The organism is Sphingomonas albertensis (assembly GCF_014358075.1).
In the GTDB taxonomy this organism is placed as follows: Bacteria; Pseudomonadota; Alphaproteobacteria; order Sphingomonadales; family Sphingomonadaceae; genus Sphingomonas; species Sphingomonas albertensis.
This window is the reverse complement of the sequence record NZ_JACONT010000011.1, coordinates 1-107,991: the sequence shown is the minus strand read 5'-3', so window position 1 is coordinate 107,991 and position 107,991 is coordinate 1. Positions and strand designations below refer to the sequence as shown.

Below are 107,991 nucleotides of genomic sequence, written 5' to 3'. Positions count from 1 at the left end.
GGGCGCGCGGCGCATCATCGTCAGAAGGCGAGGTTGATACCAGTGCTGATACGACGATCGGCCTGGAACCAGCTACGCCCGACCAGCTTGCCGCCGGGATAGCCCCCCATCAGCGTCCGCTGCGTCGCCGCGGTCAGGTTGGTGCCCTGCACGCCGAACGAGAACTGGTCGTTCACCTTGAAGCGGACGCCGGCATCGACCGATCCGTAGTTCCCGCCATAGATCGGCAGCGCGATCTGCGTGGAGGCATCGGGGCCGCCATCCTGATTGTCGGCGACGCCCGGCGCACTGTAATAGGTGTACGTGCCGTTCGTACCGTTGCTGTTCGTCGACAGCAGATACCGCGAGCGCCACGAGTACGCGATCCGCAGCGAGATCGGATTGCGCTCGTAGAGCAGGGTCGCGTTCAGATTGTGCTTCGACAGGCCGACCAGCGGCGCGTCGTTCCTGACCGCACCGGTGATGTCGCGGTAGACGTCGCCGGGGTTGCTGCTCTTGATGAACGTGTAGTTGCCCTCGAACCCGATACCGGCAAGCGCGCCCGGCAGCATATCGAAGAAGAAGCGCCCGCCGACCTCGATGCCCTTGACGTTCGCTGCCTTGGTCGAGTTGCTATAGTCGGTGGCCGACGCGGCGACATTCTCGGTCGTCCCATCGGTGAACTGGACGGTTACCTGGCGGGTCGTCAGCGCATAGATCGGCAGGTTGGTCAGCCGCTTGTAGAACGGCGCGATGTGGAACGACGTGCCCGCACGCCCATAATATTCGAGCGACAGATCGAAATTGTTCGACAGCGTCGGCTTGAGCAAGGGATTGCCGGTGTCCGCAGTAAAGTTGTTGAACGTCCCGATCCCGCCGGGAGTCTGGCTGGGCGTCGTCGCCACGCCGATCGAACCCGAGGCGCGCAGCGCGTTGAAGGTCGGCAGATCCATCGTGATGTTGTAGCCACCGCGCACCTTGATCTTGTCCGTCGGCGCATATTCGAGGTTGATCGACGGCAGGACACGCGTGAAGTCCGCCTTGCCGCCGCGCGCGAGGAAGGTGTTCGCAAGCGTCACCTGAGCGCCATTGCGGATGAAGACGGTCCCGCCATTCTGCTGGATGAACCCGCTGCCCTCGTTCTCGACATGCACGACACGCACGCCGACGTTACCCGAGATGCCGCGTGCGTCGCCCTCGGGGCCGAAGCGCACCAGTGCATAGCCCGCGATGTTCTTGGTGCGGTTCTCGACCTGATCGCCCGGCAGGACGAAGCCGACCGGCCTGATCGCCAGCGTGCCGTCCGGATTGAACTGGCCACCATAGCCGGTGACCGGGAGCGGACCCGAGGCCGAACAATCGAACTCACGACCGGTGCAGAAGCCGGCAGGCGGCGCCGTTACCAGCCCGGTGCGGTTGGCGTTAAACCGGTCCGCCAGACTTTCCGACGCGAACATCAGGTTGCCAGGCAGCGTCGTGTCGCCGCGGAAGAAGTCCTTGAACGCGTGGCTGGCGACGTCGCCCGGCGCGGCGTTGGCGTAGGTTAGCTGCGGGTCGCCGTTCCAGCCGCGGCCGAGCGCGGTCCAGTTATAGCCGTTCGACAGGTCGCGCTCGGTCCGCTTGGCGTAACGGCCACCAACCTTGACCGACCGGAAGAAGCTGTTGTCGAACTTGTATTCGGCATCGAGCTGGCCGGCGTCGAGACGACCCTTGTTCCGTTCGTTGTGCGGCATCGACGCCGTCCAGAAATAATTCGCCGGATCCGCGAACGATGCCTGCGTTGCCGGGCTGACGGTGATCTGCGGCAGGTCGCCGGTCAGGTCCATGCCGAAGCTCTGGCCGAAGCCGATGTCGCGGAAGATGTCGAGACGGTCGTAGATCTGACGTGAATCGACGCGTTGCAGCGAGCCCTTCAGCGACAAATGGCTGTCGACGGGTGTCCAGGCGAACGACAACGAATAATCGCGCGTTCGCGTGTTGCTCTCGACATACCCCTTGTTGCCGCTGCTATTGACCGACCCGCCCGTCGGTTGGAAGCCGCCCGCCAGGCTCGTATCGCGATTGAACAGCGCGCTCGTGCTGGTCAGCAGACCGTTGCTGTCGAACGTGCTGCTCGCCGGATCGACCGCCAGCGTCTGCGAATCGAGCTGCGTGCCGTAATCGCTCGACTGGCTCTTGTAGCGCGACTGGAAGAAGCTGCCGGTGAAGGTCAGCGAGTCGGTCGGCTGCCACTGCGCCGCACCATAGATGCCGTAGCGCCTGTACTGGAATGCCTCGTCGCCATACGCGAAGCCGCTCGGGACGTATTTGCTGCTGCCGTCGCTGAGCGCCGTCTTGAAATAGGGGCTGACGCGGATGAACTGCGATAGCGAACTGAACTGGCTGTAGGCGACGTCGGCGAGCAGGCCGATGCGGCCGATCGGCGTGTCGAACGAATCGGTCACCAGCACCGACCCCATCGGATCAGCCTTGTTCGCCATGTCGCCCATGCTCAGCTCGCCGGTGGCGGCGACATGGAACTTGCCGTTGAAGTCGAACGGCATCTTGGTGCGCAGGTCGATCTGGCCGCCGGTGCCGCCCTCGATCAGGTCGGCGGTCGATGCCTTGTAGACGTCCACCGCCGCCATCAGCTCGGGCGTAACGTCGCTCCACAGGATCGCGCGGCCATTGTTCGCGCTGAAGATCTCGCGACCGTTCAGCCGCGACGCCACGCCGGTCAGGCCGCGCACCTGCACGCCGGAGCCCTGCACGGAATAGTGATCGGGGTCGCCCAGTGCCGCAAAGCGCACGATCGACACGCCCGAGACGCGCTGCAGGACTTCGGTGATCGAGTTGTCGGGCAGCTTGCCTGCGTCGTCTGCGACGACCGAGTCGACGATGGTCTCGCTGCGCCGCTTCCGCTCGTCGGCGGCTTCGAGCGCGGCACGACGGCCGGTGACGACGATATCGCCGCCCGTCTGGTCGGCTTCAGGTTCGCCAGCGCCCTGTCCCGGCGCTGCGGCCAGAGTCGTGTCGGGCGATATCGCCTGCGTCTCGGCTTGCGCCCACGCATTCCCGCTCACGCCAGCGGCAAGCAACGCTACCAGCGAAACGCCTGCCCGCATCGCGACCGCAGCCTTGCGACGATGATCGAAATTAAGATTAGCCATATTCATCACATATCCCCCCCTTGTCGCGCCGCGTCTCGGAGCGCCGCATTCTGCAGAAACGCACCTTATCAGAGTGCTGCTTCGCGCCTCTGTTACCCTTACCATTTTTATAGGACAATTGATTTTTTTCAGCTGTCCCATTCGGCGTGCCGCGACTGCGTCGGCTCCGACCGGAGCAATACGGCGGTGAAAACAGAGAACGAGAAGTACTTGCCGATAGTCAGCTAGACCCGGTTTTCCTCATTAATTTATCGTCATGATTGCCGTGCATCGCCATCGTTCAGTCAGCATAACTGTCCTAACGGCGTTGAGCATTGGATCATCCGCCGCCAAGCCGGACGTACAGTTGCATAGCATAGCCGAACGCGCGCTTCGCCGCAGAGCGCTGGTAGGCAAGGCGGGCGCGCGGTTGTGCTGGTAGGGCTATCATTTTACAACGGTGGTGAAAAAGGGGATACGCAGCATGCATTTCCGGAGCGCACTAGGCGCAATTGCCTTGACGACCTGCTTTACTTGGGCGGGCGCTATTCCAACAATAGCGGTGGCGCAATTTGCCGCTGCGCACCCTATTACGATAGATGTTCGCGGCGAGACAAAGCCGCGAAATCGAATGGCACAGCAGTCGATCGGTTCCGACTATCCCGGCACGCTCATTCGCGACGACAGTTTGGCGCAACTGCGTATTGCCCAGCGGGAATTGAATTTTCGCTATATTCGCTTTCACAACATATTTGCCGACCAGCTAGGGATCTATCGCGAAGTCGGCGGCAAACCCGTCTATGACTGGCGTCGTATAGACTATTTATATGACCAGCTTCTCGGCATGGGTCTCAAGCCGTTCGTGGAACTCGGCTTCACGCCCGATGCCATGAAGCAATCCGATCAGACGATCTTCTATTGGAAGGGGAATACCTCCCATCCCCAGCCGGACAAGTGGACGGCATTGGTCGATGCCTTCGTGCGCCACGCGGTATCGCGATACGGCGCGCAGGAAGTACGCAGCTGGTATTTCGAATTCTGGAACGAGCCCAATCTGGACGGGTTTTGGGAGAAGGCCGACCAACAGGCCTATTTCGAGTATTACGGCCGCACGGCGAGGACCATCAAGGCGATCGATCCCCAGTTGCGGGTCGGTGGTCCCTCGACCGCGGGCGCTGCATGGGTTCCCGAATTCCTCGCTTACGCCAAGAAGAACAGCGTTCCGGTCGATTTCATCACGACGCATACGTACGGCGTGGAGGGCGGCTTTCTCGACGAGAAGGGCGAAGGCGATAACAAGCTGTCGCGCAATCCGGACGCCGTAGTTCAGGACGTTCGCAAGGTGCGTGGCGAGATCGAAGCCGCCGGCCGGTCCGGGCTCCCGCTGTTCTTCACCGAATGGAGCACCAGCTACAATCCCCGCGACCCGATCCATGACGACTATCTCAGCGCGGCGTATATCCTGTCCAAACTTCGCCGGACCGAAGGACTGGCGCAGGGCATGAGCTATTGGACGTATAGCGACCTCTTCGAGGAACCCGGTCCGCAAGCCCGACCATTCGAAGGCGGCTTCGGGTTGATGACCCCGCAAGGCGTGCGAAAGGCCGCATGGTTCGCCTACAAATATCTTGCAGACCTGGGCGATCGCGAACTGCCCACCATGGACGAGCAAAGCATCGCGGCATTGAAGGACGGAACGGTGCAGGTGTTGGCTTGGCGCGAGATGCTGCCAAACCAGCCCGTCAGCAACCGGCCCTTCTTTACCAAGGTCCGTCAACCCGCCCAGACCACGCCGCTCACGCTCGACCTCGCCGGTCTGAAGCCCGGATCATACCAGCTACGGGTGCGGCGCACCGGATTTAAGCAGAACGATGCGTATTCCACCTATCTGGAAATGGGCCGGCCGGCGAAATTGACCGACGAGCAACTGCAACGCCTGCAAAATGCTACGACCGACACGCCGGTGATCAGCACGATCGATGTACCCGCGGGAAAGCCGTATCGCTTGACCCTTCCGATGCGCGAGCAAGACGTGGTGATGGTCGAACTACGCCACCGGTGATCATACTCGGAGGGCGCGGCCTCCATGCCGGTGTTCGGAAACCGTCACGCGGCGAGCGTGGACCGAGCACGCTTTCGTCCTGGGTGCCGCGGCGACCCAGGACGGCCTCGCGCGAGCGGCGTTGCGAGCGGGGCTTGCCGGGACACGCACCCTACGCCGGAGTCATAGCCGCTTCTAAAACCGCAGCGGCCAAGACGAAGGTCCTGCCAACCGCTTGAACTTACTTGTCGCGAACGACGATCTTTGGAAGCGTTTTGATCGGCTCGACCGTGATCGCGCGGAACCACGTCTCGGCGCCTTCCGACTGAAGCTGGATATGACCGTGCGTCAGGGGGCGCCGCGTGCCGTCGGGCGCAATCGTCGCCAGGTCGTGCACTTCGGCAACCGGTACGCCGTTGACGACGTGTACCGCGCGGTCGCCGACGACATACAGGTCGAGCGTGTTCCATTCGCCGATCGGGCGCTCGGCGTCGGTCGCGGCCTCGACGTTCCACGTCGGCGTACCGTTGACGATGTCGATTTCGCGTCCCCCGGCGCGGAAACGAAGATGGGGTTCTATCAGCGACGGATCGAACGTCACGCTGGTGCGCCCACGCAGCTTGCCGCCCACGGCGACGACCATGCCGGTCGATCCGGTCATGATCTCGAACTCGACCGACGGACGCCACGTGCCGAAGACTTCGCCGGCTGCACCGTGGGTATGATACAGCAGGCCGTTGTTGCGAGGCAGGGTGACGCGCGGCGCCCAGGTCTTGGCGCCCCATTTGAACTGCAACCGCAGGTGATAGTCGCGCAGGTCGGCCTGGTTGACCAGACTGCCCCAGGTCTTGCCGTTCACCCAGATAGCCGGCGTACCGTCCACGGAGCGCACGGCGAAATCGCCGCTGGTGTCCCGGCTGGTACCGATCGGCGACGTGCTCGGGTCGGACTTGTACGTGACCGAGGGATCGGCATAGCCCAGCCAGGGCGCCCAGCCCTTCAGGCTGTGCCCGTCGAACAACGCGGTCGGCTTGCCGGTCGGCACCGGTATGTCCGTCAGCGTGAGGCGCTGCGGCGTGGTCGCCGGGGCGCCCGCAATGGCGCGGGCCCGTTCCTTGGACGTCTGCGCGGTCGCGGGGGCGGACAGCACCAGAAGCGCCACCATTGCTCGATCAAACCACATAGACATTCGCCTCTTAACCATCGCTCGACCAGCGATTAGCCATAGCCTAGCGTGTTACCGATACCAGTTGAACGTCCGTCTATGCACGCTCCGGTGATTATCGCGCTCGCATCGATCTCACGCGGCGATTTCACTCCGGCTGACACTACCGCAGGTGCTTGCTCGCGCCGTCCCGCCATTTGGGCTAATGGTCGGGCGGGAGATTGCACGATGCACAAGATGTTAGCGCTGGCCGCACTGTTAACGATGGCGCAGGCGGCGCCCAATCCGCATCTGCCGAAGGCCACTTACGACACCGTCGCCCCCGCGCTTCCCAAGGGGTTGCACGACGCGGTCCTGATCGTTTCGAAGACCAATGGCTGGCGACACATCGAGCATATTCCGCACTCGAACATCGTGCTCGCCGATATCGCGAAGGGCCTGGGCCGTGCGAGCTTCGCCACCGAGAATGCGGCGGTCTTCAACGACGAATATTTGCGACATTTTTCCGTCGTCGTGTTGAACAGTGCCAGCGGCGATTTCCTGACGCGAGATCAACGCGCTGCATTCGCCCGCTTCGTGGCGCGGGGCGGCGGCGTGGTGGCCTTGCATGCTGCTGGCGACGATAGTCACACCGACGCCTGGTATGGCGACACGGTGATCGGCACCAAGTTCATCGGCCATCCGGGCGGGGGCGATCAGTTCCAACCAGCACGGGTCATCGTCGATCGACCGGGCCATCCGGTCATGGCTGGCGTCACGCTGCCCTGGTCGCCGGTGGATGAATGGTATTCGTTCGACGCCAATCCGGCGGCGCGCGGGATGACCGTGCTCGCGCGGATCGACGAGGCCAGTTACCGTCCCGGTGCGAAACTGGCGATGGGGTACCACCCCGTCATCTGGACCAATCCCGCGACGAAAGGCCGCGTTGTCTATTCCGCGCTGGGCCATGCGCCGGAGGCCTATGACGATCCGAACTATCGGCGCATTCTCGTCAATGCGATCCGCTGGGCGGGAAACCGGTAAGGCTCGACCGGACGGACAGACAACTGACGCGCTGAGATACTACGATTACCGTCCAACTCCGCCCCGCTCATGCCGTGTGAAGCTGGCCGAAGAAGCGCGACAACGCGTCGTCGATCGAAGACGCGCCATCCTCGACCCGTCGGGAATCGTTGCGGACCTGCGACGCCATCCCCGCCGCGCCGCGGGTCGCGACCGAGACGTCGGTGACGAGGCGGCCGATCAGCGCGAGATCGGTCGCGGCGCCGGCGACGTTGCGATTGATCGTCTCGCCGCTCTGCGCCTGTTCGCCGATGCTGGAGGCGAGATCGTCGGCGCCGCGCGCCATGTCCTCGACCATCGAGCGGATATGCGTCAGCCCGGCGCACGCGGCTTCGGTGCCGCGTTGCATGCCGGCGATCTGATCGGCGATCGCGCCGGTCGCCTCCGCGGTCTGCGTGGCCAGCATCTTCACTTCGTCCGCGACGACCGCAAACCCCCTGCCCGCCTCGCCGACCCGCGCCGCCTCGATCGCCGCGTTCAGCGCAAGCAGCTTGGTGCGCGCGGCGATCGTACCGATCAGCCCGACGATCGCGCCGATCGCGCGCGCATCGTCCTGGACACCGATCATCGCGGTGGCGAGGTCGGCGGCGCGGTCGGCCGCCTGCGCGCTGAGATCGGCAGTCCGCCGCGTGCTGTCGCTCGACTGGCGGATCGCGTTCATGAACTGGGTCGTGGCCGCCGCGATGTCGGTTGCGCCATCGATCGCCCGCCGCACCGCGACGCCGACGTCGCCGAGTTCGCGCGTCGCACCGGTGGAATGATCTTCCAGCTGACCCGACGTCGCCGACAGCTGCGTAGCCGAACCGCGCAATGCCGCAAGCACGTCGGCGATCTCGTCCTCCAGCGCGGTCGCCGCCTGTCGGACGATCCGATTGCGTTCGGCCTCGGCGTCCTCGGTGATGCCGCGCGCTGTCTCGATCTGACGGTCGCGGGCAACCTCCGCCATCCGCTGACGGGCGTTTTCGGCTTCGAGCCGCGCGCGTTCGGCAACCGACGCGCGAAACACCTCGATCGCGCGCGACATCCGGCCGATCTCGTCGCGCCGGTCGCCATGCGGAGTGCGGCCATCCGCGTTGCCACTGGCGATCACCGCCATCGTTCGCTCGATGTCGAGCAGCGGCCGGACGATCGTGCGCTGGACGATCGCGACGGTTCCCGCAGCCGCCAGCGAGAACAGGAGGATGCTGGCGAGGACGCTGATCGTCACCTCCTGCCGCTCCAGGTCGTGCGCATGGCGGAACAGGTGCGCGACTTCGGCCTCCTGGCCGGCGATCAGCGTGTCCGCGATCGTCGAGGCGATCCGCTCGTTGGGCCGCACGTCGCTGCGAAAGACCGCCCAGGCATGCGTCTGGTTGCCCCGGCTCGCCTCGCCGGCGACGATCGCCAGCCGGTCGAGAACGACGACCTGGCTGCGGATATAGCGGCTGTTAGGGCTCAGCCGCGCGCCCGGATCGCGGACGAGCTGCGCCAGTTGCCGCCGCATCTGCTGCGATCGGGTCGAGAATTTGCCGTGGATGACGCCCAGCGCGCGCGGATCGCGTTCGAGCAGCAGGTTGAGTGCGTCGCGTTGCAGCGAGCGGCTGAGCGAGCGGAGTTCGATCAGGTGGATCCGCACGATCTGGCCCGAATTGGCGGCATCGCGCGCGGTCTGGACACGGCTGCGCGTGCCCAGCCCGATCATGCCGAGCACGCATACCAAGCCGAGCATGATCGCGACCGGCACCATCAGCCGCGCAACCATGCTCCGCGACCATAATCTCGCCGTGCGGTGTGTCATAGCGAGCGCGCTACGGCAGCCGTCTTAACCCTGTGTGACAGTCGACACCTGCTTCAGGACATGGCCGGCGAACGCCGACAAGGCACAGGTTTCGCCGCAATCGGGTATCGTCAGCGCGACGCTGTCCGGCGGCGTCCCTTCCGATAAGGAGATCCGGTGGCGCATCTGGTCGAGGCCCTGCGCGACATAACGGGCGCGGACGACCTGCTGTCCGCTCGCGCCCTCCCGCCAGACCTCGAACACCAGCCCGCCGCCCGGTGCCGCTTCGCCCGCGCCATAGTCGCGCAGTTTCCAGTCGAGCCCGAGCAGCCCCGCGAGCATCGTCACCGTGCCGTCGTGCCCGCTGAGGACGACAATCTTCTCCGCGTCGCCGATTGGGTCGGCCAAGGCGGTCGCGCCGGCACCGCGCTGAAGCGTGGCGAGCAGCCGCATCGCGAGGTAGCTGCTGGTCTGGCGCCCCACCTCCGGCGTGCGGGTGCGCAGGTCGATGCCGGCACCGTGCACGACGAGCGCCTTGCCTATCGTCGCCGCATCGATCCCGCGCCATCCGGGGAAGGCGAGCCCATCGGCATAGGCCATCACCAGGCTCTCGGCGATCCCGGCGACCTGCAAGCTGGGCGATGTCAGGTCCGGTTTGCCGCTGGCGTCGATCCGCATCGCAACGGGCGTATCGCCGAGCCGGCGCTGCACTTTGCTTCGCTCGCCCGCCGAGCATGTGACGCGGCGACACTGCAGCAACAGCGCCTCGAACCGATCGCGATCGGGGCCCTGCCGCGCGTCCCATGCGGCAAGATCGCCGTCGACCCGCGCGGATATCGCCGCCAGCATCCGCTGCGGATCGAGTGGCGCGAGCGGTGTCTGCGGGGCCTCGAACAGCGGATCGGGGGCCGCGGCGGACTGGTGGATCGTCGCCGCGCACCCTGGCGTCAGACCGGTGGCGAGTGCGGTAGCGGTCGCCTCGGTCCGCTGCGTATGGTTCGCCCAGTAATAGACCGCGCAGTCGTTCGCGCCGAGCAGGCCCAGCTGCCGGTAATGCGCGCGATACCAGCCGCCGAGCATCGTCACGAGCGTCGCGCCATTGGCGGTCAGATGGCCCGGCGGCACCGCGAACTTCGGCCACGCGCGGCGGCTGTAGCGGCCGAGTTCCTCCGGGCTCGACATCGCGCTGCGGACGCCGTGGCGCATGACGATGACCACGCGTTCGAGCTTGTCCTGCGGCGGCGGCGACCGTGTGGTCTGCGCGGCAACCGCCCCCATTATGGTCGAGACGGTCAATGCGAAGCCGGCCGCGATCGATCCGATCCGCATCAGAACTTCGCCCTTACGCCGGCCGTGAACGTCCGCCCGTAATCGGTATAGCCCGCGAACTGATTGTCGCGGACATATTGCCACTGGACGCCGCCCGCGACGTTCATCCCCTGCACGACGAAGGTGACGCTCGGCGTGACCTTGTACGACATGTCGAAATCGAGGCTGCCGAATGCGCTGTCGTTATTGGCGGCAAGCCCCGCCCCGCCGACGTCGCGCAGCACGTTGCCGCGCCAGCTGTAGCTGACGCGCGCACCGACGCGTTCCTTTTCGTAGAACGCGGTCAGGTTGAAGCTGTCCTTGGCGACGTCGACCAGCGCGTCGCGGAACGTACCGCCCGTCGCCAGCGCATAGGTGCCGCCGGTCGCGGTGTGCGTGTAGTTCGCCTGCGCGCCGAGGCCGTCGAACGGCGCGGGTAGCATCTTGAACAACTGCTGGTACGCGATCTCCACACCCGCGACATAGGCGTCGCCACCGTTCTTTGGCGCGGTCAGGCGATAGGTCTGTCCGTCGAGGACGAAGTCGCGCGTCTGCTGGAACACGAAGGTCGTGATGTCCTTGTAGAACACGCCGCCGACCAGCGCGCTGCCCGGCGCGAAATACCATTCGACCGTGCCGTCATATTGCCACGCCTCGAACGGCTTCAATTCGGGATTCCCGCCGACCGCGGTGAGGACGGTCGGGCTCGAATTGATCGTCAGGCGCGGGGCAAGATCGGCGAGCGACGGGCGGGTGATCACCTTCGACGCGGCGAAGCGCATCTGCAATTTGGGGGAGACCTCGGCGACCAGATTGAGCGAGGGGAGGAAATTGTCGTAGGTCTTCTCGTAGCTGACCGGCAACGCGACCTTGCCGTCGTCGGCATAGCCCGACGAGGTCTGGCGCGTCCGGGCATAGCGCACGCCGACGTCGCCGCGCACCGCGATGCCGCCGACCGGGAACGCGAAGTCGGCCATGCCGTAGCCCGCGACGATCTCCTCGCCGATCGCATAGCTGTTGCGCAGATCGCCGCGCGCGAGCGGGGCGGCGAGCAAGGCCTCCTTGCCGGTGGCGGTGGCGAGGAACTTGGCGGGATCGGGCATCGCCCAGGTCGTGGGCAGATCGCCCTTGGCACCGTCGAGGAAGTCGTCGACCGGGAACGGCACGAAATAGCTCGCGTCGAAATATTTGCCGGCGATGCCGCTCGTGAAGTTGATATCGCGGCGATTATACGCGCGCGTCCGCTTCTGGTATTTCGCACCGGCGTGCAGTGCGCTGAAGATGCCGGTTAGGTCGCGCGTGATGTCGAGTTTCGCGGCGCGCTCGCGGTCCTTGGAGTCGTTGACGCGGTATTCGATCCGCCGCCCCGGCAGCAGCGCCGGGTTCGACAGGTCGGCGTTCAGCAGCGTCACGTTGGGCAGCCGGTCGCCCGCCTTGGCGAAGTCGAACGTCGTCGCGCCGACCGTCCCGAGCAGGCGGGTGCGATAGATCGGCTCGGGCGTGTTCGAATAGGCCTGGCCGATGCTGCCATCCGCAGCGATCGTCCAGCCATCCGCTTGCCAGCGGGCGTTCGTGCCCACCAGCCAGTTCTTATATTGCAGCACGGACGTCTCGCGACCGATCTGCGTCGTCGAGGCGGTCGTCGTCGCGCCGGTCAGCACACCGTTCTCGATCACCGCGCTGCCCGGTACGATCCCGCGCGGCAGGCCGGCGCCATCCGCCGCCGAATAGGTCAGCTCGTCATAGGCGACGTTCAGCCGGCTCCACAGCCCGTCGACGTTCAGCTCGAACCGGTCGTCCGGCTTCCACTGCACCGCGCCGTTGAGACCGATCCGGTCGCGCTTTTCGCGTTCCAGCGTCGGGCGGATCGCGGTGGGGATCAGGATCGTCGCGCTGTCGAGCGAGCCGTTGCCGTCGGTATCGATCTTGCCGTCCGCCCAGCCGACGCCGGTGATGCGGTCCTGTCGGGTGGTGCGCTCGTCATAGACGGCGGCGATCAGCGCGCCGATCTTGCCGTCGGGGCTCGCCCAGCTCGCCATCCCCGACAGGCGCGGATCGACCGTATCGGCAAGCCGCGGCGAACTGGCGGTGGCGGACAGCGACAGCACCGGCTTCTTCAGGTCGAGCGGGCGGAAGGTGCGCAGGTTGATCGTGCCGCCGATGCCGCCTTCGTCGAGGCTCGCGCGCGGGCTCTTGATCACCTCTACCGCGGACATCAGTTCGGACGGCAGCGTGTCGAAGCGGAACTGGCGGCCGCTCTGGCCGCTGTCGCGGACGTTCTCGTTCACCGCGACCGAGCGGTCGTTGAGCGTGACGACCTGGAAGTTCGCGCCTAGCCCACGGATGCGGACGAAGACGCCTTCGCCCCGATCGCGGACGATCGACACGCCGGGGACGCGCTGGAGCGCCTCGGCGATGTTTTGCGCGGGGAACTTGCCGATGTCCTCGGCCTTGACGACGTCGATGACGTTGGTCGCCTGGCGCTTCTGCGCGAGCGCGGTGGTCAGGCTGCTGGCATAGCCGGTGACGACGATTTCGGCGGCATCGCCCTGTGAGGCTTCGGTCGCCACAGTCTGCGGCGCGGTGTCGACGACCGCACCCGAGACGAGCAGCGCGCCATTGGCCTCGCGACGTACGGTGAGCGGTGTGCCTGCAATCAGGCGCTCGACCGCAGCCTGCGGGGCCATCGTGCCGTTGAGCGCGGGGGCGGTCATCCCGGCGACCGCCGCGGGCGTGAACAGGATGTCGGTGCCGCTCTGGCGGGCGAGCGCTTCGAGCGCCTTGCCGAGCGGCTGCGCGGCGAGATGCACGGTGACGCGCGCCTGTGCAGTGGCGGCGGTGGCGAGAAAGGCGGTCGACAGCGCGGCGCAGGCGGCGCCCAGCACGAACGATCGGCGCAGGCGCCGGCGATTGGTGATCACGGTGTTCATCCCCCCAAGGAAGGCGGCGATGATGCCGCACCTCCTCGACGGGCAAGGATCGATCTACCCCACCCCCACCCACTGCGAATTGCGGCGAAATTTATCCGCCGAGCAGGACCGCGCCCTCGATCGTCCGCACCCGCAGCGCGAGCAGCGCCGCGAGCGACCGGCCGAGCGCGACGTTGTCGCCCATCCGGTACATCCCGCTAACGCGCACTCCGGCGACCGCGGGGTCGGCGATCACCAGCCGCGTCGTGCTATAGCGGTTGGCCTCTTCGGCGACCGTCGCCAGCGTATCGTCGTGGAACGCCGCACGCCCGCTGGTCCAGGCCTGCGTCGCGGCAAGGTCGGGGCGATCGATGCGGCCCTCGCGCAGCCGCTCGCCATCGGTCAGCCGTCGCGCTGCGCCGGTCGTCGCCACCGCCGCGCTGCCCTCGATCGCGGTCAGCGCCACCCGGTCGTCGCGGTCGCGGCGCAGGTCGAACCGTCCGGCCGCCGCGGTCATGTCCCCGGCCCCCACGTCGATCGTGAACGGGGTCGTCAGCGGCGCCACGGTCAGGTCGACCCGGCCGCGCGCGAGCCAGAGCCGCCGCCGTTCGGGGGTTGCGATCACACGCACACGAGTCGCCGCATCGAGCAACAGCGATGAGCCGTCCTGCAATCCGATCCGCCGCTGTTCGCCGATACCCGTTTCGTACGGCGTCGCCGCATAGGCCGCCTGGAACGCAAACGTGCCGCCCGCCGTCGTCGCGGTCAGCGCCACCAGCCCGGCGATCGCCCGGCGCCGCGTCGCCGGCGCCCGCGACGGCGCGGTCCCCGGGACCATGTCCCAAAGATCGGTGGCACGCTCGAACCGCGCGGCATGGTCGGGGTTCGCGGCGAGCCAGCGCCGGAAATCCGCCGCATCGCGCGGCGTCGCGTCGTCGGCATTGAGCCGTGCGATCCAGTCGGCCGCGGTTCGGTTGCTGGCCGCCCGGTTCGCATCGAAGCTGTTCGAGGGACGGCGGCCGGGCATCGCGAAACTTACCAACCCTCCGTCCAATCGGCCAAGAACGTCATCGCCTTGGCCATGTGCTTCTCGACCGCGCCCTGGCTGATGTCCAGCCGCTCGGCAATCTCGCGATACTTATACCCGTCGAGCCGCTGCATCAGGAATATCTCGCGGGTCCTTGGCGTCAGCCGGTCGATACCCTCGCGGACCCGCGCCAGCCGCGCCTTGGCGATCATCACCTCGTCCTGGATCGGTGCGGGATCGCGCAGCCAGTCGATCGCCTCGGCCGGTTCGCACACCCCGCGCACCGCCTCCCGGCGAAACGCGTCGCGCCCCCGGTTGACCGCGGCGTGGACCAGGAACGCCTCGTCGTTGCGCGGCGCGGTCGCCAGCCCCGCCATGCTGACATACGCATCGTGGAGCAGGTCCTCGCCATCCGTGCGCCGCGTCATCCGCTCGACCTGCGCGCGCAACCGCGACCACCCCGCCCAAAGGCGGTTCGTGACGGCATCGGGTTCCGCAAGGTTGGCCAGGGTCATGGCCCATGCGGGTATGGCCACGCCGGTACAGTTTGATGACGTCGCGACGACGGTTACATGACATCGACCGGATCCCGACGATCAGGCAGGCCTCGCGCGCGCCTTGGTCGGGACTGCGGTCAGTGCAGCTTCAGCCGGGGCCGGACGATCTTGTTGACGTGGCCGACGACGATCAGCGCGCTGCCCTTGAGCCAGCCATGGATCGCGACGAGATGCATCCGGTACAGCGACAAATACACGAACCGCGCTAGCCGGCCCTCGACCGCCAGCTTGCCGCCGACGAGGTTGCCCATCAGCGTGCCGACCGTCGAGAACCGGCTGAGCGACACCAGCGACCCGTGATCCTTGTAGACGAAGGCGCGCGGCGGCTTACCGGCCATCATCCGGTTGAGATTGTCGAACACCGCCGACGCCATCTGGTGCGCGGCCTGTGCGCGTGGCGGCACGGGACGATCGCGACCGGGCAGCACGCACGACGCGCAATCGCCCATCGCGAAGACCCGGTCGTCGATCGCGGTCTGGAGCGTCGGGGTCACGACGATCTGTCCGCCGCGCGACAGTTCGAGGCCATCGAGCCCGCCGGGGATCGCCGCCGCCTTCACGCCCGCCGCCCAGACCTGGAGATCGGCGTCGATCCGGTCGCCATTGCCGGTCGTCATGCCGGTGCGGTCCGATGCCGTGACGGGCGTATCGGTGAGGACGCGCACGCCGAGCACCTCGAGTTCGCGCTGCGCCGCCGCCGCCAGCCGCTCGGGGAGCGCGGGCAGGATGCGCGGCCCCGCCTCGATCAGCGTCACGTCGAGGCGGCTGCCGTCGAACACCTCCAGGCCGTAATAGCCGAGTGCCGCAGCGGCGTTGAACAGCTCGGCGGAAAGTTCGACACCCGTCGCGCCGCCGCCGACGATCGCGACGCGGACGCGCGCGTTGCTGGCGGGGTCGGTGGTCATGGTACGCGACACGCGGAGGCACTGGTCGAGCAGGCGGTCGCGGAACCGGTCGGCCTGCGCCCGGCTGTCGAGGAAGGTGCAGTTCTCGGCAACACCGGGCGTGCCGAAATCATTGGTCACCGAGCCGTACGCCAGCACCAGGTAATCGTAGCGGATGGCGTGCGCAGCGATCACCTCGCGACCATCCTCGTCGAGCACCGGCGCGAGATGGACCTGGCGCGCGGTGCGGTCGATCGCGGCGAGCGCGCCGTAGAAGAAGCGATAGCCCCAGCGGTGGCAATGGCTGCGATAGCCGACCTCGTCCATGTTGGCGTCGAGCGAGCCGGTCGCGACCTCGTGCAGCAACGGCTTCCAGATGTGCGTGCGGTTGCGATCGACGACGATGATGTCGTGCCGCTTGCGCCCGTAGCGCGCACCGAGCCGGGTCGCGAGTTCGAGCCCCGCCGCACCGCCGCCGACGATGACGATCTGGATCTTGGCCTTTGGATTATGGGCCGGAGTCTGGACCGGATTTTGGGCCGTCATAGAGCAGTACCTTGGTTGGTCGGACCTCGCACGGGTCCTTTTAGTCGGGGAGCTGTCGGGTCCGCGAACCCGGCTCTCGCCGTATACGACCGCGCCGATCTACTCGGCCGACCGACGCGACTGTATCGGGGCTTGGCGAAGTTTGGCCGCGACGTCTACGCCGACGGCGGTCGCTTTGCGGCAGCCAGTAGCGAAAGGGCGGCTGCCAGCGCCGCCTCGGTGATGGGCTTGGCGACCACCGCGACCGCGGTATCGGCAAAGCGCGCGGCCATCGCTTCCTGCCCGGTGACGAAGGCGCACGGAACACCCTTGGCGGTCAGCCATTCGACCGCGGACGGCCCGCTCGGTCCATCCGCGAGATCGATATCCACCAACGCGCAGTCCATGTCGTCGACCGGCGATTCCGACTGCAAGTCGACGAAGCTGTCCAGCGATCCCGCGAAGACATGGCCCAGATCCTCGATCATCTGTTCGAGATGAAAGGCGATCAGCGGGTTATCCTCGAGACAGAAGACCCGCAATCGCGCGGCCGGGGTACGCGGTTCTACACTCATCTGTGGCCAACGCGGTCGAGCGTCAGGGGTTGCGCGACAAACGCGAGACCCGCCCCGAAACGGTACACCGCAGCCCTTCCGGTGCAAACGTCATCACCGGCTTCATTCCGAACACACTGCCGAGCGCCGCCTTCAGATAGCGCGTGCCATAGCCCGTCCGGGACGGCTCGACGACCGCCGGCCCCCCTTCCTCCGTCCAGGCGATCGCCAGCGTCGCGGGCTCGTCCTCGGACAGGCTCCACGTGAACGATACGCGTCCCTCGGGCGTCGACAGGCCGCCATATTTGATCGCGTTGGTCGCGAGTTCGTGCAGGCACAAGGCGAGCGTCGTGCCCGCCTCGCGGGTCAGCATGATTTCCGGCCCCCCGGTGACGACCCGACTGAGCCCCGGCAGGCGATAAGGCTCGAACGTGAGATCGACGATCGCCGAGATCGAAACCTCTTCGTCGGCGGCGTGGAAGACCGCGGAATGGACCCGCGACAACGCCTCCAGCCGTCCCCGGAAATCGTCGGCGAACTCGGCCAGCGTGTTGGCGCCGCGATGCGTCATCTCGAAGATCGAGGCGACGCTGGCGAGGATGTTCTTCACGCGGTGGTTGAGTTCGCGGCGCAGTTCGATCTCGCGCTCGATATGATCGCGCACGTCGCGCTGCCGCAACCGCGCCAGCATCGCGGACTGGACGCCGCTGATCAGTTCGACCGGCGTGACCGGGCGCTGGTAGAAGAGCTGCCGTGCGCGCGGCCAGACGCGCGCGAGTTCGGTGCGGACGCGGATCTGGTTCGACGTCCGATCCAGCAGCACGACGATCGGCATCTCCGACCAGCTCGGTTGCGACGCCAGGTGGTCGGCGACGTTCTTCAGGATATCCGGCGTCAGCGCTTCGTGCGTCGCGACCAGCACGCCGGGGGACCTCGCCAGATAATCGTGGATCTCCGCGACATCGATGCAGACATCGACCGGGATGTCGTGCTCGACGAACAACTGCTTCAGATAGTCGGCATCACGCCGATAGGGCGCCAGGACCAGCACATGGTCCAGCGTGGTATGATCGATCGGATCGAGTGCGCTCACGATTCCGGAAGAGGATTATACGGCACCACGGAAATCCCGGAGCCCTGGATCATCAGTTCATGGACGAACAGGTCGTGCGGCCCGTGCCGTTTCTTCACCACCGTGATGTTGCGGCGCAGGCGCCCCTCGTGCTCGGCGATCCGCAGCAGCAGCACCGTATCGCCGAGGAAGCTCACATCGACGTCGATCCCGACATTCTGGCCGAGCAGGCCATGCTGCGCGACGATGAGCATGGTCAGCACACCCGAGCGCGCCAGGTATTTCAGCAACGACTGGATATCGCGGACCGCCTTGTCGCGCTGCGGCAGCGAGTTGAGATACCCGGTGAAGCTGTCGATGACGACGACGCGGGTCTTGTCCGTCTTAACGATGCTCTGGACGACCTGCGCGAACTCGCCGGGTGAGATCTCGTTGGGATTGAAGTCCTTGATGACCAGCGCGCCGTCCTTGTGGAACTTGCGCAGGTCCATGCCGAGCCCTTCAGACCGGCGGAAGAACGTCTCGAGCCGCTCCTCGAACAGGAACAGCGCGACGTTCTCGCCGCGCTTCAGCGCCGCGGTCGCATAGAGCGAGGCCATCGTCGACTTGCCGGTGCCGGACTGGCCGATCACCAGCGTCGTTGTGCCCGATTCCTGGCCGCCGCCGAACATCGCATCGAGCGTCTCGACGCCCGATTTGATCAGCTCGGGCTTTTCGACGTCGGACGCGTCGCCGGGGATGATGCGCGGGAATACCACGACGCCCTGCCCTTCGCGGATCGCCATGTCGTGATAGCCGTCGGCGATCGGCACGCCGCGCATCTTGCTGACCTCGATCCGCCGCCGCACCGCGCCGTAATCCTCTAGCGTCTTGTCGAACCGGATCACGCCGTGAGCGATCCCCTCGACCTCTTCGCCGTTCATCGCCTCGCCGTTCTGCGTATCGAGCAGCAGCGCGACGACGTTGCGCTTGGCGAGGAACGCCTTGAAACCGATCAGCTCGCGCCGGAAGCGTGGCGTATCGCCGGTGATCAGGCGGATTTCGAGCAGCGAGTCATAGACCAGGCGGCTCGGCTTGTGCTCCTCGATCGCCTTTTCGATCGCCTGCCGAGTCTCGTCGAGACGCAGTTCGGCGGTCTGGAAGATCGTCTGATCCGCGGCGCCGTTGACCGCGTCGGAGGCCGACAGTTCCTCGACGCGGATCCCGTCCATCGTCCAGCCGTGCGACACCGCGATCGATTCCAGCTCCGCCGCGGTCTGCGACAGGCTGACATAGATGCAGCGTTCGCCGGCCTCGACGCCCGCGCGCAGGAACTGCAACGCCGCCGTCGTCTTGCCCGCACCCGGCGCGCCTTGCAGCATATACAGGTTCGAGGGCGGCAGTCCGCCGCGCAGGATTTCGTCGAGGCCCGCGACACCTGTCGCGACGGGCTTGGCAATTTTACGCTTGGTCACGACGATCTCCGGCAGTCGCGCGCTGACTGCCATAGAATGCCGGGCGCGACCAGTCGGGGTGTGAGCCCGAGTATGGAGTGTCCCCGGCCCCGCGCTCGACGATCACGCCGTCGCTGCTTTTGCTGTGCGGCGCCTGCATGCCATGGCTCGCAGCACGACAACAGGTTGATTGATCGGGATTATATTGATCGAGATCGACACGTTTCGGGAGGACATTATCGGCGCGACGTTTCGTTGACCTGCGCCAGCGAATGGCTTTCGGAGAGAATGAACATGGCCGTGAAATTTGCAGGAACGATGAACGCGATCAATCGCGGACTGGACGCGACGAAGCCTGAAAAGGGCGCGGACATGGTGGAAGATTGGGAGGCCGCACTGGCCGACATCGACACGCCGGGTGCCAAGGGCATTTTGCGGGACCTCGCGTCGCTACGCAAGCAGCTCGAAAAGGGCGAGCCCGACGCGGACCGGGTCCATGCCCTGCTGCACCGGCTCGGTACCGCGACGACGAAGATCGCCGATAAGGCGGACAAGTCGCAGGACAAGCTGAAGGCGCTGGGCGAAGCGTTGACCGAGGCTGGCGAAGATGCGCCGGACGAGGAAGAGGACGTCGCCGCCGCGGCAAGCCCGAAGCGCGCGCGCAAGAGGGCCTGAACGAAGGACGGGCCGGTCGATGCCGGCCCGTTCCCATCATCATCGTTCGTTGGAATGGCGGTCCTCGACCGGCGTATAATATCGCTCGATATCCCGCCCGGTCAGCGCATGCCCGCTGGACTCCTCGACCAGCGCCGCGATGTCGTCGTCGCTCTTGCCGGCGGCTCGCAACTGCTCGATCTCATCGCTGATCATGTTGACGAAGGCCGGCACTGGAAAGCGTTCCTCGCCGAGCCCGAGTGCGTCCCGCAAATGCTTCTGCGCACCGAGCGCCTCGGGAAGCGTGAACGCGATATCGTCTGCCATTGCCAATCTCCCAAAGTAGAAAGGCTGCGACCGGAGACGATTGCCTCCAGCCGCAGCCCCCATCGATCACGAGATCAGGCGGTAACCGCCTCGGCCTTGGCGTTGATGGCGGACGTCGCCATCGCAGTCAGCTTGTCGTCGGTCGCATATTCCTCGTCGAGCGTTTCCTTGAGGATCGCTGCGATCTCGGAACGGCCGAGCTGGTTGGCCCAGGCGATCATCGTGCCGTAACGCGCGATCTCGTAATGCTCGACCGCCTGTGCGGACGCGATCAACGCGGCGTCGAGAACCGCCTTGTCCTCGATCTCACCAGCGACTTCGTTGGCTTCCTTGATGATGCCGTCGATCGCCGGGCAGGTCACGGCCTTCGCCTTCTCGCCGAGCAGGTCGAAGATTTGCTCGAGGCGCGTAATCTGGCGCTCGGTTTCGGCGAGATGCGTGTCGAAACCCTGCTTCAGCGCAGGTGCGGTCGCCTTGGCGGCCATCTTCGGCAGCGCCTTGGCAATCTGGTTCTCGGCATAATAAACGTCCTGCAACTGGTGCAGGAACAGGTCGTCGAACGTCGCGATGTCTTTAGAAAACAGGCCCATGATACTTCCTCGCGTAGCTGCGTGTCGCGAAGCGATCCGCTCCGGTCATGCCGCAACGTCCCGCTTACCGAGGAAGTTTCGCCGAATGCGTCGACCTACCCGTGAGGCGGGACGGGCTCCCGTCTCCGCTACCCGTTGCAGCGCGCATTACCGCGTACCTTGCCGCAAATATGACGGGGAGCCGTTCTTCGATTTTGTCCCGGCCGATCGGTCGAAAGCATCGCTCGCGCGTTGAGCCGATACGAACCGACACGGTAGAGGACGGAATTTGCCGCATTTTCTGGTTGCCGAGAGCGAGACCGCGGACGAGCGCGAGGCACGGCGCCGCCATGCCGGCAAAAGCTCCGGCGAGACATATGCCGCGACGCTCGCGCAGCTACGTCCCGATGCCGAGATCACGATCGTCGCCCCCGCGGACGACGACGCGGACCAGTTCGGTGCCGATGACCTGCGCGCATTCGATGCCGTCTTCGTGACCGGATCTCCGCTGCACGTCTACGACGATACACCGGAGGTTCGCCGCCAGTTGCGGTTCATGCGCTCGGTCTTTGCGTCGGGAACGCCATCGTTCGGATCCTGCGCCGGTCTGCAACTTGCCGTTGCCGCCGCCGGGGGCATCGTCCGCAAGATGCCCGAGCGCATCGAAGCCGGGGTTGCGCGGCGGATCACCCCGACCGAGGCCGGACGAAACCACCCGCTACTGGCCGGACGACCCGATAGCTGGGACGCGCCTGCCATTCACGGCGACGAGGTCGAAAGCCTTCCGGAAAATGCGACGCTGCTGGCAAGCAATGCCGTCACGACGATCCAGGCCGCCGAAATCCGTCACGACGGCGGCGTGTTCTGGGGCGTGCAATATCATCCCGAGCTTGCCCCGGGCGAGATCGCGGTCGCGCTGCGTCGGCAGGCCAGCGACCTTATCGAAGCGGGGCTCGCCGACACGACGGAAGATGTCGAGATGCGCGCGGCACAGCTCGACGCGCTGCACGACGATCCAGACCGTCGCTCGATCCACTGGTCGCTCGGCATCGACGCGCAATTCGCGCAGGAATCGAACCGCCGCATCGAGCTGTCCAATTTCCTGAATCATCTTGTCGAGCCGAACGCCGGACCGCGGTCCGACCAGGACCCGGCACCCGCCGATCTATGCCCGGCCTGACGACACCCTCACCTCAACCAGGAGCCTGACAATGCCAACCACCCTTAAAGCCAAGTTCGACACGCGTCGCGAAGCCGAAATGACCGTCGAGCGCCTCGTTCAGGAGCAGGGAATCGACCGCAAGAACATTCTCATCGCTACCGATGGCGACGACAACAGCGTCGGCAGCGAGCAGGCCGGCGCGGACACCGCCGGCGAAGATCCTACCCCGCAATCGCGGGACGACGCCGCGTTGGCCGGCAAGATCGTCGTCTCGGTCGATATCGCAGACGATGCCCGCGCCGCCGAGGTCAAGGCAGCATTCAACGAGTTCGATGCCAGCGACGTCCAGGGCTGACGCCTACGAATCTGGCGCGGGGCAATGCCTCGCGCCGGACAATCCGTTTCCGGACGCGCAATTCTGTAACCGTTTGAAATCTAGAGCGGCGCGAGGCTCCGGAACGTCGCCATAACGGCGGTCTCATCTATCGGCTTGGTCAGGATCACGGCCGGCGGATCGCAGGGGATGCAGGCTTCGGGTGTTCCGGTGATGAACATCACGGGAATATTGCCATGGGCGGCGATGATGCGCTGCACGGCCAAGGGCCCGGTCCCTTCATGCAGCCTCACATCCGACACGATCATCTGCGGACAGTGCGTGCCTGCTGCATCCACCGCGGCGGTTTCGCTATCCGCCTGGGCGATCGAGGTCGCACCTGCACGCTCGATAATGCTCATGATATGATCGGCGATCAACCAGTCATCCTCGATCACAAGCACATGGCACATCGGCGGTTCCCAATTCTCGTCAGGCTGTCGCAACGCGCTCGGCAGCAGATCGGGCCCGATGTTTCACGCGGTACGCGTCATTCCGCATCGTCCGAATTCGCCGCTGCCGTTGCGAACCAGGCGGCGTAGGGCGTCGTCCGCGCCATGTGCCGGTTGAGATCGGGCGCGCCGTCGGTCCACCATACCGGTCCGCGCTCGCCCAGGGCATGCTTGGCCGCATCGACGGCATCATGCGCCGCCTTTTCCGCCACGGAATCCCCCGCCCGCCGTGCGCTCGCGACATTGCGGCGGCCGTCCATCAGTGCCGCGACGTGTCGGGTCCGATCGGCCTCCGACAGACCGGGGTTGGTCGCACGCCATAACCGCCCGCGGACGACGATATACCGTCCGTCCGGCGTCGTCAGCGCAGCCGGTTTCGCCATTTACAGCGGTGCGTCGATGACGAAGACGACGCCGGTGCTGCGATACTCGATCTTCGCCGTGCCGCGCATGTGCTGCGCCAGGACGCGCTCGATCATCCGCGAGCCGAAGCCCGTACGGGTCGGCGCGGTCACCGTCGGTCCGCCCGATTCTTCCCAGGCGAATGCGAGGCGCCGGCCGCCGTCGCCTATCCCCACGCTCCATGTGATCGAGACGTGACCGCCGGCGGTGCTCAGTGCGCCGTATTTGCTGGCGTTGGTCGCCAGTTCGTGGAGGGCCATCGACAGCGCGAGCGTGACCCGCGGCTCGAGGCGGATATTGGGACCGTCGACCGAGAACAGACGTCCGCGACCGTCGTCGAACGGCGCCATGACGCCGGAGACGATATCGGCGATCGTCGCGCCGTCCACTTCATCGCGCAGCAACAGGTCGTGGGCGATCGCGAGCGAGCCGATCCGCGCGCCGATCGTGTCGCGCGCATCCGACATCGAGACGGCGTCGCGCAGCGTCTGGTTGACGATCGCGCTGACCGTCGCGAGCGTGTTCTTGACCCGGTGCGTGAGTTCGCCGGCCAGCAAGGCGCGGTGTTCCTCGACCCGCTTGCGCTCGGTTATGTCGGTCGAGAACCCGGTCATGGTCAGCGCCGTGCCGTCCGCGCGGGTCAGCAATTCGCCGCGGACCGCGACCCAGCGGAGTTCGCCTTCGCCCGTCACCACGCGGTACTCGATATCATAGTCGCACCCGGTGTCGGCGGTCGCCTGGATCGCCGCCAGCACCTGCGCACGGTCCTCGGGATGGATCGCGCCGACGAATTCCGCATATCCGAACTCGGAATCGGGCGCATAGCCGAACACGATCTTACAACCGTTTGATGCATCAAGGTGCCGACTACCCGGATCAAACGTCCACGAGCCCAACCGCCCCGCCTTGAGCGCAAAGTCGAGACGCGCGGTACTGTCCGCGAGCTGTGCCTTCGTATCGGCCGCGGACGCCTCGAGTTCGCGTTGCTCGGCCGCCAGCTTGACGAACGTCTCGCGCTCGAGCGTCACGTCGTGCTGCGACGCGATGCAATAGCGAAGCTGCCTGTTCTGATCCAACACCGGCGCCACCAGGAGACGGTTCCAGAACGGCGTTCCGTCCTTGCGGTAATTGAGAAGGTCGACCTCGATCCGCTCGGACCTGGCCACCGCCTCGCGGATGCGTGCGACATCCTCCGCTTTCGTTTCGGGACCTTGGAGAAAACGGCAGTTCCGACCGACGACTTCGGGTTGGGCGTAGCCGGTTAGGCGTTCGAAGGCGAAATTCACATAAATTATCGGGTTGTCGACGAGCGTCGGATCGCTGATCGCCATCGGCAGATTGGCGTCGTTGAAGATCGCCACGAACGGATCGGCGGCATCGAGCGAGCGCACGAACGCAGCGATCGCCGCGACGCGATCGGCATCCTCGTCGCTCGAGGGCTGCTGGTTCCTACTCTGTTCCAAACAGGCGTTTAGCTATCCTGCTTTCCGCGCGTCGACAATAGGAGCACGATGCGTGGTCACACGGACGCGCTCGGTCGCCCGCGGAAAACCGCCGCGGAATTATCGATCCTACGTCGCGGGACCAAGCGCACTGATTTCGATCAATACGATTCTCGACCTCGGCGTAATGAGCCACCCTTCTCCCTTCGGCACTCTTGCCGTCCCCCCAACATCCCCCTACACATCCAACACAATACCAATCTGATACCGGAGAGCTGAGCGATGCACGGCAACAGCAAGATCGGCGCCTCTGCGCTGATGATGGCGATGGCAAGCCTGACGGCAGGCACCAGCGCGACTCCCGTATCGGCGCAACCCGTGACGCTGCCGGCGCTGTTCCCGACCCCCACATCGATCGACCTCGGCACCGGCAGTATCACGCTCGGCAGCGCGGTCGTCCTGGTCGCCGCCCCCGGCACCGATCCAGAGACCGTCGCGCTGGTCCGCCAGATCCTCGCCACCGCGGGCGTCGAGACGATCGCCACCGCCAAGCGCCTCCCCGCCACGCCAGACCGCCCGCACATCGTGCTCGGCACCGGCGACACCGCCCTCGTTCGCGACGCGCTTGGCCGCAGCAAGGCTACGCTCGACACGCAGGCCGAGGGCTATACGATCGCCACCGTCGCTGCCGGCGCGGGCATCGTCACGCTGGCCGGGAACGACGCCGACGGCCTGTTCCACGCGGTCCAGACCTTCCGCCAGCTCGCCCGGCGCGCCAGCCTGCCCGCGCTGGTGATCCAGGATCACCCTGCGATGCCGATCCGCGGCACGATCGAGGGCTTTTACGGCGCGCCCTGGTCGATGGCGGATCGCACCAAGCATCTCGACTTCCTCGCCACGGTGAAGGCGAACACCTATGTCTACAGCCCCAAGGACGATCCCTACGCGCGCGATCGGTGGCGCGAGGCCTATCCCGCCGCGACGTTGTCGTCGCTGGGCACGCTGGCCCAGACCGCGCGGCGCAACCATGTCGACTTCGTCTACGCGGTCTCGCCCGGGCCGTCGGTCTGCTTCTCCGACCCCGCCGACGTGCAGGCGCTGGAACGCAAGTTCGACGCATTGCGGGCGATCGGCGTCGGCAGCTTCTACGTCGCGCTCGACGACATCGAATACACCAAGTGGAATTGCGAGCGCGACAAGACCGCGTTCGGCCCCTCGGGCGCGGAAGCGGCCGGCGTCGCGCAGGCGCAATTGCTCAACGCGGTGCAGGCCAGCCTGAGCGCCAAGGATCCGGGCGCGCGCCCGCTGATCATGGTGCCGACCGAATATTACGATGCGAAGGAAACCCCGTACAAGGCGGCGTTGCGCAAGCATCTCGACCCGCGGATCGTCGTCCAGTGGACCGGCACCGACGTCGTCCCCCCCGCCATCTCGATCCCCGACGCCAAGGCAGCGACCAAGGCGTTCGGCCGCAAGACGCTGTTATGGGACAATTATCCGGTCAACGATTACGCACAGACCACCGGTCGGCTGCTGATGGCGCCCTATGCACGGCGCGAGGCCGGATTGTCGGGCGAGCTGACCGGCATCCTGTCGAACCCGATGAACCAGGAGGCACCGAGCCGCCCGGCGGTGACCGGTGTCGCGGCGTTCGGCTGGAACGACACGGCGTACGACGCCGAGCGGACCTGGCATTTCTCCGCGCGTGAACTGGCGGGCGGCGACGAACGCGCGACCGCGGCGCTGCTGACCTTCTTCGATACGCAGCACATGGCACCGACCTTCGGCAGCCAGCCGTGGCAGGAGCAGGCACCGCGACTGAAGGCGGCGCTCGACGCGGTCCGCGAAGCGCTGGCGGACGGCGATGCGGCGGCACGGCAGCGCGCGATCGCGGACCTGACCGCGCGCGCCGACGCGTTCGCCAACGCACCCGACATCATCCGCGCCGGGACGATCGACCCCGGCTTCGCGGCGCAGTCGCGACCGTGGCTCGACGCGATGCAGCGCTGGGGCCGCGCGCTTCAGCTGACCGCTGCGGGACTCGACGCGGCGAACCGGGGTAGCGGCGCTGCGGATCGCTATTTCGCCGACGCCAAGCGCCTCGCCGGCGAGGCGGCGGCGATCAAGACGATCCCGGGTGCGACCCGGTTCGATGGTCCGATCAAGATCGCCGACGGCGTGCTGGACCGGTTCGTGGCCGATGCGCCGACGCTGATCGCGGTCGGTTCGAGCGATCGTGGCGGGGCCACTACGGGGCGGTAACGGGGACCATGCGCCGACCGCGGATCATCCGCGCCGGTCCCGAAATTCAATCGTCGACCCGGTCTTGGTCGCAGCTATCTCATGCGGTGTAGAAACCTTGTTTCCCCGCGAAGGCGGGGACCCAGACTGGGCTCCCGCCTTCGCGGGAGAACAGAGCGGCGGTCGTAACCATGTTCGACCGCGCGTACATATCGGATCGGAGGACCGCCGCCTTGTTCCGAAGTCTGTCGTCCCGCCAACCAAGTTTCGATGTTGTGGCTCCCGTAAGGTCTTAATGACCGGCCTGATGCGCCAGCTCAAAATCCGCAACCGGACGCACGCCGCGACAATGGCGATACGACGCACCCGTCAATCCTCCCCCGCCAGCGGGAGGTGGCTGGCTCTTGCCAGACGGAGGGGGAGGTAAGGGATAACCGCTGTTCCGTGTCCTCCCCCTCCGTCGCCTTCGGCGCCACCTCCCCCTGGCGGGGGAGGATTGAACCTGCGTCCGCCGGCGATACGGGAGACCGGCACGAGCACGGTAGGACGGAGAGCGGCGTTCACCTGCCGGTGTGAACTAAGCGTCGATCCGGCCTATCCAAGCCCGCTAGCGTGAGCGACGCTTGGTGAGCTTGGCCGAGTTTGCGGTTTCCTCGGCTTCCAGTCTGCGCCAGCGAGCGAACCGCTCTGACGTCAGCGTCCCCGCCTCGATCGCGGCGCGAACGGCGCATCCGGGCTCGACGCCGTGCGAACAGTCCGAAAATTTGCAGTCCTGTGCCGCCAGCGCGAAATCGTCGAAGACCTCGGCGATGCCGGTTGCCGCATCGGACAGTTGCAGCTCGCGCATCCCCGGCAGGTCGAGCAGCCAGCCGCCATGATCGAGGCGGTGCATCTCGCGGACCGTGGTGGTGTGGCGGCCGGTGGAATCGTGCGCGCGAACCGCCTGCGTCGCGATGCTGTCGGACCCGCGCAACGAGTTTACCAGCGTCGACTTGCCGACGCCCGAGGAGCCCAGAAAGGCGACGGTCTTGCCGGGGCCGCACCACGCCGCGAGCCCGGCGACGTCGGCCGGATCGCGGCCGTTGACGGTCTGGACGAGCAGGCCCGGCTCGATCGCGCGCGCCGCGGCCGCGAACGTCTCGGGCGTGTCGGTCAGGTCGGATTTGGTGAGGACCACGACCGGATCTACCCCGACCTCGCGCGTCAGCACCAGATAGCGCTCGAGCCGCGCGACGCTGAAATCCTGGTTGCACGAGGCGACGATGAACACCGTGTCGACGTTTGCCGCGATCATCTGGTCCCTGCGCGGATCGGCCGGCGAGCGCCGCTTGAACAGGTTCATCCGCTGGAGGACGCGCACGGGCTGCACCGTCGCGCCATCGACGAGCACCCAGTCGCCGACGGTCGGATGATCGTCGGTCGGCAGCGCGCCGGGAATATACGGGGTGATGAAACGCTGTGGGCCCAGCCCGGCGACCGCGATCTTGCCGCGATGGACCGCCATCACCCGGACGGGATGACACAGCAGCGCCTCGTCGGGCGAAACCTGCTCGCTGAAAAACGCATTCCAGCCAAGCTCTTCCAAGGTCTCTTCGGTCGATTTCATAGGGTTGCAGCAGCGGCTTTCTTTGCGATCCGGTCGGCGATCGTCCCGTGCCGGCAGCGATACCGGCATGTCGATATGGGCGCTTTCGCGGCCGAAAGCACGAACTCCCCGTCGATCGGAGTAGGTCGGACGAAGCACGACGCCCCGCGATCGCCCCACCCTGTCCCGCGGGACGCAAACGGCATCACGTCACTGATAATGGGTAGTGTTCTCGAACCCGTCGTTCGCCTTGGCCATCTTGATCAGCTTCTTGATGAAGGTGCGGACATGCCGGTCGAAGCGCGTGTCGTTATACACACCGCGCCAGACATAGTCGTCACGATCGAGCAAGGTCCGTAGTTCGTCCATGAAACCAGCCTGCGCATTCGTCGCAGGCTTGGCCTTCATCAGCGTGCAGACCATTTCCTCCGCCGTAGCCTTGTCGCAATCGTCCTGGCGATCCCGCCCCGCGCGCTCCGCGACCACCTGATCGGACCGCGCGGCGGCGACGCGGCTTTCCAGCCATTTGCGGACGATCGCGCCGTCCCAGGTCTTTCCCGCACCATCCACCACACGCAACTCCGGTTCAATCGACGCCATATTATCGCCATCACCGATCGCGCGCGACCAGCGGCGCGGACGAGATCGGACCGGCGAGCGGGCAGCCCCCGTACACCGCCACGCACGCGCCGCGAAGATGCTTCTACGGCTCGCCGATCGGCGCTGCGATCGTGACGCGCAGGCCGGGGCAATTGTCGGTCTCGGCCATCGTTCCCGCGAGCCGCGCGACCATCGACGCGAGCATCCGCGATCCGAACCCCATGCCCTGCCCCGATTTGCCGCTGCCACGGTCGGCGACGATCAACAGGAACCGCGCCTGTTGCTGCTCCAGCGCGATCGTGATCGGTCCCGAGCCGCCGGCATAGGCGTATTTATTGGCGTTGATGACCAGTTCGGTGAGGATCAACCCGACATGCACCGCGCGGTCGGTCGACATCAGGATCGGCACCAGATCGAGCTGGATCTGCGCGCCCCACGATCCGTCCATCGTCGACCGGATCTCGGTACACAGATCGCCGATATAGCGCGCGAGGTCGATCGCCTGGAGATGCTCGTCGGAATGCAGCCGGCGGTGGACCATCGCCACCGCGGAAAGCCGGCGCTGCGCCTCGATCAGATGCGAGGTCAGGACCGAGTCGCCGACGGCTCGGCCCTGCAACCCGAGGAACGCCGACACGAGTTGCAGGCTGTTCTGCACTCGGTGGTGCACCTCCTTGATCAGATAATCCTTCTGCAACAACAGGCTCTCGTTGTCGGCGATCGTCGCCATGAGCTCGCGATTGATCTCGAACAGCCGGCGGTGCTGGCGCGCATCGTACATCGTCCGTTTCAGCCGCCCCGCCGCCTCGATCTCGAACAGCGTCCAGGGCGCCGAGCGTCCGCGGACCGCCTCGCTCCAGATCTCGAACGAGGCGCGCGGCGTCAGCGGCGTGTGCAGATCGACGGGCACGTCCTTTTGCGGATTGCCCGCCCAGTTCACGACGGCGATCTGTTCGGCCCGAAACCAGAGCAGGATGGTCGGCTCTTCGGTCGCCATCGTCACCGCGAGGACGCCGCTCGCGAGGTCCTGGCACGCGACGGCGTCGGGCAGGTATTCGGCCATGCGATCGGTTGCGAACGGCACCGTCCGCGCGAGGTCGACGACGTGCGCGGCAATTTTGCGGATGTCGTGGTGCCGGGGCGATCGGCCGGCGACGAACAATTCCGTGCCGCGCACCGCCGCAAAGCTGTCCGCGCCCAGCATCCGGGCCAGATCGTCGCCGGCGATCGCGAACAGGCCCGCCAGCGAGATGTCGCTGCCGAGCCGCAGCATGACCGCGTCCTCGGCGGTGCGCAGGCGGATGCGTTCGCGGAAGAGTTCGGCATCCTCCTTCGCGCGGATCTGGCGCGAAAGGCTTCCCGCCAGCGCGCGACAAGCCATGCGGGCATGCAGGGGGAGCAGCTTGGGCGTCGGGTGATGGCAGGCGATCAGACCCCAGAGCGCGCCATCGCGGACGATCGAGACCGAGGCCGACGCGGCGACGCCCATGTTGGCGAGGTAGCGCAGATGGGTGGGCGAAACGCTGCGCAACGCGACGTCGCTCATGTCGAGCGCATCGTTGCCGAACGGCCGCAGCGGCGCCGGTTCATAGGCGATGTCGGGAATGACGCGGACGCGGTTGCGGACATAGAGCGCGCGGGCCTGGCGCGGGATGTCGGAGGCGGGGAAATGCTGGTTGAGGAACGATCGCAATGCCGGATCGCGATCCTCCGCGACGACGACGCCGGTGCCGTCCTCGTGAAAGCGGTACACCATCACCCGGTCGAACCCGGTGACCTGGCGGAAGATTCGCGCTGCGCGCTCGCACAATTCCCGCAGTCCGAAGGCTTGCTCGAAGGTTGCGGCGGCGTTTTCCATCGCCGCCAGCATCTCGATCGGCGACGGCATCGTCGGGGGTGCAGGTTCCAGTTCGACGATGATCGCAGTGGGTGAGCGGTGGATGGTGGCATCGAACATCACGTCGATCCCGTCGATCTGGAGCAACGTGACGCTTGGGCCGGGGACGCCGCCGGAGGGATCGGCGAGGCGCGCGGAGACCGGATGGCGGAGGATGTCGTCGAGATGCACGCCGAGCCAGTGCGGTGCGAGCAGCGTTTCGATCTCTCCGGCGCCGGCGACGATCCGAAACGTGACCGGGTCGGCGACGAGGATCATGCCGTGCGGCTGGATCGAGCCGGGGACGTGGATCGGCTCCCGGTCGCAGGCGTCGACAGACCCGTGTTGCGGCCCCGTTTCCGGGGGCAAACCTGTGGTCACGAGGCCTGGCATCGCGGATCCAATCCAGCCGGAGGCGAAAATGCGGTCGATGTTCGTTACGGAAGCGACACAGACGGGTTTGTAGCGCGCCGTCAACGACCTCGATCAAGACTTCGCATAATCCGGGCATAATCCGGAGCATAAATCGGGGATAGTTTGGGCCGGTTGTGACCGCGTGCGAGAAAATGGTCGAACCTCGGTTGGCCATTGCGCACGACGCGGATGACCGTGAGATCGACGCTTATACTTGCAGATACGGAGTCGCGTGCGCTGGCTATCAAGGTCTTGGGGGCGGTTTACGACGTCCCGCCCCCAAGCTCTTGGTCGTCAGGCCTTCTTCATCTGCTTGACGGCGTGATCGGCGGCGCGCGCGGTGAGCGCCATGAACGTCAGCGAGGGGTTCACGCACGAGATCGACGCCATCTGCGCGCCGTCGGTGACGTAGAGGTTGGACGCGGCGTGTGCCTGGCTCCATTCGTTAAGCACCGACGTGCGCGGGTCTCGGCCCATGCGGGCACCGCCCATTTCGTGGATCGCGTCGCCGGGGACGTGCTCCTTCTCGCTGCTCTTGACGTTGGTCAGGCCGGCGGCCTTGAGCATCGCCTCACCCTGCGTCCGTGCGTCGGCCATCATCTTCAGTTCGTTGTCGCGGAACGTCACGTCGAAGCGCACCAGCGGCACCCCGAACCGGTCGACCTTCGACTGGTGCAGCGACACCCTGTTGTCGGCATAGGGCAGGCATTCGCCGAACGCGCCCATGCTGAACTTCCACGGGGCGTATTTGCGCATGCCCTGCTTCATCGACGCGCCGAACCCGACCGGCGCGGCGGGGTTGCGATAGGCGCTGCCCTGATAGCCATAGCCGCGCTTGAAGCCGACGCCGTCGTCTTTGCCGATATTGCGGAAGCGGGGCACGTAGACGCCGCCCGGACGACGGCCATATTCGATGAACTCCTCCATGCCGGGGATGTCGCCCTCGACGCCGACGCGGAAGATGTGGTCCATGATATAGCGCCCGAGCGTGCCGCTCTCATCGAAATAGCTGCGGTCGCTGCCCGGCGCGCGCGAGTTCAGCATGATCTGCGTGGAGGCGATCGCCGAGGCGCAGAGGAAGACGAGATCGGCCTGCACCGTTTCCGCCTGGCCGGTCTTCGCGTCGATATAGCGAACGCCGGTCACCTTTTTCCGCGCCGCGTCGTACACGAGATTGGTGACGACCGAGTCCGACCTGAGCGTCAGGCGACCGGTCGCGCGCGCCGCCGGCAACGTCACCGCCTGGGTCGAGAAATACGCGCCGAACGAGCAACCATTGCCGCACTGATTGCGGAACTGGCATTTCGTGCGGTTCTGATCGGGCTTGTCCTCGGTCATGTTCGACAGTCGCGTGTTGATCAGTTTGCGGCCGGGGAACTTGGATTCGAGGCCCTGCTTCAGCCATTTCTCGGCGACGTTCATCGGCATCGGCGGCTGGAATTCGCTGTCGGGCAGATAGTCGAGATTCTCGCGCGAGCCCGACACGCCGATATATTTCTCGACATAGCTGTACCACGGTGCGACGTCGTCATAGCGGATCGGCCAGTCGCCATCGATACCGTCGCGCTTGTTCGCCTCGAAATCCGCGGGGCTCCAACGGAAGCACCAGCGGCCCCAGATCAGCGACTTGCCACCGACCGCGCCGGGCCGGATCCAGTAGAATTTGCTGCCCTCGTCATAGGCGTACGGGTTCAGCCGGTCGTCATTGTGGAACTCGCGGTTGCTGGGCTGGACATAGCCGTGCTTGCCGATGAAATAATCGCTGTCGAGCAGCGGCTTGGGCATGATGTTGCGCGCCGGCACCTCATAGGCGGGCTTGCCGTCATAGGTGTAGCCTTCGCCGTGCTCGACCATCTTACCGCGGTCCAGCATCAGGACGCGGAGGCCCTTTTCGGTCAGTTCCTTCGCAGCGAAGCCACCGCTTACGCCCGATCCAATAACGATCGCGTCGAACCTGTTGGTCTCAGCCATGATCTCTCTCTCCTAAAACTCGGAAAACACGCCCCGTCAGAAGCGCCCCCATTAAAAACGAAGCGCGCGCAGTGTCCGGAAGCTGGTGGTGATGTCGGGCAGATAGGGCGCGGGAGCCTCGTCGTTCTCGACATAGAAATGCCGCACGCCGGCGCTGCCCTTCAGCTTGAACAGCGCGCCGAAATCGATCGTGCCCTGCCCGACCGCGGTCATGCTCCGGTCGGGGCGCATGTCCTTGACGTGATAGGCGTAGAGGCGCGGCGCCAAGCGCTCGATCAGCGTCGACAGGTTTTCGCCGGCATGCAGCGCCCAATAGAGATCGAGTTCCACCTTCACGAGCGCGGGGTCGGTCTCCTTCAGCAACCGGTCGTAGAGGCTGACCCCGCCCGGCTTGGTCGTGAACTCGAAATCGTGGTTGTGATAGGCAAAGCCCAGCCCGGCCTTCTTCAGTTCGGTCGCGAACCGGTTGAAGTTCGGCAGCGCTGCGTTCCAGCCCGCCTCGTTGCGATGCTCGGCGGTCATGTACGGCAGCACGACCGTGGTCGCGCCGAGCGTCTTGGCCATCGTCACCGACTGGTCGAACTGCTTGAGCAGCGCGTCGTAGCCGATATGTACCGAAGGCGCGGTCAGGCCGAGCTTGTCCATCGTCCGGCGCAGCATCGCATGGTCCATGCCGTCATAGCCGCCGCCGCCGAACTCGACTTCGCGGTAGCCGATCTGCGCGACCTTGCCGAGCGTGCCGACCGGGTCCTTCGCGAAGATCTCGCGGATCGTGTAGAGTTGCAGGCCGATCGCCTTCAACTGTGCGGCCGACGCGGTGGGCACGAACGCGAGGGCTGCGACCGCACCGGAGCCCGCGAGCAGGTTTCTACGGTTGAGGATCATGCGGAATACACCTTGCTGACCTGGGAATAGGGGAACTGGCCGTTATACTCGCCCGGCACCGGCAGATATTCGCGCTCCTGCGTCATGCCGATTTCGGAGGTGTAATAGCCGGTGACGACGAGCTGCCGGAACGCCTCGAAAAAGACGCCGCCGGACGGGATCTTGTCGTTCATCGCGAGCGTGAGCAGCGCATCCTGCTGCGCCGCCGTGGCCTTCGCACCGGCGACCTTATAGTCCTTCAGGCTGCGCGCTTCGATCGCGTCGAGCCCGGCCAGGATCGGCACGCGGTCGGCCGGCAGGGCCCAATCGGCGAGCAGCTTCTCGATATAGGCCGGGACGCCGGCGGCGATCGCGCCCGGCGTATCGGTGGTCGGCAGCACGCGTTCGCTGAGTGCGGTCATCAGCGCGCGCTGGGGCGCCGTGAAGACCGCGACGCTGGGCGGGCCCTCGCTGATGACGGGGATGCCGGCGGCCGCGCCGGGCGCCTGCGCAACACCGGCCGCGCGCGCGATCGGCGCATACAGGGCCGTGCCGAACATGGCGACGACGCCCGCGAGTGCAGTTCTACGATCGATCATTTACCGTCCTTCTTCAGGTCCTGTGCGATCGCCGCCTCGGGCAACGGACGAACCCAGATGTTGCGGAACGACACCGGCGAATCGTGATCCTGAAGCTGGATCGGCGCGGCATCGGCATGCGCCTTGTAACTCGCGACCTGTCGCCAGATGGTCGTGCCGAGCATCGCCTGATGGTTCTGGACGAGCACGCCGTTCAGCAGCGCGGTGACATAAGCGGGGCGGACCAGGCTGCCGTCGGCGGCGAAGCGGGGTCGCTCGAACACGATATCGTAGGTCTGCCATTCGCCGGGGCGACGCGAGGCGTTCACCAGTGGCGGCTTCCAGCCATAGACCGCGCCGACCGTGCCATCGGCATAGGTCGGGTTCTGCGAGCCATCGAGGATCTGCAGTTCGTAGCGCTGCATGAACCAGATGCCGCTGTTGCCGCGATCCTGCGAGGTCTTGGTCGGCGGGTTTGGCGAGCGGAATTCGAGATGCATCTGCACGTCGCCGAAGCTCTGTTTCGAGACGAGGTTGTTCTCGCCGCCGCTCTTCGCACGCGACGGGATCGTCACCGCACCGTCCGCGATCGGCCATGCGATCCGATCGGGCTTCCATGAATCGAGCGAACGCCCGTCGAACAGCACGACCGCATCGGCGGGCGGACCGCCGGGGGTCGCGGCCGGTGCGACGACGACCGGCGCAGGGCGGTCGGCGTCATGAACGCGCCACTGGCCGCCGGGCAGCATCGGCGTGTCCTTGAAGCCGGGCTTCTCCTGAGCCGCGACCGACCCCGTCGCCATAAGCGTCATCGCCGTGGCGACGCTCGCCATCAAACAGGTTTTCATGCTTGTTCCCCTCATCCCCATCCCCTTCCTGCCGATCGGCTTCATGCCCATCGCCGTCATACCGAGTCGATTTCGCGATAGGCGGCGATCAGGCGATCCTCGCCCGCACGCCCGGCGATCGAATTGCCATGTTCCATGCCGATCACGCCCGAATAATGCTTTGCTCGCAGCCACTTCACGATCGAGGCGTAGTTGATCTCGCCGGTCGATGGTTCGTTGCGGCCCGGATTGTCGCCGAACTGGATATAGCCGATCTCGTTCCAGCACGTGTCGAGCGTCGGGATCAGGTTCCCCGACTGGATCTGCTCGTGATACAGATCGGCGAGTACCTTGACCGCCGGGCTGTTGGCACCGCGCGCCACCGCATAGCCCTGCGAGATCGTCTGCATGTAAACGCCGGGATGGTTGGTCCGCGTGTTGAGCGGCTCCATCACCATCGCCGCCCCCGATGGCGCGACGATATCGCCGGCGCGGCGCATCACGTCGATCACGCGCGCGGTCTGGATATCCACCGGAACCTTCGGGTCCATGAAGCCGGTGACGACGGTCATCCGCTTCGCATTCAGTCGCTTGGCGACGTCGAGCGAGGCGCGGATATCGGCGAGGAACGCCTCGCGCTCGGCGCCGTCGGTCGCGCCGAGCAATGGCCTGGACTTCGACCATTTGGGCATGCTGGCGACGAACACGCCCATCGTCATGCCGCGCTGCGCGAGCGCCTTGGCCATCTGCTCCTGCTCGGCCACCGACCGCGTCGCCGCCTCGTTGTCCTCCCAGGCGGTGAAGCCCTGATCGGCGGCGAAGGCGATCTGTTCGATTCGCCCGCCGCGGCTGGCGAAGCTGCCCTCGTGCGGCGCGTAGCCGAGCGAGAAGCGCGCGGCGTTCGAGCTGCGGCGTTGCCCCCCGGCCATGCCCGGCACCAGCGACGCGGCGGCACCGGCCGCGAGCCCGGCCCCGAGCAGGTTTCGGCGGGAGAGCGTCATGCGACCATTACCATCATTTCGAGCCCTCGGCCTTGAGGTAGGCGATGATCGTCGCGCGCTTGGCGGCATCGGGCGTCGCGATCGGCATGCGCGTGCCCGGCACCTTCTTCTGCGGTGCGGCGAGATACTCGTTGAGCGTCTTCTCGTCCCAGCGCAGCTTCGATGCCTTCATCGCGGGCGAGTAGTTGAAGCCGGGCGTCGCGGCGGCGGCACGGCCGACCACGCCGTACAGGTTCGGGCCGATGCCGTTCTTGCCGCCCTTCACGACGGTGTGGCACGCGCGGCATGCGGCGAAGGCCGGCGGTGCAGCCGCGGTGGATTGCGCGGTGGTCGGTGCTGAGACCGTGACTGCCGCAACTGCCGCGATACTTCCCGCGACCAGAGCCATGAGCAGCTTCATTCATTCTCTCCCGGATTTACTAAAGTCCATTTCTGGTCTGCGCCGGCGTTGGCGATCACCGCCTCGATAAAGCGCATCGTGCGCAGGCCATCGGTCACGCCCGGAAACCAGCGGCCGTCTTGATCGCCGCGGATCGCCGAGGCGAACGCGCGGTAAAGATTGCCGAAAGCCTCGATATAGCCCTCGGGATGACCGGCAGGTGTACGCACCAGCGAGGCGGTCGCGTCGAGCATGCCGGGGCCACCGGTCCGCACGATCTCGGCGGGGCGGTCGAGCCAGCGGAGCGTCAGCGTGTTGGGTTCCATCTGCGACCAGTCCAAGCCGCCGCGTTCGCCGTGGATGCGCAGTCGAAGCCCGTTCTCCTCGCCCGCCGCGACCTGCGTCGCCTTGAGCACGCCGCGTGCACCGCCCTCGAACCGGAGCAGCGCGCTGACGTCGTCGTCGAGCCGACGACCGTCGACATGCGTCGTCAGGTCCGCGGAAACCGAGTGTACCGACAGGCCGGAGACATGCTCGGCGAGCTGGAACGCGTGCGTGCCGATGTCGCCGAGGCAGCCGCCGAGCCCGGCGCGGGCGGGATCGGTGCGCCACTCCGCCTGCTTATTGCCGTCGGTGTCGATCGGTTGGCTGAGCCAGCCTTGCAGATATTCGACCTGGACCAGGCGGATCGCGCCGAAATCGCCGCGTTCGACTCTCGCACGCGCCTCTTCGATCAGCGGATAGCCGCTGTACGTGAAGGCCAGTGCGAAGTGGCGGCCGCTGGCCTTGGCGGCGGCGGCGATCGCCTCGGCTTCGGCCAAGCTCATCGCCATCGGCTTTTCGCAGAACACGTGGAAGCCGGCGTTCAGCGCGGCGATCGCCATCGGGGCGTGCAAATGGTTCGGCGTGACGACCGCGAGCGCGTCGATGCGCTGGTCCGCGGGCAAAGCGCGTTCATGCGCGATCATCGCGTCGAGCGACGGATAGACGCGCTTCGAATCGAGGCCGAGCAGCGTGCCGGTGCGCGTGTTGCGTCCGGCGTCGGTGCTGAACGCGCCTGCAACGAGGTCCCAATCGCCGTCGAGCGCGGCTGCCATCCGGTGGACGGCGCCGATAAAGGCCCCTTCCCCGCCGCCGACCATACCGAGACGGAGGCGGCTCATGCCTGCTCCTCCGACAGTCCGAGCAACTTGCGGATCGCGGTGCGGTCGATGCCGCTGGCGGCGAAGTCGTCGAACGGGCGTTCGGTCAGGCGGATCATGTGGTCGCGAATGAACGGTGCGCCTTCGCGCGCGCCATCATCGGAGCGTTTCAGCGCGCACTCCCATTCGAGCACTGCCCAGCCGTCATAGCCATATTGCGCCATCTTGCTAAAGATCGCGGAGAAATCGACCTGTCCGTCGCCGAGCGAGCGGAAGCGGCCGGCGCGGTCGACCCAGTTCTCGTAGCCACCGTACACGCCGGTTCGGCCGGTCGGGTTGAACTCGGCATCCTTGACGTGAAAACACGAGATCCGGTCGTGATAGCGGTCGATGAAGTCGAGATAGTCGAGCTGCTGCAACACGAAGTGCGACGGATCGAACAACAGGCGCGCGCGCGGATGGTTGCCGACCGCGGCGAGGAAGCGTTCCCAGGTCGCGCCGTCATGGACGTCCTCGCCGGGATGGACCTCGAACGCGCAATCGACGCCGGATTCCTCGAACACGTCGAGGATCGGGGTCCAGCGGCGGGCGAGTTCGGCAAAGGCCTCCTCGATCAACCCGGCGGGGCGTTGCGGCCAGGGGTAGACGTACGGCCATGCCAGCGCGCCCGAGAAGGTGGCGTGCGCGGACAGGCCGAGATTGGCGCTGGCGCGCGCGGCGAGCTTGACCTGCTCGACCGCCCATAGCTGGCGCTCGGCGGGCTTGCCGTGGAGTTCGGGGGGCGCGAAGCCGTCGAACAGCGTGTCGTACGCCGGGTGGACGGCGACGAGCTGGCCTTGCAGATGCGTCGACAGCTCGGTGACTTCGATGTCGTGTTTGGCGAGGCGGCCGCGCAGATCGTCGCAATAGGTCTTGCTCTCGGCGGCGAGCTTCAGGTCGATCAACTGCGCGTTGCAGGGGATCTGGACGCCGACATAGCCGAGCCCAGCAGCCCATTCGGCAAGCGTGTCGAGCGTATCGAACGGAGCCTCGTCGCCGAGGAACTGGGCGAGGAATATCCCGGGGCCCTTCATACCGGTCATGCTGCACTCTTTCTGGTGTCGTCGCGGAAGGTGAACTGGAACAGCAGCGCGATCACGGCCGCGGCGATCGCGGGATACCACCACATATGCTGCCAGTCGGCGATGGTCGGCGATGCGGGCAGCTGCGCATACAGAAGCGCGCCGATCTGCGAGCCGAGCAGCATGCCGACGCCGTAGGTGAACAGCGTCAACATGCCCTGCGCCTGCGCGTTGACGCCCTTGGGCGTGGCAATCGTGCCGGTGTAGATCGCGCCGGCGACGAAGAAGAAATCATAGCATACGCCGTGCAGCGCGACGCCGAGATACACCGCCCAGATCGACGAACCGCCATCACCGATCGCGAACAAGGCGTAGCGCAACGCCCATGCGGCCATGCCGACCAGCAGCAGCGGCTTCACGCCGAACCGGCGATACAGCCACGGCATCGAGAACATGAAAACGAGTTCGGACATCTGCCCGATCGCGAGCGTGCCGCCGACGTTGCTGATGCCGGTGGCGCCGACATAGGGCGAGGCATAGGCGTAATACATCGCGAGCGGGATCGAGATCAGCGTCGCGCAGGTCATGAAGATCAGGAACGAGCGCTGCTTGAGCAACCCGAACGCCTCGACGCAGAACACCTGGCGGAGAACGCTCTCGTCGCGCGGCGCATCCGCCGTGACGTTCGGCAGCGTAAAGCTGTAGAGGCCGAGCGCGATCGACACGACCGCCGCAACGCGGAAGATCTCCGGGCTGGCGGAAAGCCCCGCCCAGCCGATGATCAGGCCGGCGGTGATCCAGCCGAGCGTACCGAACGCGCGGACGAACGGGAATTTGTCGGTCCGCTCGCCAAAGCTCTTCAGCGCGATCGTGTTCGCGAGACCGACCGTCGGCATGTAGAGGATCATGTAGCAGAGCAGCAGCCAGACGAAGGTCCGGCCATTCTCCGGCGTCACGAGCGACGGCAGCACGAACAGCAGCACGCCGCCGACCAGGTGCAGGATCACCATCAGCATCCGCGGGCTGACGTAGCGCGCGGCGGCCATGCCGAGCAGGAACGAGCCGACGATCGACGCGATCGGCCCGACCGAAAAGGCGTTGCCGATGAGGTTGCCGATCCCGACGGTCTGCATCACGAGGCCGAGGGTTACGGTCCAGGCGCCCCATACGAAGAACTGCATGAACATCATGGCGCTCAGGCGGCCGGTCAGCAGGCCGGCTGGCATGGCCTGGGACCCAGTATCTGCACTCGCCATTCGTTACCTCTCCGCTCGCAGTTTGCCTGCTTGTCGGACATGAAGCTACGGAGCCGCGATACGAATGTAAAGGATTACATCGGATATATATCGACAGTGCCGACGACCGGATCCATGACGAGCCTATGCCGACGATCATCGAAGTGGCCGCACTCGCGGGCGTCTCTACCGCAACCGTGTCGCGCGTGTTGAGCCGGCCCGAACAGGTGTCCGAGGATACGCGCCTGCGGGTGCTCGCGGTGGTCCGCGAATCGGGCTACGTACCCAACGTCGCCGCACGAAGCCTGCGGACGTTGCGCGCCGCCAAGATCCTGCTGACCGTCCCCGACATCTCCAACGCGTTCTTCGCCAGCGTCATCCGCGGCGCCGAAGAAGCCGCGCGCGATGCCGGTTACTCGGTCGTGGTCGGCGACACGCGCCACGACCCGGACGTCGAGGATCAATATGCCGACATGCTCTCGCGCCGCGAAGTCGATGGGCTGATCTTCCTCGGCCACCGCCTGCCCGCCAGCCTCGCCCCGATGCTGTCGCGGAAGGGTGCCGCCGCGCCGATCGTCAATGGCTGCGAATACAGTCCGGACCTCGGCGTCCCCAGCGTCCATATCGACAATGCCGCCGCCAGCGCCAACGCGATCGAGCATCTGATCGGCCTCGGCCACCGCGCGATCGGCGTCGTCACCGGCCCCGAGATCAGCCCGATCAGTCGCGACCGCCTCGCCGGCGCGATCGACGCCGCGACCCGCGCCGGCCTGCGCGATAGCCTGCACATCCGCATCGGCGACTATTCCGCCGGCTCGGCCATCGACCATACCCGCGACCTGATCGCACAGGACGTGACCGCGATCTTCTGCTTCAGCGACGAAATGGCGATGGGCGCGCTCAGCGCGATCGGCGACGCGGGGCTGTCATGCCCGAAAGACGTCTCTGTCATCGGCTTCGACGACCTTCCGCTCGCGCGCTATTTCCAGCCGCCGCTGACGACGATCGCCCAGCCTAAGTCGATGATCGGCCGCCGCACCGTCGAGTTGCTCGTCGATATCCTCCGCGGCGTCGACAGCCCGTCGCGACAGGTCACGCTGGATCACGAACTGATCGTCCGTGGCAGCACCGCCGCGCCCGGAACGCGCCGCCGCTGACCTGACCTTGCGAGCAAAGTCGGTCGCCACCCCTTCTCGGCCCAACGCTGACATGCAGCAGGACTCCTGTCCTTATTGACAATCAAATTAGTTTAATAAAGTATCGGGGTGCAGCACGCGGTTCGCATAGAAACCCGGCGGCGGAGGAGGATTGCCCCGTGACCGATACAACACGCCCTGCCCCGCCCCCGTCCCCGCGGACGCGTGTCGCCCCCAGCCTATCGATAGCGCGGCGAACCACGGCGGTCGCTGCGATCCTGATGCTGGCGCCCCTCGGTGGGGCGAACGGCCAGCATTCCCCCGGATCGGACAAATCGCCGGTCGAAGAAGCCAACCCGCTCGTCGGCACCGCGCCGCTCGATCGCCCCGAGCTGATCGGCAACGCGCCACCGCCGGGCGAGCCGGTCTATTCGGGGATCACCTCGCCCGGCGCGCGACTGCCCAACAGCTCGGTCGAGGCAGCGCCGGTCAACGTCAACGTCGAGGCGACCTATCCGACCGGAGTCGCCACGCCCTATCATTATCCCAGCCCTACGATGATCGGCTTCACCGGCGGCGGCGGGCCGTCCTATGGCGCGCGCGCGCAACCGATCGTCATGCCGGTGGTGGGCGACTGGACGGTGCCGCCGGCCTATACCCAGGCTTATTACGACAAGGCGAAGGAGGTCGCGCGGCCGGGCTATTATTCGGTCTATCTCGACACGTTTCGGACGCGCGCCGAACTGACCGCGACGCAGTGGACCAGCCTGATGCGGTTCACCTTTCCGGCCAGCCAGCGATCGCACCTGATCATCAACCTGCCCGGCCGCGGCGGCGAGGTCGAGGTGATCGGCAACGACCAGGTGCGCGGCATCGCGGCGGAACGGGGCGACGACGATGCGCGCGACGGCCGCTATTTCGTGGCACAATTCTCCAAGCCGTTCAGCGGCTATGGCACCTTTCGCAAGTCGCCCGGCAACAGCCGCGGCTACGGCATCGGCGACAAGGACGTCGTCCCCGCATCGCGCAAGATCACCGGCAGCTTCGCCGGCACATACCTGAACTTCACCACCCGGCAGGACGAGACGGTGCTGGTGAAGATCGCACATGGCCAGAGCTTTGCCGACGCCGAACGACGCCTGCGACAGGAACAGCCGGGGTGGAATTTCGAGGGCGTCCACCAGGCGGCGGCGAACACATGGGCCGCGTTGCTGAACCGCGTGCAGGTGAAGGGCGGTACGCCCAAACAGCGGATGCTGTTCTACTCGACGCTGTTCCAGTCCTTCGCCAGCCCGCGTTTGCTGGCGCACAAGGGCGAGCGCTTCACCGACACCAACGGCAAGACCCGGACCGCGACCTATGACCGGTACGGGCCGGTGCCGTTCTGGGATACCGGGCGCAACCAGATCGTGCTGCTGGAGCTGATGGAGCCCGAGCTGGTCCAGAACGTGATGCGCTCCGAACTCGATATGGCGCGCGAGCGGGGGTACATGAACACCTCGTTCCACGGCGACAATGCGGTATTCCTGTATCTCGGCGCGTGGAAGCGCGGCATCGCCTTCGACTATGCCGCCGCGTACGAGTTCCTCCGCCGCAACGCGGTCGATCCGAAAGGCCCGCGCGGCTATCTGGCGGAATACCAGCGCAACGGCTGGATCGCGGACGAGATTCCACCGGGCAATCCCAGCCCACCCTATGCCGGCGGAAAGGCCGGCGCGGCGACGACGCTGGAATATGCGTGGGATGACCATGCGATGGCAGACTTCGCCGAGCGGCTCGGCAAGACCGACGACGCAAAACTGTTCCGCGCGCGCGCGTCCAACTGGCGCAACGTGTTCGATCCCTCGATCGGGTTCATCCGTGGCCGCACTGCCGATGGCAAATGGATCGCGCCGTTCGATCCGCAGGAGCCCTATTACAACTACATGATGAAAGAGGCATCGGGCTGGTCGACCTTGTGGCTCGTCCCGCACGACGTGCAGGGGCTCGCCACGGCGCTCGGCGGACGCGCGAGGTTCAACGCCAAGCTCGATCGGTTCTTTGCGACCCCCTATACGCCGACCGGTATCTGCCGCGATTGCACGGGGCTGATCGGGCAGTACGTGCAGGGCAACCAGCCCGACCAGCACGCGGCGTATCTCTATCCGTGGAGCGGCCAGCCGTGGAAGACGCAGGCGCTCACGCGGCGTATCCTCGACACGCTCTATGGCAGCGATGCGTCCGGCTATGGCTATCCCGGGATGGACGATCAGGGCGCGACGTCGTCCTGGTATGCACTGAGCGCGATGGGCTTTTACCCGGTCGATCCGTCGAGCGACGTCTATGTGCTGGGCAGTCCGGTGTTCGACGAGGTCGCGCTCCGTCTCGGCAACGGCCGGACGCTGGAGATCGTCGCCCGCGGCAACTCGCCGACCAACATCTATATCCAGTCGGCGACGCTGAACGGCAAGCCGTGGACGAAGCCCTGGTTCAGCCATGCGGACGTAAAGGATGGCGCCCGGCTGGAACTGGTCATGGGCGCCAGACCCAATCCGAATTGGGGGAGCGCCGTTGCGGATGCGCCCCCGTCCTTGTCCCCGCCCGCGTCATAGCGAGGGGAGTTCGTCGGCTCCCCCCCTTGCCGGCGAACGGTTCAGCGCCTCGGGAACGTCGTTCCCGAGGCGTCTTTTTATCTATCGCCGCTTAGCTTCGAACGATGGCGGTTCGAACGACGGCGGGCGGTCCGCCTTGGCCGTGCCGAACGACGACGGCTTCGGTCCCATCGTGAACTCCAGCTCGCCACCGCGCGCGAGATCGGCGTGCGCGATCCAGTTTCGCGTCCAGGGCTTGCCGTTCCAGCGGACCGACTGGACATAGGGGCTGGCCGGGGCATTGCCCTTGGCGACGACCCGCAAGCTGCGCCCCGCGCCGAGATCGACCTGTGCCGCGTCGAACAGCGGCGAGCCGAAGACATAGACGCCGCTGACCGGATCGACCGGATAGAAGCCGAGCGCCGACAGGATGAACCACGCGCTCATCTGGCCGCAATCGTCGTTGCCGATGACGCCGTCGGGATCGGCCTTGTACATCTCGGTCAGCAGGCGACGCACCATCGCCTGCGTCTTCCACGGCGCGCCCGCATAGGCGTAGAGATACGCGGCGTGCTGATCCGGCTCGTTGCCGTGCGCGTACTGGCCGACCAGCCCGGTGATGTCGGGCGGCGCATTCTTGGGGAGCGTCGACGGTGCGGTGAACAGCGCGTCGAGCTTCTTCACGAACCCCGCATCGCCGCCGAACAGCGCGATCAGGCCATAGGCGTCGTGCTGGTTGAGGAATGTCGCCTGCCACCCGTTCGCCTCGGTATAATCACGCTGCTTCTCGGGGTTGTGACCGAGCTGGATCGGGTCGTAATCGACCCACCAGCTGCCATCGGCGAAGCGCGGCCGGGCAAAGCCGATCTTGGGATCGATGACGTTGCGGTAGTTGAGGCTGCGCTTGCGCAGCACAGCGGCGTCGGCCTTGGCGCCTGCCGCCTCGGCGAGCACCGCCATCGCCCAGTCGTCATAGGCATATTCCTGCGTGCGGCTGACCGACTCCCACGTCTTGTCCGCGGGCACGAAGCCGAGGTCGTAATAGAAGCCGCGGCCGAGCGTGCTGTCGATGTCCGGAAAGGTGCGATCGAACGCGCGCCTGCGGATCTGCGGCCACGCGGCGGCGTAATCCGCCTCGATCCCCTTGGCGCAGGCTTCGGCGAGTACCGACACCGAGTGCCAGCCGATCATGCAGGCGGTCTCGACGCCCTGCAGCGGCCAGACCGGCGATCCGGTCGGGCTCTGCACGGTCTGGCGGACGAGATCGCGGGTGAACTGCGCCGCCTTGTCGGGCTGGACGAGCGTGAGCAGCGGATGCAGCGCACGATAGGTGTCCCACATCGAATAGGTGCTGAACGCGGGCTCGGCGGCGGTCGTCTGGTGCACCTTGCGGTCGAGCCCGACATAGCGGCCGTCGCGGTCGGTAAAGAGCGTCGGCGAGAGGAACGCGTGATACAGCGCGCTCGCCATGATCGTGCGCTGTTCGGGCGTACCGCCGTCGACGCGGACGCGGTCGAGTTCGGTCTGCCAGATACGCGCTGCCGAGCGCCGGACCGCATCGAACTGCCAGCCTGCCGCTTCGCCCTGGAGCGCGGCCTTGGCGCCGGCGACGTCGACCGCGGAGATGCCGGTCTTGATCAGGATCGGTGCGCCGCCCGCCTGATCGAAGAAGAACGCGACCTTCAGGCGGTTGCCGGTGACGCCCTTGGCACCCGCCGGTGCCGGCGTGTCGTCGTCGCCGAAGAACTGGACGCGGTCGGGCTTGCGCGACAGTTGCATCGCGAAATGGATGCGCCGTCCCTTCGCCCAGCGGTGAACGCGGCGGCTGCCGGTGAGCATGCCGTCGGGGGAGAGCGTCAGCGAGGCCTCGTCGATCAACGTGCCCTTGTCCCAGACGTCGAGGATCATGTGCGCGAAGTCGACCAGGATGTGCCCCGGCCCCTGCGGGAAGCTGTAGCGATGGTGGCCGGTCCGCTCGGTCACGGTGAGTTCCGCGAGCACGCCCGATTCGAGCTTTACGCGATAATAGCCGGGTTCCGCGAGTTCGTCGGTGAAACGCTGACGATACCCCTCCTGGGGTTTTCCCAGCGCGCCGGGCTTCAGCTGCAGAGGCCCGCGCGTCGGCACCACGAGGACGTCGAGCATGTCGCCGATCCCGGTGCCCGACAGATGCGTGTGACTGAAGCCCATGATCGAGCCATCGTCCTGGTGATAACCCGAGCACGCATCCCAGCGGCTGTTGTCGGTGTCGGGGCCGAGCTGGACCATCCCGAACGGCAACGACGGGCCGGGATAGGTATGGCCGTGCCCGCCGGTGCCGACGAACAGATCGGGTTTGCCCGCGACCGGCGCCTGCGCGGCCGCGGCGTTGGTGACGGGCAACGCGGCGGCGAGGCCCGCGAGCCCGGTGCCGGCGAGCACCTGGCGGCGGTTGGCGGTGGTCATGCGTATCTCCCGGAATTCATATCAGTAGCGGGCGGCCAGCAAGGCAGGCTTGCGGCGCTCGAGGTCGAGGATCAGCTCGCCGAAAAGGCCATTGGCCCAGGCGAACCAGCTGCGCGTGAACTTGGCCGGATCGTCCTTGTTGAAGGATTCGTGCATGAAGCCGGTGCCGCCGTGCGTGGTCTTGAGCCACGTCAGGCACTGGCGGATCACGGCCTCGTCGTCGCTGTTCATCGCGTGCGTGACGATCGACATCGGCCAGATCATGTCGAGCCCGATATGCGGCCCGCCGATCCCGCGCGCGGCGGTGCCGGTGAAGAAATACGGGTTGCGGTCGGTCCAGGCGAGCGCGGCGGTGCGGCGGAACAGCGGGTCGGTGCGATCCGCCGCGCCGAGCAGCGGCAGGCCCGACAGGCTCGGCACGTTGGCGTCGTCCATGAAGATCGCGTTGCCGAAGCCGTCGACCTCATACGCCCAGACCTCGCCGCCCTGCCCGTCCGGCATCCGGCCGTGCGCGCGCAACGCCGCCTCGACCTCGGTCGCCAGCGCTTCGCTGTCGGTCGCGCCCGCCGTATCGCCGCGCGCCTCGCGCTGGACGGTCGCCAGCATACGCAACGCCGACACCGCGAACAGGTTCGACGGGATCAGGAACGGATAGAGGCACGCATCGTCCGACGGGCGGAACATCGAATGGATCAGGCCGACCTTCCGCGTCGGGGCGCCGTAACCCTCGAACATCAGCGTCTCGGTCGGCGAGACGTTCAGGCGCTGGAAATGATACGGGCCCTTGCCGTCCTTGCGCTGCTGTTCGCGGAAGGTCGCGACCGCACGGCGCATCGCCTTCGCCCACAGATCGTCGAACGGCGTCTTGTCGCGCGTCGCGGTCCAATAGCCGTGCGCGAGCCGCATCGGGTAGCATAGCGAGTCGATCTCCCATTTCCGCTCGGCGACGCCCGGCTTCATGTCGGTCTGGTCGGTCCGCGCGCCGAGGTTCGACTTGGCGGTCGGATCCTCCATGAACGCGTTGGCGTAGGGGTCGATCAGGATGCACCGCGCCTGCCGTGCGATCAGCCCGGTGAAGACACGGCGCAGGCCGGCATCCTTCGGCGCGAGGTGCACATAGGTCTGCATCTGCGCCGAACTGTCGCGCAGCCACAGCGCCTCGATATCGCCGGTGATGATGAACGCATCGGGCTTGCCGTCCACCGTGCCGACCTTGACCGTGGTGTCGAGCGTGTTGGGGTAGCAATTCTCGAACAGCCAGGCGAGTTCGGGGTCGGCGATCTTCGCCTTCACGCGCGCGATCTCGGCCTCGACCGCGAGGCTGACGAAGCGACGTTGCGCGCGCGGCGGTCGCTTGCTCACGAGGGGCGCGGCGGCGGCGGCGCGCGGGAGGCTGGCGGTTACGGCCAGCGCGGCGGCGCCCGTCATCACGTCGCGTCGACGAAGGCGCATTCCGGTCTCCATGGTCAACGTCCCGCCACCGGTGCGCTCATCGAGAACGGCGCATCGGCCTTTGCCGCACCCCAGGCGGTGTTCGGCGTCGGCCCCATCACGAACCGTAGCGTGCCGCCCTGCTGCAACGCCGCGCGCGTCAGCCAGGGCTTGTCGTGCGGGGTGCCGTTGAAGCTCGCCGACTGGATGTAGACATTGCCGGGGCCATTGTTCGCCGCCTCGATCGTCAGCGTCTTGCCGCCCGGCATGGTTAGCTTCACGGTCTGGAACAGCGGGCTGCCGATCGCATATTGCCCGACCGCAGGCGTGACCGGGTAGAAGCCGAGCGCGGAGAACACGTACCACGCCGAGGTCTGGCCGTTGTCCTCGTCGCCCGGATAGCCGTCGGGCGCGGGCGAGTAGAGCTTCTTCATCACGTCGCGGACGTGATATTGCGTCTTCCACGGTGCGCCGGCCCAATCGTAGAGATAGGTCATGTGCTGGATCGGCTGGTTGCCGTGCGCATATTGCCCCATGTCGACGATCTGCATCTCGCGGATCTCGTGGATGGTCTGCCCGTAATAGCTGTCGTCGAAGATCGGCGGCGTGGTGAAGATCGAATCGAGCCGCTTCACGAACGCCTCGCGCCCGCCCATCAGGTCGGCGAGACCCTGCACGTCCTGCATCACCGACCAGCTGTAATGCAGCGCATTGCCCTCGGTGAAGGCATCGCCCCATTTGTACGGGCTGAACGGCGTCGACCAGCTCCCGTCCTTGTTGCGACCGCGCATCCAGCCGCTCTGCGCATCGTAGAGCTTGCGGTAATTCTGCGCGCGCGTGGCGTAGAGCTTCGCATCCTCGGTCTTGCCGAGTGCCGCCGCAAGCCGCGAGATCGAGAAGTCCGCGGTAGCGTATTCGAGCGTGCGCGCGGCATTCTCGTTGATGCCGACGTCATAGGGCACATAGCCGAGCCGGTTATAATATTCGACGCCCTCGCGCCCGACCGCGCCGACGACCTTGCCCTTCTTGTCGACCGGGCGGCCCTGCGATGTCGTCGCGTTCTTGACCATCGCCTGGTACAGCGTCTCGACGTCGAACCCGCGCACGCCGTTCAGATACGCGTCGGCGATCAGGTTGGCCGAGTTCGATCCGATCATCACGTCGCGGTGGCCGGGGCTGGCCCATTCGGGCAGCCAGCCGGACTCCTTGTAGGTGTTGACCAGCCCCTGCATGATCTCGCTGTCGCGCTCGGGATACATCAGCGCGAAGAACGGGAAGACCGCGCGCCACGTGTCCCAGAAACCGTTGTCGGTGTAGAGGAAGCCCGGGTGCACCTTGCCGTCATACGGGCTGTAGTGGACGGTCTGGCCCTTGGCATCGACCTCGTGGAACATCCGCGGGAACTGCAGCATGCGGTACAGCGCGGAATAGAAGATCCGGCGGTTGTCGAGGTTGGGATCGGTGACCTGAACGCGGTCGAACTCGCGCTGCCAGATCGCCTTCGCCTTCGTCTTGGTCTGATCGAACCCGTCGCCGCCGATCTCGCCGCGCAGGTTTCGCTCGGCCTGTTCGAGACTGATGAACGACGACGCGACCTTGACGCCGACCTGCTCGCCCTTGCGCGTCTTGAAGCTGACGACCGCGCCGACATGGTCACCCTCGCGCGTCGACGTCGCGCTGACCTGGCCCTTGCCGTCCCAGGTCTGGCTGACGGTGAAGTCGTGGTCGAATTCGGCGACGAAGTAATTGTGGAAATTGTCGGGCACGCCGCCGTGGTTGTTGCGGACATAGCCGGTGATGCGGCGCCTGGCCTTATCGATCGAGACCATCGAGCCGCCGGCATAGCCGTCGAGGATGATGTGCGCGTCGTTGCTCTGCGGGAAGGTGAAGCGGAACTGCGCGGCGCGGTTGGTCGGCGCGACCTCCGCGGTCACGTCGTAATCGGCGAGATAGACCTTGTAGCTGTACGGCCGGCTGTCCTCCGCCTTGTGGCTGTACCAGGACGCACGTTCGTCCTCCTTCACCTTCAGCGCGCCGGTCGTCGCCATCAGCGAGAACGCGGCGTAATCGTTCATCCACGGACTGGGCTGGTGCGTCTGCTTGATGCCGTTGATCTTGTTCGCGTCGTAGGTGTAGCCCCAGCCGCTGTTCGTCTTGCCGGTGACCGGCGTCCAGAAGTTCATCCCCCACGGCACCGCCACCGCGGGATAGGTATTGCCGTAGGACAAGGTGTAGTCGGAATCGGTCCCCATCAGCGGGTTGACCAGATCGACCGAAGGCTGGTCCTGCGGCTGCATCGCGCCGTTGGCCGACGCGGCGGCCGTCGCCTTGGTCTGGGCCACTATCGGCGCTGGCGCGACGAGAGCGAGCGACGCAACCGCCGCTACCGTGCCGCGCAAATTGGCGATCGCCCTGTTTCTCACATCGCTCTCCCTGAATTTCGTGTCGGCTTCTGCACGCCGATCGGTCGCGGCTTCACGCCCGCATCGGTCATCACCACCGGCTCGATCCGACCATCGGCGGCAAAGACCATCCTGTCGATCGCGATCTGCCTGTGTTCGCCGCGATCGGTGTCGAGCGGGCGGCGGTGATAGGCGATGTACCAGTCGTCGGTCCCGGGCACGTTGACGACCGAATGATGCCCGGCGCCGCGCGCGATGCGGAGGTCCTGCGACAGGATCTTGCCGCGCGGCGTGAACGGCCCGGTCGGTCCCGGCCCGGTCGCATAGGCGACGCTGTAGTCCGGGCCGGTCCAGCCGCCCTCCGACCACATCAGATAATAGACGCCCTTGCGCTCGATCATGAACGAGCCCTCGACATAGCCGGGCGGCGTCACTTCCTTGTATTTCGAACCGTCCGCGAACGGCAGGATGCGTTTCAGGTCCGCGCTGAGTCGGACGACGTTGCAATGCTTCCAGCCGCCGTAGAACAGATAGACCTGGCCGTCCCGGTCACGAAACGCGAACGGGTCGATCGGTTGCGCACCGTTGTGGAAGGCGCCGACCAGCGGCTTGCCGATCGCATCCTTGAACGGACCCCCGGGCCGATCGCTGACCGCGAGGCCGATCCCGCCAAGCTCCGTATCGCTCTGGATGTCGTTGGCGCTGAAGAACATGTAATAGCGGCCATTCGCCTGGATCACCGACGGCGCCCAGATCGCATAGGCCGCCCAGGCCGCGTTCCGCACGTCGAACACGTGGTCGTGCTTGGTCCAGCGCACCAGATCGGGTGACGAGAACGCATTGAAGAAGGTCTGCATCCCGTAGGACGGGCGCACGGTCTTGCGCTGGCGGGCGAGCTTTTGCGCGGCCGAGAAGCGGCTGGTGACGTCGGGCTTGCCGTAATGATCCGAATAGGTCGGATAGATCCAGTAGCGCCCGGCGAACACGCGGATTTCGGGATCGGCATACCAGCCGGGAACGATCGGGTTCGACGCGCTGGCCAGACCGCACATCAGCAGCGCGGACACGGTCAGCGCGATCCGAACCCCGCGCCGCCCGCGCGTTTCTCCCACGCCCTTCGACGTGGCGCCGCGAGAAAAGGGAGGGTAGCGCCGCGAAGGCGCCACCCGAGTGAAAAGCCTGTCGTGCCAAGTCATCAGAAGTTGAACGAGACGCCCACATAGGCCCGGCGACCGAAGTAATTCCGGTAGGTGAAGCGGTCCTTCGTGTCGTTGCCGAGGTGGCGGCTTTCCTCGGCCTTGGTGAGGTTGATCACCGAAGCGGTGAGGTTCAGCCGGTCGGTCAGCGCATACGCTGCGTTGAGATCGACCTGCGCATAGGGATCGGTGTATTCGTTCAGGCCCGACTGCAACCCGCCGACGACTTCGCCGCGCCGGTTGTACGATGCACGCAGCAACACCTTGCCATGTTCGTAGAAGACCGAGGCGTTGACCTGGGTCTTGGCGCTGCCGACCAACGCGGACGAGCCGACCTTCTGGCCGTCGAGCGTGACGTCCGCCACCGACGTGTCGTTATAGGTGAAGTTGACCTGCGCGCCGAGACCGAAGGGCAGCGTGTGCTGCGCGTACAGCTCGACGCCCTGCGACCGCGCGTCCGAACCGTTCGCAACGGTCGAGTAAGGCTGGATCAGTTGCTGCGTTCCGTTGACGTCGCGCGTGACGTTGAGGACCAGCGGCACCACGAAATCGGAAACGTCCTTGCGGAAGAAGGTCGCGCCGAGCACCGAACCGCGGTGGAAATACCATTCGATGCCGAGGTCGTATTGCCACGCCGAGAACGGGTTCAGGTCCGAATTGCCGCCGCTGCCCGACCAGCCGGCGAACTCGCCGAACTGGCCGCGATCGAACGCATAGGCATCCGAGCGGAAGGTGAGCGAGCGCTGTGAGCCGAGATCCGCGAAGGACGGCCGGGCGATGACCTTGGCGACCGCACCGCGGACGAGGAGGTCGGGCGTGACCTCGTACGACACGTTGAAGCTCGGCAGCCAGTCCGTGTAGGTCTTCGACTGGTCGGCGCGCGTGTTGACGATCGTCTCGCGCACGCTGAGCGGCAGGACCTGGCAATTGCCGTCGGGACCAAGCGGACGGTTGGGATCGGTCGGGCCGCCGGGTCCGTTGACGCAGTAATCGTTGAGATATTGCAGGCGATCGGACGTGTTGCCCGACTGTTTCGTGTTGGCCACGCGAAGACCCACGTTCCCGCGAAGACCGCCCGTTCCGAAGTTCAGCTGGGCGTAACCGGCGAAGACCCGCTCCCCCAGCGAATAGACGAAATCGGGCTCGTACACGCGCACGGCCTGGCCGTAGGTCGAGTTCAGATAGTTCAGATATTCGTCGAAATTGATGCCCGGCACGACATTGGCGTTGAAGCCGCCGTTGATGTTGCCGATCTGGTTTGCGTAGAAGAATTCGGGACGCGCAACGGCGCCGGCTGCGGTATCCTGATAGCGGAGCAAGGTTGCCGGATCGGCATACCAGTCGTTGCGACCGGTCTCGCGGCCGATCTTCAGGTCCCGCCATTTGCCGCCGATCTGCACCGATTTCAGGAACCCGTCGAAGCGCCGCGTCAGGTCGAGCTGCGCATAACGCTGGCCGAGGTCGCTGTTGACGAAGCTAGAGTTCGTCGAGCCGACGTCGATCTGCGCGATGCCGTTGCGGATGTTATTCTGAATTTCGGGCGAGAACTCGAAATTGGCGATGCCGTCTGAGATATCCCAGTTGCTGACCAGATTGCCGTTCTGCTCCTGCCCGGGGGTGGTCAGGCGCGGCTTGGCGGCGGCGCTGAAACGCACCGAAGGGCCACCGCTCGACTTGGTCTTGCCGAGTTTCAGGACAGCATCGAAACGATCCTGGCTGTATTTGACTTCGGTCTCGAACGTGTTCGAAACCTGTTTCTCGCGGCTGTACGTGCCGGCGATCTGCGGCGTTTCCATCGTGCACGGGGTCGCGCGGGCGAGGCAGCCCGTACCAGGCGCCGGCACCGCGAAGTTCGCCGACTGGAAGATCGTCCCGCTCTTGTCGAGCGTCGCGCCGGTGAAGAAATCGTTATAGCCCCATTCGGGGATCTTCAGCACGTTCGAGGTGTAGTCGCTGGAATAGCCGAACCGGAAATAGTTGGACGTGACGGTGACGTTTTCGAACGGGCGGAACTGCGCGGTGGCCTGCACGCCGTACCGCTCGCGCTCCTGGTCGAAGACTTCGGCATTGACCGACTGCGGCGCCCAATAGCCCGAATAATGCGTGCCATCGCGCGCGGTCGTGCCCTGCCCCGGCCAGTAGGAAATCGCGTCGTTGTTCTCGAAGGCCTTGCCGTTGACGTCGGTCGCGGGTGTCAGGACATTGCCCTGCGCGTCGCGGTCGCTCCACCACAGCCAGCTTTCCGACGAACTGCGCAGTTCGCGGTTGGTGCGCTTCTGCCAGACGCCGCCGACCAGCAGGCCGAACGTCTCCTCCTTGTTCTTCCACGAAACCTGGCCGCCGAGCTGCGGCTCGTATTTCTCGGTGGTGTCCGAATAGGTGCCTTCGGCGGAGACGAACCCCGACCAGGCGGGCACGTCGAACGGCCGCCGCGTGTTGAGGATGATCGTGCCGCCGACGCCGCCTTCTTCGAGGCGCGCTTCGGGCGATTTATAGACTTCGGTGGAGGCGATGAAGGTCGACGGAAGCAGGACGTAGTTGAACGACCGCTGCGGCTCGCCACTGTCGGCACCGGCGAGGAAATTGCCGTTGAGCAGGGTGAGGGTCAGGCCCGACTGGAGGCCGCGGATGCTGACGCGGCTGCCTTCGCCGCCGTCGCGGGTGATGACGACGCCCGGAACGCGCTGCAAGGCGTCGGCGACGTTCTTGTCGGGGAACTTGCCGACGTCCTCGGCGGTGATGACGTCGACGAACGCGTTGGCCTCGCGCTTCTGGTTGAGGCTCTTCTCGATCGAGCGACGATAGCCGGTGACGACGATGTCCTGCCCGGCTTCTTCCGGCTGGACGGTACCGTCGGCCTGCGGCGCGCCGTCGGGCTGGATGGTGCCGGCGGTCTGGCCGGATTCCACAGTTGCGGTCGAGGCGGGCCCAGTCGTGGCGGGCGCAGTCGTGACGGGTGCAGTCGTAGCGGGCGCAGTCGTGGCGGGCGCAGGCGTGGTCGGCTGGGGCGGAGTTGCGGGGTCGGTCTGGGGTGCGACGACCGTCGGCGGCACCGGCGGCGCGGCCTGTTGCGCGTGGGCGGTACTGGCCAAGGCCGCAGTAAGACTGACCGTCGCCAGCAGACATGGCCGACGGAAACGATCACGCACGATGCTTGAACGCGAGACTTTGCTTACGGTCATCAGACTTTCCTCTTCCTCGCGAGGACGCCTGCGCCCCCTCGCTTACCCCTGCGAATAGCGCGCCTGCCCACCGTTTTCGGTTGGGCCGTCCGGTTGAATCGGATCCTGTCGGCGTGCAGTCTCGACGCCGCTATTTGCCAATTGTAAAAGCAAATTGTCAAATAGATTGTTGCACTAGTTTTGGCCCGTTGCGGACGTAACTCGACGAATACCCTTCGGCGCGCCGTTAGTCTGAGTGAAGACATCGAGAGGATTCACGCCACTCTCGCATAGTCGCGCGCCACCGACGTGCAGCCGCCCCCTCCCCAACGCCAAGCGCAGGGTTCGATCAGTCGACATTAGCGGTGGCGAAACCGGCGATCCGCGTCAGTCCGCCGGTGCGCCCGAATCCTTCCAGAGCGCAGCGGCCTTGGGCAGCAGGAAGTGGCTGAACGGCAGGATCGCCGCACCGACCGCCGGCGCATCCTCCGACAAGGCGGCACGACGAACCGGCGCGATCGCGGGCGCATCGGTCGCGTCCCGGATCAGGATATTCACGCGCTCCGCCACCCGCTCCACCAACCGGCTCGGCAGGCGCCCGCCGATCAGGATCACCGCCGGATCGATCAGGCAGTTGATCGCGTCGAGCGGCGTGCACAGCGTGTGCGCTGCCCGCTCCACCCATTCCTCAAGGCAAAGTTCGACGTCCGGCGCCCACTCGGACTGATGCAGCACCTGCCCGATCTCGAACCCCGAACTCGCCAGATGCTCGGCAAGCCCGGACAGCGAGACGAGTTTCTGCACGGTTTCGCGCCCCCGCTTGCCGCCGCCCGCTGCCATGAAACCGAGTTCGCCGCTGCGTCCGTGCGTGCCGCGAACATAGGCGCCATCCGCAACGAAACCGCCGCCAAGTCCCGACGAGACGAGGATGTAGAAGAAACTGCTGTAATTCTGTCCGAAGCCGAGCTGCATCTCGCCCATCGCAGCGGCGGCGGCATCGTTCTCGACGAACACGGGCAGCGACAACGGCTTGTCGAACAGCGCCGCCATGTCGATCCCGTCCCACGCGGCATAGGCTGCGGGGCGGCCCGGCATCGCGACGAGCGCAAGATCATCCGGCCGCGCGACGCCGATGCCGACCAGCTTGGCGGGATCGACCTTCGCGGTTTTCAGCATCTGGCGCACCGAGCGCCGGAAAAGATCGCGAACGTCGTCGGGCAGCGCGAAGCTGATCTCGATCGACTTGCGCGCGAGGATCTGCGCGAGGAAATCGACCAGCACGATCGTGATATGGTCGCGGTCGATATTGACGCCGATCGAGTAGCACGCGTCGGCCCGAACGACGAGTTTGGTCGGCGGCTGGCCGCGTCCACCGCGACGCTGGCCGGCCTCCTCGATCATCCCTTCCTGCAACAGCCGCCGCGTGATGTTGGCGATCGCCGGCCCGGTCAGCCCGGTGATCCGCGCGAGGTCGATCCGCGTCAGCGATCCGCCGAGGCGAATGGCATGCAGCGTCACGCGCTGGTTGTGATCGGCGGCACGCTCGAGGTTGGTCCCCGACAGACGCGGCGGCGTTTGAAGAGTCATGCGGACCGATCATCCATGCTGGAGAACAGAAGACGAAGCCGCCGTCCGTCGCGACGTCGCGACTTCGATGCTGGCGGCGAAGTGATCCCGCGATTGCGAAGGCTTGGCAAGCGCGCACTATTCGCATCCGGTGTATACGCGGCATATCGCCCCGATCCGAAGACCATGTTCTGCATCCCCCCGCTTCCAAACTGTTCGTTTGAATTATCCAATTTGATGTTCTAATCCACTTCTGCGGTTGCGCAAGAGCTGGCGATGAAGCCAGTCTGACGACCGAACGAATAGAGGGGATGTGCGCGACATGGTTCATCTGGCACCCGGCAAGCTCCCCCGCCTATTTCCCTCCGAACGGGTGACCTCGATGTCCATCTTCACGCGATCGTGCCTCATGGGTGCGCTGTTCACCACGATCCTCACCGGCCCTGCGTTCGCACAGGATGGCGCCAAACCGAGCGATGCGGTTGATCCGTTCATCGGCACCGGCGGCGAAGGGCACACGTTCCCAGGCGCGGTCGCACCGTTCGGCATGGTCCAGTTGTCGCCGGATACCGATACGTCCTGCGTGATCCGCACCTGCTATGGCCACGCCGCCGGCTACCGCTATGACGACCCGACGATCGAGGGGTTCAGCCACACGCATTTCTCGGGCGCGGGGCATTCCGATCTCGGCGATATCCTCGTCATGCCGGTGTCGGGCGACAGCGTGCCGATGGACCCCGGCACGCCCGCTGCACCCGGCTATCGCTCGCGCTTTTCGCACGCCACCGAGGTCGCCAAGCCGGGCTATTACGCTGTCACGCTGGACGGTCCAGGCGTGCGTGCGGAAATGACCGCGGGCACGCGGATCGGCGTGCATCGCTACAGCTTTCCCAAGGGCAAGGCCGCGCATATCGTGGTCGATTTGCGGTCTTCGCTCTATAATTACCCCGGCAAGATCCTGTGGTCGGGGCTGCACATGCGGGACGACGGCGTGCTCACCGGCTTCCGCGAGACGCGCGGCTGGGCGCCCGGGCGCAAACTCTACTTCGCGATGCGGTTCTCCGCGCCGCTGGTCGGCCACGCGCTGGTCAACCGTGAGAAGGACATCGCGTACAAGGGTTTCCAAGGGCCGGGCCGTGGCAGCGATGCGTTGGCGGAGAAACTCGGCCAGGCACTCGAAGCGCGGCTCGATTTCGGTCAACTCGATGCTCCGCTCGAAGTGAAGGTCGGGATATCGGGGGTCGACGAGGCCGGAGCGCTCGCCAATCTGGACAGCGAGCCCGGCGGCTTCGACGCGGTCCGCACCAAGACGCAGGGCGACTGGGATACTGCGCTGGGCGCGGTCAAGTTCGAGGCCGCGGCCCCGATGCGCCGGATCTTCGCGACCGCGCTGTATCACAGCCTCCTCGCGCCGAGCGTCTGGAGCGACAGCGACGGGCGGTATCGCGGGCCCGACGATCAGGTGCATCAGGCCGACGGCTTCACGGTCCGCTCGACCTTCTCGCTATGGGACACGTTCCGCGCCGAACACCCGCTGCTGACGCTGATCCAGCCGGAGAAGACCAATACCGATATCGTCCGCTCGCTGATCGCCAGCCAGCGGCATAGCCCCGACGGCATCCTGCCGGTCTGGCAATTCGCCGGGCGCGAGACGTGGACTATGATCGGCTATCACGCGGTCCCTGTCATTGCCGACGCGTATATGAAGGGCATCGGCGGCTTCGACGCGGACGCCGCGTTGCAGGCGATGGTCGCGAGCGCCGATCGCGCCTCCTATGGCGGACTCGGCGAGTATATCCAGCGCGGCTACGTCCCGATCGACAAGGAGCCGGAGGCCGCATCTAAGACGGTCGAATATGCCTATGACGACTGGACGATCGCGCGAATGGCGCGCCGCATGGGCAAGACCGAGATCGCCGAGCGGTTCGAGAAGCGCGCAGGCAATTGGCGCAACAGCTTCGACGCGAAAACCGGTTGGCTGCGCGCAAGGCTCGCGAACGGCGCGTTCCGCACACCGTTCGATCCGACCGCGATCAACTATGGCTCGGATTATACCGAGGGCAATGCGTGGCAATATAGCTGGTTCGTGCCGCAGGATCAGGCGGGGCTGTTCCGGCTGCTCGGCGGCGACGCGAAGACCGTGAAAAAGCTCGACGCGATGTTCGAGTTCGACAATTCGAAGGTCGATTACAGCCATGCGGAGGATATCGCCGGGCTGATCGGCCAATATATCCACGGCAACGAGCCGAGCCACCACGTCGCCTATCTCTACAACTACGCCGGTGCGCCGTGGCGAACGCAGGAACGGCTCGGGCAGATCGTCGCGAGCCAATATGGCGCCAAGCCCGAGGGGCTGAGCGGCAACGACGACCTCGGCCAGATGTCCGCATGGCTCGTCTTTACGGCGCTCGGTTTCTACCCGGTTGCCCCTGGATCGAACGAATATGTCATCGGCCGCCCGTTCCTGTCGCAGGCGACGCTGGCGCTGCCCAGCGGCAAGCAGTTCGCGATCCGGACGGACAATCTGTCGGATGCGAACCCGTATATCCGGTCGGTCACGCTGAACGGCACGCCCCTCACCCGCAGCTATCTGCGCGACGACGAGATCCGGCAGGGTGGCGAATTGCGGTTCGTGATGGGTGCGCAGCCGAACAAGGCCTGGGGCAAGGGTGCGAAGGCCCGGCCGTTCTCGTCCTCGACCGCTGGCTCGAACGGGCCGGCTCGAAAGGGCACGCGGCGGCGGGGCGATGACCCAACGACCCGGCGATAGCGCGACCAAAATACAACGCCGGCCAGCAATACCCGTGGCAATATTAATTAGTTCTTCACTGTTTTGCCCAAAGCTTATAGTCTAGTGTTTCGTGTAAAAAGGGAGTTTTCTAAATGCGTAAATTCATTCTCGCCGTATCCGCAATCGCCGCCGCAGCGATGCCAGTTGCCGCCAACGCAGCTGCTACCGTTTCGGCCGCAAAGTCGGTCCGCGCCGGCACGTCGACGACCGAAGACAGCAAGGTCTCGGGCGCCGGTCTGCTGATCGTCGCACTCGCAGCCGTCGCCGTCGGTGGCGGTCTGTACATGGCGATCGACGGTGGCGACGACAACTCCGACAGCAACTAAGTCGGTGGGGCGACATTTCGATGTCGCCCCCTTTTTCAATGCCTTAGCGGCAACAACTTCTACGCCTATCCTGATTCGATACACCCCGTGCTGCCGTCGCATAGCGACGATGAAGCGCCCTGGGGAACGCGGCGACGATGAGATTTCGCGCTGGACCGCTCCGATACTTTCGATCTTCGCGTGACGCGCCTAGCGTGCGGCATGGACGAATTGACGCTCAGCGTGGTCGGCATCGACTTTCCCAACGCGGACCGCAGCAAAAGCAACCGCCGTATGGAGTTGCTGGTCTGTGCCCCCGGCGAGCCGGTCGAGCTGCGCCGCGAGTCGAAGAATCCGCATGATGCCAACGCCGTCGCCGTGTTCAGCGCGCGGGGTGTGCAGGTGGGATATGTTTCCGCCGAGCGCGCGCCGCTGATCGGACGGCGGATGCAGCAGGAGGAGCATGCCGTGGTGTTCCAGGCGCTGGTCGGCAGCATGGGCTATGTCCGCATCCGTTTCGGCGGCGGTGTACCGGCATTGCCGGATCTGGTGGAGGGAGAATTGGCAGCCCGGTCGCGCGGCCGCGCGGCGCCCTTCGATCCGGACGCGTTCTATCCCGATCCGGAAGGCCCGGAATGGGGCGCGTGAACTTCTGATCCTTCCCCCCGGGGGGGGTAGCTGGCACTTGCCGGACGGAGGGGGCGGACACGCAACAGAGGTTGTCGCCCCCTCCCCCTCCGTCGCTACGCGCCACCTCCCCCTGGCGGGGGAGGATAATTAAAGAGCCTAGATGCCCTGCGCGGTGACGATCCGGCCGGTCGCTTCGAGGTCGCGCGTCAGGTCCGCGAGGCAGCGATCGACCAACGCCTCGTTCGAACTCCGCACCACGAAGTTCGCGCCCGTCTTCCCATCGCGAAAGAACGGATAGCTGCCGATCGCTACGCCCTCATGCGTCTTCTCGGCATCGCGCAACAGGTCGGCGACCTCGCTCTCCGCGACCCAGCAACCGATCGTCTTCGACACCACTGGACGCCCGCCCTCAAGCGTGCCCGTCAGAGCATCGAGCATCCCAGCCGTAATGTGCGGCACCCCCGCCATGATGAAGATGTTGCCGATCCGGATCCCCGGCGCGCCCGACACCTTGTTGTCGATCAGGTCCGCCCCGACCGGCACCCGCGCCATCCGCGCCCGCGCCTCGGTCAGCCCGCCGCGCGTCGCGTAGTACGCCTCCAGCACCGCCATCGCGCGCGGATGATGCTCGACCGCGACGCCCAGCGCCTCGGCGATCGCGTCCACGGTGATGTCGTCGTGAGTCGGCCCGATCCCGCCGGTCGTGAACAGGTAATCGTTCCGCGCGCGCAGGATGTTGACCGCCTCGACGATCGCCTCGGTCTTGTCGGCGACCACGCGCACTTCGGCCAAGCGGATGCCCTGCACGTTGAGCCAGGCCGCGATCTGCGCGACGTTCTTGTCCTGCGTGCGGCCCGACAGGATCTCGTCGCCGATGATCGTCAGCGCGGCCGTCCAGATGCGTTCCTCTGTCATGCCCCTCGCATAGCCTCGCAAAACCGCGCCCGCCACGCTATATCGCGCGGCATGACCGAATATGTAACCGTCACCTCGGACCAGCCCGACGCACGCACCGGCGCCATCAAGCTCCACGGCACCGCCGCGTTCGCCGGCATGATGAAGGCAGGGCAACTCGCCGCCGAGACGCTCGACATGATCGTCCCGCACATGGTGCCGGGCGTGACCACCGCCGAGATCGACCGGCTGATCTACGACTTCATCGTTGCCGGCGGCGGCGTCCCCGCGACGCTCGGCTATCGCGGCTACACGCACAGCGTCTGCATCTCGATCAACCACGTCGTCTGCCACGGCATTCCGAGCGAGAAGACGCTGAAATCGGGCGATATCGTCAACGTCGACGTCACGCCCTTGCTCGACGGCTGGCACGGCGACACGAGCCGGATGTACCTGATCGGCGACGTGCCGATCAAGGCGCGCCGCCTTGTCGAAGTCACCTATGAATGCTTGATGATCGGCATCGAGCACGCCAAGCCCGGCAACCGCATGGGCGACGTCGCCAACGCGATCCAGCGGCACGCGGAAAAGCACCGTTACGGCGTAGTCCGCGATTTCTGCGGCCACGGCGTCGGCCGCCTGTTCCACGACGCCCCCGAAGTCGTCCATGTCGGCAAGCCCGGCACCGGCCCCGAGCTTCGCCCCGGCATGATCTTCACGATCGAGCCGATGATCAACATCGGTCGCCCCGACGTGAAGCTGCTCGACGACGGCTGGACGGCAGTCACGCGCGATCGCTCGCTGTCCGCGCAGTTCGAGCATTCGATCGGGATCACCGAGACGGGTTGCGACATCTTTACGCTGAGCCCCAAGGGCTACACGCAACCGCCCTACGGTTGATACGGCGATCAGCGGGCGTTGCAAACCGCGGCTCTGCCCTATGGCCGATCATTCACCGCGGCACTCTCTCCCCACCGTCATCCTGACGAAAGTCAGGACGCAGAGCCACAAGGCTCCGCACTCGGTTACCCTGGATCCTGACTTTCGTCAGGATGACGGGATCTGGAGGGGCCGGCCCGGCACATGGCAACGAACGACGCTTTCGTTTAAACCCACCTGCGCCGCGCCCATGCGAAGGAGTTGCGCCGTCATGGCTGGTGATACCCCGGAGGTCGTATTCGACGAGGGCAATCCCGAATGGACCGAAGCCGATTTTGCGCGGGCACGGCCGATCGCAGACTTCCCGGAATTGGCAGCGGCCTTTCCGAACGGCAGCAAGTCGCGCGGCCGGCCAAAGGGCTCCGTAACCTCACGCAAGTCGCTCGTATCCCTCCGGCTAGACAACGACGTGCTCGAAAGGTTTCGCGCGAGCGGACCCGGCTGGCAGTCGCGGATCAACGAAACGTTGCGCGCCGCCAAGCCATAAATCGGGGGAATTACGGTCCCAAACCACATTGTGGTGGTTCGCACAGGTGACGGACGCTCCCCACCCCGCTAAAGCCCGCCCCATGACCGAGATCACACCGCAGATCGTCGCCGACCACGGCCTGTCCCCCGAAGAATATGAGCGCGTCCTGCGCGCCATCGGCCGCGAGCCGAACATGGTCGAGCTCGGTATCTTCTCGGTCATGTGGTCCGAGCATTGCAGCTACAAATCTAGCAAGATCCACCTGATGAAGCTCCCCACCAAGGGCCCGCGCGTCATCTGCGGCCCGGGCGAGAACGCCGGCGTCGTCGACATCGGTGACAATCAGGCGGCGATCTTCAAGATGGAGAGCCACAACCACCCCTCCTACATCGAGCCCTATCAGGGCGCGGCGACCGGCGTCGGCGGCATCCTGCGCGACGTCTTCACGATGGGCGCGCGGCCGATCGCCAACCTCAACGCGCTCCGCTTCGGCCGCCCCGATCACCCCAAGATGCGCCACCTGATCTCGGGCGTGGTCCACGGCATCGGCGGCTACGGCAATTGCGTCGGCGTCCCGACCGTCGGCGGCGAAGTGAACTTCCACAGCGCGTACGACGGCAACATCCTGGTCAACGCGATGACCGTCGGGATCGCCTACCAGGACAAGATCTTCTATTCGGCCGCCAGCGGTATCGGCAATCCGATCGTCTATGTCGGCAGCAAGACCGGCCGCGACGGCATCCACGGCGCGACGATGGCCTCGGCCGATTTCGGCGAGGATTCGGACGCCAAGCGCCCGACCGTCCAGGTCGGCGATCCGTTCACCGAGAAGCTGCTGATCGAAGCCTGCCTCGAGTTGATGGCGACCGACGTCATCGTCGCGATCCAGGACATGGGCGCCGCCGGTCTCACGTCTTCGGCCGTGGAAATGGCGTCGAAGGGCGGCGTCGGCATCGAGCTGACGATGGACGACGTGCCGCAGCGCGAGACCGGCATGACGCCGTACGAGATGATGCTCTCGGAATCGCAGGAGCGCATGCTGATGGTCCTCAAGCCCGGCCGCGAAGCCGAGGCCGAGGCGATCTTCAAGAAGTGGGAGCTCGATTTCGCGGTGATCGGCCGCGTCACCGACACCGGCCGCATGGTGCTGACGTTCAAGGGCGAGACCGTCTGCGACATCCCGCTCGGGCCGCTCGCCGACGAAGCCCCGCTCTACGACCGCCCGCACGTCCCGACGCCGAAGCCCGCGCCGCTCGCCAACGCGCCGCACAGCAGCGACATCGCCGCCGACCTGCTCACGCTGATGGGCTCGCCCGACGTCGCCTCGCGCCGCTGGATCTGGGAGCAGTACGACCACATGGTCGGCGCCGACACGGTGCAGCGCCCCGGTGGCGACGCCGCGGTCGTCCGCGTCCACGGCACGCAGAAGGCGCTGGCGATGACCACCGACTGCACCCCGCGGTACTGTTTCGCCGACCCGGTCGAGGGCGGCAAGCAGGCGGTCGCCGAAGCGTGGCGCAACCTCACCGCGGTCGGCGCGCTGCCGCTCGCCGTCACCAATTGCCTCAACTTCGCCAACCCGCAGCGCCCCGAGATCATGGGCCAGATCGTCGGCTGCCTCGAAGGCATGAGCGACGCCTGCATCGCGCTCGACTTCCCGATCGTGTCGGGCAACGTCTCGCTCTACAATGAATCGAAGGCGACGGGCGGCGGCTCCGCGATCCTGCCGACCCCGGCGATCGGCGCGATCGGGTTGCTCGCCGACTGGCAGAAGAATGCGACGATCGCGTTCAAGGGCTCGGGCGACATCATCCTCGCGGTCGGCACGCGCGGTGGCCATCTCGGCCAGTCGCTCTGGCTGCGTGAGTGCCATGGCCGGGAGCAGCTCGACGCGGGCCCGCCGCCGCCGGTCGATCTCGCTGCGGAGCGTCGCGTCGGCGACCTGATCCGCGAAGCGATCGCGCTGGGCCAGCTGACCGCGGTCCACGACGTCTCCGATGGCGGCATCGCGGTGACGCTGGCCGAGATGGCGCTGGCCGGCGGGATCGGCGCGATGATCGACCGGAAGCAGCCCTTCGACTGCGCGCGCTCGTTCTTTGCGGAGGACCAGGGCGTCTACATCGTCACCGTCGACGACCATTCGCTGCTCGACTTCCTCGGCGCCGCGCATGCGGCGGACGTCGAAGCCGAACCCTTGGGTCGCACCGGCGGCAAGCGCCTGATCTTCGAACGCCCCGACCGCGACGACGTGATCGCGCTCGACACACTGCGGACCGCGCACGAGGGGTTCTTCCCGAAGCTTATGGGGGTCGACGCGGCGCTGGCGTGATGGAGTCGGGAGCGAGTAAAACCGAAGCGCTCGATCCTGAAAGAAACTACCCCGGCGAAGGCCGGGGCCCAATTGGGATAGCCGCAGTAACGAAGCGCTGCCCGCAGCCCCGACCGTCCCCCAATTGGGCCCTGGCCTCCGCCGGGGTGGTGGATTTAAAGCGGGATAGCTCCAAACCATAGCTTGTTTCCCCGCAAAGGCGGGGACCCAGACTGGGCTCCCGCCTTCGCGGGAGAACAAGGAGCGGAGAGATGTCGTTCGATCAAGCTCAAGTAGGACGCAGCAACCTCGCCCTATCCGTCATCCCAGCGAAAGCTGGGATCTCACGCACCGGACCACAGCGCCAGCCAACGGGAATACCCCAGCGTTCGCTGGAGCGACGGGGGCGGATCGGCTTCGGGGGCGACAGCCGAAGAGGACAACAGGCGAGATACGGCGGGGTATTGTGCAGGGACGACAGGTCAAGCAGATGACATGCCGGGTGGCCGACGCACCAAGCCGCGAGGCATCTGACGCCTAGATGCCCGTCAAGACAGACTGTCCTACACAACTGCGATATGCCAGCGTCGGACGATGATCGAAGCATTCCACGCCTACAGCGCTACCAAGACGCATCGACCGGATTCGAGCGTAGACCAAGCACCACCTGTGTCGGGCCGGCCCAGCCGAGGCCGCCACTACCGCAGCGGCGCCGAGCGCGATCATGTCGTCTTCCAGCGTGTACGACGACCTCACGGAAATGCTGCGCGAGCGTCTGCACTTCCTATACTTCACTTTTCCCGCAAGCCCTCTGCCCCCGCCAGAACCGCCACGCTCGACCTCGTCCGCGGAGGCGCCGTCAGCAGCATGCTCGCCGTCGAAATCGGCTTATCCCAAGCGATACGACACTCCCACGAAACGCTGCGCGAGCGTCTACACTTCCTATACTTCACTCTGCCCGCATGACCCCCGCCCCCACGAGAATCGCGACGCTGGACCTCACCCGGGGCGTTGCCGTCATGGGCATCCTCGCCTCAAACATCGCCGCATTCGGCTTCCCCGAATTCGCCTACATGACCCCCGCCTCGATGGGCGCGCCGAGCACGCCAGACCTGATCGCCTGGACCACGACCTTCATCGTTATCGACGGCAAGATGCGCGGGTTGTTCTCGTTCCTGTTCGGCGCGTCGATGCTACTGGTGCTCGACCGGGCGGAGGCGAGCGGCGAAGACCCGGCGACCGTCCACCTCCGCCGGATGGCATGGCTGTTCGTGTTCGGCATCGCGCATTTATACCTGCTGTGGTGGGGCGACATCCTCGCGCACTACGCACTGGTCGGCGCGATTGCGTACATGTTCGCGCGGTTGCCGGTGCGCTGGCTGATCGGCGTCGGGCTCGCCTGCATCGCGTTCCAGACGGTCGAGCTGACGACGCTCGTCGCCTACACGTTCGACCTCCACGGCGCCGCGCACCGGCCGGGCGCAACGGCGCGCGTAATCACGAACTGGCAGCTGTTGGCGGATCAATTCGGCCAGCCCTCCCCCGCCTCCGTCACCCGCGAACTTGCCATCGGTCATGGCGGATGGCGCGATCTGGTCGCGTGGCGCTGGACGCACGCCGCTGGGCCGATCACGTCCCTCACCGCCACTGGTCCGGAGACGCTAGGCTTCATGCTGTTCGGCATGGCGGGGCTGCGATCGGGGTTCCTGACGGGGGATTGGTCGCGGCGACGCTACACCGTGATTGCGGTCATTGGGATCGGACTCGGCTGGATAGGCTCTGCGGCCATCGCGGCGTTCGACATCGCCCACGGATTCGACGCGCGCTATGTCGCGCTGTCATGGCTCGCGCTCGCAACCCCGCTTCGGCCATTGACGATCATGGGGTCCGCCGCGGCAATCATCCTGCTCGCACAGCCCGGCGGCTGGCTGACGACCCGAGTTGCGGCGGCAGGTCGAATGGCGTTCTCCAACTATCTCGGCACGACAGTCCTCTGCACCACGCTGTTCTATGGATATGGGTTCGGGCTGTACGGCGCACTGTCGCGAGCCCAGCTCTATCTCGTGGTCGCACCGATCTGCCTGCTGATGCTCCTATGGTCGAAGCCCTGGCTCGATCGCTTCCGCTATGGTCCGCTCGAATGGCTGTGGCGCAGCCTGTCGCGATTCGCGTGGCAGCCGATGCGCGGTTCGGCGTTCACGACGAACCGATCGGACTAGTTGCGAATAAGACGCAAAACAGCTTGCGAGTGGTTCGCATTATCCGTATCCCGTGCTTACAGCTAGGGAGTTCCCATGGTCGTCTGCGTTTGCAATGCCATACGAGAATCCGACGTTCGCAACTGCGCACGCGGCGGTTGCACTACACCGTGTCAGGCCTTCCGCTCGATGGGCCGAAAACCCAAATGCGGGCAGTGCACATCGATAGCGCGAGCGATTATCGACGAGGAACGCGCCGCTGCATAAGCGTCGCAACAGCTAAGAAAGCCCGGAAAACCGCCATTTTTGGGGGTTGTGCTAATCTGTGTCAGCCCGCTACATGCTCCCCAGAGGTGACGGAGATATGGCCATGCGCGGCGACCCCCAAGTAATCGAATTCCTGAACGAGGCGCTCAAGAACGAGCTGACCGCGGTCAACCAATATTGGCTCCATTACCGGATGCTCGAGCATTGGGGCGTCTACAAGCTCGCCCAATACGAGCGGATGGAATCGATCGACGAGATGAAACACGCCGACTGGCTGTCGGAGCGCATCCTGTTTCTCGATGGCCTGCCGAACTTCCAGCTGCTCGGCCGCCTCCGCATCGGCGAGACCGTCGAGGAGGTTTTGAAGTCGGATCTGGCGCTCGAAGTCGAGGCCACTGTCCAGCTCAAGGGCGCGATCTCGTACTGCGAGGAGGTCAAGGATTACATCAGCCGCGACCTGTTCGCGCGCATCCTCGCCAGCGAGGAAGAGCATGTCGACACGCTCGAACGCCAGTTCGAGATGATCGCGCGGATGGGGATCCACAACTACATCCAGCTGAACTCGATCTCGGAGCATGATTCGCCCAAGGCCGGCGCGGCGCCTTATCTGAAGGGGTGATCGACGGGCGACGCCGGTGATCCGGAGTCGCCTGCAAGACTTAATCCTCCCCCGCCAAGGAGAGGTGTCGCCGAAGGTGACGGAGGGGGAGGACGCGGAACAGCGGTTTCGCTTACCGCCCCTCCGTCAGGCTGACGCCTGCCACCCCCCCTGGCGGGGGAGGACCGAGTTTCCTTAGTCTTCACCGAACCCGGTCGGGATCGCACGACGACCAAAGCCGCCGGCGGCAGGCTTGCGCGCCACGATCGGGTTGGCTTCGCGCTCCAGCAACGTCAGCGTCTCGACGAACAGCGGCCGCAACTGGACGATGTGCTCGAGCGCTTCCTCGGGCGTATCCTGCTTCTCGACACAATCGCGCGCGATGACTTCGATCGCCTCGGCAAGGTCCGCCAGCGGTTCCGCCCCGAACTGCCGCGCTTCGCCCTTCAGCGTATGCGCCGGGATTACCATCGCCGCCGCATTGAGCGACCGCATCGCCGCCTCGATTGCGGCGACCGACTTCACGCCGTCCTCACGAAAATAGCCCAGGATACGGACAAATCCCGCACCCAGTTCACTCCGCGCCTGCGAATATGCCGGCCAGTTGATCAAGGTGCTTCCTTCGAACGACACTGTCGCCTTCTCCCGTTCAGCAATAGCGCCATGAATATTTACCCCGCATTTTACCCCCCTGAGGTAAACGCAGTGTTGTCATACTACCGACAAGTTACGACAAAGGTCCGGTAAAATTCATCCAAAATGATTTCTATCGTCGCACCGGCAGACTCGGCGACCGCGGCGATTTCGGCCGGTGCCTGCGGATCGTCCGCCAACACCTCGATCTTCGGCGTGCCGTCTCGTAACGCACGCGCGAGTCGCACCGCGGGCCAGGGGCAGCGCATGCCCCTGGCATCGATACGCACCACGCCGGACACGACCGCCTAGCTGCCGCCGCCGCCCCTGCCGTTGTCATCGTACGGATTTTTCGGCGCGCGGAACATCAGCCGCACCGGCACTGCGCCGAAGCCCAGATCCTTGCGCATCGAATTGACCAGATAGCGCTCGTAGCTGGCCGGTAGCTGATCGACGCGCGTGCCGAAGATGACGAAGCTGGGCGGGCGAGTCTTGACCTGCGTGACGTAGCGCATCTTGATTCGCTTGCCGCCGGGGGCCGGCGGCGGAGTCGCCTCGATCGCACGCTCGAACCAACGGTTGAGCTCGCCGGTGCCGACCCGCTTCGACCACGCGTCGCGGGTGTCGAAACAGGCCTGGAGCAACTGGTCGATGCCCTTACCGGTCGCGCCGGACACGGTCATCACGGTGACGCCCTTGACCTGGGACAGGCCGTCCTCGAGCGCGCGCTTGACGCCGTTGAACAGCGACGACGCGCTTTCGGCGATGTCCCATTTGTTCAGCGCGATGACGAGCGCACGGCCCTCCTGCAGCACCTTGTCAGCGATACGGAGATCCTGCGCCTCCAGGCCGAGCGTGGCGTCGAGCAGCAGCACGACGACCTCGGCGAAATCGACTGCGTGGAGCGCGTCCTCGACCGACATCTTCTCGAGCTTGTCCTGCACCTTGGCGCGCTTGCGCATGCCGGCGGTGTCGATCAGGCGGACTTTCCGCGCTTCGCCGCCGGTCGGGTGCCAGTCGTAGTCTACGCTGATCGAATCGCGGGTGATGCCGGCTTCGGGGCCGGTGATCATGCGGTCTTCGCCGAGAATGCGGTTGACGAGCGTCGACTTGCCCGCGTTCGGACGGCCGACGATCGCGAGCTTCAACGGCCCTTCATATTCGTTGTCGGGCTGTTCCTCGGGGGGCTCTTCCTTGCCTTCGAGCAGCGGGAGCAGGCCCTCGAACAGGTCACCCATGCCTTCGCCGTGCTCGGCCGAGAGCTGGACCGGGTCGCCGAAGCCGAGCGCCAATGATTCGAGAATGCCGTCTTCGCCCGCGCGGCCCTCGGCCTTGTTGGCGACGAGGAGGACGGGGACGTCGGCGGTGCGGAGCCAGCGGGCGATCTCCTCGTCGAGCGGCACGATCCCGGCGCGTGCGTCGAACAGGAACAGCGCGACGTCGGCCTGCGCGACGGCCGCCTCGGTCTGCTGGCGCATCCGGCCGGGGAGCGTCTGCGCGTCGTGATCCTCGTAGCCGGCGGTGTCAATGATGCGGAATTCGAGGCCGATCAGCGACGCGTCGCCCTCGCGTCGATCACGCGTGACGCCGGGCCGGTCGTCGACCAGCGCGAGCTTCTTGCCGACGAGGCGGTTGAACAGGGTCGACTTGCCGACATTTGGGCGGCCGACGATCGCGACCACGGGGAGTTTGGACATGGCGTGCCCTTAGCGCGTGTCGCGGCAAAGGTCACCTATGTCCCTCGCCCCTCTGGGGAGAGGGAGGGAGGAGCCGTAGGCAACGGAAGGGTGAGGGGGAGTTTGGGCCGGCTCCCGAGCCTCAATCCCCTCACCCTTCCCACCGCAAGCGCGGCGGGCCCCTTCCCTCTCCCCGGCGGGGAGAGGGATTCGACTTCACCTGTAGGCGGTGACCTTGCCCTTCTGGTCGAGCGTGTAGAGCGTCGAGTTGGCCACGATCGGGGGCAGTGAGAACGGCGTCTTCGTCTCGATCGTCGAACTCACCGTGCCGTCGGTCGGCGAGACGAAATTGATCTCGCCGCGCGAGTTGGTGAGGACCAGGCGGTTGCCGGCGAGGATAGGACCGAACCACGTGATCGCGTTGCTGCGCTTCTTCTCGTTCTGGAAGCGGGGCAGCTGGGCGATCCAGCGGGCCTTGCCGTTCGAGCGCGACAGGCAGACCAGGCGTGCGTCGTCGGTGACCACGAACAGCCATTCGCCCGCGATCCACGGCGTCGAGATACCCGCGAAGTTCTGCTCCCACAGGCGCTGGCCGGTCGACAGCTCGAGCGCGACCATGCGGCCACCCTGCCCGACCGCATAGACGCGGCCGCCGTCGATCACCGGTGCGGCATCGATGTCCGACAGGCTCGACACCGAGGTGGTGACCGAGGTGCGCGACAGCGCGTCCTGCCAGAGGATACGGCCATTCTCGTAGCGATAGGCGCTGAGTTCGCCGCTGGAGAAGCCGGCGACCACGGTGCCCTGGCTGACCGCGGGGGCCGCGACGCCGAACACGCCCTGCGTTTCGAGCGTGCCCGACTGGACCCACTGAACCTTGCCGTCGGCCTGGTTGAGCGAGAACACCTGATTGTCCTGCGTCAGGACGTACACCGCGCCGTTCGCGACGGTCGGCGAGCCACGCAGCGGTGCACCGGGCTTGGCCCGCCACAGGATCGCGCCGTCGGCCGCATTCATCGCGACGACGTCACCGACACCGTCGGTGGCATACAGCTTGCCGTCGTCATAGCTGACCCCGCCGCCGAAGCGTGCCGCACTGTTCAGCTTGCCCTCGGTAATGCCCGCGCTCCAGAGCGCAGCACCGGTATCGGCGGCAAACGCATGGACCGTCGCGGTGACATCGGTCACGAACAGCTTGTTGTCCGCAACGACTGGTGCCGCGCCGAGCCGCTGGCGGTTCGAGCCGCCGTCGATCGAGGCCTGCCACGCCCGCTGGGGCTGATCGCCGAGCGCGAGCTGGCCCATCGACTTCGCCGGGTTGCCGCCGGGCTGGGTCCAGGCGTCGTTGACGGCGGGGGCGGGCAGCAGGACCTGAACGTCGGCGATCGTCTTGTCGGTCTCGACCTCGTTCTCCGAGACCAGAATGGAGACGCGGTCGCCGACGGTCGGCGTCTTCTTCACGCCACCCTTGAAGATTCCGCAACCGCTGAGCGCCACGAGCGCGGCGACGGCGACCGTCACCCGATATGTCTTCATCATTGCGCCTTGGTATCCTCGTTTGATGCAGCCGGAGTGATCACCCTGGCAGTAGCGCCCGTGCTGGCAACAGCGTCCACACCCAGTACGCCGGCCATCTGAACCGCGCGTTGACGGATCGTCTCCGGCACGCCGGTATCGCGCGCGATCTGGCCGAACAACGTCCCCGCCTGCTGACGCTGGTTCATGCGGAGATAGGAGATCGCGACCATCTCACCCGCGCTGCCGAGCCACGGACCACCGGGAACAGCGAGCGGACGAAGCCGCTCGACGATGACCTGCGGCTTCAGCGTGTCGAACTCGGCCGACGTCTGGCGAACGAGTGCGAGATCGCGGAACGGCTTGGCCAGCGACGTATCAGCGGCGATCGCACCGAGCTTGGCCGCGGCGCCCTTCAGGTCGTCTTTCTGGAGCAGCACGTCGGCCTGCGTGAACAGCGCGAGCGCACGGTAGCCGTCGCGGTTCGACTTGGCGAGTTCGGCAAGCGGCTTGGCCGCGGCCGCGGCATTGTTGGCGCCGAGCGAGTCGTAGGCGGCCTGAAGCTGCTCACCCTCGACGCCGGCAGCCTCGCCATTGTGATGCTGCCAGTACAGGAAGCCAGCGAGTGCGGCGAGCGCGGCGACGACGCCGATCGCGACCCAGATACCCCAGTTCGTCCAGAATCCGGCGAGTTTGTCGCGACGGAGTTCTTCGTCGACCTCGCGCAGGAATGCTTCATCGGTTTTCGGCGGGAGGGCCAAGGACAACTCCGGAATATTGGGGGGATGGACGGCGCGGACCTTAGCCGCGCCGGGACCGAAACGGAAGCGGATCAATCCTTGGGCACGTAGACCTGCTCGGGCCCCGGGAATGAGCGCGATCGGACATCGTCGGCATAGGTCTGCGTCGCGGACGAAATGGTGTCGGCGATGTCGGCGAACCGCTTCACGAACTTCGCGGTACGCTCGAACATGCCGAGCATGTCCTCGGTTACCAGCACCTGGCCGTCGCACTGCGCCGAGGCACCGATGCCGATCGTCGGGCACGCGATGGTGTTGGTGATCTCGATCGCGATCGGTTCGACCACGCCCTCGATCACCAGCGCGAAGGCGCCTGCCTCGGCGATGCCCTGCGCGTCGGCGACGATCTTGGCGGCTTCCTCGGGCGTGCGACCGCGGGCGCCGTAGCCCCCGAGCACGTTCACCGCCTGCGGGGTGAGGCCGACATGACCCATCACCGGAATGCCGCGCTCGGTGAGGAACTTGACGGTCGGCGCCATCGCGGTGCCGCCTTCGAGCTTTACCGCCGCCGCGCCGGTCTGCTTGAGCAAGAACGCCGCGCTCTCGAACGCCTTTTCGGGCGACGCCTCATAGCTGCCGAACGGCATGTCGATGACGACGACCGCGTGATAGCTGCCCCGCACCACCGCCGCGCCGTGGGCGGCCATCATCTCCAGCGTGACGGGCACGGTCGACGGCAAGCCGTAGATCACCTGCCCCAGACTGTCGCCGACGAGCAGCATGTCGCAATGCGGATCGAGCAGTTGCGCCGTACGCACGGTGTAGGCGGTGAGCATGACGAGCGGCGTCTTGCCCTTCTGGCGGCGGATCGCGGGGATCGTCAGCCGCTTCAGCGGGGCCGGCGTGGGGTTTGCGCGACTCGTCGCGGTGTCGAGGGTGTAGGTCGTGGACATGGCGATGCTAGTAGCGCGCGCGTCGGGGCTCGCCCAGCCTTCGGATCATCGGCCCGGGGGCGATCAAACCGCCCATCCCTTCTGCCGGGCATGGCCGACGAGCCAGAGCGTGAACGCCGCGATCTCGACGACAACCAGGGGCAATCCGAGCGTTTCGCCGGCGCCCTTGCGCGCGACGATATCGGTCGATGCGAACAGCCAGCCGAACTGCACGATCGTGGCACCCAGCGATGCGATCAGGAACGGGCGGGCGCTGGCACGGCGCATGAACAGCAGCACGGCGCCGATCAGTCCGGCCAGCACCGCGACGGCGAACAGCGGAACGTACCAGTTGGGCAGGGCCGCATAGAGTGCCCGGTCATAGGCACTCGCCCTCCCCATGGCGTCGGCGCCGAGCCGCACCTGTTGCAGGAACATGAAGCAGCCGATGAGCGCCCAGGCGACCAAGGCGCCCGTGGTCAGCCGAAACCACAATGGCCCCTGTCGTACGAAGAACATGCCGCCACCCTTGTTAACCCGGCCCGATGGGCCTGAGCCTATTGCTTTAGATCAACAGACTGCGCTTCGAAGGGGCTGCGTGCAAGGGGATGGCATCGGACGCACGTCGAGACAGCATAAGCATGTCGATTGCGCCGAACCGGAGAGACATCGGGAGCTTCCGACTGCGATGCCTCTCCGGGCCGTATTCCGCTCTATAAAACGTCAAACCTGAACGCGCCGTGACGATCAGGGGGCGACGATCAGGGGGCGACGATCAGGTGTGACGATCAGGGCGTGACGATCAGAACGACCGCGAGACGGTCAGGCCATAGGTGCGCGGATCGCCGGGCTGGCCGACGATCAGGCCGGTGCTGCCCGACTGGAGCGCGAGCACTTCGTAATAGCTCTCGTCGAACGCGTTGCGGAGCCAGGCGAAGACGTTCCAGCTGTCCTTCGCCTTGAACCCGAGGCGGAAGTTGCTGAGCGCATAGCCGTTGATGTCGGTATAGGCCGAGCGTGACGGGTTGGACGAGAAGGTCGACCGGTAGCTGCCGTCATAACCAAGATAGACCTGGCCATCGAGACCGGCGAGCGTCGCCGGCAGGTCGTATTCCGCGCCGTAGGAGAACGCCCATTTCGACACGCCGGGCAGGCGCTGGCCGGAGATGTCGCAGTTCTGCGGGCTGATCCCGCCGGCGGTGCCGGGTGCGCTCGGCGTCTGGCCGGCGGTCGCGGTGGTGCCGCCGGACAGTTCGGGCGGGCATGGCGCATCGACGAACTTCACGTATTTCGCGTCGGTGTAGGCGCCGTTCGCGTAGAAACTGAACCGGTCGGTGGGGCGGAACGCCGAGTCGAATTCGAGACCGCGGGTGCGGACCTTGCCGGCATTCGCGAGATAGCCGCGCAGCACGCCGAGCTGGCCGTTGGTGACGGTCGCCTGGTAATCGCTGATCTCGGTCCAGAAGCCGGCGAGGTTCAGGGTAACGCGGCGGTCCAGGAACTGCGTTTTCAGGCCAAGCTCAAAATGGTTCACCTTTTCGGGCTTCACCGTCGCGGCCGAGAGGATCGGGTTGTTGCTGCCGTCGAGCGGCAGGCCGGACAGGTTGATCCCGCCCGATTTGTAGCTGCGTGCGTAGGTCGCATAGGCGTGGATGTCGGACGTCACGGTGTAGGCAGCGGTGATATCCCCCGACAGGTTCCAGTTGTCGAAATCGGGCTGATAGCTCTGCGGCGCAAGCACCCCGCGCTGATCCGCGGTCAGCGCGGTGCCTGTGCCGTTGTTGACGACCGAGACATAGTCGCCCTTCTTCTTGTCGTAGTTCAAACGCAGGCCCGGCGCGATCTGGAACCGGTCGCTGACGTTCCAGGTCAGTTTGCCGAACAGCGCGGCACTCGTATTGGTGAATCCGATCGTGTTGCGCGACGTCAGGCCGTTCAGCGTCGCCGGATTGCGGCCGCCCGCGCTGGTAGGGTTGAGCAGGAACGCGCTCGCCGCCGGACCCTGCACCTGAAGCCCCTGGGTATCGATCGTCTGGTAGAAATAGAATGCGCCGAGCACGTAATCGAGCGTGTGCTTGCCGTTCGAGGCGATCCGCAATTCCTGGCTATACTGGGTCTGTTGCGACGGGTTGGCCGACACCGTCGTGATCGGCAGGCCGATGAAATCGCGATCGTTCGACGGATCCCAGTTCCAGAACCGCCATGCGCTGACCGAAGTGATCGTTGACGCGCCGAGATCAAGATTGCCGAGCAGCGATACGCCGCCCAGCTCCTGCTTCGCGCGCAACGGCGTGTCGACGTCGGTCACCCGGTCGAACGCGTTGGTCGATGGCACTACATAGCCCTGCGCGGCGGCGAGCGCGGCATATTGGCGGTTGAGCGGCCGCTGGGTCGCGCCGGTGCGCGCGTAATATTGCACGCAGCAATTCGGGTTCTGCTGGCCATAATCGCCCGACAGAGCGAGATCGAGATTGTCGGTCGGCTTCCAGTAGAGCTGCCCGCGGACGCTCTTATTGTCCTGCGCATTCAGATCCTTGCCGGTCACGACGTTGTGGATCGTGCCGTCACGCTCGGTCACCGACGCCGACAGCCGGATCGCGAGCGTGTCAGGGATCAGCGGGCCGGACACCGATGCCTTGGCCTGGATGAACTGGTAGTTGCCGGTGGTCAGTTCGATCCGCGCCTCGGGCGTGAAGCTAGGCTTGCGCGTGGTGATGTTGATCGCGCCGGCGGTGGTGTTCTTGCCGTAGAGCGTGCCCTGGGGCCCGCGGAGGACTTCGATCCGCTCGGTATCGGTGAAGTCGAACGTCGCCGAGGCGATCCGGCTGTAATAGACCTGGTCGACATAGATGCCGACGCCCTGCTCGATGCCGTCGTTGGTCAGGCCGAACGGCGCGCCGAGGCCGCGGATATTGGCAGCGGAGTTGCGCGGGTTGGTGGAATAGAATTGCAGAGTCGGCTGGAGTTGCGTGAGGCGGCTGACATTGTAGGCGCCGGTTTCCGCCAGCGCGGTGCCGCCGATCACCGACATCGCGATCGGGACGGTCTGGATGGTCTCGGCGCGACGGCGTGCGGTGACGACGATGTCGCCGCCGCCCTGTTGCTGGTTGCCGAGACGACCAGTGGCCGGCTCGGGCGCCTGATCCGCGGCGGGCGCCTGGGGGGTGACCGGTGGTGGCGTAACGGTAGCGGCCTGACCGGCAAGCAACAGCGCGAGCGTAAGCGACATGAATTTTTCCCCTGAACCTCGGCGCGCAAAGTCTACCGATTTGGGGGATATTCAATGCGAACTTGTCTTTGGGGGCGGAAAGCGCGGCTTCGCGGCACTCGTGCCAGGCTTCAAAAGAGTCGAAGCTGCGTGAAATCTGTCACCCCGGACTGGTTCCGAGGTCCACGGTTCCTCGAACTCACGGCTCTCGACTGTGCGGAACCATGGATGCCGGAACGAGTCCGGGATGACGAAGAGATACAGGACGGCGCTTGCTACACACCGGCTGCGATCCTCCCCCGCCAGGGGGAGGTGTCTGGCCCTTGCCAGACGGAGGGGGAGGTAAGGGTAACGGCTGTTCCGTATCCTCCCCCTCCGTCACCTTCGGTGCCACCTCCCCCTGCCGGGGGAGGATCGAAGTAGGCAATCAGACCAAGCGGCTCTGCTTGACGGCGGCTTCGATGAAGCTGGCGAATAGCGGGTGCGGGTCGAAGGGCTTGGACTTCAGTTCGGGGTGGAACTGGACACCGACGAACCAGGGGTGATCCGGACGTTCGACGATCTCGGGGAGCGTGCCGTCGGGGGACATGCCGGAGAAGACCAGGCCGCCCTGCTCCAGCGCTTCCTTATACCCGGTGTTGACCTCGTAACGGTGACGATGGCGCTCCGAGATTTCGGTGCCGCCATAGATCGACGCAACCACGCTGTTGCCGGTGAGCTTCGCGTCATACGCGCCGAGCCGCATCGTGCCGCCCATGTCGCCTTCCGCAGCGCGTGTTTCGAGGCCCTCGCGGCCCATCCATTCGGTGATCATGCCGACCACCGGTTCGTCGGTCGGGCCGAACTCGGTCGACGACGCAGTGGGGATACCGCCGAGATCGCGCGCGCCCTCGACGCACGCCATCTGCATGCCGAAGCAGATGCCGAAATACGGGATCTTCCGCTCGCGCGCGAACTTCACCGACGCGATCTTGCCCTCCGCGCCACGCTCGCCGAACGCACCGGGGACGAGGATCGCGTCGCACGGCTCGAGTTGCCCGGCGATGTCGCTCTCGGCATTCTCGAACAGCTCGGCGTCGATCCAGCGGACGTTGACCTTCACGCGATTCGCGATGCCGCCATGGACCAGCGCCTCGTTGAGCGACTTGTAGGCGTCCTGGAGACCGACATATTTGCCGACCACGCCGATCGTGACCTCCCCTTGAGGATTCGTCAGGCGGTCCATGATCTCGGTCCAGCGGGACAGGTCGGGCGCCTCGGCGGGTTCGATCCCGAATGCACGGAGCACTTCGATGTCGAGGCCTTCGCCGTGATACTGGAGCGGCACCGCGTAGATGCTCTTCGCGTCGAGCGCGGGGATGACCGCGCTGGCGGGGACGTTGCAGAACAGCGCGATCTTGGCGCGCTCCGACGGCGGCAGCGGATGTTCGCAGCGGCAGACGAGCACATCGGGCTGCACGCCGAGTGCGGCGAGTTCGCGGACCGAATGCTGCGTCGGCTTGGTCTTCAGTTCGCCGGCGGCGGCGATGTACGGGACCAGCGTGACGTGGATGCTGATCGCGTTGCCGCGACCTTCCTCATTCTTGAGCTGGCGAATCGCCTCGATGAACGGCAGCGACTCGATATCGCCGACGGTGCCGCCGATCTCGCAGAGGATGAAATCGATGCCGTCGGTCTCGGCGCGGGCGAACGCCTTGATCGCGTCGGTGACGTGCGGGATGACCTGCACGGTGGCGCCGAGATAATCGCCGCGACGTTCGCGCGTGATGATCTGTTGATAGATGCGGCCCGAGGTGACGTTGTCCGACTGGCGCGATGGAACGCCGGTGAAGCGCTCGTAATGGCCGAGGTCGAGATCGGTCTCGGCGCCGTCGTCGGTGACGTAGACCTCGCCATGCTGATACGGCGACATCGTGCCGGGATCAACGTTCAGATACGGATCGAACTTCCGAATCCTGACGGTATACCCGCGTGCCTGGAGGAGGGCGGCAAGCGATGCCGCCATGAGACCTTTACCGAGCGACGAAACCACGCCCCCGGTGATGAAAATGTACCGAGCCATGGGAAGAGTCTCGTAGCGTGTGTTGGGGACGAACGACAAGCGCCCGCGGATCACGCGGGGCGCATTTATCGGCGAATGGAGTGTTTAGCGGGCGAGTGGGACCGCGGAATTGTCGGCCGGCGTGGTGGTGCCGGCGGGGACACCCGCGTTTTCAGCGCCACCGGCGAAAGGAGCCGCATCACCCTTGGGCTGCGCAGTCGGAACGGCCGTTGCCGCCGCCGGGGTGCGGGCGAGCGACGTGTCGATCGTGGTGGTGCGGTGATTCGCCGCGAGGACCGCGAGCAGGATCGAGAACAGCACGAACATCGTCGCGAGGACGCCGGTCGCGCGGGTCAGGAAATCGGCTGCGCCGCGGGCCGACATCAGGCCGGACGGGCTACCGCCCATACCCAGACCGCCGCCTTCCGACCGCTGCATGAGGATCACCGTGACGAGGGCGGCCGCGATGATCGCGTGGATGACGAGCAGGAAGGCGAACATTGCGCGGAAAACCCCGGAACTTTTGCGAAGGCGCGCACATAGGCGACACCGAGGTTTCGATCAACCGCAACACGGGCTCCGCATATCGCAAGCCAATCGCAAAACGACGGAAACATGACGTCCGGGGGGCGTTGTGAACCCGTAACGACGCCCATGACTGGGTATCGTGTTTATAAATTCAGATGGCGGATCAACGCTGTGGCATCAATGGCAGCCAATACCTTATCGACCTGGATGACCGCTCTGGTGGACTACGTCCGTTCGGGCGAACCCGATCTGACCAATCGTCAGATGGCATTGCTACTGCTTGTCTACCTCAAACCGGGGCCGCACACGGTGCGCGGCCTTGCACGTGCGCTGAACGTATCGAAGCCCGTCGTCACGCGCGCCTTGAACAGATTGGGTGCCCTCGGCTATCTGCGCCGGCAACGCGACGATAGCGACAAGCGTAACATCTTCGTCGCGCGCACCACCGAAGGGGCAGATTTTCTTGAAGAGTTCGGGCAATTCATCGGCGACGGCCCCGCCCCAGCCGGCTCCAACGGCCACGCCGCTCACGCTTGAGCCGTTCGACGAAAAGGCCCGGACCAGCTTCGCGCTGACGGGTCGATCGGTCGATCTCGACCCGCGCACACACGCCGTTCGCCGCGATATCGCCGATATTCGCCTCGCCGAATACGTATTCGCTCCACACTATGCGGTGCCGATGATACGGCCCGTCGCGCGCACAGCTTTGTTGCGCAGCGGACGAGACGAAGCGAGCGATACGATGGTCGACCTCAAACCTGGCGACAGTTTCGAAGTGCTGGAGATTGCCGGCGTTTCCGCATGGGGCGTTGCGCGTCCGAGCGGGCTGGTCGGCTATGTCGAGGCGGCGGCACTCGACCTTTCGACGACGGACGCGACATGACCACGGTCTTCATCGATGGCGCGGTCGGCACAACCGGACTTGAGATTCGCGAACGGCTCGCTCGACGAACCGACATCACGCTGGCGTTGCTGGCGGAGGACCGGCGCAAGGACCCGGCGGCACGGCGCGAGGCGCTGAACGATGCCGATTTCGTCATCCTCTGCCTGCCGGACGACGCATCGCGCGAAGCCGTCACGCTGATCGACAATGCGCGCACCCGCGTGATCGACGCGTCGAGCGCTCACCGGGTCGCTGCCGGCTGGACCTACGGCTTCCCTGAATTGCCGGGCCAGGCGGAGAAGGTCGCGACCGCGATGCGCGTGTCGAACCCCGGCTGCTATCCAACAGGCTTCCTCGCGCTGGTCGGGCCATTGGTCAGCGCCGGGCTTATCCCCGCCGATCTTCCACTCAGCGTCAACGCGACCTCGGGCTATTCGGGTGGCGGCAAGGCGATGATCGCCGCGTTCGAGAATGGCGAGCCCGCGACGGCGTTCCGCGCCTACGCACTCGGCCTCGCGCACAAGCATATCGCCGAGATGACGCAGCATGCGGGCCTCACCCACGCGCCGATCTTCGCGCCAGCGGTTGCGAACACCTATCGTGGCATGGTCGTCGAGGTGCCGTTGCATCTCCACGCCCTGCCCGGCCGCCCGACCCTCGCCGCGATCGAAGACGCCTTGCGCGCGGCGTTCGACGGCTCGACGCTCGTGACGGTGGCACCCGGCGACATCGGCGCGGTCGATATCGAGGAAAATGCGGGGACCGATCGGCTGACGCTGCGGGTCTGCGGCAACGATGCGGTCGGCCATGCACGGCTAGTCGCGACGCTCGACAATCTGGGCAAGGGTGCCGGCGGCGCCGCGGTCCAGAACCTCAACATCATGGCCGGGGTCGACCCGGTCGCCGGCCTGGTTTTCTGAACCGGCCAGTTCCAGGAGCTTTCATGCACCGTAATCCCGTAGCCAAGCTGCTCCTGTTCGGCGCGACCGGCGATCTCGCACAGCGCATGCTGCTGCCGTCGCTCTATGGCCTGCACGCCGACGGGTTGCTGCCCGAGGAACTGACGATCACCGGCGCCGCGCGTCACGAGCATGACGACGAGGATTACCGCAAGTTCGCCAAGAAGGCGCTCGACGAGTTCCTGCCCGAGGATCGCAAGGACGAAAGTGCGATCGGGACGTTCCTCGACCGGATATTCTATCAGCCGACCGACCTGTCGGATCCGGCGAGCTTCCAGCCGTTGGCGGACAAGATCGGCGATATCTCCGGCGGTCTGGCGATCTATCTGTCGACCGCGCCCTCGCTGTTCGAAGCGGCCATCGAAGGGCTGCATAAAGTCGGGCTTGCGGGCGAAACCGTGCGCGTCGGGCTCGAGAAGCCGCTCGGCTACGATCTGGAAACGAGTCGCGAGATCAACGATGCGGTGGCGAAGGCCTTCCCCGAGGAGCGGACCTACCGGATCGATCATTACCTCGGCAAGGAAACCGTCCAGAACATCCTCGCGCTGCGCTTCGGCAACTCGTTCTTCGAGCCGGTGTGGAACGCGCAAGGGATCGACAACGTCCAGATCACGATCTCGGAGACGGTCGGGCTCGAAGAGCGCGCGGGCTATTACGAGACTGCGGGTGCGCTGCGCGACATGGTTGCCAACCACATGCTCCAGCTGCTCGCGCTGATCGCGATGGAGCCGCCTGCGCGCTTCGAGGGCACCGACGTCCGCGACGAGAAGTCGAAGGTTTTCCGATCGTTACGACTGATCAAGCCCGAGGAAGTGCCGCACGTTACCGTCACCGGCCAGTACGGCGACGGCGCGGTGAAGGGGAAGATCGTCAAGAGCTACTCCGACGAACTAGGCAAGCCATCGACCACCGAGACGTTCGTCGCGATCAAGGCGCATGTCGATAACTGGCGTTGGCAGGGCGTGCCGTTCTACCTGCGCACCGGCAAGCGCATGGCCACGCGCCAGAGCGAGATCGCGATCCAGTTCAAGTCGGTGCCGCACTCGATGTTCGCTGGGCGCGGTGGCCTGTTGCAGCCCAACATGCTGATTATCCGCCTCCAGCCGGAGGAATATGTCCAGCTGCTGGTGATGGCGAAGGAGCCGGGTCTCGACCGTGACGGCGTCCGCCTGCGCGAAGTGCCGCTGAACCTCAGCATGGACGCCGAGTTTGCCGGCACGCGTCGGCGCATCGCCTATGAACGCCTGCTGCTCGACCTGATCGAGGGCGACCAGACGCTGTTCGTGCGCCGCGACGAGGTCGAGGCCCAATGGACCTGGATCGATGCGATCCGCGAGGGCTGGAAGGCCAACGCGATGAAGCCCAAAAGCTATGCGTCGGGTAGCTGGGGTCCGTCCGCGGCGATCGCGCTGACCGAGCGTGACGGGGTGACCTGGCAGGACGACTGAGTTTGTTTTCTTCCGTTCGTCCCGAGTAGCCTTCGAGCGAAGTCGAGAAGGCGTATCGAGGGATCGGCCCGATTGTGGCATTATACCTCGATACGGGATCTCGACTTCGCTCGATCCCTACTCGGCACGAACGGCATTTTTGACAGCAATTTTCTGAGTGAGTTCAAGTTTATGACCGAAATCGAATGGTGGGATTACGAGGATTCCGACGAGCTCGCCAATGCAGTCGCAGGCGATATCCAGTTCGTCATCGAGAGTGCGCTCGACGCGCGCGGCTCGGCGGTGATCGCGCTCGCGGGCGGCAAGACGCCGTTCGCGGCATATGAGAAGCTCGCCCAGGCGAAGCTCGACTGGAAGAAGGTCACGATCATCCCCGGCGACGAGCGTATCGTGAAGCTCGGCGATCCGCTGTCCAACGTGACGGCGCTGGCGAAGATCTTCCTCCCCAAGGGCGCGCGCGTGAAGCCGATCGTTCCCGAGGCGATGTCGGACTACAAGGCTGCCGGTCGCTCGGCGGATGCGCTGATGCAGGATCTGCACTGGCCGCTCGACTTCTGCCTGCTCGGCATGGGCGGCGACGGGCATACCGCGTCGATCTTCCCCGGCCCCGATTACGACGAGGCGCTGAGCGGTCCCAAGGAACGTCGTGCGCTCGGCGTGATGCCCGATCCGCTCCCGCCAGAGGCACCGCTTGCACGCGTAACGCTGTCGGCCGCGGCGATCGCATCGTCGAAGGCGCTGATGATCATGATCACCGGCGACGCGAAGAAAAAGGTGCTGGAGCAGGCGATCGAACAGGGGCCGTCGTCGTCCTACCCGATCGGCCGCGTGCTGGCCGAGGTCGAGCTGCCGGTCGACGTGCACTGGGCGCCGTGACGATGCTCAACGCCGTCGTCTCCGCGGTCACCGACCGGATCATCGAACGCTCGCGCGACAGCCGCGCCGCCTATCTCGCGCTGATCGAGCGCGAGGCGGCGGCGCAGGTCCGTCGTCCGGGCTTAGGCTGCGCGAACCTCGCCCACGCCTATGCCGGGACCGAGGAGGACCGCGACGCGATGAAGGCCGATGCCGGCATGAACATCGGCATCGTCACCGCGTATAACGACATGCTGTCGGCGCACGCGGTCTATTGTCGCTACCCCGAGCTGATGAAGATCTGGGCGCGTGAGGCCGGCGCGACCGCGCAGGTCGCGGGCGGCGTGCCGGCGATGTGCGACGGCGTGACGCAGGGCTATCCGGGCATGGAGCTGTCGCTGTTCAGCCGCGACACCATCGCGCTGAGCACGGCGATCGCGCTGTCGCACGGCACATTCGAGGGCGCGGCGCTGCTCGGCATCTGCGACAAGATCGTGCCGGGTTTGCTCATGGGCGCGCTACGGTTCGGGCATCTGCCGATGGTGCTGATCCCCGGCGGACCGATGCCCACGGGCCTGCCCAACAAGGCCAAGGCCGCCGTCCGCGAGAAATTCGCCGAGGGGCTGGTAGGGCGCGAGGAACTGCTCGAGGCCGAGATTGGCGCGTATCATTCGAAGGGTACGTGCACCTTCTACGGCACCGCGAACACCAACCAGATGATGATGGAGGTCATGGGCCTCCACATGCCGGGCGCGGCGTTCGTCAATCCGGGTACCAAGCTGCGCCAGGAACTGACGCGGGCGGCGGTGCACCGGCTGGCGAAGATCGGCGCACGCGGCGATTCGTATCGGCCGCTCGGGCATTGCGTCGACGAGAAGGCGATCGTGAACGCCGCGGTCGGCCTGCTCGCGACCGGCGGCTCGACCAACCATCTGCTCCACGTGCCGGCGATCGCTCGCGCGGCGGGGATCATCATCGACTGGGAGGATTTCGACCGCCTCTCCTGCGCGGTACCACTGATCGCGCGCGTCTATCCCAACGGCTCGGCGGACGTGAACGCGTTCGAGGCAGCCGGCGGCATGCCCTACGTGATCCGCGAACTGCTCGGCGAAGGTCTGTTGCACGGCGATATCATGACGATCGGCGGCGAGGATCTGTCGGCATATTCGAAGACCGCGGTCGTAGAAGGCGATACGCTCGCCTGGCGCGATACGCCGGACAGCGGCGACGAGACGATCCTGCGCCCCGCCACCGCACCGTTTTCGCCGGATGGGGGCATGCGGATCCTCGCGGGCAATATCGGCCGCGCGTGCATCAAGGTTTCCGCGGTCGAGCGCGAGCGGTGGATCGTCGAGGCGCCTGCGATGGTGTTCGATGATCAGCTCGACGTGATCGAAGCATTCAAGCGCGGCGAACTGGAGAAGGACGTCGTCGTCGTCGTCCGCTTCCAGGGGCCGCGGGCGAACGGCATGCCCGAACTGCACAAGCTGACGCCGCCGCTGGGGGTGTTGCAGAATCGTGGGTTCAAGGTGGCGCTGGTCACCGATGGGCGGATGTCGGGGGCGAGCGGGAAAGTGCCGTGCGCGATCCATTGCTCGCCCGAGGCGCTGCTGGATGGCGCGATTGGGTTGATACGCGATGGCGACATGATCCGGGTGGATGCGGTCAACGGCACGCTGGAGGCGCTGGTCGATGCCGACGAGTGGGCGACGCGCCGCATGGTCGCGGTACCGCCACCGGTGAGCGGCATGGGGCGCGAGCTGTTCGGGATGTTCCGCGGGCTTGCCGACGAGGCCGAAAAGGGTGCGTCGGCGATGCTGGCGGGCGCTGGGCTGTAAGTAGGGTTCCGTTCGTCCCGAGTAGGGATCGAGCGAAGTCGAGAGCCCGTATCGACGGACACCCCGCGGCATGTCCGTCGATACGCCATCTCGACAAGCTCGACGGCTACTCGGGACGAACGGAAGTATGTTGGAGAGAGACGAATGGAAATCGTAGCGGCAGATATCGGCGGGACGCACGCGCGCTTCGCGATCGCCGAGGTCGAGAACGGCCGCGTCGTGTCGCTCGGCGAACCGGCGACGCTGAAGACCGCGGACCACGCGTCGCTCCAGACCGCGTATCAGGCGTTCGAGGCGGGGCTCGGTCGCCCCCTCCCCCGCGCACTGGCGATCGCGGTCGCGTCGCCGGTCGCGAACGACGTCATCCGGCTGACCAATAACCCGTGGATCATCCGCAAGTCGTTGATCACCGAGCGGCTGAAGGCCGACCAGTGGGTGGTGGTCAACGATTTCGGCGCGGTCGGCCATGCCGTCGCGCAGGTGCCGAGCAGCGACTTCATCCATCTCTGCGGGCCCGATACGCCGCTGCCATCCGAGGGCATCACGACGATCTGCGGCCCCGGTACCGGGCTCGGCGTCGCGCAGTTGCTGCGCCGGAAAAACGGCTATCAGGTCCTGGAGACTGAGGGCGGGCATATGGACTTCGCCCCGCTCGACGGGATCGAGGATGCTTTGCTCAAGCGGCTGCGGAAGACGTTCACGCGCGTTTCGGCCGAGCGCGTCGTCGCTGGACCCGGCATCGTCGCGATCTACGAGACGCTCGCCGCGCTGGAGGGCCGCGCGGTCCCCAGCCATGACGACAAGACGATCTGGACCGAGGCGATCGACGGCACCGATTCGATCGCGCTCGCCGCGCTCGATCGGTTCTGCCTCGCGCTCGGCGCGGTCGCCGGCGATCTGGCGCTGGCGCAGGGCGCGAAGGCGGTCGTGATCGCCGGCGGCCTCGGCTTCCGGATCAAGGATCGCCTGATACGCTCGGGCTTCGACCAGCGCTTCGTCGCCAAGGGCCGCTTCCAGGGCATGATGGCGGCGATGCCCGTCAAGCTCATCACCCATCCCCAGCCCGGCCTGTTTGGCGCCGCGGCCGCCTTCGCACAGGAACATACGCAATGACCGCAACCCCCTTGCGCACAATCGCTGACATCATGCAGACCAGCGCCGTCATCCCGGTGCTAGTGATCGAGGACGCCGCGCTCGCCCGTCCGCTCGCCGAGGCGCTGGTCGCGGGTGGCCTGCGCGTGCTCGAAGTGACGTTGCGCACCGGCGCCGCGCTGGAGGCAATAGCGGAAATGAAGAAGGTGCCGGGCGCGATCGTCGGTGCCGGGACTGTCGTCAACACGCAGCAGTTTGCGCAGGTGCGCGATGCCGGTGCGGAATTCATCGTCTCGCCGGGCCTGACCGAACGCCTCGCCATGCCGATTATCGAGAGCGGCATTCCATTCCTGCCGGGAATCGCCAATGCGGCGGATATCATGACCGGGCTCGACCTGGGGCTGACGCACTTCAAGTTCTTCCCGGCCGAGGCGAATGGCGGGTTGAAGGCGCTGAAGGCTCTGGCCGCGCCGTTTTACCAGTGCAGATTCTGCCCGACCGGCGGGATCACCGAGGCGAGCGCCCCCGAATGGCTGGCGTTCAAGCCGGTGCTCTGCGTGGGCGGGAGCTGGGTGACCGGCGGGACGATGGCCGAGATCGAGATCAAGGCGCGCGCGGCCAACGCGTTACGGGGTTAGGCTTCCCCTTCCTTGAAAGGAAAGGGCTGATCTTCTTCCCCCCCCCCGGAAGGAGGGGCTTATCTTCTTCACCCCTCCCTGGAAGGGAGGGGCCGGGGGTGGGTCGGCCGCTTGGCGGACGCTCCGGCAGTTGCAGACCAACCCACCCCCTACCCCTCCCTTTCAGGGAGGGGAGCCGGACGGTGGCTACATTTCGCCGCGGGCTTTGCGGATGGCGTACCATTTCTTCACGTTGGCGTTGTGTTCGGCCAGCGTGTTCGCGAACACGTGGCCGCCGGTGCCGTCTGCTACGAAGTAGAGCGCGTTCGTTTGAGCCGGGTCGAGCACCGCGTCGATCGAGGCGCGGCCGGGGTTGGCGATCGGGCCGACCGGCAGGCCGGCTTCGGCATAGGTGTTGTAGCCGTTCTTCGCGTGCAGTTCCGATCGCAGGATGCGGCGGCCTAGCGGGCGGCCCTTGGTGATCGGGTAGATCACCGTGGGGTCCGCCTGAAGCGGCATGCCGCCCCGCAGGCGATTGCCGTAGACCGCAGCGACGGTGCGGCGTTCGGACGGCTTGCCGGTTTCCTTCTCGACGATCGAGGCGAGGATGATCGCCTGTTCGGGAGTCGTCACCGCGATGCCGGACTTGCGCGCGGCCCAGGCTGTCGCGAGGTAGGTCTTCATCGCCGCCTGCATCCGCGTGACGACCGAGGCGCGGGTATCGCCGGCCTGGAAGGCGTAGCTGTCGGGGAGGATCGAGCCTTCAGCGGGGACGGGCACGGTGCCGGCCAAGCCGTCGGCCTTCATCAGCGCGTCGTGGACGAGGACCGAGGGATAGCCTTCGGGGACGACGACGAGGCGCTGGACGACCTTGCCGCCCTGCATCAGTTTCAGGATGTCGGACTGGCTGGTGTGCGGCGCGATGCGGTATTCGCCCGCCTTGATCGGATCGCCTGAGCCGAACAAGCGGGCGTACAGGCGGAAGCGGCGGGCCGAGGGGATCGCGCCGGCCTTTTCGAGTTCGGTGGCTGCGCCGGCCAGCGTACTGCCCTCGCCGATCTGCACGGTCAGCGTGCGCGGTGCTGGGCCAGCGCCGCCCCAGCCCTGGACGACCAGGAACAGCGCCACGACTGCCGCCAAGCCTAAGACGAGTCCGAAACAGCCGACCTTGCGCATTGGTACTCCTTGGATCACCGCGAAGGCGGGGACCCAGTCTGGGCCCCCGCCTTGGGCCCCATCAAAGTATTACTTTGATGGGTGACCCTTCGCGGGGGAACAGGATTACTGGACCTTGGTCATCACCAGCGAGGCGTTGGTGCCGCCGAAACCGAACGAGTTGTTCAGCACCGCGCGGACTTCGCGCTTCTTTGCGACGTGGGGCACGAGGTCGACACCCACGCAGCTGTCGCTCGGATTGTCGAGGTTCAGCGTCGGCGGGACGATCTGGTCGCGCAGCGCGAGGATGCAGAAGATGCTCTCGACCGCGCCGGCACCGCCGAGCAGATGGCCGATCGCGGACTTGGTCGACGACATCGACAGATCCGAGATCGCATCGCCGAACAGGCGACGGACCGCACCGAGTTCGAGTTCGTCACCCAGAGGCGTCGAGGTGCCGTGCGCATTGATGTAGTCGATGTCCTCGAGCTTGAGGCCCGACTTCTTGATCGCCATCTGCATCGATCGGAACGCACCGTCGCCTTCCGGATGCGGCGCGGTGACGTGGTACGCGTCGCCCGACAGGCCGTAGCCGATCACCTCGGCATACATCTTCGCGCCGCGCGCCTTGGCGTGCTCGTATTCCTCGAGCACCAGCACGCCTGCGCCCTCGCCCATCACGAAGCCGTCGCGGTCCTTGTCGTACGGACGCGAAGCCTTTTCGGGCGAATCGTTGAAGTTGGTCGACAGCGCGCGCGCCTGTGCGAACCCGGCGATGCCGAGCGGGCAGACCGTGCCCTCCGCGCCGCCCGCGAGCATCACGTCGGCGTCGTCCATCGCGATCATCCGCGCGGCATCGCCAATAGCGTGCGCGCCGGTCGAGCAGGCGGTGACGACCGCGTGATTCGGACCGCGCAGGCCGTATTTGATCGAGACCTGGCCCGAGATCAGGTTAATCAGGCGACCGTGCACGAAATGCGGCGAGACTCGGCGGGGGCCCTTGGTGTGGAGCACGATCGATTCGCTCTCGATGCCCGGCAGGCCACCGATGCCCGAGCCGATCGAGACGCCGGCACGCCAGCTCTCTTCAAGCGTCATTTCAGTCAGCCCGGCGTCTTCCAGAGCCTGGCCTGCGGCGTCGATGCCATAGATGATGAAAGGATCGACCTGGCGCTGGACCTTGTGGTCGACGCGCTTGCCGGGATCAAAGCCATATTCGTGGTCGGCCGGCTTCACCTCGCACGCGATGCGGCACACCTGATCCGACGCGTCGAAGCGCGTGATCGGGCCCGCACCCGACTTGCCGGCGAGGATATTCGCCCAGGCCGTTTCAACATCCGCCCCCAGAGGGGTGACCAGGCCTAGCCCGGTTACGACGACACGCCGCATGGCTTCAAACTCCGTCTGCTCTCAAAACGAAACGGCTCCCCGCCCTCTTTGCCCAAGGACGGGGAGCCGCTCAAATCACACCCTTCAGGGCAGGTCCAAAGGTTTGAACCCTAGACCCTGATCAGGCCTTGTGCTCGTCGATGTAAGTGATCGCGTCCTTGACGGTCGCAATCTTCTCGGCGGCATCATCGGGGATCTCGACACCGAACTCTTCCTCGAACGCCATGACGAGTTCGACGATGTCGAGGCTGTCTGCGCCCAGGTCGTCGATGAAGCTCGCGTCCTCGGTCACCTTGTCGGCTTCGACGCCGAGATGCTCGACGACGATCTTCTTCACGCGGTCAGCTGTCTCGCTCATGGTAGTTCCCTCTTCAAATCTGGGGGTTTTCGGTATTTCCTGAACGCACCTAGAACGCGGCAGTTCAGCGCGCAAGTTCAGATCATCGCCATCCCGCCGTTCACGTGCACGGTTTGTCCCGTGACGTAGCCGGCTTCACGGCTGGCAAGGTACACGATCGCCGCGCCGATGTCTGCGCCTTCGCCGAGGCGACCGGCCGGAATCTTGGCGGTGAGCGCGGTCTTCTGCGCGTCGGGCAGCGCGTCGGTCATCGGCGAGGTGATGAAACCGGGCGCGACGCAGTTGACGGTGATGCCGCGGCTGGCGAGCTCCTGCGCCATCGATTTCGACATGCCGATGAGGCCGGCCTTCGATGCGGCGTAATTGGCCTGCCCGGGATTGCCGGTGACGCCGACGATCGAGGTGACCGAGATCATCCGGCCGAACCTTGCCTTCATCATCGGCTTGGCGGCGGCGCGCATGAGGCGGAATGCGGCTTCGAGATTGACGCGAATGACGCTGTCCCAATCGTCGTCCTTCATCCGCATCGCGAGATTGTCACGGGTGACGCCGGCGTTGTTGACGAGGATGTCGAGCTTGCCGCCGAGTGCTTCGACGGCCTGGGGGACGAGCGCGTCGACGGCTGCTGCGTCGGAGAGGTTGCAGGGGAGTGCGACGTGGTCTCCGCCGAGGCTGGCGCGGAAGGCTTCGAGCTTGTCGGCGTTGGAGCCGGACACAGCCAGGCGGGCGCCTTGGGCGGCGAGGGCCTTGGCGATCTCGGACCCGATCCCGCCGGATGCCCCGGTGACGAGGGCGGTCATGCCTGTGAGGTCGAACATTTTGGTCTCCAGATTCAAAAAATTTGTTCGCGCAGAGGCGCGGAGGACGCGGACGGGCGATAGTTGTTGACGAGGCGGCGGACGCCCTCTCTCAGGGTGGCGCCGCCGAAGTTTATGAGCAGCCCGACGGGCTGTTTGGTCAGCCTGAGATAGGTCAGCAGTTGCTTGGCGTGGACGGGTAGGAGGCACTCGACCGATTTGATCTCGACGACCAAGCGGTCGTCAACAAGTAGATCAATCCGGAACGCAGCTTCGAAGTGCAAGCCTTCGAACTCAATATCGATCGGACGCTGGCGAGCAACGGTATAGCCCATGGCAACCAATCGACCCGCAAGGACTGCTTCGTAAACGCTTTCGAGCAGTCCAGGCCCCAGATCACGATGCAGTCGCAGAGCGACATCCAGGACGTCGCCGCTGACCACATCGATATCTTTCATGGGCTCTGCGTCCTCTGCGCCTCTGCGCGAAATCTACAGTACCTTAATCAACCCCTCGATGTCGTCCATCGTGATGACGCTCGTCGTCTCGACGTCGAGGGTGATGCGTTTGACCATCGGACTGAGCACTTTGCCGCCGAACTCGACGAAGTGGTCGACCCCCGCAGCGTGCATCGCCAACACCGATTCGCGCCAGCGGACCATGCCGGTGACTTGCTGGACCAATAGGTGACGGATCGCGCCGGGGTCGGCGACGGCGGTTGCGTCTACGTTGGCGAAAACCGGGACCAAAGGCGCGCGGAGGTCTGCGTCGAGAAGCGCGGCTTCCATGGCTTCGGCGGCGGGTTGCATCAGGGGGCAGTGGAAGGGGGCGGAGACGGGGAGCAACACCGCACGCTTGGCGCCGAGGTCCTTGGCCAGTGCGATCGCCTTTTCGATGGCGAGGCGGTGGCCGGAGATGACGACCTGCAAGGGGTCGTTGTCGTTGGCGACGGTGCAGATCAGTTCGGGGCCGCCTTCCGCAAGGATTGCGTCTACCGCGGCGCCAGCAATCACCTGCGCCTTTTCGAGGTCGGTGCCGAGCAATGCGGCCATTGCGCCCTCACCCACTGGTACAGCCGCCTGCATGGCGCGGCCACGCCGTTTCAACAACCGCGCGGTGGTCGACAGGTCGAGTGCACCAGCAGCGCACAAGGCGGTATATTCGCCGAGGCTGTGGCCGGCGACATAGTCGGCCTTGTCGGCAAGGCGGATGCCGCCTTCCTTCTCGGCGACGCGCAAGGTGGCGATCGCGTTCGCCATGATCGCGGGCTGCGCGTTCTCGGTAAGGAGCAGGTCGTCGGCGGGACCTTCGCTCATCAGGCGGAACAGATGCTGCCCGAGCGCCTCGTCGACTTCGGCGAACACCTCGCGGGCGGTGGCACTGGCGTCGGCGAGCGCCTTGCCCATGCCGACAGACTGGCTCCCCTGGCCGGGGAAGATGAACGCGCGCATGACCTCTCCTCTAAGTTGGGTCTTCGTTTGAGCGCGGGGCCTATAAAGGTGTGCGCCGAGTTGCAACTCCGCGAACCTGAACGAAGCCCGTGCGTTTGCGACAAATGGCGACCATTTCGCGCAGGCTGCGACATGCACCTGCGACAATCGGGTCCCAGATCAGGGATGACGCCGCACAACGGCGCCGTGTTTCAAACGGGAGATTACCCATGAAGAAGTTTATCCTCAGCGCACTGGCCGCTACCCTCGTCGTCAGCCCCCTGCTCGCCGCAGCGCCGGCCGAGGCACAGCAGCGCCGCGAAGTGACCACCGTGCGCCAGAACAACAATGGTCGCACCGTCGTCACCAGGAAGACCGTCGTCCGCCCGAACCAGTATCGCAACTGGCGCGCCGGCCAGCGCTTCGATCGCCGCTATGCGCAGAACTACCGGGTGATCACGACGTATCGCAACTATCGCCTCGCCGTCCCACCGCGTGGCAGCCAGTGGGTTCGCTCGGGCAACGACGCGATCCTGATCAACGGCCGCGGCAACGTGGTCCAAGTTCGTGGCGGCGCGTTCCGGTAAATCGGTAGGGCCGGACCTTGGGGGCGTAATAAGTACGCCCCCTCGCTCCACGCCCCGTCATCCTGACGAACGTCAGGATCCAGGGTTACGAGCGGCGGCATTTCTGGCTCTGGATCCTGACTTTCGTCAGGATGACGTGACTAGTTGAACGAAGCACACCAACCTTGCCTTTGCCGGATAATCGGCTAAGGCCCATTGCAACCGGGGTGAGAGATTCGCGTCTCTCGCCCCTGTTTGCATTCTAGACGACAGCCGGAGGGGTGCACGCATGGGGCGTGTATCAGCGATCGGCCAAGACGAAGGACAAGACATGGCTCTTTACGAGCACGTGTTCCTTGCGCGCCAGGATCTGGCACAAGCGCAGGTGGACGCACTGGCGGAAATCGCCACCAAGATCGTGAACGACAACGAAGGTCGGGTCGTAAAGACCGAGAACTGGGGCCTGCGTTCGCTGGCGTACAAGATCGCCAAGAACCGCAAAGCGCACTATGTCATGCTCGAGATCGATGCCCCGGGCAGCGTGATCGCAGAGCTGGAGCGCCAGACCCAGATCAACGAAGACATCATCCGTTACATGACGGTAAAGGTCGATACCCTCGAAGAGGGCCCGACCGTGATGATGCGCAAGCAGGATCGTGACCGCGAGCGTCGTGGCGACCGTGAAGGTGGCCGTGAAGGCCGTCCCGATCGTGGCGATCGTCCGGACCGTGGTCCCCGTCGTGACCGCGAAGAGGGAGCTGAATAAACATGGCACGTCCATTCTTCCGCCGCCGCAAGAGCTGCCCGTTCTCCGCCAAAGACGCTCCCCGGATCGACTATAAGGACGTCCGGTTGCTGCAGGGCTTCGTGTCCGAGCGTGGCAAGATCGTCCCGTCGCGTATCACTTCGGTGGCCGCAAAGAAGCAGCGCGAACTGGCTCAAGCCATCAAGCGTGCGCGTCATCTGGGCTTGCTGCCCTACATCGTTAAGTAAGGAGCGCCCACATGGACGTCATTCTGCTTGAGCGCGTCGAAAAGCTTGGTGCTATCGGCGACGTGGTGAAGGTCAAGGACGGTTACGCGCGTAACTTCCTGCTTCCCAACAAGAAGGCGCTTCGTTCGAACGAAGCCAACCGCAAGGTGTTCGAGTCGAACCGTGCGAAGATCGAATCGGACAACGCATCGCGTCGCAGCGATGCCGAGACCGAAGCGAAGACCTTCAACGACGCGACCGTGACCCTGATCCGTCAGGCGTCGAACACCGGCCAGCTCTACGGTTCGGTCGCGGTTCGTGATCTGGTCGATGCGCTGGTGGCCGACGGTCACAAGGTCGGCAAGTCGGCGATCGTGCTCGACAAGCCGATCAAGGCGATCGGTGTGTATACCGTCAAGGTATCGCTGCACCCCGAGGTGTCGGTGGCCGTTAAGGTCAACGTCGCCCGCTCGCCTGAAGAGGCCGAGATGCAGGCTTCGGGCGTCGACGTGATGTCGTCGATGTTCGAGCGTGACGAGGCTGGCTTCGTCGAGGATTACGATCCGAACGCAGAGCCCGGCGCGACCGCCGAAGCACCGCGCGACCAGGAGGAAGAGGCGCAGGGTTGATCCCTTCGCTTCCTTCTTGGCTTGCATAGAAAGGCCCGCCCGGAGTGATCCGGGCGGGCCTTTTCTTTTGTGTCTGCGCGACGGTTATTAGGGGCAGGTTACGCAGGCGCCTATCATGGCGGCGAAGGGGATCAGGGCGCAGAGGACGGGGACTAGGGTTTTCATGACCTGGCGACTCTTTGGGGAGGTGTTGCCGGGTTAATGCGCGGGGTCGGGAAAGGTTTCGCGGAGGTGAACGAATTTTGTACCGATCGGTTTTTCGGTGCGACCCCTTCTTTTTTCCCCAACCTCCCTCCGTCACCCTGGACCTGTTCCGGGATCTACCGCCCCACGATCTCCCCAGCCGTTGAGTTCGCGGAACGGTGGATGCCGGAACGAGCCCGGCATAACGGAATTATGGAGTCCCCCGCCCTTAGCCGTTCCCCCGCGAAGGCGGGGTCCAGGGTAACGGAACGCGGCACCGCTCGATCCTGGGCTCCCGCCTTCGCGGGAGAACGAGGAAGAGACCACCATCTGAAGAGACCCAGCCACCCTTCCGTCATCCTGACGAAAGTCAGGACCCAGGGTACCAGACGTTACGAGTGTGGCTCTGGGTCCTGACTTTCGTCAGGATGACGGCGGTTTTCGAGTTGGGCTAAAATGCCCAACCATTCCAAAACTCAGCTTTCGACGTTCTCCGGCCTCTCGATAAGCGCAGGCCCCTCGCCTAGCGCCAGTGCGTCGACCGAGGACACATCCTCCAGATCCCGCGCGCCCGTCTCGATGTTCAGGTCGCGGAATTTCCGACCGGTTACCATCAGGCGGCCGTTGAACGAGTTGGTGAAGCCGTTGAAGTTCTTCACCGCGCTGTTGAGGCCGACGCCGACCTTCCGCAGGTCGTCCGCCACCTTGGCGAGGCGATCGTGCATTTCCTTGCCGAGCTCGCCGATCTTCCGTGCTTCGTTGGCGAGTTTTTCCTGGCGCCAGACCGCCGCAACCGTCCGGGCGATGGCGATCAGGTTGGTCGGAGTCGCGAGCAGCACGCGCTTTTCGAAGGCGAAGTCCCAGAGCGTCGGGTCGTGTTCGAGCGCGGCGGAGAGGAAGTGTTCGCCGGGGACGAACATGATGACGTAGTCGGGCGTGTCGGCAAACTGGCTCCAATAGGCCTTGTTGCCGAGGCCGTTGACGTGCGCGCGCATCGAGGCGGCGTGCGCTGCTAGGCCGATCAGGCGCTCGGCGTCGTCGACCGCGCCGAATGCGTCCTGGTAGGCGTTGAGCGAGACCTTTGCGTCGATGACCAGTGCGCGACCGCCGGGGACGCGGATAATTGCGTCTGGACGCAACCTTGCCCCATCGTCGCCTACCGCGACCGAAACCTCCGTCTGGAAGTCGGTGTGCTCGCTGAGGCCGCAGGTTTCCAGGACGTTCTTGAGCTGCTGCTCGCCCCAGCGGCCGCGGGACTTGGGGGCGTTGCGGAGCGAGTTGACGAGCTTGGCGGCTTCGGTCGAGACCTTTTCCTGACCGAGGCGCATCTGCTCGATCTGGCCCTTGAGGTCGCCGAACGCGTCGCGGCGCTCGGCTTCGACCTTGGCCACGCCTTCCTCGTAGCGTTGCAGGCGGTCGCTGACGGGTTGGAGCATCGACTTGAGGTTCAGGCCGGCGGACTCTTCGGACTGGCGGAAGCGGGCGTCGGCGCGTTCGAGGAAGGTCTTCTGCGCATCGCTGAGCAGCTTGTTGGCGACGTCGCCGAACTGCGCGGCCATGACGTCCTTTGCCTCGCGGAGTTCGAGCAGGCGGGCTTCGAACGCTTCGCCTTGCGCCTTGAGCGTCGCGATCTCGGTGCGGGCTTCGTCCCGGTCGGCGCGGATCGTTGCGAGGTCGACGCGGAGGCGATCGGTGTCGGTGGCGCGCTCGGCGTTCTGTGCGCGGAGCGTTGCGAGGTCTTGCATTGCGGCGTTGCGTTCGCGTTCGACTGCGTCGCGGGCGGTGCGGATGAGGTCGGCGTCGGCGACCTTGGTTTGGGCGACGGCGAGTTCGCTGGCTAGGGCGGCGGCCCGGCGGGAGGCGAGGAGCCAGCCGAGCAGGATGCCGGCGGCTAGTGCGAGGACGGCGATGATGGCGAACTCAGCCATTTTGCGTCGCCGAAATTGGAGTGAAGTATAGGAAGTGCAGACGCTGGCGCAGCATTTCCTCGGGAGGAGATGGGGGCGTTAGCGGGCGGGTTTGGGGAGCGAATGGGGACGTCATGCTTGGAACATACGTCGAACGGTTGATGTAGGACAATCGGAATATTGTTTTGCCGCGGTGGCGGGAGTCCAGGGTTACTGGCGGTAGTGTTCGTGGTCCTGGACCCCCGCCTTCGCGGGGGAACTAGAAAGGGGGGGCTTCGACACCCTCGCCGAATAGCACCACCCCGGCGGAGGCCGGGGTCCAATTGGAAAGGTCGCAGTAACGAGGGACTGAACACCGTTGGCGACGTCCCCCAATTGGGCCCCGGCCTTTGCCGGGGTGGTTGCGTGTTGGGTGAGTAAGCCGCGCTCTCAGGTACGCACTCTCAGCACAGAGAGCAGCGACGCCCCCGCCCCTCAGCCCAGCTTGCGCTGCTTCGCCAGTTTCTTCAGCACCATGTCACGCTTGAGGCGGCTGATGTGGTCGATGAACAGCACGCCGTCGAGATGGTCGATCTCGTGTTGCATGCAGGTCGACAGCAGACCGTCGAAATCCTCCTCATGCGCAGCACCGGTCTCGTCGAGCCACTTCACGCGGCACCGCGCCGGGCGCGCGACTTCGGCATACTGCTCCGGGATCGAGAGGCAGCCCTCGTTGTACGTGGAGACCTCGTCGCTGACCGACAGGATCTCGGCGTTGATGTACGCCTTGGGGTTCTTGATCGGCTTGTCGTCCTCGTCCTTCTCCTCCTGGAGATCGATAACGAGGACGCGTTGCTGCACGCCGACCTGGGTCGCGGCGAGGCCGATGCCGTTGAAGTCGTACATCGTCTCGATCATGTCGGCGACGAGCGTGCGGATGGAGTCGTCGACCGTCTCCACCGGCTCGGCGACAAGGCGCAGGCGGGGATCGGGGACTTCGAGAACGGTCATGACGGTCATCCTGCGCAGCTAGGTTCCGCGCGGGGGTGCGTCAAGCACTTGGCTCAGGCCATTGGCCGCCTTGCCCTTAGTGCCTGCGCCAGCGTGCCCTCGTCGAGATAGTCGAGTTCCCCCCCCACCGGGAGACCGTGCGCGAGTTGCGTGACGCGGACGGGGAAGCGTTCGATGCGCTCGGCGATGTAGTGCGCGGTGGTCTGGCCCTCGAGCGTGGCGTTCATTGCGAGGACGACTTCGTCGATGCCGCCGGCTTCGATGCGGCGGACGAGGCTGTCGATGCTGAGATCCTCCGGACGGATGCCTTCGAGTGCGGACAGCCGCCCGCCGAGGACGTGGAAGCGGCCGGGGAACAGGCGGGACCTATCCAATGCCCAGAGATCGGCGACTTCCTCGACGACGCACAGCGAACGCTGGTCGCGGCGCGGGTCGGCACAGATCGCACACGGGTTGGTGGTGTCGACGTTGCCGCAGGTCGAGCAGTTCTCCAGCCGCTCGTCGACCGCGGTCAGCGCCTCGCGCAAGGGACCCAGCGCCGCGTCGCGCTTCTTGAGCAGATGCAGCACGGCGCGACGTGCGGACCGGGGGCCGAGGCCGGGGAGCCGGGCCAGCGCCTGCGTCAGCGCCTCGATCTCGGGGGATGCCATCAGGAACAGATAGGGGGTTGCGCGGCTCCCCGCCAGCGTGTTCGAGAGGGCCATGCGGATCATCTTCATGGGAACGCCGGACTTCGCAGTGCCGGTGCTGGAGGCCCTCGTCGCGGCGGGGCATGAATTGGTGGCGGCGTATTGCCAGCCTGCCCGGCCAGGGGGGCGGCGTGGGCGCGAACTGGTGCCGTCGCCCGTGCAGGTTCGGGCGGAGGCGCTGGGGATCGAGGTGCGGACGCCGGTGTCGTTCAAGGCGTCTTTGCCGGAGGGGCTGGAGGCGCGCGAGGCGTTTGCGGCCTTGAACGCGGATGTGGCGGTCGTTGCGGCCTATGGTCTTATTCTGCCGCGCGCGGTGCTGGAGGCGCCGCGGTTCGGGTGTCTCAACGTGCATGGGTCGCTGTTGCCGCGGTGGCGCGGGGCGGCGCCGGTGCAGCGGGCCATCCTTGCTGGCGATGCCGAGACGGGTGTCGGGATCATGCAGATGGAGGCGGGTCTGGATACCGGGCCGGTTCGGCTCGAGGGAAGGACGCCGATCGTCGGCAAGACCGCGGGGGATCTGACGTCCGAGCTGTCGGCGATGGGGGCGCGGTTGATGGTCGAGGTGCTGGGCGATCTCGACGCCTACCCTGCCCGGCCCCAGCCCGAGGACGGCGTCACCTACGCGGCGAAGATCGAGAAGGCCGAGGCGCGGATCGATTTCGAGCGGTCGGCGGTCGAGGTCGAGCGACTCGTGCGGGCGATGAACCCGGCGCCGGGGGCGTGGTTCGAGGTTGCCGGCGAGCGGGTGAAGGTGCTGGCGGCGGACGTGCTGCCGTTCTCGTTTCTTGGGTGCGAGGGTCTGACGGTCAACGGCGAGCTGACGATCGGGTGCGGCGACGGGGCGATCCGGCCGACCTTGGTGCAGCGCGCGGGGCGCGGCGTCACCTCGGCGGAGGAAATGCTGCGCGGGTTTCCGGTTCGCTCGGGGACGCAGCTTTGACGCGGTTCGCGTTGACGGTGGAGTTCGACGGGCGGCCGTTCATGGGCTGGCAGCGGCAGAAGCACGGACCGAGCGTGCAGGCGGCGCTGGAAGCGGCGGTGCTGAAGATGACCGGCGAGACCGCGTCGGTGCAGGCGGCGGGGCGGACCGATGCGGGTGTCCACGGGATCGCGATGCGCGCGCATGTCGACATCGCGAAGCCGCTCGCGGCGTTTCGGTTGATGGAGGGGCTGAATGCTCTGGTGAAGCCGGCGCCGGTGTCTGTGCTGGCGTGCGAGGTCGTCGATGAAGATTGGCATGCGCGGTTTTCGTGTGTCGGGCGGTCGTACGAATACCGGATTATTAATCGGCGGTCGCCGCTGACGTTCGAGGCGGGGCTGGCTTGGCAGGTGCCGCAGTTGCTGGATGCGGCAGCGATGGCGGAGGCTGCCGGGGCGCTGGTCGGGCGGCATGACTTCACGACGTTCCGGTCGGCGCATTGCCAAGCGGATAGCCCGGTGCGGACTCTCGACCGGCTCGAGGTGGTGCGCGAAGGGGAGCGGTTGTTCGTCTATGCGGCGGCGCGGTCGTTCCTGCATCATCAGGTGCGGTCTATGGTCGGGTGTCTGGCGCTGGTGGGTATGGGGCGTTGGGCGGTTGGCGATGTTGCGGCTGCGCTCGCGGCGAAGGACCGGGCGATGCTGGGGCTGAATGCACCGCCTGACGGGTTGTTCTTCGTGAGTGCCGTTTACCCTTAAGCTTGTGTCCCCGCGAGGGCGGGGACCCAGTCTGGGCCCCCGCCTTCGCGGGGGAACACGCTTCTTCGGTTAGCGGACGAACTTCGCGGCCAGCTCGACATGCGTCGACCAGCGGAACTGGCCGACCGGCTGGACCCAGTCGATCCGCCAGCCGGCGTCGCACAGTTCCTTCGCGTCGCGCGCGAAGCTCGCCGGATTGCACGAGACATAGGCGATTACCGGGGTCTTGCACTCCGCCAGCGCGGTCGCCTGTTCGCGCGCACCGGAGCGGGGCGGATCGATCACCACCGCGTCGAAGCGGTCGAGTTCAGCCACCGTCAGCGGCCGGCGATAGAGGTCGCGGTGCTCCGGGTAGACCGGACGTTGCGTACGGTGCGCGGCGGCCTTCAGCGAGCCGAGCGCGTCGCGCGCGCCTTCGGCCGCATAGACCTTCGCGGGAATCGCGAGCGTGAAGGTGCCGAGCCCGGCGAACAGGTCGGCGACCGTCGCGGGCTTGCCGATCGCCTCCAGGACGGCGGCGGTGAGTGCGGCTTCGCCATCGGGCGTGGCCTGGAGGAACGATGCGGGCGGGAGCGGCACGGGGACGCCGCCGAGCGTGATCGTGACCGCGTCGGGCTCCCAGCGCGTCTCGGGGCCGAGGCCATCATCGAAGGCTACGCGGGCGATCTTGTGGTCTTCGCAGAATTTCGTGAGCGCTTCTGCCGCGGGCAGGCCTTCGGGGGCGAAGCCGGTGATCAGGATGTCCGCGCCCTGGTCGGCGAGCGTCAGGTGGATGTCTGCACGACGACGGAAGTTGAGGCGCTTGAGCAACTGGCGGAGTGGCTGGACGAGCGCGAAGAGGCGCGGATCGAGGATCCAGCACTCCTTGATGTCGACGATTGTGTGCGCCTTCTCCGCAGTGAAACCGAGCGTGATCTTGCCGCCTTTGGCCTCGGCGTGGAGCGTCGCGCGGCGGCGGCTGCGTTCGGGGGAAATGTGCGGCGTGCGGATCGGGGCGGACAGGTCCTGGCCATCGAGCGCGGAGGCGATGCGGTCGGTGACGAACTCGGCATAGGCCTGGTCGTCGAGATGCTGGAGCTGGCAGCCGCCGCAGGTCGGGAAATGCACGCAGGGGGGCGTCTGGTGGTGTGGGCCGGGGATTACCGTGCCGTCGGCGGCGAGCGTGTCGCCGGGCGCCGAGAAGGCAGCGTGGCGTCCGTCGGCGGTCATGCCGTCGCCGCGGGCCGCGACGCGGACGATGGTGTCGATGCTTGTGTTGGAGGTCATAGCGACGCTCTGGCCGACCTTAGCGCTTCCGCCAAGTCGTCGGCGATGAATGCGGGCCCCAATCGGCGGGCAGCGTCACCGTGGAGCCACACTCCGGCGCAGGCTGAGTCGAGCGGATCGAGCTTTGCCGCCAGCATCGCGCCGATCGCACCGGAGAGGACGTCGCCAGTGCCGGCGGTGGAGAGCCAGTCGCTGGCCCCTTGCGCGATGCGGACGCGGCCGTCTGGGGCGGCGATGACGGTGTCGGCGCCTTTGAAGACTACGACTGCGTTGGCGCGGGTGGCGGCGTCGCGGGCTCGGGTGATCTTGTCGGTGTCGGATTTGCCGAAAAGCGCGTCGAACTCGCCGGCGTGGGGGGTGAGGATGACGGGGACTTTCAGGGCCTTGATGTGGTCCGGGTCGAGGAGGCGGAGGGCGTCGCCGTCGATGATGAGGGGATGGCCTGCGTTTAGCGCCGCTTCGAGGCGAGCCCGGGCGGTGTCGTCGCGGCCGAGGCCTGGGCCGATGACGAGTGCGCCGATGCGATCGTTGGCCAGCGCCTGATCGGAGAACGGCGTGCGGACGAGCGCGTGTGGGGGGCCTTGGCTGTCGCCGAGCAGGGTCACGTAACCGGCACCGGCGCGCATCGCGGCGAGGGCTGCAAGGTCGGCGGCGCCGGACATGGTCCCTGCGATGATCGCGACCATGCCCCGGGTGTATTTGTGCGAGTCGGGCCCGGGGGTTGGGAGCGATGGGGTTTTGAGAACCTCGGCTTGGCTGACGGTGGGGACGCCGATGTCAAGGAGGCGGATCTGGCCGCAATAGCGCGCGGCGGGTTGGAGGAGGTGCGCTGGTTTTACCGCGCCGAGCGCAAGGGTGAGGTCGAAGACGGGCGGCGTGCTGAGCGCTTGGCCGGAGTCGGTGGCGAGGCCGCTGGGCAGGTCGACGGCGATGCTGAGCAGCGCGGCGTTGCCGAGGGAGTGAAGACACTCGACCACAGACCGTTCCCGCGCGGACGCGGGGGCCCAGCTAAATTCCAAGCGCTCACCTAACGGCCTATCCTGGGCCCCCGCGTCCGCGGGGGAACGGTTTGGGGTGGGGGTCGTAATGGCGTCGAGCGGGCGCGTCAGGCCGCTGCCGAACAGCGCGTCTACGAGGATCGGCGCGTGTTTCGCCTCCGCCAGCGTTTCGATCGGGCCTAGCCACCCTGCCCTCGCCGACTTTGCCGCATCCGTCTTGGGTTCCGACAACGCCGCTACGCGAACTGGCACACCCATTTCCGCCAGCACGCGGGCGGCGACATAGCCGTCGCCGCCGTTGTTGCCGGGGCCGCAGAGGATCAGGACTTCGTTCGTGCCCGCGAGCCGGCGGACTGCCTCAGCGATTGCAGTGCCGGCGCGGTCCATCAGTGTTTCGACCGAGACTCCGGTGGCGATCACCGCATTTTCCGCCGCGCGCATTTCCGCGGCGGTCAGGATGGGTTGGCATTCGATTCGGATCATGACGCCTTGACGGTCGCCGGGAGGTGGTAGCGGTTGCCGCCCAGTGCGACCTCGATGCCGTCGCCACCCAAGATCGTGACCTTCGCGACCTCGGCACCGTCGGCGGCGATCACGCCGCGACCGTCCTGCGTCACCAGCAACCGGCGGAAGGCTCCGTCGGGATGGCGGATCGTCAGGATCAGGCCATCCTTGCCTTGCGCCTGCTCGATCGTGCAGGTCGAGGCGAACGCGGCGCCACCCTGTGCGCAGGCGATACGGGTGTCGCTCGACGTTTCCGCACGCTGCTTTGCCTCGACGTCCGCGCTGGACGGCCCGCGCCCGCACGCTGCGAGCGGGAGCGAGAGAAGCGCGGCAACTGCCAGTATTCGTTTAGATATCCGCGTAGACATGGGTTTCGGCTGCGGCTCCAGGGTGCGTGACGGCACCCTTGTACGCGGGGCCGACGGTCTTCGCATAGCGCCAGAGTGCGCCCGAGCCGTAATCGTTGGTGCGCGGCACCCATGCCGCACGGCGCTCCGCCATCACGTCTTCGGGCACGTCGAGATCGATCGTGCCGGCTTCGGCGTCGATGTGGATGATGTCGCCATTCTCGACCAGCGCGATGGGGCCGCCGTCCGCGGCTTCGGGACCGACATGGCCGATGCAGAAGCCGCGCGTGCCGCCCGAGAAGCGGCCGTCGGTGATCAGCGCGACGCTCTCGCCCATGCCGAGGCCATAGAGCGCGGCGGTGGTCGACAGCATCTCGCGCATGCCGGGGCCGCCCTTGGGGCCTTCGTAGCGGATGACGATGACTTCGCCTTCGTTGATCTCGCGCTTCTCGACGGCGGCGAAGGTGTCTTCCTCGCAATCAAACACGCGCGCCGGGCCCGAGAACTGGAGGCGGTGCATGCCCGCGACCTTCACGATCGCGCCGTCAGGGGCGAGACTGCCGCGTAGGCCAACGACGCCGCCGGTGGGCGTCAGCGGGGTCTTGATGTCGTAGATGACCTTCTGGTCGGGGTTCCAAGTCACCTGGTCGATGTTCTCGCCCAGCGACTTGCCCGTTACCGTCAGGCAATCGCCGTTGAGGAAGCCGCCGGCGAGCATCGTCTTCATCAGCATGTAGACGCCGCCGGCCTCGTACATGTCCTTGGCGACATACTTACCACCGGGTTTGAGGTCCGCGATGTACGGCGTTGTCTTGAATATCTCGGCGACGTCGAACAGGTCGAATTCGATACCGGCTTCGGACGCCATCGCGGGGAGATGCAGCGCCGCGTTGGTCGATCCACCGGTCGCGGCGACGACGCGCGCAGCGTTGATGAACGCCTCGCGCGTGCAGATGTCGCGCGGACGGATGTTGTCGGCCAAGCACTCCATGACCTGCGCACCGGCGGCGACAGCGATCTGTTCGCGCGTGGTGTAAGGAGCCGGCACCATGTTGCTGTTCGGGATCGACAAACCGATCGCTTCCGCGACGCAGGCCATCGTGTTGGCGGTGTACTGGCCGCCGCATGCGCCGTGGCCGGGGCACGCGACCTTCTCGATCGCATGGACTTCGGACAGCGGGCACGCGCCGGCGGCGTATTTGCCGACGATCTCGAACACGTCGACCACGGTGACGTCGCGGTCCTGATAGCGGCCGGGCAGGATCGAGCCGCCATAGACGAACACGCTCGGGATATTGAGGCGAAGCATCGCCATCATCATCCCGGGCAAGGATTTGTCGCAACCGGCGAACCCGACGAGCGCGTCGTAGCAATGGCCGCGAACCGAGAGTTCGACCGAGTCGGCGATGACTTCGCGGCTGACGAGGCTCGCCTTCATGCCCTGATGGCCCATCGCGATGCCGTCGGTGACGGTGATCGTGTTGAACCGGCGCGGCATGCCGCCGCCCTGGATGACGCCGGCCTGCGCGGCATCGGCCTGCGCATCGAGCGTGGTGTTGCAGGGCGCGGAGTTGTTGCCGGCGGAGGCGAGCGCGACGAACGGACGCGCGATCTGCTCCTCGTCGAGGCCCATGGCGTAGTAATAGCTGCGGTGCGGGGCGCGTTCGGGGCCGACGGAGACGTGGCGGCTCGGCAGGCGCGATTTGTCGAATGTGCGGGTCATGGCGAACGCCTATGTCGCGGGAGGGGGCGTTTGCGCAAGAGAGTTGCGTCGATTTTTAATTGGGAGGGCCGCGATCGGGGTCGTCATCCCGGCGCAGGCGGGGATCCAGAATGGCAACGGTAGGTGATCTTGATGGTGAGCTCTGCCGGTATGGGTTCCCGCCTCCGCGGGAATGACGATAGCCGCTCCCCTCCCTGAAAGGGAGGGGTTGCGGGTGGGTTGGGCTGTTGGCTGACGCTCCGATCACCAAGCGGCCTACCCACCCCCGGCCCCGCCCTTTCAGGGATGGGGGCAGAAGAGCGCGCTCGGCGCTCCGTTGACGGAGATCAGAGGCCTTCGAGGGCCTTGGCCACGCCGTCCATCGTGAAGGGCTTTTGCAACCGGGGGCGGTCGCGGAATTCCGGCGCGACGCCGTCATCGCCGCCGCCGGTGGCGAAGACGAAGGGGACGCCCTTGGCCGCTAGGGCCTCGGCGACCGCGGTACTCTTTTCGCCACCGCGCAAGTTCACGTCGAGGATCGCGCCGTCGACGCCGCCCTCCTCGATCCGCTTCAAGGCGTCGGCGACGGTGTCGAAGGACCCTGCGACGCCCTTGTCCAGCACCTCGAGAAAGTCCTCGAGCATCATGGCGATCAACGGTTCGTCCTCGACGATCAGAATCTGCTGGGGGAGGATCTGCTGGGTAGCGGTCATGACATGCGCATAGTCGGGATTGTTACGACTTGCCAACATCTTGTTCAATTCTTCCCGGGGTCGCTTCAGCGCGTGGCCAGCACGTCCCGCGCCGCTTCTGCGAGTTCCTGTACCGAGAAGGGTTTCGGCAGGAACGAGACGTTGTCGAGATCGATCGATTTGCGCAGTTGTTCCTCCGCATAGCCCGACATGAACAGGATTGGCAGGTCGGGATATTGTTCACGCACGTGCCGCACCATCGTCGGGCCATCCATTTGCGGCATGACGACGTCGCTGATCAGCAGGTCGGGGCGACCGTGCTTGGCGAGCACCTCCAGCGCGACTTCGCCGTTCTCCGCGGTGAGCACGGTATAGCCCTGTCGCGACAGCGCACGTTCGGCGACCGCGCGGACCATGTCCTCGTCCTCGACCAGCAGGATCGTGCCGGTGCCCCACAGGTCGACCGGCTTGGGCGTGGGCTTCACCACCGCGGGGCGCGTCGTCGCGGGGGCCGAGTGGACCGGCAGGTACATCGAGAAGGTGGCGCCCTGCCCCGGCTTGCTGTCGGCGAAGATGTAGCCGCCGGACTGTTTGACGATGCCGTAGACGGTGGAAAGGCCGAGGCCAGTGCCCTTGCCGAATTCCTTGGTCGTGAAGAACGGCTCGAAGATCTTGGGCAGCACGTCGGGGGGGATGCCGGTGCCGGTATCCTGGACGATCAGCGCGGTATAGTCGGCGACGGGCAGGATATCGGACGCCATCTCGCGCACTTCGGACGCCGGCACCGCGCGCGTGGTGATGGTGAGCACGCCGCCGCCGCGCGCGTTCGCCGAGACGATCGCGTCGCGCGCATTGACCGCGAGATTGACGACGACCTGCTCGAGCTGGCCGGGATCGGCGCGCACCGGGCCGAGATTACGGCCGTGGGTCATGTCGAGGCGGACGTTCTCGCCCATCAGGCGCTTGAGCAGGTTCGATACCTCGGAGACGACGTCGGGAAGCTGGAGAATCTGCGGGCGGAGCGTCTGCTGGCGCGAGAAGGCGAGCAGCTGGCGCGTCAGGCTGGCGGCGCGATTCGAGTTGGTGCGAACCTGCTGGATGTCATCGTAGTCGCTGTCGCCAGGCGAATGGCGCATCAGCATCAGGTCGCAGTGGCCGATGATCGCGGTCAGGATGTTGTTGAAATCATGCGCGACGCCGCCGGCAAGCTGGCCGACCGCCTGCATCTTGGTGGCCTGCGCGACCTCGCGCTTGAGGCGGCTCTCCTCGCTATTGTCCTTGAGGCTCAGGAGCACGGCGGCGTCGCCGAGCCCGCGGGCGCCGGCGATGGTCAGCGCGACCGGCTCGTCGGGGTGATCCTTCAGCCGGACGGCCATGTCGGCGGAGTGCGTCGCGCCGTTCGCGAATTTGCGGATCGCGTCGGCGACCGCGGCCTTGTCCTCGCGAACGACCAGGTCGCCCGGATAGAGCGGCGGGGCGACCGCGTTGACGCCCGCCGCGCGCAGGAACGAATCGTTCATCTGCAGGAAGCGGCCGTCGCGATCGACCAGCGCCATGCCGAACGGCATCATGCTGACGAGGCTGCGGACATGCGCGGAGGCACTGGCGCCGAGCGCGGGCGCGTCCTCCTCGTCGTCAAGCAGCGCGACCAGCACGGGCGCGTCGTCGCCTTCGAGGAACGGGATCTGGAGGACGCGGAGCGGCGTGCCTTCGAGGCCTTCGCGCTCGAACCGGACGAGGCCGCGGCTGTCGGTGATGAGGAAGCGGGCAAAGTCGCGACCCTGGATCGAGTCGTATTCGTCGCCGCACGCCCGCGCTCTCAGCACGCGGTTGGCGGAGCGGACGCGGCCGTCGGGCGAGAGCAACGCCGCCATGATACCGCTGCCGCCGAGCCGGTCTCCGGTCGGGCCGGTCAGCAGCGCGGCGAGCGTCTCGGCGAGGTCGTGCTCCTGCGCAGTGACGAAACGCCAGACGAGCATGTCGGCATCGTCGCCGGCGCGGGCGATCTGTGCGGAGAGCTGGATGCCCTGCGTGTTGAGGCGCTCGACCTGCGCGGTGCCGTCGCGCCACGCGGAGCGGCCGGCGTCGGCGAGCGCGGCGATGCCGGCTTCGTCGAGCGGGAGGCCTGGGGGCGTCGGGAAGCCTGCGAACAAGGCTTCGTACGCGTCGTTGGCGCAGACCAGGCGGCCGGCGCGGTCGGTGATGGCGATGGCGTCGGCGCCGGCTTCGGCGACGGTGCGCGTCAGGTCCCAATCGACCGGACGGGGAGCATCCTTGGCGACCGGGTTGAGCAGGCGCCAGGCGATCAGTGCGCCGATGACGACGATGGCAGCGGCGAAGAAACCGGCGGCGGCGATCCAGCTGCCGACGAGCAACAGCACGATCGCGGCGGCGGCGGCCCCCGAGGCGACGGCGACGAGCGCGGCCTTACGAGCGGAGGTGGGTAATGCGAACGATGCCATCGCGGGGGGTCATCCGCTGTTGCGGGGTTAGGCGTCAAGCGGGTTGCGTGGATTGGGGGTGATGGCATCGTTCCGTACGATGCTTTGGTAAAGACGCATCCCCCCGGCGACCACCCCGGCGAAGGCCGGGATCCAATTGGGGAACGTTGCTGACGAAGGACCGCGCTTCGTTACTGCGACCTTTCCAATTGGGCCCCGGCCTTCGCCGGGGCGGTAGATAAGGACACTTCAGCATTCCGCTCCCCCCCGGTCGAGGTGGGGCCTGCGCTATAGGCGGTAGCGTTTGTGGTTCCTGGCCCCCTGCCTTCGCCGGGGAACCGGGGTGGGCCGCCAAGCAGGCGACGGCGATCTTCTGCTCCCCTCCCTGAAAGGGAGGGGTTGGGGGTGGGTCGGCCGGTTGGCGTACGTCACGCTTTCCAAGCGGCCTACCCACCCCCAGCCCCTCCCGCTTG

Annotated in this window: 91 protein-coding genes; 31 read left to right on the top strand and 60 right to left on the bottom strand. The window is 65.9% G+C overall.

The features are described from left to right. Positions 1–20 precede the first annotated feature (20 nt). The gene (locus tag H8S47_RS07455) at positions 21–3,128 is read right to left on the bottom strand and encodes a TonB-dependent receptor (protein WP_187503261.1); all 3,108 of its coding nucleotides are present in this window, start codon (positions 3,126–3,128) and stop codon (positions 21–23) included. Positions 3,129–3,591: 463 nt separating this feature from the next. Between H8S47_RS07455 and H8S47_RS07450 the strand changes: the two genes are divergently transcribed. After that, complete coding sequence (locus tag H8S47_RS07450; RefSeq protein ID WP_268933025.1) at positions 3,592–5,169, top strand: GH39 family glycosyl hydrolase; 1,578 nt, start codon at positions 3,592–3,594, stop codon at positions 5,167–5,169. Positions 5,170–5,389: 220 nt separating this feature from the next. On the opposite strand, the gene H8S47_RS07445 is transcribed toward H8S47_RS07450, so the two are convergent. Then, positions 5,390–6,313, bottom strand: a complete 924-nt coding sequence (locus tag H8S47_RS07445) for a 3-keto-disaccharide hydrolase (protein ID WP_187503259.1) — start codon at positions 6,311–6,313, stop codon at positions 5,390–5,392. A gap of 99 nt (positions 6,314–6,412) precedes the next feature. On the opposite strand from H8S47_RS07445, the gene H8S47_RS07440 reads away from it, so the two are divergent. Continuing rightward, positions 6,413–7,336 carry a ThuA domain-containing protein gene (locus H8S47_RS07440; RefSeq protein WP_235982676.1) on the top strand — a complete coding sequence of 308 codons (924 nt, stop codon included), beginning with the start codon at positions 6,413–6,415 and terminating at the stop codon, positions 7,334–7,336. 67 nt (positions 7,337–7,403) lie between these two features. On the opposite strand, the gene H8S47_RS18820 is transcribed toward H8S47_RS07440, so the two are convergent. The 9 genes from H8S47_RS18820 to H8S47_RS07395 all read right to left on the bottom strand — a co-directional run bounded on the left by H8S47_RS18820 (position 7,404) and on the right by H8S47_RS07395 (position 19,421). Beyond that, a complete protein-coding gene (locus H8S47_RS18820; RefSeq protein WP_187503258.1) occupies positions 7,404–9,116 on the bottom strand; it encodes a methyl-accepting chemotaxis protein in 1,713 nt (570 codons plus the stop codon). A 60-nt stretch (positions 9,117–9,176) separates the two neighbouring features. Further along, positions 9,177–10,460: a histidine-type phosphatase gene (locus H8S47_RS07430; RefSeq protein ID WP_187503257.1), complete on the bottom strand. Its 1,284-nt coding sequence runs from the start codon at positions 10,458–10,460 to the stop codon at positions 9,177–9,179. After that, positions 10,460–13,369, bottom strand: coding sequence for a TonB-dependent receptor (locus tag H8S47_RS07425; protein ID WP_187503256.1), 2,910 nt, complete (start codon positions 13,367–13,369; stop codon positions 10,460–10,462). The genes H8S47_RS07430 and H8S47_RS07425 overlap by 1 nt, the downstream gene beginning before the upstream one ends. A gap of 91 nt (positions 13,370–13,460) precedes the next feature. Continuing rightward, positions 13,461–14,375: a FecR family protein gene (locus tag H8S47_RS07420; RefSeq protein ID WP_187503255.1), complete on the bottom strand. Its 915-nt coding sequence runs from the start codon at positions 14,373–14,375 to the stop codon at positions 13,461–13,463. Positions 14,376–14,383: 8 nt separating this feature from the next. Then, positions 14,384–14,890, bottom strand: coding sequence for an RNA polymerase sigma factor (locus H8S47_RS07415; protein WP_187503254.1), 507 nt, complete (start codon positions 14,888–14,890; stop codon positions 14,384–14,386). A 119-nt stretch (positions 14,891–15,009) separates the two neighbouring features. Continuing rightward, positions 15,010–16,362 carry an NAD(P)/FAD-dependent oxidoreductase gene (locus H8S47_RS07410; protein WP_187503253.1) on the bottom strand — a complete coding sequence of 451 codons (1,353 nt, stop codon included), beginning with the start codon at positions 16,360–16,362 and terminating at the stop codon, positions 15,010–15,012. 155 nt (positions 16,363–16,517) lie between these two features. Next, positions 16,518–16,916 carry a response regulator gene (locus H8S47_RS07405; protein ID WP_187503252.1) on the bottom strand — a complete coding sequence of 133 codons (399 nt, stop codon included), beginning with the start codon at positions 16,914–16,916 and terminating at the stop codon, positions 16,518–16,520. Positions 16,917–16,938: 22 nt separating this feature from the next. After that, on the bottom strand, positions 16,939–17,988 hold the full coding sequence (locus tag H8S47_RS19130; protein ID WP_214654994.1) for a sensor histidine kinase: 1,050 nt from the start codon (positions 17,986–17,988) through the stop codon (positions 16,939–16,941). After that, complete coding sequence (locus H8S47_RS07395; protein ID WP_214654993.1) at positions 17,985–19,421, bottom strand: ATPase domain-containing protein; 1,437 nt, start codon at positions 19,419–19,421, stop codon at positions 17,985–17,987. Before H8S47_RS07395 ends, H8S47_RS19130 begins: the two co-directional genes overlap by 4 nt. Positions 19,422–19,694: 273 nt before the next feature. Between H8S47_RS07395 and H8S47_RS07390 the strand changes: the two genes are divergently transcribed. Beyond that, positions 19,695–20,075, top strand: a complete 381-nt coding sequence (locus H8S47_RS07390) for a hypothetical protein (RefSeq protein WP_187503250.1) — start codon at positions 19,695–19,697, stop codon at positions 20,073–20,075. 39 nt (positions 20,076–20,114) lie between these two features. On the opposite strand, the gene H8S47_RS07385 is transcribed toward H8S47_RS07390, so the two are convergent. Both H8S47_RS07385 and H8S47_RS07380 read right to left on the bottom strand, forming a co-directional pair. Beyond that, positions 20,115–20,381: a hypothetical protein gene (locus tag H8S47_RS07385; protein WP_187503249.1), complete on the bottom strand. Its 267-nt coding sequence runs from the start codon at positions 20,379–20,381 to the stop codon at positions 20,115–20,117. A gap of 74 nt (positions 20,382–20,455) precedes the next feature. Continuing rightward, entirely contained in the window at positions 20,456–20,971 is a 516-nt protein-coding gene (locus tag H8S47_RS07380) for a YciE/YciF ferroxidase family protein (RefSeq protein ID WP_187503248.1), read from the bottom strand. A 268-nt stretch (positions 20,972–21,239) separates the two neighbouring features. Here H8S47_RS07380 and H8S47_RS07375 point away from each other — a divergent pair, with 268 nt between their 5' ends. Then, entirely contained in the window at positions 21,240–22,130 is an 891-nt protein-coding gene (locus H8S47_RS07375; protein ID WP_187503247.1) for a type 1 glutamine amidotransferase, read from the top strand. 31 nt (positions 22,131–22,161) lie between these two features. Further along, a complete protein-coding gene (locus H8S47_RS07370) occupies positions 22,162–22,467 on the top strand; it encodes a hypothetical protein (RefSeq protein ID WP_187503246.1) in 306 nt (101 codons plus the stop codon). An 80-nt stretch (positions 22,468–22,547) separates the two neighbouring features. On the opposite strand, the gene H8S47_RS07365 is transcribed toward H8S47_RS07370, so the two are convergent. From H8S47_RS07365 to H8S47_RS07355, 3 genes are all read right to left on the bottom strand, one after another. Next, positions 22,548–22,883, bottom strand: coding sequence for a response regulator (locus H8S47_RS07365; RefSeq protein ID WP_328805455.1), 336 nt, complete (start codon positions 22,881–22,883; stop codon positions 22,548–22,550). A 92-nt stretch (positions 22,884–22,975) separates the two neighbouring features. Beyond that, the gene (locus H8S47_RS07360; RefSeq protein ID WP_187503244.1) at positions 22,976–23,320 is read right to left on the bottom strand and encodes a hypothetical protein; all 345 of its coding nucleotides are present in this window, start codon (positions 23,318–23,320) and stop codon (positions 22,976–22,978) included. Continuing rightward, on the bottom strand, positions 23,321–24,802 hold the full coding sequence (locus H8S47_RS07355; protein ID WP_235982675.1) for a PAS domain S-box protein: 1,482 nt from the start codon (positions 24,800–24,802) through the stop codon (positions 23,321–23,323). Between the two features lie 261 nt (positions 24,803–25,063). Here H8S47_RS07355 and H8S47_RS07350 point away from each other — a divergent pair, with 261 nt between their 5' ends. Further along, on the top strand, positions 25,064–27,043 hold the full coding sequence (locus tag H8S47_RS07350) for a beta-N-acetylhexosaminidase family protein (protein ID WP_235982674.1): 1,980 nt from the start codon (positions 25,064–25,066) through the stop codon (positions 27,041–27,043). Between the two features lie 586 nt (positions 27,044–27,629). Here the strand turns inward: H8S47_RS07350 and rsgA are convergent. The 12 genes from rsgA to H8S47_RS07290 form a co-directional block, all read right to left on the bottom strand. Continuing rightward, complete coding sequence (gene rsgA, locus H8S47_RS07345) at positions 27,630–28,628, bottom strand: ribosome small subunit-dependent GTPase A (RefSeq protein WP_187503243.1); 999 nt, start codon at positions 28,626–28,628, stop codon at positions 27,630–27,632. Between the two features lie 189 nt (positions 28,629–28,817). Continuing rightward, positions 28,818–29,207: a hypothetical protein gene (locus H8S47_RS07340; protein ID WP_187503242.1), complete on the bottom strand. Its 390-nt coding sequence runs from the start codon at positions 29,205–29,207 to the stop codon at positions 28,818–28,820. 103 nt (positions 29,208–29,310) lie between these two features. Beyond that, positions 29,311–31,476: a histidine kinase dimerization/phosphoacceptor domain -containing protein gene (locus H8S47_RS07335; protein ID WP_187503241.1), complete on the bottom strand. Its 2,166-nt coding sequence runs from the start codon at positions 31,474–31,476 to the stop codon at positions 29,311–29,313. A gap of 315 nt (positions 31,477–31,791) precedes the next feature. Then, entirely contained in the window at positions 31,792–33,468 is a 1,677-nt protein-coding gene (locus H8S47_RS07330; RefSeq protein ID WP_187503240.1) for a GMC family oxidoreductase, read from the bottom strand. Between the two features lie 51 nt (positions 33,469–33,519). Continuing rightward, a complete protein-coding gene (locus H8S47_RS07325; RefSeq protein ID WP_187503239.1) occupies positions 33,520–34,353 on the bottom strand; it encodes a sugar phosphate isomerase/epimerase family protein in 834 nt (277 codons plus the stop codon). Then, positions 34,350–34,931 carry a gluconate 2-dehydrogenase subunit 3 family protein gene (locus tag H8S47_RS07320; RefSeq protein WP_187503238.1) on the bottom strand — a complete coding sequence of 194 codons (582 nt, stop codon included), beginning with the start codon at positions 34,929–34,931 and terminating at the stop codon, positions 34,350–34,352. The genes H8S47_RS07325 and H8S47_RS07320 overlap by 4 nt, the downstream gene beginning before the upstream one ends. After that, a complete protein-coding gene (locus H8S47_RS07315) occupies positions 34,928–35,743 on the bottom strand; it encodes a 3-keto-disaccharide hydrolase (RefSeq protein ID WP_328805456.1) in 816 nt (271 codons plus the stop codon). The genes H8S47_RS07320 and H8S47_RS07315 overlap by 4 nt, the downstream gene beginning before the upstream one ends. A gap of 71 nt (positions 35,744–35,814) precedes the next feature. Beyond that, positions 35,815–36,738 (bottom strand): hydroxypyruvate isomerase family protein, encoded by a 924-nt coding sequence (locus tag H8S47_RS07310; RefSeq protein ID WP_187503236.1) that lies wholly within the window; start codon positions 36,736–36,738, stop codon positions 35,815–35,817. 13 nt (positions 36,739–36,751) lie between these two features. Then, positions 36,752–37,138 (bottom strand): c-type cytochrome, encoded by a 387-nt coding sequence (locus H8S47_RS07305; protein WP_187503235.1) that lies wholly within the window; start codon positions 37,136–37,138, stop codon positions 36,752–36,754. Then, complete coding sequence (locus tag H8S47_RS07300; protein ID WP_214654992.1) at positions 37,135–38,280, bottom strand: Gfo/Idh/MocA family protein; 1,146 nt, start codon at positions 38,278–38,280, stop codon at positions 37,135–37,137. Before H8S47_RS07300 ends, H8S47_RS07305 begins: the two co-directional genes overlap by 4 nt. After that, on the bottom strand, positions 38,277–39,341 hold the full coding sequence (locus H8S47_RS07295; RefSeq protein WP_187503234.1) for a sugar phosphate isomerase/epimerase family protein: 1,065 nt from the start codon (positions 39,339–39,341) through the stop codon (positions 38,277–38,279). The genes H8S47_RS07300 and H8S47_RS07295 overlap by 4 nt, the downstream gene beginning before the upstream one ends. Then, positions 39,338–40,546, bottom strand: a complete 1,209-nt coding sequence (locus H8S47_RS07290; RefSeq protein ID WP_235982673.1) for an MFS transporter — start codon at positions 40,544–40,546, stop codon at positions 39,338–39,340. The genes H8S47_RS07295 and H8S47_RS07290 overlap by 4 nt, the downstream gene beginning before the upstream one ends. A 155-nt stretch (positions 40,547–40,701) precedes the next feature. Here H8S47_RS07290 and H8S47_RS07285 point away from each other — a divergent pair, with 155 nt between their 5' ends. Both H8S47_RS07285 and H8S47_RS07280 read left to right on the top strand, forming a co-directional pair. After that, positions 40,702–41,712, top strand: coding sequence for a LacI family DNA-binding transcriptional regulator (locus H8S47_RS07285; RefSeq protein ID WP_187503232.1), 1,011 nt, complete (start codon positions 40,702–40,704; stop codon positions 41,710–41,712). Between the two features lie 260 nt (positions 41,713–41,972). After that, positions 41,973–44,282, top strand: a complete 2,310-nt coding sequence (locus H8S47_RS07280) for a GH92 family glycosyl hydrolase (protein ID WP_187503231.1) — start codon at positions 41,973–41,975, stop codon at positions 44,280–44,282. An 81-nt stretch (positions 44,283–44,363) separates the two neighbouring features. On the opposite strand, the gene H8S47_RS07275 is transcribed toward H8S47_RS07280, so the two are convergent. The 6 genes from H8S47_RS07275 to H8S47_RS07250 form a co-directional block, all read right to left on the bottom strand. Further along, positions 44,364–46,706, bottom strand: a complete 2,343-nt coding sequence (locus H8S47_RS07275) for a GH92 family glycosyl hydrolase (protein WP_187503230.1) — start codon at positions 46,704–46,706, stop codon at positions 44,364–44,366. Positions 46,707–46,727: 21 nt separating this feature from the next. Next, entirely contained in the window at positions 46,728–48,158 is a 1,431-nt protein-coding gene (locus H8S47_RS07270; RefSeq protein ID WP_187503229.1) for a glycoside hydrolase family 125 protein, read from the bottom strand. Positions 48,159–48,172: 14 nt separating this feature from the next. Next, entirely contained in the window at positions 48,173–50,434 is a 2,262-nt protein-coding gene (locus H8S47_RS07265) for a GH92 family glycosyl hydrolase (protein ID WP_187503269.1), read from the bottom strand. A gap of 122 nt (positions 50,435–50,556) precedes the next feature. Then, a complete protein-coding gene (locus H8S47_RS07260) occupies positions 50,557–51,651 on the bottom strand; it encodes a glycoside hydrolase family 43 protein (protein WP_328805454.1) in 1,095 nt (364 codons plus the stop codon). A gap of 83 nt (positions 51,652–51,734) precedes the next feature. Then, complete coding sequence (locus H8S47_RS07255; RefSeq protein WP_187503228.1) at positions 51,735–54,917, bottom strand: TonB-dependent receptor; 3,183 nt, start codon at positions 54,915–54,917, stop codon at positions 51,735–51,737. Between the two features lie 366 nt (positions 54,918–55,283). Then, positions 55,284–56,483 carry an ROK family transcriptional regulator gene (locus H8S47_RS07250; RefSeq protein WP_187503227.1) on the bottom strand — a complete coding sequence of 400 codons (1,200 nt, stop codon included), beginning with the start codon at positions 56,481–56,483 and terminating at the stop codon, positions 55,284–55,286. 361 nt (positions 56,484–56,844) lie between these two features. Between H8S47_RS07250 and H8S47_RS07245 the strand changes: the two genes are divergently transcribed. From H8S47_RS07245 to H8S47_RS07235, 3 genes are all read left to right on the top strand, one after another. Next, positions 56,845–59,232, top strand: a complete 2,388-nt coding sequence (locus tag H8S47_RS07245; RefSeq protein ID WP_398456457.1) for a GH92 family glycosyl hydrolase — start codon at positions 56,845–56,847, stop codon at positions 59,230–59,232. A 113-nt stretch (positions 59,233–59,345) separates the two neighbouring features. Then, complete coding sequence (locus H8S47_RS07240) at positions 59,346–59,579, top strand: hypothetical protein (RefSeq protein ID WP_128454528.1); 234 nt, start codon at positions 59,346–59,348, stop codon at positions 59,577–59,579. Between the two features lie 201 nt (positions 59,580–59,780). Then, positions 59,781–60,206, top strand: coding sequence for an HIRAN domain-containing protein (locus tag H8S47_RS07235; RefSeq protein WP_187503226.1), 426 nt, complete (start codon positions 59,781–59,783; stop codon positions 60,204–60,206). Positions 60,207–60,344: 138 nt separating this feature from the next. Here the strand turns inward: H8S47_RS07235 and H8S47_RS07230 are convergent, their stop codons facing one another. Then, positions 60,345–61,103 carry a competence/damage-inducible protein A gene (locus H8S47_RS07230; RefSeq protein WP_187503225.1) on the bottom strand — a complete coding sequence of 253 codons (759 nt, stop codon included), beginning with the start codon at positions 61,101–61,103 and terminating at the stop codon, positions 60,345–60,347. Between the two features lie 51 nt (positions 61,104–61,154). Here H8S47_RS07230 and map point away from each other — a divergent pair, with 51 nt between their 5' ends. From map to bfr, 6 genes are all read left to right on the top strand, one after another. Next, complete coding sequence (gene map, locus H8S47_RS07225) at positions 61,155–61,982, top strand: type I methionyl aminopeptidase (RefSeq protein ID WP_187503224.1); 828 nt, start codon at positions 61,155–61,157, stop codon at positions 61,980–61,982. Positions 61,983–62,232: 250 nt separating this feature from the next. Beyond that, a complete protein-coding gene (locus H8S47_RS07220) occupies positions 62,233–62,508 on the top strand; it encodes a BrnA antitoxin family protein (RefSeq protein ID WP_187503223.1) in 276 nt (91 codons plus the stop codon). Between the two features lie 82 nt (positions 62,509–62,590). Next, the gene (gene purL / locus H8S47_RS07215; protein ID WP_187503222.1) at positions 62,591–64,819 is read left to right on the top strand and encodes a phosphoribosylformylglycinamidine synthase subunit PurL; all 2,229 of its coding nucleotides are present in this window, start codon (positions 62,591–62,593) and stop codon (positions 64,817–64,819) included. Positions 64,820–65,760: 941 nt separating this feature from the next. Next, a complete protein-coding gene (locus tag H8S47_RS07210) occupies positions 65,761–67,017 on the top strand; it encodes a DUF418 domain-containing protein (protein ID WP_187503221.1) in 1,257 nt (418 codons plus the stop codon). A 75-nt stretch (positions 67,018–67,092) separates the two neighbouring features. After that, positions 67,093–67,263, top strand: coding sequence for a (2Fe-2S)-binding protein (locus tag H8S47_RS18810; RefSeq protein WP_082441433.1), 171 nt, complete (start codon positions 67,093–67,095; stop codon positions 67,261–67,263). A gap of 103 nt (positions 67,264–67,366) precedes the next feature. Beyond that, positions 67,367–67,882 (top strand): bacterioferritin, encoded by a 516-nt coding sequence (gene bfr / locus H8S47_RS07205; protein WP_056486959.1) that lies wholly within the window; start codon positions 67,367–67,369, stop codon positions 67,880–67,882. 174 nt (positions 67,883–68,056) lie between these two features. On the opposite strand, the gene H8S47_RS07200 is transcribed toward bfr, so the two are convergent. The 10 genes from H8S47_RS07200 to secG form a co-directional block, all read right to left on the bottom strand. Continuing rightward, the gene (locus H8S47_RS07200) at positions 68,057–68,473 is read right to left on the bottom strand and encodes an Hpt domain-containing protein (RefSeq protein WP_214654991.1); all 417 of its coding nucleotides are present in this window, start codon (positions 68,471–68,473) and stop codon (positions 68,057–68,059) included. A gap of 104 nt (positions 68,474–68,577) precedes the next feature. After that, entirely contained in the window at positions 68,578–68,796 is a 219-nt protein-coding gene (locus H8S47_RS07195) for a sulfurtransferase TusA family protein (protein ID WP_328805452.1), read from the bottom strand. 6 nt (positions 68,797–68,802) lie between these two features. After that, a complete protein-coding gene (gene der / locus H8S47_RS07190; RefSeq protein WP_187503219.1) occupies positions 68,803–70,191 on the bottom strand; it encodes a ribosome biogenesis GTPase Der in 1,389 nt (462 codons plus the stop codon). A gap of 195 nt (positions 70,192–70,386) precedes the next feature. After that, positions 70,387–71,709, bottom strand: coding sequence for an outer membrane protein assembly factor BamB family protein (locus H8S47_RS07185; RefSeq protein ID WP_187503218.1), 1,323 nt, complete (start codon positions 71,707–71,709; stop codon positions 70,387–70,389). Next, the gene (locus H8S47_RS07180; protein ID WP_187503217.1) at positions 71,706–72,446 is read right to left on the bottom strand and encodes a tetratricopeptide repeat protein; all 741 of its coding nucleotides are present in this window, start codon (positions 72,444–72,446) and stop codon (positions 71,706–71,708) included. The genes H8S47_RS07185 and H8S47_RS07180 overlap by 4 nt, the downstream gene beginning before the upstream one ends. Before the next feature lie 71 nt (positions 72,447–72,517). After that, positions 72,518–73,378 (bottom strand): 3-methyl-2-oxobutanoate hydroxymethyltransferase, encoded by an 861-nt coding sequence (panB, locus tag H8S47_RS07175; protein ID WP_187503216.1) that lies wholly within the window; start codon positions 73,376–73,378, stop codon positions 72,518–72,520. A 63-nt stretch (positions 73,379–73,441) separates the two neighbouring features. Continuing rightward, on the bottom strand, positions 73,442–73,876 hold the full coding sequence (locus H8S47_RS07170) for a hypothetical protein (RefSeq protein ID WP_187503215.1): 435 nt from the start codon (positions 73,874–73,876) through the stop codon (positions 73,442–73,444). Positions 73,877–74,159: 283 nt separating this feature from the next. Further along, positions 74,160–76,586 carry a TonB-dependent receptor gene (locus H8S47_RS07165; protein WP_187503214.1) on the bottom strand — a complete coding sequence of 809 codons (2,427 nt, stop codon included), beginning with the start codon at positions 76,584–76,586 and terminating at the stop codon, positions 74,160–74,162. A gap of 406 nt (positions 76,587–76,992) precedes the next feature. Further along, entirely contained in the window at positions 76,993–78,627 is a 1,635-nt protein-coding gene (locus H8S47_RS07160) for a CTP synthase (RefSeq protein ID WP_187503213.1), read from the bottom strand. Between the two features lie 84 nt (positions 78,628–78,711). Then, positions 78,712–79,107 (bottom strand): preprotein translocase subunit SecG, encoded by a 396-nt coding sequence (gene secG / locus H8S47_RS07155; RefSeq protein ID WP_133030593.1) that lies wholly within the window; start codon positions 79,105–79,107, stop codon positions 78,712–78,714. 234 nt (positions 79,108–79,341) lie between these two features. Here secG and H8S47_RS07150 point away from each other — a divergent pair, with 234 nt between their 5' ends. The 8 genes from H8S47_RS07150 (at position 79,342) to eda (ending at position 86,847) form a co-directional block, all read left to right on the top strand. Continuing rightward, the gene (locus tag H8S47_RS07150; RefSeq protein WP_132897785.1) at positions 79,342–79,671 is read left to right on the top strand and encodes a MarR family transcriptional regulator; all 330 of its coding nucleotides are present in this window, start codon (positions 79,342–79,344) and stop codon (positions 79,669–79,671) included. Between the two features lie 142 nt (positions 79,672–79,813). Further along, on the top strand, positions 79,814–80,017 hold the full coding sequence (locus H8S47_RS07145) for a hypothetical protein (RefSeq protein ID WP_235982672.1): 204 nt from the start codon (positions 79,814–79,816) through the stop codon (positions 80,015–80,017). Next, positions 80,014–80,937 (top strand): N-acetyl-gamma-glutamyl-phosphate reductase, encoded by a 924-nt coding sequence (gene argC, locus H8S47_RS07140; protein ID WP_187503212.1) that lies wholly within the window; start codon positions 80,014–80,016, stop codon positions 80,935–80,937. The genes H8S47_RS07145 and argC overlap by 4 nt, the downstream gene beginning before the upstream one ends. A 23-nt stretch (positions 80,938–80,960) precedes the next feature. Continuing rightward, entirely contained in the window at positions 80,961–82,424 is a 1,464-nt protein-coding gene (gene zwf, locus H8S47_RS07135) for a glucose-6-phosphate dehydrogenase (RefSeq protein WP_187503211.1), read from the top strand. Positions 82,425–82,595: 171 nt separating this feature from the next. Next, positions 82,596–83,300 carry a 6-phosphogluconolactonase gene (gene pgl / locus H8S47_RS07130; RefSeq protein ID WP_132739130.1) on the top strand — a complete coding sequence of 235 codons (705 nt, stop codon included), beginning with the start codon at positions 82,596–82,598 and terminating at the stop codon, positions 83,298–83,300. Between the two features lie 2 nt (positions 83,301–83,302). Continuing rightward, positions 83,303–85,117, top strand: a complete 1,815-nt coding sequence (edd, locus tag H8S47_RS07125; protein ID WP_187503264.1) for a phosphogluconate dehydratase — start codon at positions 83,303–83,305, stop codon at positions 85,115–85,117. Between the two features lie 144 nt (positions 85,118–85,261). Then, the gene (gene glk / locus H8S47_RS07120; protein WP_187503210.1) at positions 85,262–86,230 is read left to right on the top strand and encodes a glucokinase; all 969 of its coding nucleotides are present in this window, start codon (positions 85,262–85,264) and stop codon (positions 86,228–86,230) included. Next, complete coding sequence (eda, locus tag H8S47_RS07115; protein WP_187503209.1) at positions 86,227–86,847, top strand: bifunctional 4-hydroxy-2-oxoglutarate aldolase/2-dehydro-3-deoxy-phosphogluconate aldolase; 621 nt, start codon at positions 86,227–86,229, stop codon at positions 86,845–86,847. Before glk ends, eda begins: the two co-directional genes overlap by 4 nt. A 186-nt stretch (positions 86,848–87,033) precedes the next feature. On the opposite strand, the gene mltG is transcribed toward eda, so the two are convergent. The 6 genes from mltG to fabD form a co-directional block, all read right to left on the bottom strand. After that, entirely contained in the window at positions 87,034–88,002 is a 969-nt protein-coding gene (gene mltG, locus H8S47_RS07110) for an endolytic transglycosylase MltG (RefSeq protein WP_187503208.1), read from the bottom strand. A 105-nt stretch (positions 88,003–88,107) separates the two neighbouring features. After that, positions 88,108–89,370: a beta-ketoacyl-ACP synthase II gene (gene fabF, locus H8S47_RS07105; RefSeq protein WP_187503207.1), complete on the bottom strand. Its 1,263-nt coding sequence runs from the start codon at positions 89,368–89,370 to the stop codon at positions 88,108–88,110. Positions 89,371–89,491: 121 nt separating this feature from the next. Further along, complete coding sequence (locus H8S47_RS07100; RefSeq protein WP_031393971.1) at positions 89,492–89,728, bottom strand: acyl carrier protein; 237 nt, start codon at positions 89,726–89,728, stop codon at positions 89,492–89,494. Between the two features lie 77 nt (positions 89,729–89,805). Then, positions 89,806–90,546, bottom strand: a complete 741-nt coding sequence (fabG, locus tag H8S47_RS07095; RefSeq protein WP_187503206.1) for a 3-oxoacyl-[acyl-carrier-protein] reductase — start codon at positions 90,544–90,546, stop codon at positions 89,806–89,808. Positions 90,547–90,560: 14 nt separating this feature from the next. After that, a complete protein-coding gene (locus H8S47_RS07090; RefSeq protein WP_187503205.1) occupies positions 90,561–90,983 on the bottom strand; it encodes a GxxExxY protein in 423 nt (140 codons plus the stop codon). A 33-nt stretch (positions 90,984–91,016) separates the two neighbouring features. Beyond that, positions 91,017–91,976, bottom strand: coding sequence for an ACP S-malonyltransferase (gene fabD, locus H8S47_RS07085; RefSeq protein WP_187503204.1), 960 nt, complete (start codon positions 91,974–91,976; stop codon positions 91,017–91,019). Positions 91,977–92,185: 209 nt separating this feature from the next. Between fabD and H8S47_RS07080 the strand changes: the two genes are divergently transcribed. The 4 genes from H8S47_RS07080 (at position 92,186) to rplI (ending at position 94,122) form a co-directional block, all read left to right on the top strand. Continuing rightward, the gene (locus H8S47_RS07080) at positions 92,186–92,542 is read left to right on the top strand and encodes an RcnB family protein (protein WP_187503203.1); all 357 of its coding nucleotides are present in this window, start codon (positions 92,186–92,188) and stop codon (positions 92,540–92,542) included. A 310-nt stretch (positions 92,543–92,852) separates the two neighbouring features. Then, entirely contained in the window at positions 92,853–93,287 is a 435-nt protein-coding gene (gene rpsF / locus H8S47_RS07075) for a 30S ribosomal protein S6 (protein ID WP_056050884.1), read from the top strand. A gap of 2 nt (positions 93,288–93,289) precedes the next feature. Then, entirely contained in the window at positions 93,290–93,514 is a 225-nt protein-coding gene (rpsR, locus tag H8S47_RS07070) for a 30S ribosomal protein S18 (protein ID WP_031393978.1), read from the top strand. Between the two features lie 11 nt (positions 93,515–93,525). Further along, positions 93,526–94,122 carry a 50S ribosomal protein L9 gene (gene rplI, locus H8S47_RS07065; protein ID WP_056050886.1) on the top strand — a complete coding sequence of 199 codons (597 nt, stop codon included), beginning with the start codon at positions 93,526–93,528 and terminating at the stop codon, positions 94,120–94,122. 659 nt (positions 94,123–94,781) lie between these two features. Here the strand turns inward: rplI and H8S47_RS07060 are convergent. From H8S47_RS07060 to recR, 3 genes are all read right to left on the bottom strand, one after another. Next, positions 94,782–96,233 (bottom strand): DNA recombination protein RmuC, encoded by a 1,452-nt coding sequence (locus H8S47_RS07060; RefSeq protein ID WP_187503202.1) that lies wholly within the window; start codon positions 96,231–96,233, stop codon positions 94,782–94,784. Positions 96,234–96,686: 453 nt separating this feature from the next. Next, complete coding sequence (gene def, locus H8S47_RS07055; protein WP_132739170.1) at positions 96,687–97,211, bottom strand: peptide deformylase; 525 nt, start codon at positions 97,209–97,211, stop codon at positions 96,687–96,689. 44 nt (positions 97,212–97,255) lie between these two features. Further along, positions 97,256–97,852 (bottom strand): recombination mediator RecR, encoded by a 597-nt coding sequence (recR, locus tag H8S47_RS07050; protein ID WP_056052820.1) that lies wholly within the window; start codon positions 97,850–97,852, stop codon positions 97,256–97,258. Between the two features lie 52 nt (positions 97,853–97,904). On the opposite strand from recR, the gene fmt reads away from it, so the two are divergent. Together fmt and truA are read left to right on the top strand one after the other, a co-directional pair. Continuing rightward, positions 97,905–98,831: a methionyl-tRNA formyltransferase gene (gene fmt / locus H8S47_RS07045; RefSeq protein WP_187503201.1), complete on the top strand. Its 927-nt coding sequence runs from the start codon at positions 97,905–97,907 to the stop codon at positions 98,829–98,831. Beyond that, positions 98,828–99,568, top strand: coding sequence for a tRNA pseudouridine(38-40) synthase TruA (truA, locus tag H8S47_RS07040; protein ID WP_187503200.1), 741 nt, complete (start codon positions 98,828–98,830; stop codon positions 99,566–99,568). The genes fmt and truA overlap by 4 nt, the downstream gene beginning before the upstream one ends. Before the next feature lie 69 nt (positions 99,569–99,637). On the opposite strand, the gene H8S47_RS07035 is transcribed toward truA, so the two are convergent. The 6 genes from H8S47_RS07035 to H8S47_RS07010 all read right to left on the bottom strand — a co-directional run bounded on the left by H8S47_RS07035 (position 99,638) and on the right by H8S47_RS07010 (position 107,539). Beyond that, positions 99,638–100,834 carry a class I SAM-dependent RNA methyltransferase gene (locus tag H8S47_RS07035; protein WP_187503199.1) on the bottom strand — a complete coding sequence of 399 codons (1,197 nt, stop codon included), beginning with the start codon at positions 100,832–100,834 and terminating at the stop codon, positions 99,638–99,640. After that, positions 100,831–102,315, bottom strand: a complete 1,485-nt coding sequence (locus tag H8S47_RS07030) for an NAD(P)H-hydrate dehydratase (RefSeq protein WP_187503198.1) — start codon at positions 102,313–102,315, stop codon at positions 100,831–100,833. Before H8S47_RS07030 ends, H8S47_RS07035 begins: the two co-directional genes overlap by 4 nt. Beyond that, the gene (locus tag H8S47_RS07025; RefSeq protein WP_214654990.1) at positions 102,312–102,704 is read right to left on the bottom strand and encodes a hypothetical protein; all 393 of its coding nucleotides are present in this window, start codon (positions 102,702–102,704) and stop codon (positions 102,312–102,314) included. Before H8S47_RS07025 ends, H8S47_RS07030 begins: the two co-directional genes overlap by 4 nt. Beyond that, positions 102,685–104,406: a dihydroxy-acid dehydratase gene (gene ilvD, locus H8S47_RS07020; protein WP_187503197.1), complete on the bottom strand. Its 1,722-nt coding sequence runs from the start codon at positions 104,404–104,406 to the stop codon at positions 102,685–102,687. Before ilvD ends, H8S47_RS07025 begins: the two co-directional genes overlap by 20 nt. Positions 104,407–104,732: 326 nt before the next feature. Beyond that, positions 104,733–105,098, bottom strand: a complete 366-nt coding sequence (locus H8S47_RS07015) for a response regulator (protein ID WP_187503262.1) — start codon at positions 105,096–105,098, stop codon at positions 104,733–104,735. 65 nt (positions 105,099–105,163) lie between these two features. After that, a complete protein-coding gene (locus H8S47_RS07010; RefSeq protein WP_187503196.1) occupies positions 105,164–107,539 on the bottom strand; it encodes a hybrid sensor histidine kinase/response regulator in 2,376 nt (791 codons plus the stop codon). Between the last annotated feature and the right edge of the window lie 452 nt (positions 107,540–107,991).

What these genes read in the sequence shown, in the direction of transcription:
- H8S47_RS07455 (WP_187503261.1), bottom strand. Translation starts at nt 3,128, where the DNA reads ATGGCTAATCTTAATTTCGATCATCGTCGCAAGGCTGCGGTCGCGATG.
- H8S47_RS07450 (WP_268933025.1), top strand. Translation starts at nt 3,592, where the DNA reads ATGCATTTCCGGAGCGCACTAGGCGCAATTGCCTTGACGACCTGCTTT.
- H8S47_RS07445 (WP_187503259.1), bottom strand. Translation starts at nt 6,313, where the DNA reads ATGGTGGCGCTTCTGGTGCTGTCCGCCCCCGCGACCGCGCAGACGTCC.
- H8S47_RS07440 (WP_235982676.1), top strand. Translation starts at nt 6,413, where the DNA reads ATGCACGCTCCGGTGATTATCGCGCTCGCATCGATCTCACGCGGCGAT.
- H8S47_RS18820 (WP_187503258.1), bottom strand. Translation starts at nt 9,116, where the DNA reads ATGGTTGCGCGGCTGATGGTGCCGGTCGCGATCATGCTCGGCTTGGTA.
- H8S47_RS07430 (WP_187503257.1), bottom strand. Translation starts at nt 10,460, where the DNA reads ATGCGGATCGGATCGATCGCGGCCGGCTTCGCATTGACCGTCTCGACC.
- H8S47_RS07425 (WP_187503256.1), bottom strand. Translation starts at nt 13,369, where the DNA reads ATGAACACCGTGATCACCAATCGCCGGCGCCTGCGCCGATCGTTCGTG.
- H8S47_RS07420 (WP_187503255.1), bottom strand. Translation starts at nt 14,375, where the DNA reads ATGCCCGGCCGCCGTCCCTCGAACAGCTTCGATGCGAACCGGGCGGCC.
- H8S47_RS07415 (WP_187503254.1), bottom strand. Translation starts at nt 14,890, where the DNA reads ATGACCCTGGCCAACCTTGCGGAACCCGATGCCGTCACGAACCGCCTT.
- H8S47_RS07410 (WP_187503253.1), bottom strand. Translation starts at nt 16,362, where the DNA reads ATGACGGCCCAAAATCCGGTCCAGACTCCGGCCCATAATCCAAAGGCC.
- H8S47_RS07405 (WP_187503252.1), bottom strand. Translation starts at nt 16,916, where the DNA reads ATGAGTGTAGAACCGCGTACCCCGGCCGCGCGATTGCGGGTCTTCTGT.
- H8S47_RS07390 (WP_187503250.1), top strand. Translation starts at nt 19,695, where the DNA reads ATGGCCGTGAAATTTGCAGGAACGATGAACGCGATCAATCGCGGACTG.
- H8S47_RS07385 (WP_187503249.1), bottom strand. Translation starts at nt 20,381, where the DNA reads ATGGCAGACGATATCGCGTTCACGCTTCCCGAGGCGCTCGGTGCGCAG.
- H8S47_RS07380 (WP_187503248.1), bottom strand. Translation starts at nt 20,971, where the DNA reads ATGGGCCTGTTTTCTAAAGACATCGCGACGTTCGACGACCTGTTCCTG.
- H8S47_RS07370 (WP_187503246.1), top strand. Translation starts at nt 22,162, where the DNA reads ATGCCAACCACCCTTAAAGCCAAGTTCGACACGCGTCGCGAAGCCGAA.
- H8S47_RS07360 (WP_187503244.1), bottom strand. Translation starts at nt 23,320, where the DNA reads ATGGCGAAACCGGCTGCGCTGACGACGCCGGACGGACGGTATATCGTC.
- H8S47_RS07350 (WP_235982674.1), top strand. Translation starts at nt 25,064, where the DNA reads ATGCACGGCAACAGCAAGATCGGCGCCTCTGCGCTGATGATGGCGATG.
- rsgA (WP_187503243.1), bottom strand. Translation starts at nt 28,628, where the DNA reads ATGAAATCGACCGAAGAGACCTTGGAAGAGCTTGGCTGGAATGCGTTT.
- H8S47_RS07340 (WP_187503242.1), bottom strand. Translation starts at nt 29,207, where the DNA reads ATGGCGTCGATTGAACCGGAGTTGCGTGTGGTGGATGGTGCGGGAAAG.
- H8S47_RS07335 (WP_187503241.1), bottom strand. Translation starts at nt 31,476, where the DNA reads ATGCCAGGCCTCGTGACCACAGGTTTGCCCCCGGAAACGGGGCCGCAA.
- H8S47_RS07330 (WP_187503240.1), bottom strand. Translation starts at nt 33,468, where the DNA reads ATGGCTGAGACCAACAGGTTCGACGCGATCGTTATTGGATCGGGCGTA.
- H8S47_RS07325 (WP_187503239.1), bottom strand. Translation starts at nt 34,353, where the DNA reads ATGATCCTCAACCGTAGAAACCTGCTCGCGGGCTCCGGTGCGGTCGCA.
- H8S47_RS07320 (WP_187503238.1), bottom strand. Translation starts at nt 34,931, where the DNA reads ATGATCGATCGTAGAACTGCACTCGCGGGCGTCGTCGCCATGTTCGGC.
- H8S47_RS07315 (WP_328805456.1), bottom strand. Translation starts at nt 35,743, where the DNA reads ATGGCGAGCGTCGCCACGGCGATGACGCTTATGGCGACGGGGTCGGTC.
- H8S47_RS07310 (WP_187503236.1), bottom strand. Translation starts at nt 36,738, where the DNA reads ATGACGCTCTCCCGCCGAAACCTGCTCGGGGCCGGGCTCGCGGCCGGT.
- H8S47_RS07305 (WP_187503235.1), bottom strand. Translation starts at nt 37,138, where the DNA reads ATGAAGCTGCTCATGGCTCTGGTCGCGGGAAGTATCGCGGCAGTTGCG.
- H8S47_RS07300 (WP_214654992.1), bottom strand. Translation starts at nt 38,280, where the DNA reads ATGAGCCGCCTCCGTCTCGGTATGGTCGGCGGCGGGGAAGGGGCCTTT.
- H8S47_RS07295 (WP_187503234.1), bottom strand. Translation starts at nt 39,341, where the DNA reads ATGACCGGTATGAAGGGCCCCGGGATATTCCTCGCCCAGTTCCTCGGC.
- H8S47_RS07290 (WP_235982673.1), bottom strand. Translation starts at nt 40,546, where the DNA reads ATGCCAGCCGGCCTGCTGACCGGCCGCCTGAGCGCCATGATGTTCATG.
- H8S47_RS07285 (WP_187503232.1), top strand. Translation starts at nt 40,702, where the DNA reads ATGCCGACGATCATCGAAGTGGCCGCACTCGCGGGCGTCTCTACCGCA.
- H8S47_RS07280 (WP_187503231.1), top strand. Translation starts at nt 41,973, where the DNA reads ATGCTGGCGCCCCTCGGTGGGGCGAACGGCCAGCATTCCCCCGGATCG.
- H8S47_RS07275 (WP_187503230.1), bottom strand. Translation starts at nt 46,706, where the DNA reads ATGACCACCGCCAACCGCCGCCAGGTGCTCGCCGGCACCGGGCTCGCG.
- H8S47_RS07270 (WP_187503229.1), bottom strand. Translation starts at nt 48,158, where the DNA reads ATGCGCCTTCGTCGACGCGACGTGATGACGGGCGCCGCCGCGCTGGCC.
- H8S47_RS07265 (WP_187503269.1), bottom strand. Translation starts at nt 50,434, where the DNA reads ATGCAGCCGCAGGACCAGCCTTCGGTCGATCTGGTCAACCCGCTGATG.
- H8S47_RS07255 (WP_187503228.1), bottom strand. Translation starts at nt 54,917, where the DNA reads ATGACCGTAAGCAAAGTCTCGCGTTCAAGCATCGTGCGTGATCGTTTC.
- H8S47_RS07250 (WP_187503227.1), bottom strand. Translation starts at nt 56,483, where the DNA reads ATGACTCTTCAAACGCCGCCGCGTCTGTCGGGGACCAACCTCGAGCGT.
- H8S47_RS07245 (WP_398456457.1), top strand. Translation starts at nt 56,845, where the DNA reads ATGTCCATCTTCACGCGATCGTGCCTCATGGGTGCGCTGTTCACCACG.
- H8S47_RS07240 (WP_128454528.1), top strand. Translation starts at nt 59,346, where the DNA reads ATGCGTAAATTCATTCTCGCCGTATCCGCAATCGCCGCCGCAGCGATG.
- H8S47_RS07235 (WP_187503226.1), top strand. Translation starts at nt 59,781, where the DNA reads ATGGACGAATTGACGCTCAGCGTGGTCGGCATCGACTTTCCCAACGCG.
- H8S47_RS07230 (WP_187503225.1), bottom strand. Translation starts at nt 61,103, where the DNA reads ATGACAGAGGAACGCATCTGGACGGCCGCGCTGACGATCATCGGCGAC.
- map (WP_187503224.1), top strand. Translation starts at nt 61,155, where the DNA reads ATGACCGAATATGTAACCGTCACCTCGGACCAGCCCGACGCACGCACC.
- H8S47_RS07220 (WP_187503223.1), top strand. Translation starts at nt 62,233, where the DNA reads ATGGCTGGTGATACCCCGGAGGTCGTATTCGACGAGGGCAATCCCGAA.
- purL (WP_187503222.1), top strand. Translation starts at nt 62,591, where the DNA reads ATGACCGAGATCACACCGCAGATCGTCGCCGACCACGGCCTGTCCCCC.
- H8S47_RS07210 (WP_187503221.1), top strand. Translation starts at nt 65,761, where the DNA reads ATGACCCCCGCCCCCACGAGAATCGCGACGCTGGACCTCACCCGGGGC.
- H8S47_RS18810 (WP_082441433.1), top strand. Translation starts at nt 67,093, where the DNA reads ATGGTCGTCTGCGTTTGCAATGCCATACGAGAATCCGACGTTCGCAAC.
- bfr (WP_056486959.1), top strand. Translation starts at nt 67,367, where the DNA reads ATGCGCGGCGACCCCCAAGTAATCGAATTCCTGAACGAGGCGCTCAAG.
- der (WP_187503219.1), bottom strand. Translation starts at nt 70,191, where the DNA reads ATGTCCAAACTCCCCGTGGTCGCGATCGTCGGCCGCCCAAATGTCGGC.
- H8S47_RS07185 (WP_187503218.1), bottom strand. Translation starts at nt 71,709, where the DNA reads ATGATGAAGACATATCGGGTGACGGTCGCCGTCGCCGCGCTCGTGGCG.
- panB (WP_187503216.1), bottom strand. Translation starts at nt 73,378, where the DNA reads ATGTCCACGACCTACACCCTCGACACCGCGACGAGTCGCGCAAACCCC.
- H8S47_RS07170 (WP_187503215.1), bottom strand. Translation starts at nt 73,876, where the DNA reads ATGTTCTTCGTACGACAGGGGCCATTGTGGTTTCGGCTGACCACGGGC.
- H8S47_RS07165 (WP_187503214.1), bottom strand. Translation starts at nt 76,586, where the DNA reads ATGTCGCTTACGCTCGCGCTGTTGCTTGCCGGTCAGGCCGCTACCGTT.
- H8S47_RS07160 (WP_187503213.1), bottom strand. Translation starts at nt 78,627, where the DNA reads ATGGCTCGGTACATTTTCATCACCGGGGGCGTGGTTTCGTCGCTCGGT.
- secG (WP_133030593.1), bottom strand. Translation starts at nt 79,107, where the DNA reads ATGTTCGCCTTCCTGCTCGTCATCCACGCGATCATCGCGGCCGCCCTC.
- H8S47_RS07150 (WP_132897785.1), top strand. Translation starts at nt 79,342, where the DNA reads ATGACCGCTCTGGTGGACTACGTCCGTTCGGGCGAACCCGATCTGACC.
- H8S47_RS07145 (WP_235982672.1), top strand. Translation starts at nt 79,814, where the DNA reads ATGATACGGCCCGTCGCGCGCACAGCTTTGTTGCGCAGCGGACGAGAC.
- argC (WP_187503212.1), top strand. Translation starts at nt 80,014, where the DNA reads ATGACCACGGTCTTCATCGATGGCGCGGTCGGCACAACCGGACTTGAG.
- zwf (WP_187503211.1), top strand. Translation starts at nt 80,961, where the DNA reads ATGCACCGTAATCCCGTAGCCAAGCTGCTCCTGTTCGGCGCGACCGGC.
- pgl (WP_132739130.1), top strand. Translation starts at nt 82,596, where the DNA reads ATGACCGAAATCGAATGGTGGGATTACGAGGATTCCGACGAGCTCGCC.
- edd (WP_187503264.1), top strand. Translation starts at nt 83,303, where the DNA reads ATGCTCAACGCCGTCGTCTCCGCGGTCACCGACCGGATCATCGAACGC.
- glk (WP_187503210.1), top strand. Translation starts at nt 85,262, where the DNA reads ATGGAAATCGTAGCGGCAGATATCGGCGGGACGCACGCGCGCTTCGCG.
- eda (WP_187503209.1), top strand. Translation starts at nt 86,227, where the DNA reads ATGACCGCAACCCCCTTGCGCACAATCGCTGACATCATGCAGACCAGC.
- mltG (WP_187503208.1), bottom strand. Translation starts at nt 88,002, where the DNA reads ATGCGCAAGGTCGGCTGTTTCGGACTCGTCTTAGGCTTGGCGGCAGTC.
- fabF (WP_187503207.1), bottom strand. Translation starts at nt 89,370, where the DNA reads ATGCGGCGTGTCGTCGTAACCGGGCTAGGCCTGGTCACCCCTCTGGGG.
- H8S47_RS07100 (WP_031393971.1), bottom strand. Translation starts at nt 89,728, where the DNA reads ATGAGCGAGACAGCTGACCGCGTGAAGAAGATCGTCGTCGAGCATCTC.
- fabG (WP_187503206.1), bottom strand. Translation starts at nt 90,546, where the DNA reads ATGTTCGACCTCACAGGCATGACCGCCCTCGTCACCGGGGCATCCGGC.
- H8S47_RS07090 (WP_187503205.1), bottom strand. Translation starts at nt 90,983, where the DNA reads ATGAAAGATATCGATGTGGTCAGCGGCGACGTCCTGGATGTCGCTCTG.
- fabD (WP_187503204.1), bottom strand. Translation starts at nt 91,976, where the DNA reads ATGCGCGCGTTCATCTTCCCCGGCCAGGGGAGCCAGTCTGTCGGCATG.
- H8S47_RS07080 (WP_187503203.1), top strand. Translation starts at nt 92,186, where the DNA reads ATGAAGAAGTTTATCCTCAGCGCACTGGCCGCTACCCTCGTCGTCAGC.
- rpsF (WP_056050884.1), top strand. Translation starts at nt 92,853, where the DNA reads ATGGCTCTTTACGAGCACGTGTTCCTTGCGCGCCAGGATCTGGCACAA.
- rpsR (WP_031393978.1), top strand. Translation starts at nt 93,290, where the DNA reads ATGGCACGTCCATTCTTCCGCCGCCGCAAGAGCTGCCCGTTCTCCGCC.
- rplI (WP_056050886.1), top strand. Translation starts at nt 93,526, where the DNA reads ATGGACGTCATTCTGCTTGAGCGCGTCGAAAAGCTTGGTGCTATCGGC.
- H8S47_RS07060 (WP_187503202.1), bottom strand. Translation starts at nt 96,233, where the DNA reads ATGGCTGAGTTCGCCATCATCGCCGTCCTCGCACTAGCCGCCGGCATC.
- def (WP_132739170.1), bottom strand. Translation starts at nt 97,211, where the DNA reads ATGACCGTCATGACCGTTCTCGAAGTCCCCGATCCCCGCCTGCGCCTT.
- recR (WP_056052820.1), bottom strand. Translation starts at nt 97,852, where the DNA reads ATGGCATCCCCCGAGATCGAGGCGCTGACGCAGGCGCTGGCCCGGCTC.
- fmt (WP_187503201.1), top strand. Translation starts at nt 97,905, where the DNA reads ATGCGGATCATCTTCATGGGAACGCCGGACTTCGCAGTGCCGGTGCTG.
- H8S47_RS07035 (WP_187503199.1), bottom strand. Translation starts at nt 100,834, where the DNA reads ATGACCTCCAACACAAGCATCGACACCATCGTCCGCGTCGCGGCCCGC.
- H8S47_RS07030 (WP_187503198.1), bottom strand. Translation starts at nt 102,315, where the DNA reads ATGATCCGAATCGAATGCCAACCCATCCTGACCGCCGCGGAAATGCGC.
- H8S47_RS07025 (WP_214654990.1), bottom strand. Translation starts at nt 102,704, where the DNA reads ATGTCTACGCGGATATCTAAACGAATACTGGCAGTTGCCGCGCTTCTC.
- ilvD (WP_187503197.1), bottom strand. Translation starts at nt 104,406, where the DNA reads ATGACCCGCACATTCGACAAATCGCGCCTGCCGAGCCGCCACGTCTCC.
- H8S47_RS07015 (WP_187503262.1), bottom strand. Translation starts at nt 105,098, where the DNA reads ATGACCGCTACCCAGCAGATCCTCCCCCAGCAGATTCTGATCGTCGAG.
- H8S47_RS07010 (WP_187503196.1), bottom strand. Translation starts at nt 107,539, where the DNA reads ATGGCATCGTTCGCATTACCCACCTCCGCTCGTAAGGCCGCGCTCGTC.